This window comes from Streptomyces sp. NPDC027663 (genome assembly GCF_055566415.1).
This window is the reverse complement of sequence record NZ_JBVHSK010000021.1, coordinates 1-113,829: the sequence shown is the minus strand read 5'-3', so window position 1 is coordinate 113,829 and position 113,829 is coordinate 1. Positions and strand designations below refer to the sequence as shown.

Below are 113,829 nucleotides of genomic sequence, written 5' to 3'. Positions count from 1 at the left end.
GCTGCTTGAGGGCCCGGATCTGGCCGACGATGTCGTCGCCCGTGATCAGACGGCTGCCCTGCCACTGACCGACCTCGGTGAGAGTGGAGGAGACGACGTACTTCGGCGCGGCGTTCAGCCAGTCGGCAGTGGGCACCTGCTCGCTGGTGACGTGCGGGAAGAACGAACCCCACATCTCATAGGTACTGCGGCCCAGCAGAGCGGTGTCGGCATCGTCGAACAGCCGCGTCACCGCCTCGGCCGCCTCACCGGTGTTGTAGGGCATGCCCCACTTCTCCGGGCCTTCCACGACGCCGTCCAGCGAGACGAACAGTCCGGCCACGATCTTGCGTCCTGCTGCCATGTGATCACTCCTCGTGAGAGTCCTTCGCCGAACCGGCGACATCCGAACGAGAAGTAAGCTTGTCTTTTGCAAGTGAACTTTGTCAACAGCACCTTGCATTACAATGTGCATCATGGCGACTCGCGAGTACGGACAGTTCTGCGGCCTGGCCCGCGCGATGGAGATGGTTGGCGAACGGTGGGCCATGCTGATCGTCCGCAACCTGCTCAGCGGACCCCAGCGCTATACGGACCTGCGCAACGGCCTGCCCGCCATTCCCACCAACGTCCTGTCGACCCGCCTCAAGCAGCTCGAAGAGGCCGGGCTGGCGACCCGCCGGGCGTTGTCTCACCCCGCGCGCGCAGTCGTTTACGAACTCACTGACTACGGACGTGATCTCGAACCCGCGCTGATCGCGCTAGGGCGCTGGGGCGCCCGGACGATGACGGCGCCCCGCCCCGGCGAGGCCATCACCGCGGAGTCGGTGGCCATGTCCTTCCGCACCACCTACCGGTCCGAAGCGGCGCAGGGCGGCGCCATCGGCTTTGAAGTCCGCATGGGCGACTTCACCATCCGCCTGCAGGTCACCGATGGCGAACTGGCTGTTGGCATCGGCACGCACCCGGCCCCGGACCTCGTCATCGAAAGGCTTGCCGACAAGGCGATCATGGAACTGATGAGCGGCAGCAAGACCCCTGCCGAAGCAGTCTCCGAGGGCAGCGTGCGCCTGGAAGGAGATCCCGCTTTGCTCAGCCGGTTCGCGGAGATGTTCCGCTTCTGATGAACGCCACCGCACCACCAGCCCCAAAGGGGGACCGGAGAACCTGGTCCGAACGCACCGTGGAACGCAAGGGTGTCCGTCTGTCCTGCCGCGACTGGGGCGGCTCGGGGCCGCCCGTCGTCCTGCTGCACGGCCTCGCCGGACACGCCGGCGAATGGGACGCCCTCGCCCAGGCCCTGAGTCCGGGCTACCGGGTCGTCGCCGTCGACCAGCGCGGCCACGGCGCCAGCGAACGCCGCCCGAGCGAGGTGAGCCGCGCCGCCTACGTAGCCGACGTCGTCGCCGTCCTAGAACAGCTCGACTTGCACCGGCCCGTCCTGGCGGGGCAGTCGCTGGGCGGCCACACCGCCCTGCTCACCGCCGCCGCCCACCCCCACCTCGTACGCGCACTCGTCCTCGTCGAAGCCGGTCCCGGCGGCCCGAACCCGAACGTGCAGGCCCAGGTAGCCCACATAAATGGCGAGCTGGTGGTTGGCCACGTCGGGGTGGGAGAGGAACTCCTTGAGCGCGTCGTGTCCCAGGACGACCGCTGCGGGCACCCCGCCGGGCAGGACGATGTCCGCAACGGGCCCCCGGGCACGCAGGTCGGCGTTCAGGGCGTGCGGGCAGCCGCCGGCGGGATCGACGACGTGGGCGGGCGAGGGAGCGGGGGTGGAGGACAAGCCGGGACGCCTGACCGTTTGAACGAATACCGGCCAACAGCGCGGTGTCGGAGGCCGGTTGTACAAGTCCGTCCCGCCGACGCCTCGACCGAGGACCCGCTCCGTCCAGCCCTCCCTTGACCAAGGGCCCTGTCCATCCAGTCCTCTTGACCAAGGGCCCGGTCCGTCCAGTCCCCTTGACCAAGGGCCCGGTCCGTCCAGCCCCCTTGGCCAAGGGCCCGGTCCGTCCAGTCCCCTTGGCCAAGGGCCCGGTCCGTCCAGTCCCCTGACTTCCGAAGCCGGGGGCCGGCGACTCCAGTCTCGCCTTCGGTGGCCGCCTACCGTGCCTGGTACTTCAGTCAGCGCCTTGCGCATCAGAGTCGGAGCGTGGGGCACTGCCCGCCGACCGGGCTGCCTGGCAGGTGGTGACAGCCGGGCAGCCGCGTCCTCTACTGGCCTTCCAGTGCCGTCACAAGCTGGGGCAGGGCGCCCCCGGCCACGATGAGCGCCAGGTGGTCGTGGAAGTCCCGGCTGCGGACGATCAGGCCGTCGCGGACGCGCAGCACCTGGATGTTGGCGGACTCGAAGGTCCGTCCGGTGACCCGGTGGTGCACCTGGTAGTCCCACTCGGCGACGACCACTTCGGGGTCGTCCGTCTCCCGGATCACCACGTTCGTCGCGGCCAGCTCCAGGGGGGAACGCGCGGCGACTGCCGTGAACCGCTCGTCGATCGCGCTCCGCCCCTCGATGCGGCGCGGTCCGACCGGCTCGAAGACGGTCTCCACCACGGCGTCCTCGGCATAGAGTTCGGCCAGCTCAGAGAACCGCCCCGCGGTGATGCCCCCCAGCAGCTTGAGGAAGACCTCGCGCGGCGACACCGTTTCGGACATGATCAACCCCCATCGGAATGTGCCACTAGAATCGGACTAGTGACTCCGGTTGAACGATACGGACTAGACACTCCGGTTGTCGAGGATGCGTCCGTCCTGGACGGGAGGGGATTGCGGTGAGCGGCGCTTCTGAGCGGCCGTTGCGGGCGGACGCGGCCCGCAACCGGGCCAAGCTGCTGGACATCGCCACGCAGGTGTTCACCACCCGCGGCATCGGCGTTTCGACGGAGGAGATCGCTCACGCCGCCGGTCTCGGGGTCGGCACTCTCTTCCGACACTTCCCGACCAAGGAGGCGCTGCTGGAGGCGGTAGTGGTGCGCAGGCTTGAGACGATCGCGGCCAAGACCGCGCAACTGGCCGCCGCGGCCGAGCCTGCCGAGGCCTTCTTCGCCTGCTTCCGCATGGTGGTGGAGCAGTCCGCGGGCAAGGAGGAGTTCGCCCGGGCACTCGCCGCGGCCGGGGTGGACATGCACACGTCCCTGCTGGAGTCGACCACGGTAATGCGGGCCCAGCTGGCCGAACTCCTGGCAGCGGCGCAGCGAGCCGGGGCGGTCCGTCGCGAGGTGGGCCTACCGGAACTGATCGCCCTGATCGTCGGCACCTGCACCGCGACAGAGCAGCTCGCAGCAGACGCGACGGCCCGGGAACGGATCTTCGAGGTGGTCTTCGACGGGCTTCGGCCACGCTGACCTTGGCCTCCTCCGACACCAGGAGATGCCGTGAAGGTTGCACTCCTTGCGCAGCAAGCTCCTCACACACCTTCCGCACGAGGACGGGCCGTCGCAACAAGCATGGTCGTGGTCGATACGCCAGAACGACACGCCCTCCATGCCAGCGTCGCCAGGATGCTCGCCGCACACGGCGCATTCGTCGTCCTGGACGCGGAGGATGGCATTCATCCTCCAGACCGTCAGCCCATGCCGACGAGCCTGCCGCACGGCCACGCTGCACACATGACGGTAACTCTGCCCATCGACACCCTTCTGCCGGCCGTCTTGACAGGGACAACCCGCGCTTGCGGACAAAGGACGAGGCAACGGAGGAAGGTCCGGGGCGGGGGAAGGAAGTCCTGACAGCCACTGAGGAGGCAGTCGGAACGTACCCTCGGCTGGGCCACAGAAGGTGCTGCGGAGGGGCCGAGCCGGGCACTCGGGCGGTCCCTGTCGTGTCCGACGGCCTCGGAACGTACTGCTGTAAGGCGAGCAGACCCGTCACCGACTCGCCGACGGGCCGCAGAGGGGTTGACACCCCATCATCGGAACGGTCGGCGGGTCCGCCCTCTCGACCGAGCCTGAGGAGATCGCGCCGGACGAGATCGTTCGAGGCGTGGCGTACCTTCCGTACTCCATCCGCTTCGAGTCGTGTCACAGTAGGCGACGTGCTGATGCCCGAGAGAGCCTCACGGTCAACCGGTCGTCGCACCGGCTCACTTGCCGTCCGTCTCGGTGTGTTGTGCCTCGGCACCGGTCTCGGCGTCGCGCTGCTGTTCCTGGCGCCGGGAATCTCCGCGCTCGGCTGGACGGCCGTGGTCGCGGGACTGACCGCAGCGATCACCGGGACCGTGCAGCGCCTGGTGACGGCGGGTGTCGGCAAGGGGCGGGAAGTGATACTGGGCGGCTCGTCCCCGATCGCCGTGCAGACGGTCTTCACCCACCAGGAACTCACTCTGACGAGTGAAGACGGCACTCGAAGGCGCGTGTACTGCGGCTACTTGGAGATGAGCGTCGAGGCGCTCGTGCAGCACGCGGTGGTGCTGCGGCGGCTCAACGTCGTTGTGGACGGGCGACAGCCTGCGGTGGCCCTGGCTCCGGGCCCTCAGCAGGCACCGCTGTCGCCTCGGAAATTCCTCGTGGACCTCGACGCCGACGAGCCTCGGCCCGTTCCACAGGGCTCACCGGACTTCCCGTACGTGGTGGCCCAGACGGAACCCGAGGTCTTCCAGATCATGTCCTATACCGGCAGCCAGTGCGTCGACTGGCATCTGGAACTGGAGGTGGTCAGCCGGGGTGAGACGCACACCGTGACCGTGGAGGACGACGGCAGGCCGTTCCGGGTCAGCTACGCCCCGCGGAACAGCTGAGCCAACGGCGCAGACTCCCACGGAGCCGGGCCGCTGACGAGGAGGGAAAGCCGTGAAGGTGCACGAGCGCTGGGCGGAGCCGCGGGTGCACGTGCTGCGGCCCCTGGAAACGGGGCCGGAGGATGGCCTTGTCGGACGTGCCGAGGAGACGACGGCACTGCTGGAACTGCTGGCACCGGACTCGTCTGCCCCCGGCTGCCTTCTGCACGGCCCTGGCGGTCTGGGCAAGACCGCAATGGCCCGTACTGTCGCCCGGCTCGCGCTGTCCCGACCCGGCTGGTTCGCCGGCGGTGTCCTGTTCCTGGAAGCACGCGGGAGTTGCGACGAGGGACAGATGACGACGGCACAGGCGGCGAGCGCTGTACTGCGGGCCTTACGGCTCGTGCCCAGCGGTACAAGACTGACCGAGCAGGAGAAGACATCCTTTCTGCGTCGGTGGCTGACCCGCCAGGACACGGTGGGCGAAAGCATCCTGTTCATCCTCGACGATGTCGCGGAAACGGCCCCGCTACTGGAGTTGGTGCCGCCCGGCACCGGACATCGAATCCTCGCGACCACGCGCATCCGGCTCGATTCCGTCGCCCCTTTCGCCGTCGCCGAACTGACTCCTCTCCCCGCCCCGCGTACAGCGGAGTTGATCACTGCTGTCGCGGCGCGTGCCGGGCGGCGCGGGGCCCCGCCGGAGGACGTCGCCGCCCTGGCCACCATGTGCGACGGAATACCGCTTGCGGCCGAGCTGGCTGCAGGAGCACTGGCGTTGGACAACGGGCGCTCGTTCGCGCATGTGGCAGCACCCTGCCGTACGTCCGCTCGTGGCGAGCCCGGCGGACGGGCCGAGGCCGCGGTGAACGCGTGTGTGGATCTCGTCCTCTCCTGCTTGCCCGAGCAGGATGCCCAGCTGGCCTCCCGCATGGCCCTCCACCCCGGCCCCGATCACGGATTCCTGCAACTCGCGGCGTGGGGCGGGACGCTGGCGGCGCTGCCCAGCGTGGTACAGGGATTCGTCCGCGCCGGTCTGGTCAAACCGACGCGGGGGCAAGGCGACACGGTCCGGTACGTCATGCATCCGCTGGTCCGCATGTGCCTGCTGCGGCGCTCCGGGCCGCGCCCCGCCTCGTGGCACTCCTTCGGGGTCTCCCGCCACCTGGACGCCTACGAGCGGGAGGCGGAACTTCTCGCCGTGTGCGAGTCGTTCGACCGACAGGAAGCGCAGGGCGGCATGGCCGGCGCCCGGGACGCGGACCACTTGCTGCACAAGGACCACGAGAACCTGATGGCCCTGCTCCTCGCGGCGGCCGACCCTGCCGACCCCCGCACCCTGTCCGCCGCCCGCTCCGTCCTCCCGCACGTGGCTTGCGCCGACCGCCCCTACGAGACACTCTCCCTGGCCCGTCACTGCATCACGGTCGCCGAAGCACTCGGCGACCGTCACGCACGGGCCTGGGCCCTGCGCGGCTGCGGCCACGTCCTCACACAGCTCGGACGCTTCGAGGACGCCGACACCGTGCTGGGGGACGCGGAAACGGCGTATGCGCAATTGAGCCGTCGGCCACCCGAAGAAGAGCGGGCGGATTCCCAGGGCACGTACCGGGTGCTGCTCGGCGACCCGGTGGCCTACCGGTTCGTCCTCGCCATGGCACACGACATGCGCGGTGCGGCTCTGCTCGGTGCCCACCGCCATGTGCAGGCCGCGGCCGCCTACCGAGCGGCGAGCACCATCTACGTGGACGACGGCCAGTGGTACGACCTCATGACCCGCGGTCCAGTGCGTCCCGAATACCAGGCGCCCTGGGCCGTATCGCTTCACTTCCGGGGCGTCGCGCTCGCTCGCGCCCACTGCTTCATGGAGGCCTGTTCGATGCTGAAGCAAGGGGCGGCGTTGCAGGCAGAGCTCGAAGCGCCGATCAAGGAGGCCACGTCCCTCACCGCGTTCTGGCAGACAGCGCGCCGTGCGCATCGCCTGTCCGTCTTCGGTGTGGAGCACGCGCGCGATGAACTGGCTGCCCTGGACACTTTGGTCACCGCGGTGGATGGACAGGACCGGCGCGCCGAAGTGGAGGCAAGGCTCCGCGACGTCGTGGGCGAACACAGAGCTCGCACGGAGGAAGCGCTGTCGGCAGCGGCCATCTGGGGCAACAGCCTGGTCAACTGCGGTCGTGCGCCGGAAGGCGTGACTGCGCTCCAGGAGGCGGCATCACGCCGTCGTGCCCGCGGGCAGCTGCTTCTCCTTGCCCAGACCCTGGACGACTTGGCGGACGCCTTGCTGGAGGCACGGCAGACCGCGGAAGCCGTGGACGCTCAGCGCGAGGCCGTCGCCGTGTGGCAGGAGCTAGCGGATCCCCGCGGCCACGCGCTGGCCCGGCTCGGTCTGGGCACCGCTCTGATCGCCGCGGGACGGGCGGACGAGGCACTGGCCGTTCTGACCCACGCCGAAGAAGTGCTTCGGCCCGGCGCGTCCGAGGTCGGGCCACGCGTCTTCGAGAGCATCACCCACCTGCGCGCAACGGCGCGGCACGGTCTTGATTCGGCCGGCCCTCGTTGGTTTCACCGCTTGCGCCGACGTAGGTGAGCGGTGAGCCGGCCGGAGACCGCATGGCCGTCGGCCCATCCGTCGCCGGCTCCCCGGCACAGTTCCACCAAGTGCCCGCAGTGGCAGCGCAGGCAGCGGACTTCAGCAGCGAGACGCTCGCCTCCCTCACCGACCTGGGACGGCGAAGCCAAGCACCGCCCTGCCCCATGTGCTCATCGGCGGAGACGGCATGATGGGGATCATGAAGTCTCTCGCCGCCGCGGGCCTGCGAATCGTGGACGGGTGGGCCGAGCCCGAAGGGCTCGTTCCACCCATCGTCACCGGCCAGGCACCGAGCTGCCCTCGCGAGGAAGGGCGCGTCGAGGCCGTCCTCGACGTCCTGGAGCCGCGGCTGCTCGAGAAGGCCAACGCCGACTGGTACCGGCTGTCGGTCGATGGAGGGCTCTTCTCCGAGAGCGACCGCAGATTCCTGCTCGCGCTCCGGCCCGCGGAGAACCGTCCCTCTCGGTGGTTCTGCGTCGAGCTGCAGAGTGAGTGGGACATCATGGGCAAGGGTGCTGCCGGCCTACTCGGCAGCGCACCCTGCCGCCCCGAGTTCCGCATGCTCTCGCTCGACGGGAACGTCCTGTGCTTCGCGACGACGTGGGAGCACGACATCAGCACCTCCGTGCTGACAGGACCGCATCGTTCGCAGGTCCTGCGGCGATGGGCGGAGGCAGTGGCGGAGGGAACGATGGACGAACCGGACGAGCCACCGCTGAGCCTCGCGGCACGCCGCTGGCTCGACAGTCACCACGAAACCTGTCCGACCGATCACATGCGGAGCCGGCCGGCAGGGGCTGCTGCCGTGACGGTGCCGAGGAAGACGTAGCCTCGCTTGTGCGTACCGAGTGGTAACCGCCCCGAGACTGTTTCAGGTGGTTGATCGCCCGAACGGCCACTCCACGGTGAGGGGGCCGTTCGCCGCCGCGAGTGTGCGGCCGTCGGAGAGTGGCGGACAGCGCGCCAGTTTTGCTCAGTCCAAATGGTTCCGGATTCAAACACCACTGCGCCGACCTCTTGGGCCGTTGTGCCGATCGGACGTGTGCCCGTTCGCGGTTGAGCAGGTGATCAGCGAAGGTGGGCTTGCCACCGAGCGTATCCGCGAACCAATGGTCCTGGGAGCTGCTGAGGGCCCATGCCGCATCCACTGCCTTCGCAACAGCGCTCTGGAGGCTACGAGCCAGACCAGCCGTGGCAATATCGGCCCTGGCCAGTTCCTTCCGCATGGCTCGGCCCTGGCCAGTTCCTTCCGCATGGCCAGGGCGCCTGCCGCGGCAACACACATCCCCTTCCCGTAGACCGGGTTGAAGGCCGCAACGGCGTCACCCAGCACCACAAAGCCATCCGGCCACGTACGGGACTTCTCGAAGTACCGGCGGATGTTCCGGGTACTGCGACTGAGCGCCACGTCGGACAGAGGCTGGGCGCCGGAGATGAGCTGTCCCACCAGTGGATGACGAAGGCTGCGTGCGAAACGGACGAAATCTTCGGGCACGCTGGTCGGCTCACCACCACGACGCTCGATACACCCAGCTCGAGCCACTGCATGACGCGTGAACCTCGTCCGCCGGCGTCAACGACCAAATCCGCGTGCCACTCCTCCTCGGCTCCACCCACCTGTGCAACGCGTACCCCTCTGACGCGGTCCGCCGTGCCGAGCAGGGCCGTGGCCTGGCCATGGCGCAGTTCGATGCGCGGATCACGCCGTATGGCACTGCGTAGGCTCCGGTCGAGAAACTCACGGCTGCACGTGAGCAGCGGGTGGCTGTCGTATCGCCACCGCGGGAACCGTCCTGCCGGGCCGAGCATCACCGCTCCGGACGTGAGGAACGCCTCCCGACCACCTGCGGCAACTACTTGGTCTCGAAGCCCCAGCCCGGGCAGGAGGTTCTCGATGGCCAGCAGCCCACTGGTCAGGAGGATGTGAGCATGCCGACCCTGCGGCACACCTCTTCGCGGTTCCGGGCCGTCGGGAAGCAGGTCTCGTTCAAGCACCGTCACCTCATCGGAAGCGTCGGACAAGGCTGCCGCGGACAGCAGGCCGACCATGCCAGCACCGACGACGATGGCTCTACGCGGCATACGCCCCCCAGATCACGATCGAGCACTGGCCCCGACCGCCTCCCCGTCATGCTGATTCCGGTAGAGACCATGTCACACAGCATGAAGCGCACTGCACGACGTCAAACGACCGAACCGGTCGGGGTTTCCACTCACTCCGGGCTGCAGAGGGCCTCGTTCGGCCGGCCTGCGCCCAGCGAACGTCCTGCGGCGGATGATCCTGAACCGCGCAAGGCCTGGAGCAGGCGCGGAGACGGGGCCGGCTTTGACGGCGGCCAGGAAGAACTGCTCGGTCTGTTCCGGGGCGGCTGAGCAGGGCTTGCCGCGGGAGCCGGTGTTGGCCGGTGGGTCCGAGTGGGCTGTCGGAAACGACAAGCGTCGCGGATACGGTGCGCGGACGGGAGATCGGCCTGCGATGGTGCACGGTCCGCCGGCCGAGCTCCCGAATCGTGCGGGCGCGTGTCAGCAGACGGCCGTACGCGCGTATGTGCCCTTGTAGAGGAACAGCGCTGCGGTGTCGCCCTTCCCCAGGCGAGAACACGGTCCGTTGGGACCGTTGTTCACAATGACCTGAATGGACATGGCTTTGGAGCAGGTGTTCTCGAGGAACACCCAGAAACCTTGGCTGGTGTAGTCCACGTCGCGCTTGATGCACGCGGGTGCGGTCCCGCCCGCGGCGGGTGCTGCCTGGGCTGGAACAGCCATGGAGCCGAGCGCGAGAGCGGTTCCGGTAAGGACGCCGACAAGGACGTGTCGAGTCCGCATATTTTCGCTCCTTCTTCTGTGCACACGCCTGACGGGTCCAGGGTGTGGTCGTTGGTCACGCCCGTCCTCCTGCGTCGGCCGTGGTGATCGCCCGTCCGGCGGGGTGCCGGCAGGCACCGAACACCTCCGCCGCACGAAGGTTGCGGCGCGGGCCGGACCGGGTCGAGCGTCGGGCCGGCAACACGGCGGCAGTGAACGGGCCGGAAGGTGCCTCGAACGTCGTGAGGACCGGTCACTACCGGGCTGTACGACTCACAGCCCGGTAGAAGGAGGTGTCACCAGACGCGGCTGCAGCCCGAGGGGGCCCTCTCCGGGTAGTAGTTGCACACGTTGATCTGTACGCCGTCCACGTTGGACAGCGGGGTGCTGTACGTTCCGTTGACCTTGACCCGCTGGTGTGAGGTCCAGGTCCACTGGCCGTTCTGGTACTTCCAGTAGCTCAGGTACAGGCCGCCTGCCCAGCCGTCGCCCGGGCACTTGTCCCTGACGGTGATGTCGAAGTAGGCGTTGTAGGTGTCACGCCCCTGTGCATTGCCGGTCCAGGAGTAGCTGTAGGTGCCGCCTGCATCCGCGCAGCCGTTGGTGGTCTCGCCGTACACACTGGCCGCCTGCGCCGTACCCGCAAAGGCGACGGTGGCCGCGGCGGCCAGGGTCACCCCGATGCCGGCCTTTCGGATCCGCGACGCCGAAGTCGACTTCTCCACTGATGCCTCCGTGTGTGAGCCGTGCGCTGTGGTGTGAGCGCTTGGACGGGGAACAGGCTTGTGGATTCCGGGGCAGCAGCCCAGTGCAATCGGGTGTCCCGGACAGGCGCGGGGCTGTCCGGGCTGGTCGGCGCCTTGTCCGAACCTTGTCCTGGACAGCCAGGTAGGTGCAGGGACCCGGCCGTGGCTGCCATGCGCCTGCCGCCGGCGTGATCCTGGACGGCGAGGCGGTGGTGTGCGCCGCCGGCGTCGGTGCGCCGATCGTCCCGGTGTGGTCGGCGACAGACCTGAACGAGGCTCTCGGCCGCGGAAGAACCGCAAGCGGAGACAGCACTGAGGGCAGCTGCCAGCGCGGTGAAGGCCAGGAAGTGGTCGGGCTTGCGCTCATAGCGACGGTGCAGGCGCCGGCAGCCGGTGAGCCAGGCGATGGTGCGTTCGACGACCCAGCGGTGTCGGCCCAGGTGTGTGGAGTTCTCGATGCCGCGGCGAGCAATACGAGGGATGATGCCGCGCGTGCGTAACCATCGCCGCAGGTAGAGGTAGTCGTAGCCCTTGTCCGAGTGCGGCTTGGCCGGGCGTCGGGGTCGGGGCCCGCGGGGTGAGCGGATCGGCGGGATGCCTTGCACGAGGGCCTGCAGGGCTTGGCTGTCGTGGGTGCTGACTGCGGCTGAACCCGACGCGTCGAGACGCGGCTGCGGGGCCCTGCCCTGATGCCTTCCCGTTGCCCCTCGCGGGTGAAGCTGTGCATCGGTTGGAAGTACGGCGTGCGGCGACATACCTGTGGCCGGGGAATGCAAGGGGCGTGCCGCCGCTGATCGCGGCTGCCGTCGCGAGAGGAAACCTCCATGCGCACGCGTACCGCTGCAACAGCTGTCATTCTGGCCGCCACAGCCGTAGTCAGCACTGCCACCACCGCCGCCGCCACCGTCCACGACGGCGGTACCGACGACACCGCCAAGCCGCAGCCCACACGGCTGGCCCCGCACGGCCAGTACGAGGGCGCCCCCCAAACCATCCAACCCGGAGAAGGAAACGTTGCACTGGTGACCTGCCCGGCCGGTCAGGTGCCCACCGGAGGCGGCGGCAGGACCACCAGCTACGACGTCTACATCACCGACTCCTTCCCCGGCGGCACCAGCTGGCTCGTCTACGGCAAGAACACCGGCACCGCGCCACAGTCACTGCGGGCCGTGGTCGTCTGCACCGTTCCCTGAACTCGACAGCGTCCTCGGTGTTCCTCTTTCTGCGCTGTGCCTGGTGAACCGGGTGTTGTCCAGGGCTGCGGGGATCGTGTCGGCCGGACCGGACAGGTCCCGGTTCGCGGCCGCCGGGCGGGCCGGGGCGGTCAGCCGGGGTCCGTGGTCCCGGGCGCGGCGCGGGGCCGGTTGCGGGCCCACTTCTTGAGGCCGCCGACGCGGTAGAGGAGTTCGGCGTCGCGCTTGTCGACCGGGCCGGGGAACGTACGGTCGTCGGCGCGGGCGTAGCGCAGCGCGGCGAGGGTGATGTCCGGCAGGTGGTGTTCGGCGGCCTCGCGCGGCTCCACCGCCTGGTCGTCCTCCATCGGTGTCGTCGGCGGCGTCGCCGGGGTGGTGTCGGCCGGGCCGGCGGCCGGGGGCTTGAAGATCCAGGCGTTGGCGATGAAGTCGCGGTCGGCGGCCGGATCCGGGGCCGACCGGGCACGGCCGTGGTCGCCGTGGTACTCCAGGCGTCGGCGAGGAAGTCCGCAGACGCGGCGGCGGGCTGCGCGACGGACGTGGGCGGCTTCTGCAGCTGCACCGGACCGGCCTGCGTCGGGAGGGCCGCGGGCTTCGGGCCGTCGGCGGCCTTCTTGCCGGTGGTGGCCCGCTCGCGGGCTTCGTCTCGGTGAAGAACAGCACCTGCGTCTCGCGGGCGGAACCGCCGGTGACGACCTAGGCTCGGCCGTGGTGCTTGGCGTTCCACGGCGACTGAGAGGGGAGGCGTCGGTGGTGGCAGCCGTCGTCCGGGTCCTGTCGTCGTAGCTGCTCTTCCCGTCGTGTACGGGCCTGTGGCGCTGGGGCCGCCGCTTCGCGAGCGCTTCCCTCTCGGGCCGCTCGGCATCGTGCCCCGCGTCGGAGTCGGAGGAGACGTGGTGTGCTGGTGGCAACGGTCACCGGGCGCTTTCCGTCCCGGATGTGGCGAGGACGCGCATCGTGGCGAACTCGACGACTTGCGCCGCTATTTCCTCCAGCTGTCCTTGGACGTGGGTGTCCTTGCAGGCTCCGGCGGGTGAGAAGCGTGCTGCCGAGGTGTTGATCGCGGCGCCCAGCGGTGTGGGCCAGCCGCGCAGCGCGTGGGTCACGTCGCGCAGGGCGGCCAGTGTGGAGACGGCGCCCTGCCAGCCGTGGGCGACCGCCACGCATCCGACGGCCCGTTCGCTGAAGTAGGGCCGTGTGTCCTCGCGGAGTTCCTCGACGTGGTCCAGGGCGTTCTTCACCAGGCCGGAGATCCCGCCGTGGTAGGCGGGGCTGGCAAGTACGAGGCCGTCGGCGCCGGCTATGGCGGACAGGAGCCGTCGGGCCTGCGGTGCGGTGGCGCCGTGCCGGGGGTCGTACAGCGGCATGGCCAGTGAGGGGCCGCTGATCAGTTGTACTGATGCGCCGCGTTGTTGCGCCGCGTCCAGTACCGTCCGCAGGGCCTGCTCGGCGGTTGATCCGGGCCGGCTCGAACCGCCGACACCGACCACGTTCACGATCCGGTGCACTGGGGTTGCGCCTCCTTCTCTTTCGGGTATCTGGGGGTGTTTGCGGTGCGGGCTTTGGGGTGGTGCGGTCTGTGTGCTTTCGGGAGGTCGGGGTGCGGGGTGGGGTTCGCCCGTGTCCGTCAGTTTGTGGAAGGGGGCGCCTGGTGTGCCTCGCGGGTGACCGGTCTCTTGGCTCGGACTCGGTGCCGGCCGAGCCGAACGGGCTGTCGGTGAGCACGGCGTGACAGCGGTGGTGAACAGGCGCTGCGGACAGCGGGGTTGTGCAAAAGTCTCAGTGATTACGTGTCCGTCGACCTTTCGCCGAGCATTCATGGGGGCGAGCGGCTCCGGATGAGAAAAAGATGATTCCACCCGTGCGCGGTGAACACGAAGTGGAATCATCTTTTACTTATTCATGTCAGACGGTCAGACGGGTGACGTGACGCCGTCCTGCCTCTCGGGCTCTTCGGCAGCCGGAGCCGCCGGGTTTCGCCTGAAGTTCAGCGCGGCCAGCACGATCAGCACGATGCCGGCCACGGTGGCCCACATGGCGGAGCGCACACCGTCGGCGGTGGCGACGCGCAGCGCCTCACCGGTCAGTCCTTCGTGACCGGAGTTGGCGACCGCCACCAGAACGGCGAGGCCGACCGCGGCACCGACCTGCTGGCCGGTCGAGGCGACACCCGAGGCGATGCCCTGCTCCTCTGCCGCGACCCCGGTGGTCGCCGCCGCGTACATCGCGGTGAACACGGTGCCCTGACCGAGGCTGAGGATGAGCACACCTGGCACCAGCTCCAGGTACGAACCGGTCGGCGAGACGGACAAGGCGAAGGCCACGGTACCGGCGACACCCATGAGGAGCGCGCCGACCAGCGTGGCACGCACCCCGAAGCGGGTGGCCAGTTTCCCGCCGGACAGGTTGCCGATGAGCACCCCTACACACGGCAGGAGGAAGGCGATACCGCTCTTCGTCGCGGAGTAGCCGTGCACGGTCTGGAAGTAGACGGTGTAGAAGTAGGGCAGCGCACCGAACGTCCCCATGAAGATGAAGGTGACGACGGTACCGGTGCTCAGGTTGCGGTTACGGAACAGGCGAAGCGGCAACAGCGGGTCGCGGCCGCGGCCCTCGATGACGATGAACGCGGCGAGCACGGCCACCGCGATGGCCGCAGTGATCAGGATCGTCGGCGAAGTCCAGCCCGACACCGGTCCCTGGACGAGGGTGAACACCAGCAGCGTCGAACCGACGGTCGCGGTCAGCGCACCGGGCAGGTCGAACTTGCGCCCGGAGGTCTTCTGGTCGGTGTCCTTCGGGATGATGGCGAACGCGAGCAGCATGGCGCCACCGGCGAGCGGGACGTTGGCGAAGAAGATCGATTCCCAGCCGAACGCGCCCGTCAGCACGCCGCCGAGCAGCGAGCCGAGGATCATGCCGCTACCACCGGCACCGCCCCAGATCGCCAGTGCGCGGTTGCGCTCAGGGCCTTCGGCGAAGGTCGTGGTGACCAGTGAAAGCGTGGAGGGGGCGAGGAAGGCGCCGCCGATACCCTGCACCGCACGCGCGATGATCAAGGTCGTCGGGTCGCCCGCCAGCCCTCCGGCAAGCGAGGAGACCGCGTACAGGAACAGGCCGAAGGTGAACATCCGGCGGCGTCCGAACAGGTCTGCCGCGCGGCCGCCGAGCAGCAGGAAGCCGCCGAAGGCGACGGCGTAGGCGCTGACGACCCACTGCAGGGTCTGGGCGGAGAAGCCGATGCCGGTACGGATCTCGGGCAGTGCTACGAAGACGATGCTGTAGTCAAGAGCGTAGATGCACTGGGCAAAAGCCAGCAGTGCCAGGATTAAGCCGAGGCGTCGGCGGGGTGGCGCCACGGCGCCGGCGACTGCAGGAGGCATTTCATGCCGTCCCTTCTGGGTTTTTCGGGTGCTGGTCAGTGACGCAGGGCGTAGGACGGGCCGGTGGCGATCGACAGCGCCCGGGCGGTCGTGCTCCTGCCGGTCGGGTAGGTGCCGGAGGTGGCTGGTTCGGTGCTTGTGCCGTGTCTCATGGGTTTGCCTTCGGTAGGGGTGACCGAGAAAGCGGATCGGTTGTTCGCGCCGGGTGCGGTGTCCGCGCTCGTGACGGATCCGAAAATCGAGAAGGCCGAGATACTGGTCCGTTCGGCGGCGCCGCGCTTGACTGTGCACAAAGGGGTTTCCGGGTCACCGGTCTCTTCGCTCCGCCGCTCCCGCGGGAACGAAGCCTCCGCTGAGGTTCGCGCACTCTGGCTATCGGTGTTGGGCAGCCGCTTTCGCGCCATTCGAGCACGGTTCGAGGTGATCGCGGAACCACTGCACGACAGCGGCGTCGAGTTCGTCCCGTTCATCTCGGTCGTCCGGAAGATGACCGCGGGAAAGGCGGATGAACCGCACGGTCTTGCCCAGTTCGGTCAGCGTCTCGTACAGCTGCTCTGTGCCGTTGATGACGACTGTGGTGTCGCCTTCCGCATGTGCCAGCAGCAGCGGCGCCCGGATGTCCGCCGCATGGGTCAGGGGACTCGCCGCCTTCAGCCTTGCCAGATCCTCCGGGTCGTCGACGTCCCCGATCCACTCCACGACCCGCCGGCTCCACGTCGGCGGCAGGGCCCGGACGTCCATTTCGAGGTCCGCCGGCCCGCAGATCGCGACACCGGCCCGCCAGTGGCGCGGCAGCCTCGTCAGGCAGCTGAGTGCCGCGAACCCGCCGTAGGACATCCCGTGGACACCGAGCCGATCGCCGTCCACCCAGTCCAGGCTTCGCAGAAAGCATGCGGCGGCTTCGAAGTCGGCCAGGTCGCCGCTTCCCCAGTCCCGATAGATCAGCCGCTGGTAGGCCAGCCCCCGTCCGGTCGATCCGCGCACGTTCGGCGCCAGCACGGCGATTCCAGCTCGCACCAACCGCTGGATCAAGGGGTCGTGGACCGGCAGCGCGGCCCACTCCGGACCGCCGTGGATGGTCAGCACCGCGGGGACGGGGCCGGCCGTCGAACGCGGGCGGTACAGCAGCCCGGATATCTCCGGCCCGTCCGCTCCGGTGAACCAGACCGTTTCCGGCACGACGAGGTCGTCCGGCAGCCCGCCGCTGAAGTCGGTGAGCCGGTGTGACTCGCCGGATGCCAGGTCCACCAGGAAGAACTCGGTCGCCCGGTCGCTGGCTCCGACCTGCGCGAGCAGACGGTCTCCGGCGAACCGCGGCACGAAGCCGTCGTATCCGAACGGTTGGGAGGCGAATCCGGGCAGTTCGACTGTGGTCTGCGGTGTGCACAGCATCGTGCGCTGGTCCTTGGGTAAGGCCCAGACGACCTGCGGACCCACGATCACGTTCTCCACATCGGCATCCGGCGTGGCGATCCACTCCAGCGGCCGGCCGGGAACGAGCAGAGCGACACCGAGGAAGTCACGGCCCTCGGTGGTACACAAGTAGATCCCGTCCTCGGTCCACCCGCCCGGCTGGTACTTCGCCGGGCCCTCGTGCGGGGTGAGGTGCCGAGTGCGGCCGGTCTCGAGATCACAGGCGAACAGATCCTGGTCGGTGTTCTGATGGAATTTCAGGATGAGCAGGTACCTGGAGTCCGGCGAGAAACATATCGGCACGTACCGGTCGTCGCCCTCCATGACCATGCTGGACGCACCGGTCGTCAGGTCCCGCACGTAGACGTCGAGGCAGGTGACGTCGCGCGCGCTGGTCGCGTATGCGAGCAGTCGGCCGTCCGGGCTGTACGGCTGGCTCCCGCTGGAATACGGCACGCCTATCTCGCGCCTGACACCGGGTTCGGCCGCTATCCACTCCACCTCGCCGGTGACCGGATCGAGTTCGGCCAGCCGGTAGTCCTGGCCGCCCGTCACGTCCGCCACGACAAGCAGGCGTGTCTCGTCGGGCCGCCACGCCAGCCGGGTGACCGCACCGTCGATCGGGAACATCCGGCGCTCTCCTGCCCAGGTCTGGAACCACGGCTGCGGCCGGCCGGACTCGTCGCTGACGTACGCGAAGCCCTCCTTCGCGGGCCAAGCGCCCCAGACGGTCATGAGTGCGCCGCCAATGCGAGCTGGATCGTCGCCGCGGCGACGATTCCATGGCGGAACCGGTCAAGGTCGAGATTCTCGTCGGCTGCGTGGTTGGCCTCGTCTGCGTTGGCCAGCGGCACGCCGTAACAGGGGCATGAGAGCCCATCGCTGAGCACGGCCATCGGCAGGCTTCCGCCGAGCGAGGGAATCAGCAGCGGCCGTTGCCCGAGCGCATCCACGTCCTCGACCGCCTGGAGAATCGTTGCCGTATAAGGGGTCTCGGGCAATGTGGTGGACGGTGCCATGGCCGCGCCAGGCACGAACTCGACTTCGGGGGCGTACCTCTCGACGTGCCGCCGGATGGCGTCGGCGACCTGGTCCGGTGTCTGGCCGCCGACCAACCGGGCCTCGCATCGGGCAACGGCGACGTCAGGGATCACCGCGCGGTGGTCGCCGGAATCCTCGCAGCTCAACGAGTTCACGGTCAGCGTGGGCATGGCCAGGCGATTGTGGAATCCCAGCCCGGCCGGCGGCTCCATGCCGGCCGCCCCGATCGCTTCGAGCGTTCCGGCCACGTCCACCGGAAGTTCCTCCAGCGCGGCACGCTGACCGTCGGTCAGCGGCGCGACATCGTCGGCGAAGCCGGGCACGGTCACGGTCCCGTCCGCCGACCGCATGGTGGCCAGCAGCTGCACCAACGTCCACGCCGGATTCGGCGCGACCCCGCCCCAGTTTCCTGAGTGCAACGGCCGGTTGGCGCCTCGCGCGCGCAGTTCGAACATCAGGATTCCGCGCACGCCGAGGACCACACACGCCCGGCCCGAGTCGTGCACGGGCCCGTCGCTCCAGATCACCAGATCAGGCTGATCGACCTGGCGTACGGCCGCGGCCAGGTTGGGGCTGCCGATCTCCTCCTCGCCGTCGAGCAACACCGTGACACGGCAGGGAAATCCGCCTGTCAGGTCCTGCAGGGCACGCAGCCCCAGCAGTTGCGCGAGATGCTGCCCCTTGTTGTCGCCCGTGCCACGCCCATACATCCGGCCGTCACGGATCGACGGCGCGAACGGCGGCGTCGTCCACAGTTCGAGCGGCCCGGCCGGCTGCACGTCGTAGTGACCGTAGATCAGCACGTGCGGCCCGGGCCCGTCCGCCGTCCCCATCAGCGCGGGCCAGCCACCGGTCTCGACTTCGCGCGCCTGCAGGCCCGAAGCCCTTAACAGCCGAAGCCCGTGGGCCGCGGCCTCGGCCATGCCCTCGCCGGTCCGGCTCACGCTCGGCTGGGAGATCCAGTCCGCCAGCTCACCATCCAGGTCCTGGGCACCAACCCAGTCCCGGAGCTGCTTGATCACAGACCCTCCAACCGATTGCACAGAATGAAATCGATGGCAGTCAAGCAAACCGACACCGGCTTTGGCAAGGTACAGTCCCGGATGTGGAAGCGACGATCGAAGACCTCAAAGCACTCGGGCACCCGGTCCGCTGGCGCATCCTGCGGCTGTGCCTGGACCGTGCGTTCACCAACAAGGAGCTGTCGGTCGAACTCGACCTTGCTCCCGCGACCACCCTGCGTCACGTCCGCGCCCTGGTGAAGACCAACTTCCTGGTCGCCGAACCGGTTTGCACCGGTGAGCACGGCGCACTGCAACGGCCCTATCGCGCGACAGCACGCACCCGAGGCCTGATCATCACGCCCGACGACTCCGGCCTGGCCCAGCAGGTCGACCTGGCCGTGCTCGGCGCCCACCGCACCGAACTGATAGCTGCGGGCAAGGACTCCGGTCGTGGCGCCAAGCGGGGCGTACTGCGGTTGCGGCCCGAGTCCGTGAAGTCGCTCCACCGCCGGATCGAGGAGCTGATCGCCGAGTACCCCGACGAACCCGATGGCGAGCCGCTGAGCTACCTGTGGTCACTCGCCGCCCGGCCCCAACTCGACCCCGGCGCCCGGGAAAGCGGCCAAGACCCGATTGACCAATAGGTGCGACCGATGCTTGACTCATTAGCCATTCAAGTGACGCCCCTGCCGGCTGCCATGGCGGCCGACAGGACGATGACATCAGTTGCTTGTCGGAAATTGCACGTCAATGAACGGGCCGGGCAAGTCGCCGGCACTGCTCATTCGGCACGGCGCAGGCCTGGCGGGACAGCTCCGCACGCCTGCAGCACCGAATCCGGGGAAACCCGAAGTATCGATTCCGGAAAAAGGGTATCGAATGAAGATTGTCATCGCCGGCGGCCACGGCAAGATCGCCCTGCGGTTAACCCGGCGCCTGTCCGAACGCGGCGACTCCGTCGTGGGCATCGTGCGCAACCCCCGCCACGTCGACGACATCAGGAAAGCGGGCGGGGAGGCCGTCGTGCTCGATCTCGAGCGCGCAACGGTGGACGAAGTGGCCGCGGCCCTGGTCGGCGCGGACGCTGTCGTCTTCTCGGCCGGCTCGGGCAACAGCGCCACCGCCGCACGCCGGGACGCGATGGACCGGGCCGCTGTCGTACTCGTCATGGACGCGGCGGAACAGGCCGGTGTTCGACGGTTCCTGCACGTCAGCTCCATCAACGTGGGCTGTGCCGACGAGCGCGGCATCGGTGAGGGGTACTCCGTCTACCTGCGGGCCAAGCACGCCGCCGAACAGCACATCTTCGCCCGGACCAAGCTCGACTGGACGGTGCTGCGGCCCGGCGTGCTCACCGACGGAGACGGCGACGGCACCGTCGAACTCACCGCCGGGAACAGGGTCGCGCCACAGCACGCCAGGTTCGACCAAGTCGCCAGGGAAGACGTCGCCGCCGTGCTCGTCGCGCTCATCGACCGGCCCGACACCGCCGGTCGCATCTACGTGGTGGTCGGCGGCAGGACCCCCGTCGAAAAGGCCATCGACGTCTAGGACGTGTCCCGTGGAGCACGGCCGTGCAACCCGGGACCGGTGGGGATTCCCGGCGGCGCCGCGGGGACTCCGCGAACAATAGCTGCAGTTCGGCGTCCCGAGTCGGATGCAGATCCTGAGAGAGCGATTCAGGACGCCGCCACGAATAGTGACGTCACGTCGTTCCGCCCGGACAACCGGGCGGGCGAGAGGTCATTCACGCACGCACGGTCCAATTCCGGACAGTGGGCTCAGCACGAAGGGTCTTTTTTTAACACACAGGGGGGTTACTTGTTGTGCAGTCAATTGCCAAATTAAGGCCGGCGGCTCGAGCCGGCGTCGTGATCGTCAGCAACAGCGTCGCCGGTACCTCTCCGGCGAATGAATCGGCCGAATACCGATTAGGTTCGGTCACGGTGGCCGATCCGCCGCCCCACCAGCCACCGAGCAACGCCCCGGCAGCGCGCTGCACCCATTGGGCAGTGACCGCGGCGGCCATCCCCTACGGGGCAGCGGGCAACGCCGCGGCCACGCACCGGAGGCCGGGCAACGTCGGCAGCCCGGTGGCCGAGGCACACTGGGCCGGCCTGCTGCTGCTGGACGGCTGTACTCGCGAGGCACCGGCCGCACGCGAGAAAGTGCTGCGCGACCGGCACGTGCCCGACGGGGCGATCCGGCCGGCAGTGACCACCGTGGTCGTCGCGGCCGGCCCGGCCGGCTGGTTCGACCAGGCATCGACGGCCGTTGACCGGCCCGACCCGAGCCGGCCCTGGTTCGCCGAGATCGGCTACGCGCACTGCTTCGCGTTGCTGATGGCCGGCCAGGTCCGGCACGCGTGCCGGACAGCCGAGAACGGGTACCGGGACGAGGTGGCCGCCGGGAGCATCGCGGTGGCCGACGGCTGGCTGGCGCCGCGCGGCCAGGTCGGCGACGTGACCACCGCCATCGCCGACGCGGAGACCATTTCACGCCTGTTCGACGGCGGCAACTCACGTCTCGTCCTGGCGCCGCGTCTGGCCGAGCTCGCCGTGTTCGGCGACCGGGCCGGCACGCAACAGACCCGGCAGCTCACCGACCGGGCACCCGAGAGCCCCCTGTTCGTCCCCTGGTCGACCCTGAGCCAGGCGTGGACCACGGCGGCCGACGGAAACACCACTCTCGCCGCCAGGCAGGCACTCTCCGCGGCCGACGCCGCTCTGGCCCTGGGCCAGTACGCCGTCGAAGCAACGGCAAGCTACGACGTGGCCCGTCTCGGCAATCCCAACGCCGTACGGCATCGCCTTGCCGCGCTCACCGACCTGGTGCCGGGGCCGGTCGTGCCGGCCATGGCCGGCGCCGCCGCCGCGTTGGCCCGCTCCGATCCCGGAGGCTTGGACGTCGCCACGGCGAACTTCAGCGAACTCGGGATGAACCTGCTCGCCGCGGAGACCGCCACCGCCGCGGCCGCACTACGGCACACCTCCACGCCCCCCAGCACGATCGCGTGTCCGACCGCGACAACCCCGCTGTTACAGCTCACCGCCCCGCTGGTCGATCTCACCAGCCGCGAGCGGGACGTCGCGCTGCTGGCCGCCACCGGATTCACCAGCCCTGCCATCGGACACCGGCTGGGACTGTCCGCCCGAACTGTCGACAACCACCTGGGCCGCGCCTACCTGAAGCTCGGGGTGACCAGCCGCCGCGATCTGGCCCCGCTTGTCGTCGGCGACCGTCCGCAACCGCCCATCCACGCCGAAGGGAAACAGCGATGACCTCCATGAGCGACCTCGACAAGATATCGGCCAACCGAGAAGGCTTCAACCTGCGAGCACGGGCGCATATGCAGTCCTCGTACTACGACGTCGAGAGGTTCAAGCAGGGGCACAACATGCTGCGCAAGCTGGAACAGGAGGAACTGGGCGACGTCCGCGGCCGGTCCCTGCTGGAACTGCAGTGCCACATCGGCGTCAACTCGCTCTCGCTCGCCCGCATGGGCGCGCAGGTCACCGGCACCGACATCTCGGACGAGGCGATCGACATCGCTCGCGAGCTCGCCGAGGAGCTCGACCTCGACGCGAGTTTCGTCCAGGCGAACGTCTACGACTTACCGAAGGTGCTCGACGGCGAGTTCGACATGGTGTTCACCGGATACGGCACCCTCTCGTTCCTGCCCGACATCACCGGCTGGGCCAAGGTGGCGGCGCAGTACGTCAAGCCGGGCGGCACCCTCACGGTCGTGGAGATCCACCCGATGCTCACGCTCTTCAACGACGTCGACGGCGAACTGCGGGTGGCACGCTCGCTGTTCCAGTCCCGGCAGGTGCACCACGAGATGTCCAAGAGCTACGCCGACCGGATCGCCGACGAGGTGGAGGTGGAGAAGCACAGCCTGTACGGCTGGCGGTGGAGCGTGGAGGAGGTGGTGAACGCGCTCATAGGCGCCGGCCTGACCATCGAGCGCATCCGCGAGGTTCCCTACGACGCACGGCAGCGGCTCCCGTTGATGGTGCCCGACGGAGACCACAACTGGCGGATCCCGGGCAACCCGATCCCGCTGTCGTTCTCCTGCACCGCCAGGCGGCGGTGAGCCCCGGCATGGCAGACCAGATCGTGGCAACACCGGAAATCCGCGAGTACGTCCGCGCCGTATCCTTGCGGGAGGACCCGATCCTGGCTGAACTGCGGGAGGAGACCGCGGGGTTGCCGGGCGGCTCGGCCATGCAGGTCATGGCCGAGGAGGGCCAGCTGCTGGCGCTTCTCGTCGGCCTGTCCGGTGCCAGATCGGTGCTGGAGATCGGCACCTTCACCGGCTACAGCACGCTGTGCATGGCGCGTGCGCTGCCACCGGACGGCAGGGTGGTCACCCTTGACCTCAATGGGCGGTGGCCGGCGATCGGCGCCGCGTACTGGCAGCGCGCCGGGGTCGCCGAACGCATAGACGTTCGCATCGGTGACGCGACGCGGACGCTCGCCGCCCTCGCGGACGAGCAGGGCGGCGACAGTTTCGACCTCGTGTTCATCGACGCGGACAAAGCCAACTACGGGACGTACTACGAGGCCGCGCTCCGCCTCGCGCGGCCGGAAGGGCTGATAGTCATAGACAACACGCTCTTCTTCGGCCGAGTGGTCGACCCGGACAGCCATGACCCGGACACCGCCGCGGTCCGGGCGCTCAACGCGTCGCTGCGAGACGATCCGCGCGTGGACGTCTCGATGCTCACGATGGCCGACGGGATCACACTCGCCCGGAAGAGGTGACGTACCGGGTCGTGGCCAGTGGCACGGCGGTGAGACGCATCGTGCCGGCCGCCGGCCCCCGCCGCCTCGTTGTGACCGACCAGTCCACCGGGCCAGGTCACCGGCAGTGGCTCGGCTGATCTCCATCACGGGATCCGACGAGCGCAGGAGTCCTCCGACGGGCCGTCGGAGGACTCCTGCGCGACGGAGACCACAACGGGCGGATTCCGCCGCCGAAGTCGCCGAACGTATGCAGTTCGCATCGGTGACGCGACGCGGACGCTCGCCGCCCTCGCGGACGAGCGGGGCGGCGAGCGTGTGGGCCTCGGGTGCACCGACGCGGGCGAAGCCGGCCACGGGACGTACGGCGAGGCCGATGTCTCGATGAGCACGACGGCCGACGCGATCACACGCGACCGGAGGAAACGACGTGTCAGGTCGTGGCCAGTGGGACGGTGGTGAGACGTATCGTGCAGGGCGCCGGTCTCGGTGTCGGTGTGATGTGCAGTCGTTGTGTCTGCCCGCCGTCCGGCGGCGGCAGTTCGGCAAGGCATGCGCAGAGCTCGTCGGTGAACCCGGCGAACCGGTAGGCGACTTCCATGACCCGGTTGCGTGCGGTCGGCCGGAAGTCCGCGACCAGATGGGCGCCGGCCGTCGCCGCCTCGTTGACCAGCCAGTTCAGCACGGTGGCGCCGGCGCCGAACGAGACGACCCGGCACGAGGTGGCCAGGAGCTTCAGGTGCCACACCGCCGGGCCGGTCTCCACGAGCGCGACACCGACCGCGCCGTGAGACCCGAAGCGGTCGCTCATCGTCACTGCGAGGACCTCGTGGCGTGCGTCGTCCAGGAGCGCGCGCAGGTCGGCGTCGGAGTAGTGCACTCCGGTCGCGTTCATCTGGCTGGTGCGCAGTGTCAGCTCTTCCATCCGGGACAGGTCGTCGGCGGTGGCTCGGCAGATCTCCATCGCGAGGTCCAGCGAGCGCAGGAACTCCTCCGACGGGCCGTCGAACGACTCCTGCTCGGCCTGACGCCGCGCGTTCGCCTGGTACATCTGGCGGCGGCGGCGCGAGTCGACAGTCACCGTTGCCGGGGTGAACTCGGGCAGCGTCAGCAGTTCGGGCGCCGACTCGGCCGGGTAACAGCGCACCTGCGGCAGGTGGAACGCCACCTCGGCGCGTTCGGCCGGCTGGTCGTCGACGAAGGCGATCGTGTGGTGGGCGAACTTCAGTTCGTCGGCGATCTCCCGTACCGACGACGACTTGGGGCCCCACCCGATCCTGGCGAGCACGAAGTACTCGGCGATGCCGAGGTCTTCGAGGCGCTGCCAGGCGGCGCCGTGGTCGTTCTTGCTCGCGACGGCCTGCAGGATGCCGCGGGAGTCGAGGCCCACGATGGTCTTGTGGACCTGGTCGTCGACGGCCACGTCGTCGCCCTCGAGGAGGGTGCCTTTCCACAGCGTGTTGTCCAGGTCCCAGACGACACATTTGACGGTGGTGATCGGTTCGTCCGGTGGCAATGGTCCGCTCACTGCGCCTCCTCCTGCCGCACTGCGCTGTTCCCGGTCGCCAGGGCGTGTCTGGCGAGTTCGAGCTGGCATATCTCGCTGCTGCCCTCGATGATCTCCATCAGCTTCGCGTCCCGGTAGGCGCGGGCGACCACGTGGCCGTCCGATGCGCCCGCCGAGGCCATGATCTGCATGGCCGACGCGCTCCCGTGCACGGCCTGGGTCGCACTGACGTGCTTGGCGAGGACGGTGGCGATCACGAGGTCCGGCGAACCCGACTCCCAGCGCTCGCCGGCGTGCCGGCACACCGCGGTGGCGACCTGCTCGGCGGCATAGAGCTCGGCGACCCTGCGGGAGACCAGTTGGTGGTCCGCGATCGGTTTGCCGAACTGCCGCCGCGATCTTGCGTGTTCGGTCACCGCGTCGAGGCAGCCGCGCAGGATGCCGACGCAGCCCCATGCCACCGACATCCGGCCGTAGGCCAGGGCGGTCGTCACCAGGAACGGCAGCGACAGTCCGGTGCCGCCGAGGACGTTGGCGGCCGGCAGGCGTACGCCGTCCAGCCGCACCTGCGCGTGGCCTGCCGCACGGCAGCCGATCGGGTGCGGGATCTTCTCGATCCTGACGCCCTCGGCATTCGTGGGCACGACGACCGCTGCCGCGTTGTCGCCCGCTTTTCCTATGACGACGATCAGGTCGGCATAGGCCGCGGCGGTGATCCACGTCTTGCTGCCGTCCACGATCACCGTGTCACCGGCTAAACGCAGCTCGGTGGTCATCGCGCCGAGGTCGCTGCCGGCGTCCGGCTCGCTGAAGGCGACGGCCGCGAGCCGTCCGCTGGTCAGTTGCGGCAGGAACACGGCCCGCTGGTCACGGGTGCCGAGGCGTTGCACGGTCCACGCCGCCATGCCCTGCGAGGTCATCACACTGCGCAGCGAGCTGCACAGGCTCCCGGCGTGGGCGGTGAGCGTCCCGCTCTCCTGACTGCCCAGACCGAGTCCGCCGTATTGTTTGTGCACTTCGGCGCAGAGCACGCCGGCGGCGCCGAGTTCGCTCAGGACGGTTCGTGGGATCTCGCCGGCGATGTCCCATGCGCCGGCGTTGTCCCCTACGAAACGCCAGATGTCCTCGTGCCCTGGGGTGAGTGCGTCAGACATCGCTGTCTGCGGCAGACTCTGCCTGGAGTCGGCCGACGAGCGCGGCCATGCTCTTGACCGTGCGGAAGTTGGACAGCTGCAAGTCCGGCCCGGCGACCGTCACGGAGTAGGCCTGCTCCAGGAACACGACCAGCTGCATGGCGAACATGGAGTTGGCGACCCCGGTGGTGAAGAGGTCCTGGTCCGCCTCGGGGCTGATCCGGGTCTGCTCGGCCACGAACCTGGTGATCTCGTCGACGACGGCGTCCACGTCGAAGGGCGCCTTTTCGGTCTGCTGTTCCGGGGTCATGACTGTTCCTCACTGTAGTTGTAGAAGCCTCGGCCGCTCTTTCGGCCGAGTTCACCTCGCCGGACCTTTTCGAGAAGAAGCTCGCTGGGACGGCACCGCTCGTCTCCGGTCCGGGCGTACAGCGCCTCCAGAGCGTCGACGAGGTTGTCGATGCCGATCAGGTCCGCGGTGCGCAGCGGGCCCGTCGGATGGCCGAGGCAGCCCTGCATCAGGGTGTCCACGTCCTCGACGGTGGCGGTGCCGGCGCTGACCACCCGCGCGGCGTCGTTGATCATCGGGTGCAGGAGCCGGCTGGTCACGAAACCGGGGGCGTCACGGACCACCACCGCACGCCGGCCGATCCGGGTCAGCAGCGAGAGCACCGACTCGACGGTCCTGTCCGCGGTCTGTGGGCCGCGGATCACCTCGACCATGGAGATCAGGTACGCGGGGTTCATGAAGTGCGTTCCGATGAGGTCGCCCGGGCTTTTCACCCACGCGGCCATTTCGTCGATGGGTATGCCGGAGGTGTTGGAGATCAGGGGGGTTCCGGGGCGGACCAGCACCGACACGTCGGCGAGGACTTCCGCTTTCCTGTCGGGCAGTTCGGTGACTGCCTCGATGACCACTGCGGCGTCCGCGACGTCGTTCAGCGAGAGTGTGGTGCGAAGTTTCGCCGGGGTGCGCCCGGCCGGCAGCGCGCCCGTCAGCTGTGCGTGCCGCAGGCCGTTGGCGGATGCGGCGGCGGCGCGGTCCAGCACGCCTTCGTCGATGTCCACCAGGACAACGGGCAGTCCGTGTCCGACGGCGAGCGTCGAGATTCCGGTGCCCATGACGCCCGCGCCTACGATGGCGATGAGTGGCTCGTCCATGACGCCTCCTCCAAACCCAGTGGTTCGTAACTGCCGGAGTCGGGGCCGATCCAGTAGCGGCTGCGCTGGAACGGGTAGCCCGGCAGGGACACTCGCCGCGGTCGGGATGTGCCGCGGAAGGCGTCCCAGTCGATGTCGACGGTGGACTGCCAGAGCTTGCCGACGGTGTCGAGCAGGGCGGCGAGGCCGGATCGGCTCCCGCGCGCGGGAGTCAGCGACGGCAGCGCCGTCAGCTGCTCCGCCGTCTCCTGCCGGGCGACGGTCTCGGTCAGTGCGCTGTCCGGCCCCACCTCCAGCAGGATCCGGCCGTCCTCGCCGCCCAGTTCGCGCAGGCCGTCGGTGAAGGGGACCGGTTCGCGGAGGTGGCGGGCCCAATGGGCCGGCTCCCCGGCGCCCTGGGGGGTGATCCAGGTTCCGGTCGCCGCGGAGACGTAGGGCACCTGCGGCGGTTTGAGCTCGTGGCGTGCCACCTCGGCGGCGAACTCGGAGGCGTGCGCGTCGGTCACCCCGCCCGTCCCGGCGCGGGAGCGGGCCTCGGCGCCGGCGGCCGTGATGCCGATGGCGCCCGCCAGGTCGATCACGCCGGCCAGGCAGGCTGCCACGTACTCGCCGTCACCTTCGCCGATCATCGCGGTGGGGTCTACGCCCCACGACTGCCATAGCCGTGCGAGGGCCCACTGCAGGCTGAAGGCCGCGGTCGGCACGCCGCGCGGGTCGTCGTGCCCTGTCTGCGGGCCGTCCCAGGTGGATGGGAAGAGCAGCGCGCGCAGGTCGTAGCCGAGCAGTGGCCGTGCAAGTTCGGCGCAGCGGTCCACTTCCTGGGCGAAGACCGGTTCGCTGCGGTAGATCGCCGTAGCGGCGTCCGGCCGGTGGGAGGCGCTGCCGGGGAACATGAAGACCACCTGGTGGGCTTTCACGTCGTCGGCGGTGTCCACGGTGCCGGGCTGTGCCAGTGCCCGGAGGGCGGCTGTCGCCTCGGCCCGGTCGCGGCACACCAGGTGCCGGCGGAACGGGAATGCGCGGCGGCCGACCTGCAGGGTGTGGGCGACGTCGGCGAGGTCGAGGTCGTCCTGGCGGTCCAGGCGGTCGGCGAGGTTGCTTGCGGCGGCCGCCAGGGCCTTTCCGCTGCGTGCGGACAGCACGAGTAGGTGCCAGTCGCGTGCGTTCGGCTCGGCGGCTCGCGGTGCCGGTGCTTCCTGGAGCACCAGGTGGGCGTTGGTACCGCCGACCGCGAAGGCGCTGACTCCGGCGCGTCGCGGTGTCGCGCCGCGTGGCCAGGGGCGGGCGGTGGTCGGGACGTAGAACGGTGTGCGGTCCAGCAGCAGGGCCGGGTTGGGCGTGTCGAAGTTGATGCTCGGCGGGATCTCGCCGTGTTCGAGGGCCAGTACCGCCCTGGCGAAGCCCGCCGCTCCTGCGGCCGCGTCCAGGTGGCCGATGTTGGCCTTCGTCGAGCCGATCGCGCAGAACCCGCGTTCGCTGGTGTTGAAGGCCTTGGTGAGGCCGGCCAGCTCGATCGGGTCGCCGAGCGGGGTGCCTGTGCCGTGCGCTTCGATGTAGCCGATGCTCTCCGGCTTCACGCCGGCGACGGCCTGTGCGGTGGCGATCACCTCGGCCTGTGCCTGCATGCTCGGCGCGTTGAACCCGAATTTCGCCGAGCCGTCGTTGTTGACCGCGCTGCCGAGGATGAGTGCGCGGATGTGGTCGTTGTCCGCGAGTGCGTCGCTGAGCCTGCGCAGTGCCACGACCGTGACGCCGTATCCGGGGACGGTTCCGCTGGAGGCGGCGTCGAAGGGCCGGCAGTGGCCGTCACGCGCGAAGATGCCGCCTGCGACGACCGGGTAGCCGCCGATCAGCGGGATGGGCAGTGCCACTCCTCCTGCCAGTGCCATGTCGCACTCGTGGCTCAGCAGTGCCTGGCAGGCGAGGTGGATGGCGACGAGCGACGTGGAGCATGCCGATTGCACGGTCATCGCGGGGCCGCGGAGGTCGCACAGGTATGCCGCCCTGGTCGCGAGGAAGTCCTTGTCGTTGTAGGGGCGTGCGGAGAAGGCCGACAGCGATCCGCGGAACCGAGCGTTCGCCAGGAGGTTCAGTGGCAGGTACTTGTTGGCGAAGCAGCCGGCGTAGACGCCCACGGCGCCGTCGAACCGCGACGGGTCGTGTCCGGTGTCCTCCAGCGCGTGCCAGACGCATTCGGCGAAGATCCGCTGCTGTGGATCGCTGATCTGCGCCTGTTCCTCGGTGTATCCGAAGAACTCGGCGTCGAAGTGGTCGGCGTCCTCGATGACGGCGGCGGCGGGCACGTAGTCGGGGTGGGTGACCATTTCCTTCGGCCACCCGGCGTCGGCCAGTTGCCGGGTGCTGAACCTGGAGACCGATTCGACGCCGTCACGCTGGTTGCGCCAGAACGCCTCGATGGTGGGGGCTCCCGGCAGCCGTCCGGCGAGCCCGACGACCGCGATCGGCTCCATTCCGTCTTCTGTCCCGGTACTCACCCAAGGCCCCCCTCGGCTCGGTGCCGTGTCGAAAAGTTCGCTGGCACGCTCACGCCCCCGTCCTGCCCGCTCGGCGTGCGGCGGCCTGTCCTGCGACGCGGCGGGCGGCTGCCCGTGCGGCACCCGCGCTGACCGCCTCGTCGGGTCCTTCGGCCGGCTTGCGGTCGATGGCCTCGGCGAGCGCGCGTGCGGACGGGTAGCGGAACATGTCCACCAACGAGAGCCCGCTGTCACGGTGTTCGAGCAGGCGGGCCCTGGCCACGACCACGAGCAGTGAGTTTCCGCCGAGGGCGAAGAAGCTGTCGTCCAGGCCGACCCGGTCCACGCCGAGTACCTCCCGCCACACGTCGGTGACCAGCCGTTCGGTCGCGTTCGTCGGCGGAGCGTACGCGGTCGTGCCGTCGGGTCGTGCGTCCGACAGGTCGGGCAGCGCCCTGCGGTCGACCTTCTTGTTCGGGGTCAACGGCATCGCGTCGATGGGGTGGAGGGCGCTGGGCAGCATGTAGCCGGGCAGCCGTGTGGCGAGGAAGGCGCGCAGTTCGGTGCCGGTCGTGGGCCGGTCGGTTGCCGGAACGTAGTAGCCGGTGATCCGTTGTTCCGCGCCGGTGCCCCGGATGACGGCGACTGCCGAGCGGACGCCCGGGTGTTCGGCGAGCGCCGTCTCGATCTCGCCGAGTTCGATCCGGTGGCCGTGCAGCTTGACCTGGTCGTCGAGTCGGCCGAGGAATTCGAGTGCGCCGCCGGGCGTCCAGCGGGCCAGGTCGCCCGTTCGGTAGGCGCGTGCGCCGGGCCGGCCGGCGAACGGGTCGGGCTGGAAGCGTTCGGCGGTCACCTCGGTGCGGTTGAGGTAGCCGCGGACCACGCCGTCCCCGCCGAGCAGCAGTTCTCCGGGTACGCCCGCCGGGCACAGCCGCGTGTCACGATCGACCACGTAGGCCCGTACGTTCGCCAGCGGCCGCCCGATGGTCACCGGGCCGCCGTCGGGCGGGATCTGGGACGTCGTCGCCCAGACCGCGGCCTCGGTCGGCCCGTACATGTTGTGGACCGTGCCTGCGACGGTGTCGGCGAGTTCGCGGGCCAGGTCGGCGGGGAGTGCTTCGCCGCCCACCAGCAGTCGTTCGAGCCGGGGCAGTTGGGTGCGCGCGTCCTGGTCGGCCAGCAGGGCGCGGGCCAGTGAGGGCGTGCACTGCAGGTGCGTCACCGTGTGCTCGCACAGTTGTTCGGCGACCGGTTCCTCGGCCTTTGCCAGCGCGGCGTTCTTGCGCTCGTCGCTGATCTCCCGGACGGTGGTCAGGTGGGTCAGGGCGTCGAGTGCCGCCTTCTCCTCGACGCCGAAGTCGATCAGGCAGGCGACCTCGTCGACGCCGGCGGCCTTCATCCGGTCCACCATGTCGGCGCAGACCTCCGGTGTGCCGAGCAGGCTGGCGGTGGCGAAGAACCGGTCGAATGCCCGGTCGACCAGTTCCCGCAGTTCCTCGGGGGGAAGCGCCTTGAAGTCCTCGGCGCTTCCGGTGGTGATGCCGAGCGAGGCGATCAGGTCGAAGGAGGTCTCCAGGTACCGGCTCATCGGTTCCCGGACCAGCTCGCGGACCTCGTCGATGTCCGGGCCGACGAACGTGTGGACCATGACCACCACGTGGCCGTCCCCGGGTCCGTGCCCGTGCTCGCGCCAGGTCTTGCGGTACAGCGCGATCTTCTCGGCCAGTTCCTCCAGGCTGTGCCCGAGGAGGTGGGTGAGCACCCCGGTGCCGGCCTCGCCTGCCATCCGGAAGGTTTCCGGGTGCTTGGCGCTGGTCAGCCACACCGGCAGCTCCGGCTGGACGGGCCGGGGGAAGACGCCGACCTCGACCTCGGCGCCGACGCCGTTGCGCCGCGGCACCTTCTCGCCGCGCCACAGCTTCCGGACCTCGGCGAGGCCGTCCATCATCAGCTGCTTGCGCTTGTCGTACCGGTCCGGTGCGAGCGTGAAGTCGTTGGCGTGCCAGCCGGATGCGAGGGAGATGCCGACCCGGCCGGCCGAGATGTTGTCCACGGCGGACCATTCCTCGGCCACCCGCAGCGGGTCGTGCAACGGCATGACCACGCTGCCCGCACGCACCTGGACGCGCTCGGTGACCGCGGCGACGGCCGCCGCCATCACCGAGGGGTTCGGGTACAGTCCGCCGAACTGGTGGAAGTGGCGTTCGGGGGTCCACACGGCCGTGAAGCCGTTGCGGTCGGCGAACTTCGCGCCCTCGAGCAGCAGGCGGTAGCGGTCGTCGGAGCTGGCTTCGGAGTCGCTGCCGAAGTAGAGCAGGCTGAAGTCGATGTGCCGGGCGCGGGCCTGGGCCACCGCGGCCGACTGCGCGGCGGCCGGGGCCGACGGCAGGGGTGGTTCACGGCGCAGCACGATCCGGTGGCCGTGTGTCAGCGCCCACAGCAGCTCGACCACGGAGATGTCGAAGGAGACGCTGGTCACCGCGAGCCAGGTGCTGGGCTCGTCGGCGCCGAAGACGTCGTCCATCCCGGCGAAGAGGTTGGCCACGTTGCGGTGGGTGACCATGACGCCCTTGGGCTGTCCGGTGGATCCGGACGTGTAGATCACGTACGCCAGGTTGTCGGCGGTGACTGCCGGGGGCGGGTCGTCGGGCGGGCTGTCCGGTGTTCCGGCCAGGTCGGGGACCACGACGTGGGAGGCACCGAGGCGGCCGGCGGCTGCGGCGGAGCCGGAGTCCGCGACGACCAGTCGCACGCCGGCGTCGCCGACCATGAACGCCAGTCGGTCGCGCGGGTAGTCGGGATCCAGCGGGAGGTACGCCGCGCCCGCTTTGAGGATCCCCAGCAGGGTGACCATCAGCAGGGATGTGCGGCCGAGGTGGACGCCTACCGGCTCGTCCGGTGCCACGCCGAGCCGGCGCAGCCGGCCGGCGAGCCGGTCGGCGAGCCGGTCCAGCTCGCGGTAGGTCAGGGTGGCGTCGGCCGCGACCACGGCGACCGCGTCGGGTGTCGCGGCCACTCGCTGCGCGAGCAGTTGGTGCACCAGGGCGTCGGGGGTCTCGGCCTGGGCGCCGGTCTGCCAGTCGGCGAGGGTGGCCAGCTCGGCTGCCGGCAGCACCGCCAGTTCGTCGACGGGGCGGTCCGGGGCGTGCGCGGCGGCGGTGATGACGTTGACGTACCGTTCGGCGATCCGCTGGGCGGTCGCGGCTTCGAACAGGTCCGTGCTGTACTCCAGCCGGCCGGTCACGCCGGCCGGGGTCCGTGTGAGGCTCAGGGTGAGGTCGAACCTCGCCGCGCCGGTGTCGCCCAGCACCGGGTGCACCTGGCAGCCGTCCAGGCGCAGCCCTGTTCCTTCTTCTTCGTACCGGTAGCTGAACAGCACCTGGAACAGCGGGTTCTGGGCGAGGTCGCGGTCGGGGTGCAGTTCTTCGACGAGTTTCTCGAACGGCAGGTCCTGGTGGGCGAGCGCTCCCTTGACTTCCGCCCACAGCCGCTGGATCAGCTCACGGAACGTCGGGCTGGAGGCGAGGTCGCAGCGGAGCACCAGGGTGTTGGTGAAGAATCCGATGAGGCGGGCCAGTTCGGGCCGTTCCCGTCCGGAGACCGGGGTGCCGACGACGACTTCGTCCTGGCCGACGTGTGCCCGCAGCAGTACCGCGAAAGCGGCGAGCAGGACGCTGTAGAGCGTGACGCCTTCGGTCCTGCCCAGCTCTTCGAGCCGCTGGACCGATGCCGGCGGCAGCTCGAAGGTGAGCGCGGCGCCGCGGTAGCTCTGTACCAGCGGGCGGGTGTGGTCGGTGGGCAGGAGCTGGGCGGGCATGCCGGCCAGCCGGTCCGTCCAGTACGCCAGCAGCCGGTCGAGCTCGGGTCCGGCCAGCGTGCTCTGCTGCCACTCGGCGAAGTCGGCGTACTGCATGGGCAGGTCGGGCTCGCGGTGTTCCTGGCCGGTCAGGGCGGCCCGGTAGTGGACTTCGAGTTCCCTGCCGAGTGTGCCGACCGATGCGGCGTCGCAGGCGAGGTGGTGCACGGTGAGCAGCAGCCGGTGCTGCTGCTCGCCCAGGCGCAGCAGGCGGGCGCGGATGACCCGGCCGGCCACCAGGTCGAACGGGGCGCTGGCTTCCTCGTCCGCGAGCCGCGGCGCCTCGTCCGGCGTCCGGCCGGGTGCGGTCAGGTCGACGACGGGTATGGGCACGGGGGCGGGCGGCAGGACCACCTGGTGGGGGGTCCCGCCGGTGGAGCGGAAGGCGGTTCGCAGGATCTCGTGGCGCCGCACGACTTCGGTCAGCGCTTGTTCGAGCGCGGTGCGGTGCACCGGGCCGGTGATGTCGTAGCCGAGCGGGACGTTGTAGACCGAGCTGCCCGGCTGCAGCTGGTCGAGGAACCACAGTCGCTGTTGTGCGTACGACAGCGGAGCCGAACTGTTCTCTCCCCCGGCTTCCGGTTCGATGGCTCCGCTCACTGCTGCACCTCGGATTCCTGCGCGTCGCGCAGGAGCGACTCGCCTTTCTCGTCACTGGGCCGGTCGAGCCCGGACGGCGGCTGCACGGCCGTGCGGCGGTTGCGCGGCGTGATCGGGGCGGGGCCTGTTTTCGGTCCTGTCGCGGCGGCGGTCACGGCGTCCGCGAGGCTCGCCACGGTGGGTCGCTGGAGGAACGTGAAGATCGGGACCTCGACGCCGAAGGCCTCGTTGACCTGGGCCACCAGCCGGGCCGCCAGCAGGGAGTGGCCGCCGGCGCGGAAGAAGTCGTCCGCGCGCCCCACCGGCTGGTCGTGGAGCAGCGCCGAGGCGAGCTGGGCGACGCGTTCTTCCGTCGGTGTCCGCGGTGCCTGCTGTGCCTGGGGTTCGGCCGGGGTGCTCGGTGTCAGGGCGGCCAGCGCGTCGTGGTCCACCTTGCCGTGTTCGGTGAGCGGCAGGGCGGGGAGCAGCACGATCTTGTCCGGGACCATGTACGCGGGCAGCCGGTCCTGCAGGAACGCCAGCAGCTTTTCCTCGGGGGTGGTTTCGCTGCGGCCGTCGGTGCAGGCGTATGCCGTGAGCGAGGCTTCGGCTCCGGCCGAGAACGCGCGGGCGACGACGACGGCGTCCCGTACGTCCGGGTGCTCCCTGAGCGTTGCCGCCACTTCTTCGGGCTCGATCCGGAAGCCCCGGATCTTCACCTGTTCGTCCGCGCGGCCGAGGAATTCCAGCTGGCCGTCGGGGCGCCAGCGGACCAGGTCGCCGGTGCGGTACAGGCGTTCGCCGGGTTGGGCGGCGACCGAGTCGGTGAGGAAGCTCTGTTGGGTCAGTTCGGGGTGGTTGACGTAGCCGCGGGCCACTGCCGTGCCGCCGAGGTACAGTTCGCCGCGGACACCGGTGGGCACGGGCTGTCCTTCGGTGTCCAGCACGTGCGCGTTGACCCCGCTGATCGGCCTGCCGATGGGCGGCCGCAGTCCTGCCGGGTCCGGTGGGACGAGGCCCGCTGTCGCCACCACGGTGTTCTCCGTCGGTCCGTAGTGGTTGAACAGCTGGAACGGCAGGCCGTCGGAGGGCGCTGCCGGCAGCACGTCGCCGCCGGTCAGCAGCGCGCGCAGCGCGGTGTCGGCCGGCCACGGTTCGGCCAGTACGGCTGCGGCGACGGGGGTGGGCAGGAATGCTGCGGTGATCTTCTCGTCGCCGAGCCAGCGCACCAGTTCCGCCGGTGCGGCCCGCAGTTGCGGCGGGACGACGTTCAGGGTGGCGCCTGCCGCGAGGGTGGGCCAGATCTCCCACGTGGATGCGTCGAATCCGGGGCTGGCGAACAGTGTGGTGCGGTCTGCCGGATCGAGCGCGTACTCGGCCATGTGCCAGGCGACCAGGTTCGCGAGGCCCCGGTGTTCCAGTGCGACGCCCTTGGGCCGGCCGGTGGATCCCGAGGTGTAGATGAGGTAGGCCAGCCGCTCGGGGGTGAGCTGGTCCGCGTGGACCGGCTCGTCGGTGGTGTCGGCGGCCAGGTCGAAGACGTGGAGGCTCTGCGTGGAGGCCGGCAGCTGCAGCCGTGTCTGGGACGTGGTGAGGATCTTGCGTGCGCCGGCGTCCTGCAGGATGAAGGCGATTCGCTCGGCCGGGTAGCTCGGGTCCACGGGCAGGTAGCATCCGCCGGCCATGAGCACCGCGAGTTCGCCGACCACCAGCTCGGGGGAGCGATCGGCGTACACCGCCACCGGTTCCTCGGCGGTGATGCCGGATTCGCGGAGCCGGTGGGCCAGTGCGCCGGCGCGCTGCCACAGCCGGCCGTAGCTGAGCTGCCCCTCGGGCCAGCGCACCGCGGTGGCGTCCGGTCGCGTCCGCACCTGTCGTGCGATCAGCTCGGTCACCGGCTGGGTGTCGGCCGCGGCGGGCCCGTGGGCCCAGCGGTCGAGCTGGTCCGCTTCCGCGTCCGGGAGCAGGCGCAGGGTGCCCACGCGCGTCTGCGGCCGGGCCACCGCGTCGGCGAGCAGGGTCAGGTAGTGCGTGACCATCCGCTCCATGGTGGCTTCGTCGAACAGGTCGGCCGAGTGCTCCCAGATCATGGCGAGGTCGTCGTCCTCGGGGCGGGGCGCCCGGCCGAGGCGCTGCTCGGCCCGCGGGATCACGATCACGTTGAGGTCGGCCTTGGCCGAGTTGTTCGAGCGTTCGGTGACCCTGCCGGTGAGCCCGCCGAAGTCGATGTCGGGCACTGCCGAGTCGTGGAAGCTGAACATGACCTGGAACAGCGGGGTGCGCGAGGGGTCGCGGGCCGGGTCGATCGCGTCGATCACCGCGTCGACGGGGGTGTCCGACCAGGCCAGTGTCTCGGAGACGCTCTGGCGCACCTGCGCCAGCAAGTCGCTGAACGGCTGGTCGGCCGACACCTTGGTGCGCATGACCAGCGTGTTGACGAGCATGCCGAGCAGCGGCTCCAGCTCGGGCGCGTTCCGGTTCGCCGCGCCGGTCCCGACGAGCATGTCCTGCTGTCCGGTGTAGCGGTACAGCAGTGCGGCGAAGCCGGCGTACATGGTGGAGAACAGCGACACCCGGTTCTCGCGGCTGAAGGCGCGCAGTTGCCGGGCCAGTTCGGCGGGGATGCGGATCCGCGGCGCCCGGCCGCGGAAGGTCATCACCGGCGGCCGCGGCCGGTCGGCGGGCAGTTCCAGCGTGTCCGGGGCGCCGGCCAGGCGGGCGGTCCAGTGGTCGACGTGGCGGCGCAGCACTTCGCCGCGCATCCAGTCCCGCTGCCAGATGGCGTAGTCCGCGTACTGGACGGCGAGTTCGGGCAGCGGTGAGGGCTGTCCGGCGACGAAGGCCGGGTAGAGGGCGCGGAACTCGGACAGGAACACCGAGAGCGACCAGCCGTCGTGGACGAAGTGGTGTTCCACGTGGAGGAAGGTGTTGTGCCCGTTCCCGTGGCGCAGCAGTACCCAGCGGGCCAGGGGCGGCTTGGTCAGGTCGAACGGCTCGCGCAGTTGCGCGGCGACGACCTCGTCGGCCTGTTCGGCCGGGACGTCGAGCACCTGCAGCGACGCCTTGGCCTGCGCGAGCGGGCGCTGGTAGCCCACTCCGCCGACGGAGACGAAGGCGGTGCGCAGGACCTCGTGGCGGCGGACGATCTCGTCGAGCGTCGCGCGCAGGGCGTCGACGTCCACGTCGCCCTGCAGGGACACCGTGGCCTGGAAGTTGTAGGCCAGGTTGCCGGGCGAGAGCTGCTCGAAGAACCAGACCCTCTCCTGCGGCAGGGACAGCGGTATCGGCCGGTTCCGGTCGGCTCGGCGCACCGGCGGTGCGGTCGGTGCGATCGCCTGGGCGGCGGGTTCGGGGCCGTTGCCTTCGGTCGCGGCGGCCCGCTGGTCGATGATCGCCGCAAGATCGGCGACGGTGGGCGCGCCGAACAGCTCGGGCACGCTCACCACGGCGTGCAGCTCCGCGGTGATACGGGCCGCGAGCCCCGCGACGAGCAGCGAGTTCCCGCCGAGGGCGAAGAAGTCGTCGTGGACGCCGACTTCCGTGCCGCCGAGCAGCCCGGCCACGATCCTTGCCAGTGCCGCCTCGGTCGGGGTGCGGGGCGGGACGGCGGTGTCGGCCAGGCCGGCCGCTGAGCGGTCGGGGGCGGGCAGCGCGGCGCGGTCGACTTTGCCGTTGGGGGTCAGCGGCAGCGCGGGCAGCACGACGACCGCCGCCGGCACCATGTAGCTGGGCAGCCGGGCTGCGACGAAGTCGACCAACTCGGCCGTGGGGACGCCGGTGACCACGTAGCCGACCAGGCGCGCCTCCGGGCGGCCGGAATTTTCGACCGCCACGAAGGCGTCCCGGACGCCGGGGTGCTGCTTGAGGACCGTGGCCACCTCGCCGGGTTCGATCCGGAACCCGCGGATCTTGGCCTGGTCGTCGTAGCGGCCGATGTACTCGAAGACCCCGTCGGGGCGGCGGCGGACCTTGTCGCCGGTGCGGTACATGCGCTGTCCGGGGGCGCCGATGTCGGGCACGAACGCCGCCGCGGTGCTCACCGGGTCGTGCAGGTATCCGCGTGCCACGCACGCGCCGGCCAGGCACAGTTCGCCGGCCTCGCCGTCGGGCACCGGGTCGAGCCCGTCGAGCACGTAGCAGCGCACGCCGTCGACGGGCACGCCTATCGGCGGCGGCACGGGTCCCTTGGGCAGCACCTCGCCGGCCGTCACCTTCACCGTGCCTTCGGTCGGCCCGTAGAGGTTGATCACGGTGAAAGGCAGCCCGTCGGGCACGCCGCGCTGCATCGCCGAGCCGCCGGTGTGCAGGTACCGGAGCGCCGTGTGCGCGGGCCAGGTCTCGTCGAGGACAGCCTCGGCCAGCGGGGTGGGCAGGAAGGTCACGGTGATCTGCTCGTCGGCCAGCCAGGCGGTGAGCGCGGACGGCGAGGTGCGCACCTCGGCGGGCGGCACCACCAGTGTGGCGCCGGCGGTCAGGGTGAACCAGACGTCCTGGACGGACACGTCGAATCCGGGACTGGCCAGCAGGGTCGAGCGGTCCTGGCGCCGCGTGCGGTAGGTCCTCTGGTGCCAGTGCATCAAGTTGGCCAGGCCCGCGTGGGTCACCGCGACGCCCTTGGGCCGGCCGGTCGAACCCGATGTGTAGATCACGTAGGCCAGTGCGGCGCCGTTCGGGTGGGGCGGTGCCAAGACGGTCGCCTCGGACGGTTCCTTGGTCAGATCGACCAGCAGGACGTCGTCGCCCAGCGGTGCTCCGCCGGACACCAGCGGCGCGGTGCTGAGGACCGCGGCGGCGCCGGAGGCTTCCAGCAGTTGGCGGATCCGCGCGGCCGGGTGGGCCGGGTCCAGCGGCAGGTAGGCCGCGCCCGCCAGCAGGACGGCCAGCTCGGCGACCACCAGTTCCGCTGACCGGTCGGCGTAGACGGCCACGACGCTGTCTTGGCCCACCCCCCGGCCGGTGAGCTCGATCGCCAGAGCGGACGCATGCGCGGCAAGGCTTTGGTAGGTCAGTGTCAGGTCACCGTCCTGCACCGCGACCGCATCCGGTGCCTCGGCCACCCGGGCGTGGAATTCATTGAGCACCATCTCGCACGTCATCCTTCACTGCCGGGAGTGAGTGGCTGAAACGGCTTCCTGCGCGGCCCGGCGCAGACTCAGCGGGCGCATGTCCGTCCAGGCCTCGTCGATGTGGGCCAGGCATTCCGCCTTGGAACCGCTGACGCCGCCGCTGCGCCAGCCGAGGGGCAGGTCGCGGTCGGCGGGCCAGATCGAGTACTGCTCCTCGTCGTTGAGTACGACCACATAGGACTGGGTGTCGCCGTCCATGGGTTCTCCTCCGGTTCGCGGGATACGGGGTGGTGTGCTGCTGGTCGTGCCCCTGCGGCCGTCATGCCGGGCGTCGCGGGCGTGGACGCGGGTACGACGGGCACGACGGGCGCTCGCGCCGCGGGAGGCCGTGAAGACGGAAATGCATGCGGAGCCTCACAGCCGAGTTCTGCTTCGCGTGAGGCCCGGAAACGGCCGGCCGCCTCGGCACCGTCAAAACAACCGGGCCGCTCCCGCACTCGGTGACCGGCGAGCACCGGATGCGTGCGGACCCCGAGACCACGGCCGTCGGCGAACTACTGCCCCCCGTGCGTTCCATTCCGACAGCATGGGTCGCATTGGTTCGCGCCGATAGAGTATGGCAATTACTCCGGTAGTCCGGTAAATCAAGGATTGGGTAAATAGGCGGTGTTCGCCGGCCGCCGAAGGAGGGGTCACCTTCCTTCCGTGTCCTCGGGGCGGCGTACCGGCCGTCAGACGGGGACCGGGAACTCGGCGGCGTGCCCGCCGTCAGACGGGGACCGGGAACTCGGCGGCGTGCCCGCCGTCAGACGGGGACCGGGAGCTTGGCGGCGTGCCGGCCGTCAAGCGGGGACCGGGAGCTTGGCGGGGTGCCGCCGCGCGGTGGTGGACGCGAAGGGCCGGGCCTGGGTCCAGGCGCGGGGTGCGCCGGCGGGACCGGCAGACCTTGGCGAGCGGCCTCCGACTCCCTACACACACGCCGGCAAATGGGCGGCCGGCATCCGGGCCGCGGAGCAACACCGTGCCCGTGACGGACACCTCCAGGTCCCCCGCAAGCACATCGAAGCGGCCGACGGTGTCCCCTACAAGGTGGGGCAGTTTCACCGGCCCGCCGCCGGGCCGACGAGCTCTGCCCGATGTCGAGTGGGTGAGCGCTTCCACCCCATGACGCTCCGGGAGTACGCAGACTCGGTCGGCGACGCGCGCCTCGTCGTCGACATGCTCGTCGGAGCGCAGCAGCGGCTCACGGTCTACCCCAGGCAAGGTTTCATGATCGAGCTTCCGATGCCTGACGACGTATGGCATGCGGGTGGCCGACTGCGGGCGGCGGGGTTCACGAGCCGGCTCGTGGCGGAGCAAGGCGCTCATGGCGGCGTATAGCTCGCCCGGTGCCGTAGTACGACTCTCCCGTGCCGCGTCAGCCAGTGATCCGGCATCCGGCATGCGAAAAGGTCGGTCGCATCATCCGGCCTGAACGGCCCTTGGTATTGGAATAAATGGAGAAGTCGAGATTCCTCTTGTTTAGTTTGCGGTCAAAAAGATCACGACATACTTAGCCGGAGCACTAAGACGGTGTCCTGTGTGGTGACCGGTCGTTGGGCTGTCTACGGGGCGGGGTACGTGGAGTTGGATTGTTCCGGACGGGCTGTGGGAGATCGCCGAGCCGCTGATCCCACCGTCGAAGGTGCGGCCACAGGGCGGCGGAACGCAGGACACGCCTGATGAGACGCTGTTCGCGGCGATCATCTACGTGCTGGTCAGCGGTTGCGCCTGGCGGGCTCTGCCGCCGTGTTTCGGGATATCGAAGTCGACCGCCCACCGCCGCTTCCTGATCTGGTCGCGGGGCGGGGTGTGGGGCCGACTGCATGAGGCGGTGCTGCACCGACTCGATGACGCCGGCCTCGTCGACGTCTCGCGCGTGGTCCTCGATTCCGCTCACGTGCGGGCTGAAAAGGGGCGAACTTACGGGCCCGAGCCCCGTGGACCGGGGTAAGCCGGGTTCCAAGATGCACGTCTTGTCTGGCCTTTCTCGGCCTCGCTGCGGCCCTGTGCTGCTACAAGCGACTCGTCCGCCTCACCACATAGGACACCGTCTAACGCCTTCGATCGAATCGGCGCCAGTCACCTCGGGCTCCTGGTGATGCGTCCGACCTCGCCGCGAGTCACCGTGAAGGCGTACCCGATGTCCAGGTGGTGGTGCTCCGACTCGCCCTTCTGAGGCCGGGCCGGTACCTTGCCGTACTCGACGTGGACGGGCGTCAGCGGAACCGCGGAGACCTGGCTGGGATCGAATGCCGGTCTCCTCCGTCAGCTCACGCACCGCCGCCTCGACCAGCGTGCCATCGGTCGGCTCAAGGTGGCCGCCGTCAGGGACAGTTCGCATGTCTCAGTCCCTCTCCTGTCTCACCGATACTCAGGTGAGGGCGTCGAGATGATCCGATGCGAAGCAGCGGCAAGTGTCTCGGAAACAGACGGGAAGCGTTGCCCGGTCGTGACCTCGCGTCCGTACGTGTGAAGGTCCGTTTCGGAGGCCGAACTGTGTTTGCCGTCATTCAATCAAGGCGTTTGACAGCGAACCCAGTCGTTCAGGCTTCCTTGTCAGCAAGCCTGGTCGCTCTGCGGCCCGATGTCTTTGATCCTGGTCGGAGTTCCGTCCGGGGCGAAAGAGTGGTGGAAGGTGAAGGCGTGCGGCGTGGAGCCGTGGTCGTGGAGGTGTTCCAGCCTGGAAACCCCGTCCTGCCAGGTGGGTATCACGCCGTCGGAGACCCACCAGAACACGTGACTCGGGTGTCCTGTCCTTTCGAACCAGTCGTGACGCCTGTTCAGTGCCTCGCGGTGCAGACCGGTGTAGATGGCGTCGAAGGCGGGGCGCAGGTCGGTCCAGAGTGAGAGGGTCGCGGCCAGGGCGATGGTTTCCATCGTATGGCCCTTGCCGTACCAGGCCGGTACGGCGAACTCGCCCCATGCACCCCAGTCCAGGTCGAAGTGCGTGCCCCGGCCACCATCTGCCGCTTCAGCATGAGCGAGGTATCCGGGGTGCTGGCTGATCCTTTGGTAGATGGCCTCACCGCTGTGGTGGAGTTCGCGCGTGAGAGGTGCGGGATCGGCAAGAGGTGACTTCAGGACGCCGAAGGTGTACAGCGCAAGATGGGGCATGCGTCTCTCCCTGGTTGGGGGTGCCTGGTGTGGACCCGGTTCGGTGGCTCGGTGGCTTACGCCTGGGGGCGAGGATTCGTGGGCGTGACCAACTCATCCCGTCGCGGGTGGCTCAGCCTGAAGGAACTCCTGTGCGACCGTGGGCGATCGCCGAAGACCAGGTGAAGGTAGCTGCCTCTGCGGGACATGTCGAAGTTGCGTTTTCCCTGTCCAAGTGGCCTCCTGCACCGGTCATTGCGGGGGCTGGGACGGTGGCGCTGCCTGCCGTCGTGGAAGTTCGCATCGGCCCCTGACTTTCGCCTCGCGCGCCAGGTTCTCCTTGGTCAGCTCGCCGTCGGTGTGCAGCGGCTCGCCGACCAACAGTCGGGCCATGGCCTCGCGGAGCTTGGTCTCCGTAGCGGCGGACACCGGCATCAAGCGCACCCTCGTCTTGTCGAACGGCGCTTTTGCCGAGCGGACTTCAGCGAGCCGGGTCAGGGCCTGCTCGCGCGGAGGCTTGGACAGCTTCATCTTCAGCAGCGACACGAGGTCGGCTTCCACCATCCGCCAGATCCGCTCGTGGGTGAGGGTCAGCGCCGAGTTGCGGCATCGGGCGGGCTGGCAGGCTCCCAGGAGCGGGGTCTGGCCGCGCTGATCGGGCGGGAGTTGGTTCTGTCACTCGGCCGTGGGGGCGGTCCACAGACAGTGGTTGACCGTGCCCAGGTGCAGACCGGCGAACTCGTCCCGTAGCAGGGTGATTCCGGACGCTCGTCGGCGAGCTGGGCACGAAGGACGGTGCTCTGCACGATGACGTCGTTGACCTTGTCGAGTCCGGCGTGGAAACGGGCGGCGCCGGGACCGACCGCGATGACCTCCCCGGCCCGGCGGGGCCTGGAGAAGGGAGGCCAACTTCTTGGCTGCGGCGACTCGCAGCTGGTTGTCGAACTCCTTGGCCCACCGTGCGTCGGGCTTGGCGCAGGCGAGCGTGGTGCGGTTTGCAGGTGATCTGCGCTGCCTGGGATTGAGTGGAACAGGTGGTGGGCGGCGTCCCGCTCAATCGCAGGCAGCGTGATGTTCACCTACGGAGCCAAGCCAGCAGGCGCCGGGGGGCCGGTCGCAATGTTCCGGCTGCCCTGGGCTGGGGAGCCAGCTTGGCACTCCTCGCTTGTCGGGCGAGTCGGTACTCGGCAGCTCGGCGGATGAACTCCTGAGAGCGGATCTGGTGCGAGTCGGAATGCATGCCGTTCGCTCCTACTGCTGGAGCTCCAGGACGTCGGCGACTACGCAGCTGACGTTGTCGGGGCCACCGGAGGCGTTGGCGAGGGCGATGAGTTCGCGGACGGCCTGCTCGGGCTCACTGGTCTCGGAGAGCACTCGGTGGATGTCTTGGGTCGGCACGACGGTCGACAGGCCGTCGGAGCAGAGCAGATATCGGTCTTCCCCCTGGGCGTCGTGAAGACGCATGTCGGGGTTGCTGTCGGCTCCTGGGCCCAGGGCCTTCACCAGCAGCGACCGTTGGGGGTGGGAGGCGGCTTCTTCCGGGCTGAGGCGTTTTTCGTCGACCATCGACTGGACCATGGTGTGGTCGTGGGTGATCTGGAACAGCTCTCCGCCGCGCAGGAGGTAGACACGGGAGTCGCCGATGTGGACGAGGGCCAGCTGTGATCCGGTCCAGAGCATCGCGGTGAGTGTCGTGCCGGTGTCTTCGGATGCAGGGCCCGTCCCGGCGACGTCGTGCACGGCCTGCTTGGCCTGTGCGACGACATCTTCGAGGACGTTGAGGAGATTGCCGGCTGGGATGCTGTCGGTTTCGAGGTGCTTGAGGGCGTCGATGGCCGCTGCGCCGGCAGGCGCTCCTTGGCTTCCGCAGCCGTCGGCGACAGCGAGCAGCCGCGGTCCGGCATAGGCGGTGTCCTGGTTGCTCTCGCGGACGAGACCCGTGTCGGAACGGGCGGCGTAGCGGATTTCCAGGGACTTGGCGGTCGGGGACATGGCGGGGTCCTTCCGTGACAGGTGGTCGATGAGGAAGGTGGCCAGGTCCCGCCGTGCGGCAGTCTCGGCCTCGACCTGCGCCCAGAACGCGCGGACCTCTTGTCCCGCCGGGCCCGCATCCAGCGTGCAGACGTGCTGGATGCGGGCGAGCGGCATTCCCATGCGCCGGAGCCAGGCGACCAGTCGGGCTTGCTCCAACTGGTCTGGTGCGTAGAGGCGGTAGCCGGTCACCGGGTCGACGCGTGCAGGGGTCAGCAGGCCGAGTTCGTCGTAGAGACGCAACGCCTTCGGCGACAGCCGGGACGCCTTCGCGAACGCCCCAATGGTCAGCAACCCCATGCCCGCTCCTCCTCATGCCGAGCGCATCACCCGGCCCCACCGATGCTGTGGCCTCCCCCAAGGTGAAGGTCAACCAAGGATCGTGTTGGGGCCCGCCCGATCGTCTCCCAAGGACTTGCTCAACGCGATCGGCCACGAACTGGCCCGACGGGGAGGTTCGGCCTGTTCTGCCGGAAGGCCTACGGGGAAGCCTCTGGCCTGGGCAGGGGGCCCCGGAAGCGCCTGTGCCGGAGGCGGCCTCACGGGCAGCCGCCTCCGGGATCCCGACACCGGTAGGTGCCCAGAGCGAGCTGTGCCGTCACAACAGGCTCCCCACCGTCGCGGCCTGCCCGGCAACGAGCTCCTGGACCAGCCCGACGACGTCGTCCAGTTCCAGGCCGACCGTGTCCGCGAGTGTGGCCAGGCCCACGGTCATCCGTCGACGGGCTGGTCGTTCTCCGCCCGGTAGGGTAGCCGGGAGACGCTTGACGCCGGCATCTCCGCCCAGGCCGCGTGCAGTTCGCCCGCGGGCTCTTCGGTCAGTTCCTCGTTCACGCACCGGAGTGTGCTCACGAACCGCTCCACATCGTGTGGTCCTCGGTGCCTGAGCCGATGCCGGCCATGGCCGTGGACAGCCCTGTGCTGACCGCCGGGTGGGCAGCGGAGCCGAAGTGGGACGGTTCTCCGGACAGGCGAGGTTGTCTCATCCGCGCGTGGCGCTGCGGCACCGCTCAGCGCGCCCCGCCCCTATCCCGCATGCGCACTGTGGCCGAGAGTTTGATGACCGATCCGTCAGGGGGCGGCCGATCATGCCCCGTTCAGGGGCCGAGGGGGCTCCAGTCGAACCATCCATGAGAGGTGTCGTAAACCGTCGCGGGCTCGTCGCAGCTCTGAGATGCCGAGATCTGCTCGGCGACGGCGTCCGCGCGCGCCGCGTACCCGTCCGCCAAAATCACCAGGGCCACAACCGCAGACAGGGCGAGGACCGGCAGGATCCGCCAGCGGCGCACCCGCGTGAGGACCAGTGCCGCAACGGACAGCACCAGCCCCGCCAGGAGAAGCCACCGGTTCGTTCCCGCCTCGCGGTCGAGCCTCTCGGAGAGCCCGACAACGTCATCGCACAGGACATACGTCTTCGGCCCGCCGGCCAACGACAGGAAGCGCTCCGCCAAGGCCGCCAGCACGACGAACATCCCCAGGACCGGGAGAAGACTCGGATCCTGGCGCGGCTTCGCTCTCAATTTGCACCCAAGCCCTCTCATACCGACTCAGCAGGCTTCCGCGCGACGCACCACTCGGGCACGTCGAGCTCGCACGAGTCATCACGCGGCCCGCGTCGGCGTGGTTCCAGCACGTTCCTCGCAGTGACAGCGCGGCGCTCATGTCTCACGAGACAGCACACATTCTGGAGAAGGATGGCTACAGCGCCCAGCTCGCCGTGCATGCGGGTGGGCGGGTGCTGCTGCGCTCCCCGGTAGGGGACATGACGGAGTCGCTCCCGAGATCCGGGCGGCGGCTCTCGCGCAGTAGCCGGGGCAACCGAGTTCAACGGTGCTCCAATCGCGTCTTTCTGCCATCAGTGCTGAACTGCTCCCACTAGCCTTGGCCCGCCGCGGTGATGTTCAAGGGGAGGGAGTCACCAGCCGTGCAGCCTTTGCAGGAACAGGACCCAGACCGGATCGCTGACTACCGGCTCATCGGCAGGCTGGGGGAAGGCGGTATGGGCGTGGTCTACCTGGCCCGGTCGCCGCGTGGCCGGATGGTGGCGGTGAAGACCATCCGCGCCGAGCTTGCGGCGGCTCCGGACTTCCGGCGCCGGTTCGCCAAGGAGACCGCCGTGGCCCAGCAGGTCGGCGGGGAGTGGACGGCCGCCGTGCTGGACGCCGACCCGGACGCGGCATTGCCGTGGGTGGCCACGGTGTACGTCGCCGGCCCGACCCTGTATCAGGTGGTGGCGGAGCAGCACGGGTCGTTACCGGAGCGCTCGGTGCGCGGTTTGGCCTCCGGGTTGTGCCGGGCTCTGGGCGACATCCACGATGCCGGGCTCATCCATCGCGATTTGAAGCCGTCGAACGTCATGGTGACCATCGACGGGCCGAAGGTGATCGACTTCGGGATTGCCCGCGCCCTGGATGCCTCCACTACGGGGGGTCTGACCTCCACCGGGGTGGTGGTCGGCTCGCCCGGCTTCATGTCGCCGGAGCAGATCCGGGGCGAGAGGCTGACCGAGGCGAGCGACATCTTCTCGCTGGGCGCGGTGCTGGCCTTCGCCGCCGCCGGGCGGCTGCCGTTCGAGGCGACCGAGGGCCAGTTGCACGCCCTGATGTACCGGGTGGTGCACGAACCGCCCGACCTCACCGGCGTACCGGAGCCGCTGCTCGGGCTGATCAAGGACTGCCTCGCCAAGGAACCAGCCGACCGGCCGACCCTGTCGGAGCTGCAGGACAGGCAGGAGACGCAGTACCGCTCACTGGGGCCGTGGCTGCCGCCGGAGGTGCTGGCCCGGCTGGGCCAGGAAGCGGTGCAGCTCCTCGCCCAGGAGGACCCGCGCACTCGGATGACTCCCGGCGCCGAGCCGGGTGTTGAGGCGATGGCCGAAGCCGTGACCGCACCGGGAAGGCCGCCCACTGCCCCGTTCACCGTCCATTCCGCCGACCCCGTGACCCGCGCCGGCGGCGAGGACGGTCGGGTGGGGGTGCCCAGGCCCCGGCTGGCCGACGAACGCCGCCGCGCCCGCGGCCACGAGGCCCCGGCCGACGGGTACCGGGCCGCTGTCTACTGGCTCCTCTCCCTCGTCGCCCTGACCTCCGCGTTCACGGTCGTCCAGCAGCTCCAGGTCGCCTCCGGAAGTCTTCTGTATGACGAGCCTCTTCCGGATGCAGACGACATCTGGGACCTGACGGACTGGAGTGTCCTCTCGTTCCCCCTCCTGTGGTACGCCAAGCTCTGCTTCGGCGCAGCGCTGCTGGTGGGCTGGCTCGCCTGGTTCGGTCGCGTACGCGCCACCGCCGAGAAGTTCGCGCCCGGCCGGCTGCGGTACCACCCTTCCGTGGCGGTGATCGGCTGGTTCATCCCCATCGCGAACCTCTTCTTGCCCAAGCAGATCGCCAACGACGTCTGGCACGCGTCCAGCCCCGGCCACGGCCCCGCACCGGCCCGCGTGCAGAACGCCTGGTGGGCGCTGTGGCTGCCCATCTTCCTGACCTGGCCCCTGTTCTGGACCCCGTGGACAGCGCTTCTCAGTGAGCATCCCGAGTACTCGGCCGACAGCACGAGCGATTACGCGTACGCGTTCGTGCCGGAAACCTGGATCAGCCTCGTCCTGCACGTCCTCGTTGTGCCGGCAGCAGTCGCCGCCGCCCTCTACGTCCGTCGGCTGACCGCCATGCAGGCGGCCAAACTCCACAGTTGACCGCATGCCGCTCACCCGCGGGTCCGTACGGTCATCCGACAGACCCTCCACAGGTGACAGACGGTCTCCCCGGGAACATAGGACCTGAGTCCTCTGGCGTCGGCGAAGCGGCTCCGGTCGTCGCCGAGCTGACCCGGGGCGAGGTCACGGGCGTGTACTGCGGGGGCGGAATGCCGATCTACGAGTGGCGCCAGGTCCACGTCCGCGTCCGCCCGACGGAGGAACGTGAACCTGCGGCTCCGTCAGCGGATTTGTGCGCGGTACTCAGTCAGCGGTAGGTGTAGAACTTCGTGTGGTCGAGCATGTCCTGCGGCGTCACGTCGTTCCACGGCTTCATCGTGTCGCGCAGGCCTATGACCCCGTCAGGCGCGGTGACCGGCACATAGCCGGAAGACGGGTGCTTGGCCTGCCAGTCTGCCCAGAGTTTGTCGATGAAGCAGTGGTGGAGCCAGAAGACGGGGTCATTCGGTGAGGCGCCGCTGAGCATCTGGCCGCCGACCCAGACGTGAACCCGGTTGTGGAGGTTGGGGCCCTGCCAACCCTCGAGATAGTTGCGGAAGCTCACAGACTCGCTGTTCCACGGAGGGGCGTCATAGGTCGTCATGGCCAGGACGGTGTCCACCTCCTGGCGGGTGGGCAGTGCGCGGACGTTGGCGCCGAGGCCGCGTCGTAAGAAGGTCCGGCCGTCGACACGCACGTTCACCGGCCAGCTGCCTTGCGTGAAGGCGAATGGCCCGGAAGTCACCTGGTCGTCGCCGTTGCGGCCGTTGCCGCCGAGGAAGTTGTCGGACCACAGTGAGCTGTTGGGTGACCGGTCCTTGGTCCAGTCCCAGTAGGGCAGGTTGACCGAGGGAGTGATGCTCTGCAACGCCTGCTCGAACTGCAGCAGGAAGCGGCGATGCCAGGGCAGGAAGGAGGGCGATCGGTGGCCGGTTCGTTCCCCGTCGTCCGTGTCACTCATGATGAAGGCGTTGTGTGTCGTCACGAACTCGTCGTACCGCCCCTGCCGCTTGAGCTCGAGGATGGAGTTGACGAAGTTGCGCCTCTCGGTGGCCGACAGGTCGGCCTGGTTCTTGCGTTCTCCCACTGTGGTGTTCCTTCAGCGTGTGATGGTGGGTTTGCGGGGCTTGTCAGACCATGAGGGTCACGAGAGAGGCGCCGTCCAGGTCCCGTACGGCCGCGCGGGCGACCTCTAGAGGACTGCGCTGTTTTTGGTAGTGATTCACGACACTGAGCCAGGTTCCGTCCATGCTCTGCATGACGTGAAGGTCCTTGTCGTCGATGCGCACTACGAACTCCATGAGAGGGGACTCACCGTCGCCCGGGTGATTGCTCCGGCTGCCGTGGTGGTTGCCGTGGTGTGAGGCGTGCTCGTCACGGGCGGGCCTGCCTTGGATGTGTCGACCCAGATAGATTTCGTCGAACGCTTCCGGCTCATCCCTGGTGCTGCCCTTGGCTGCACCGGCCCGCCCCGCATGAGGTGCCCTGCCGGCGCCGTGCTGTTCAGGGTTTGCCGTTGCTATGTCCGTCCGACTCGCAAGGGCCGCACCGACGACCGCCAACGTGCTTGTGAGCAGGGCTTTACGACGCGTGGGGTGTTTCACCGACGCTCCTGTCATCCGGCCGCTGTGGTGTGAGGACCACTGCGGGAACGTTTCTCTTGGCAACGGGAACAGCGGGGTGCCCGTTGCCGCCACATGGTGGCAGCGATGCGTGCGGGAGCGGAGGTGCGTCGAATGCCATCCCGTGTGAAAGAGACAACCTGACCGGGACGTACACCGTTCAACAGCGGAAGATCTTCTTCCTCTTCGTCGGTCGAGGCTCCAGGGCTGCAAGAACAAGCCCAGCCGGGGTGTTCGCCCAGGAAAAGTTTCGGCTGGCTCGGCCTGACAGTGGTGATACGCGTGCCGATGATTCGACTGGAATGCATGGACTGCATCCGTGGAGCGGGGTAGTCGCCCCAGTTTGACCTGCCTGAGCTGGACGGGTTGCCATCCCGTGCGGCGGCCGTCGCAGCATGCCTTCTCCGGACGGTACGGCTGACGCCTGACGTTCGCGACGAAAGCCGAGCGAGCACATCGGCAGGGCCGACGCGCGAAGTGTCACGCCGTCACGCGGAAGCCGGCCCAGGAGGGAGTCTGAGTGACCTGTGCACTGCGCACCGAAGCTTGATCGTTCGTCATCACGAGCTGACCTTGGGTGTTGTGGTCCTATGAGTACAAGTACTCATGAAGACCACCGAACTGCGGGGCAGGATCGGGGGATGACGACGCTCAGGACGACGACAACCCGGCTCGCGATGCTGCCGTTGGCGGTGATGGCTCTGCTGGCGGCAGGGTGCGGAACACAGCGGGCAGAGGACACCGCCGACGCATACCGGCGTTCGCATCCCACGCCGACCGGCATATCGACACCGAGTACACCAGCGGACTTCCCCTGCCCCGGCGAGAGCCCCAAGCCGACGGCACCCACGGCCGCCACTACCCCACCTCAACCGTGCCGCCGACCGACCACTATGCCGAGAACCACGGCTTCAAAGTTCCCATCCCCCTCCACGGCCAGAGCCGCTGCGACGGACTCGCCACCGTCACACACGTCAAGAGCACACTCGAACCGCTGCGCAGGCGCGGGGACTTCGCCCCGGACGACGTCCGCAACGCGCTCACCAGCCTCGGCTACTCAGCCGAGAAGGTGCAGACGTACCAAGACGGGTCCGCCGGGGTCGGCTTCCTCATCGACATCGGCGCCTCTCCCTGGTGTGTGGAGGGAACGATGAGCAGTGACTCCACCAAGGCGAACGCCTTCGGCGGCTACCCCGACGGCACCGACTGCGAGCCCCCGAGCGGCGGCCACTGACCACAGCCTCCGCCACCGGCAAACCATCAACGTGCACTGTCACCGGTCACTGAAGCCCTGAGTAGCCGCGCAGGCCCGCGAAGGCGGCTCCGGGGCCGTAGGCGAGACCCCGGATGAAGTGTCCGGCAGCAACGGGGCGCTGCCTGCCCAAGGGGTGCGTCGCGGGAGGGAGGGACGGTCTGCGGCCGCCACCGCCGCACCAGTGCCTTGTGCTTCCCAGCCTCCGCCCAGCCTCCGTGCCGCCGGCCGCGAACCGGACAACTGCCATCAGCTCCCCCATGGTTTCCGCGGTCCGCCGGGCGGAGTCGTCACCGTTCAGTCCTGCGGGTCGTTGGCTGTCGTTGTGCCCGTGCGACGAGCAGGGCGACGTCGTCGTGGCCGCCGGGGTGCCGGAGTTGTTGCAGCAGCCGGTCGCAGGTGTCTTCCGCGGAGTGGTCCGGCCGCGTCAGGAGACGAAGGAGGTCGTCCAGGCGTTCGTCGATGGGGTTGTTGCGGGTCTCAACCAATCCGTCGGTGTAGAACACCAGTTGATCACCGGGTTTCAGATCGAGGGTGGTGGTCTCGAAGGGGACACCCCCCACACCGAGCGGGGCGCCCGTGGGGAGATCGAGAAGCTCCGGTGCTCTGCCGGGTCCCGTCAGGACCGGGGGCAGATGGCCGGCGGAGGCCACCTGCAAGCGGGCGTGGTGGGGGTCGTAGATCGCGTACACGCAAGTGGCGATGTACGGGTCCAGGCCGAGGATGATCTCGTCGAGGTGCGTGAGGATCCGGGCAGGGTCGAGGTCGAGGCTGGCGAGGGTCGAGGTGGCGGTGCGCAGCCGGCCCATCGTGGTGGCGGCCTCGATGCCACTGCCCATGACGTCGCCGACCGTGAGGGCCGTGCGGTCTCCCCCGAGTGTGATGACGTCGTACCAGTCGCCGCCGACCTCGCTGAACGCTTGGGCCGGCAGGTAGCGGGCGGCAACCTCCAGCCCAGGGTGCCGGGGCGAGACCTGTGGGAGCAGGCTGCGCTGGAGGGTCTCGGCAGCGCTGCGGATGTGATGATGAAGGACTGCGTTGTCGATGCTCAGCGCCGCGGTCGCGGCGAGTTCGCAGGCGAGGGCGACGTCGTCCTCGTCAAAGGGCAGAGGATTGGCGGCGCGGGCCAGACCCATGACACCGATGACCTTCTCCCGCGCGATGAGGGGGACCGCCAGGTCGGTGTGCACACCGGCCTCGGCGAGCAGGCGGGCGCCCTCGGCGTCGGCGGCGATCCGACCGTGGTCGCCGCTCTCCAGGTGGCTGATCAGGTGGGGCTTGCGGGTGCGGACGACGTGAGCCGCCGGGTGGTCGGCATGGTAGGTGGCGAGCCGGCCGGGCGGCACGATCGCTCGGGCGGCGTCGGTGGGGTACGCCGTCTTCACCGCCAGGACGCGGAACAGCGCCGGGCCCTCGCCCATGTCCGTGCGGCCCGTCTGCAAGATCGAGTCCAGGAGGTCCACGGCGACCATGTCGGCCAGGTCGGGTACGACGACCTCGGCCAGCTCCTGCGCGGTCCGCTCCACCTCCAGGGTGGTGCCGATACGGGCCGAGCCCTTGGCCACCAGGCGCAGGCGCTGCTGGGCCCGGTCGGCCCTTCTGGCTGCCTCGTACCGGTCGGTGACGTCGACCACCACGTTGGCGATGCCCAGCACGCTCCCGTGCTGGTCCTCCAGCCGGTACAACGACACCGCCCAGGCATGCTCGCTTCCCTGGCAGGCGGCCGTACGGCCCACCACCTGCTGATCCACCACGGGGATTCCCGACACCAGCACCTGCCGCATCTCGGCCTCCGCGGCCCGGAAGGACACACCGGGCAGGATCTCGTCGAATCTGCGTCCGACGTGGTCGGCCACAGGGACGCCGTGCATCGCTGCCAGGGCCGGGTTGACCGCCAGGTACCGGAGATCGGTGTCCAGGATCGCCACCCCGATCGGCGCCTGGGTGACCAGCCGAGTGGACAGAGCCACGTTGCGCTCCACCTCCCGCAACGTGGACCGGTCGGTCGCCAGCCCCAGAGCGTAATGGTCACCGACGTTGTCCGTCAGTCGCATGTTGCGGAACTCAACCATCCGGGTACTGCCGTCCTTGTGCCGGATGGGGAAGGCGCCGGCCCAGCCCCGGCCGGTCTCCATCACCTGAGCAAACAGCATGATCGCCGCATCCTGGTGTTCCGGGTGCAGGAGGAGCGGGGCTGCGTAGTGCCCGAGCGCCTCGGTGCCGGTGTAGCCGAAGAGCTGCTCGGCCTGCGGGCTCCACATGTCGATCCGCCCGTCGGCCTCCAGCAGCACCGCAGCGACTCCCAGCAGATCCATCAAGCCGCTCGGGCCCGATGCGGCTTCCTCCGGATGGCCCGGTCGGTTTGGACGCTGTTCCGCCCAAGTCATCGCACTGACTCCTTCCACCTGCTGACCACGCCGGCGTGCCCACCTGACAGCGACGATCGGGTGAAGCGGCCTTCCTGCAGGTCAGCTGCCCTATTCACGATGGCGTGCGGAAGCCGGGAGGGCCAGCGGGACGCGCCGTCGGCTTCACCATCCGAGGCTTCCCGCGGGCATGTCGGTGACCAGTACGACCCCGGCCCCGCTCCGGTCATCACTCCACTCCTACCCCTCCTCGCCGCAGACGGCTCGCGACGGACGCCGACGCGGGCCTCTGACCAGCACGAAGGGGATGCCTGAGCCGGAGCCTGGAGCGGCGGGATCATGCCTGTGTTCGGCGTGGCGGGTTGCAGATGTGCCCTGGCCGGATGGTTGCGCAGAGAAGAGACGAGCGCCGGCCGGGTCAGGTCATGTCGTCTGTCACGGGGTACGGCACGAAGGTGCTGGTGTTCTGGTCGATCCGCAGTGGATGGCCGAGGGGCGGCGCGGCGCGCTGGGGGCAGTCGAGGCGTTCGCAGACGCGGCAGCCCATGCCGATGGGTGGCGGCCGAGGCATTGGCCAGGTCGGGGCCGTCGGAGTAGACGGGCCGGTGGGCATGGCGGATCTCGCAGCCGAGGCCGATGGCGAAGGTCTTGCCGAGTTCGCCTCAGCTGGCACACCCCGTTCCCCATCGCTATCGACGAGCGCGGCCCGGCGGCTCACAACACCACAGTCGCCGCGGTGGCCTCTGCCCCAGGTCGTCTGGATGTCTTCTGGGCGAGCAGCGACGGCCAGATCTGGAGCACCTGGTGGGAGGGTGCCCCCGGCAGCTGGCACGACCACGCTCCGTTCCCCATCGGGACTTTCTTCCCTGATCGGCCCGCACCTGGTACCGGCATCACAGCCGTCGCCCGCACCAACACCCACCTCGATGTCTTCTGGACGGGCACGGGCGGCAAAATCTGGAGCAACTGGTGGGACCAGGCCCCAGGCAGCGGCTGGAACGACCACCCAGTGTTCTCCCTCTGACCGCTTGAGCCCCTCATCGCGGAGCAGGCGCCTGCCATGTGGGGGTGAAACCAACGACAGCTTCTGGGTACTCGCCCAGCGCTGGCGTCCGCGCCCTCGCCGCCCAGCTCGCCGAGCTGGCTGACGTGCCTCCCGGCGCCGTGCGGCGCTCGACCTCGGCTCACGCAGCGAGGTGCCGCTCCAACGCAGCGAGGAATGCGTCCGGGTTCTCAAGGTGGCAGGCGTGGTCGCCGGGCAGTTCGAGAACCCGGGTATCGGGCAGCCGTTCGTCGAGGACGGCGACGACCCGCTTGAGCCAGTCGGTGGTCGCGGAGCCGTGGACCAGGAGGACAGGGCACCGGATGTCGGCGAGTTCGGCGACATCGCGGTCGGGCCGGTCGGCCTGCTCCGAACTCCAGGACAGGGCCATCCGGTGCGGGACCCAGCGCGGCCAGGCGGGGTTGTCGCGGGCCTCGTCCTTCGACGGCGCGAGTCCGGCGAGTTCGAGGAACTCGGCCAGGTCATCCTCGCTCACGTCCTGTCCGGCCAGTGCATGCAGGAACTGGTTCAATCGGGCGACCCCGGGGGTGGACTCGCCGAGGCCGTCGAGGATCCAGTACGCCGCGGGCTCCACGAGCGTCAGCGTCCTCACCCGTTCCGGATGAGCCAGGGCGAACTCGATGAGGGCACGACCGCCGCTCGACCACCCCGTGAAGTCGGCCGTCTCGACCCCGAGGGCGTTCACCGTCATGAGCAGCGATTCACACTCGACCGCTGCGGTGTATCCGGCGTCCCCGCGCTCGCCGGCCGAGCCGAGCTCATTGTGGATCGGCTGCACCCTGACGGTCCGCCGTCTCGCCGACAGGGCGTCCGCGAGTGGCGTCCACGACACCCATCCGGTGAGCCCGCCAGGCACCAGGACGACCGGCGGCCCCTCGCCCTTCACCTCGTGGGTCAGGACCCTCGGTCTCATCATCCACCTCTGACGGGTTCACAGCAGATTCCATCAAGGTAATCGCCATCCCGACTTCGCGCAGAGGAGGTCGACCACGAAAGGTCCGAAGCATCAGACACTTACGGACGTGACCGAGTCAGGTCGACGCGGCGTGGTCGTAGTCATCGGGGCGCGCGGTGACGAGCTGCTGGAAGGCGGCGCCGGTGAAGAGCGTGGCGGAAAGAGCTGCGGCCAGGCGGAGATGGGCCGTCGCGGAGGCCGGGGACTGTCTCTTTGATGCGTCGAGTCGGCAAGGCTGGATGGCCGACCCGCCTCGATGTCAGCACCACCTGAGAGGCTCCCCCGCATGAAGCAGGAGATCATGCCCGACCTCACCCAGATCGCCGGGGTGCACGAGGTCACCCCCGGACTGAGGCGACAGCTTGTCGACTGCTGGGTCGCAGTCACGAACTCGGGTGGTGCTGCAGGGTTCCCCTTCCCGCCCGTCCATGACGACGACGTCGCTCCAGTCGCGGACGAACTCCTCGGCAGCCTCCACCCGTCGCACAGCCGACTCATCATCGCGACACTTGACGACGCTCTTGCCGGATGGGGTGTCCTCGACCGTGATCCCTTTCGGCTCGTCGCGCACTGGGGTACGGTCCGTCACCTCCAAACCCATCCGAGCCTCCGCGGGCGTGGTATCGGCTCCGCTCTCATGCAAGAGCTACGGAAGGTCGCCCGTGACGAGCTGGGGCTTGAACAGCTCCGTCTTGCGGCCCGGGGCGAAGAGGGGCTGGAGGACTTCTACGGCCGCCTCGGATGGCGTGAGGTGGGCCGCTGGCCCGGAGCCCTCCGCTTCACGCCCGACGACACCCGGGATGAAGTCCTGATGCTCCTCGATCCTCTCTGACCGGTATCCCTCGACATGTCGTCGTTTCGATCATCCGCGGGCCCGGATGAGGATGGCGGCGAGGTGAAGTGCGGTCCGGTAGGCGGTGGCGAGCATGTCCGTTCGCAGGGCCATGCCGCGCCGCTGCTTGAGCCGGTTGATGCATCGCTCGACAGCGTTTACGGCGCCAGGGGGGCGCGGACCTCGTTGCGGATGGTCGCTGTCTTGGCCGCGAAGGCCTCGAGGTCGAATGCGGCAGGAGGTCTACCGAAGTCCACGGTCTGGGTTACGTCGACAACGGCCGATCCGTCCGCCCAGGAGCAGTCCGGTGCCCAGGTCGTTCCGAACTCATCGGTCTTCCGAACGATCCGGCAAGAGACCGGCTCCGAGGAGCCCGGAGGGGTGATCGTACGCGGGCCGATGATCACGGTGGAGCGAACGTCCGTGCCGATGGTCCGGCTGTCGACGATCTTCAGGAACTCGTCGCGGGCCGTGACCGGGCTGAGCACGGTTCCGTACACCCCGGTGACCGACAGCACGGGCCCCGAAGTCTCCGACTTGCGGTCGGCGGGCTGATAGGCGGCGAACGCAGAGGCGCCGTTCTCGATCTGGCCGGAGAGCATCGAGGCGATGTTCGCATCGGGCTCGGAGTGATCGGCCTCAGTGAAGGTCCCCTTCAGTACCGCCTTGGGCATTTCCAGCCGGTAAGGCCCTGAGGTAACGGCTGCCTTCCCCCGATCCTGCGATGCTGAAGTTGTACTCTCTCCGCTGCCGCCGCAGCCGCCCAGCATCACCGGGACCACAGCCGCACCCACTGCCCACCTGAGATGTCGCTTCACGTCTTTCCCCCACCACGACAGTTCAACATGATCACTGTGCCATGGATCGGACCGCCAGAACGATGCCGCCGCCTATCGACCGTGCACTGTTGGCCATTCGAGAAGTATCGCGCCCAACACCGGGCTCAGTCGGCTGCCACCAGGTCGCTGCGAGACCGAGCACAAGGGCAGCGACGTGGCGGGCTGCGCCGGCAATGAGGGATACCGACGCTATGAGCGCAGAGCCGAGCACTTTCTGGCTTTCACAGCCATAGCCCGCCCCTTCATGTGCCTGCGCCGACTTGTCAGTCGATGTGTCGACGCAACAGCTCCATGGCCAAGGTGTGGTCGTATTCCTCGGCCACGTCCATGGGCGTGGCACCCGTGGGATCTGCGAGCTGAGGGTCGGCACCGAAGGCCAGCAGGATGGCAGTGGTGTGCACGGTCAGCGGGCGTCCGCTCTGCAGCGTGCTGTCGCCCTCGACGTCAACGGCGTGCGTCAGGAGGGTGGAGTCGCCCTGCACCTCGTTGGGATCAGCCCCGGCTGCCAGCAGGCGGGCCAACGTCTCGGCATCCTCGTGCTCCACCGCAAAATGGGCAGGCGTCCAGTAGTCCTTCACGGGGGCATTCAACCGGCCCCGCCCCTGTCCACCAACGAGTTTCCGCGCTGCCCGCGCCACCAATGCAGATGACGTCTGAGCTCCAAGCAGTAGCGCCAGCCCTCGACGTCGCATCCGCCCGCGCGAGCTGCCTGCTGCCGCTCACTGTCCTGATCATCACCAGCGGCACCTGAACGGCGACGGCCGCCGCCCCCTGTCCCTCGTCGTGACCGCAGGGCAGCGGACGGACTGCACCCAGTTCCGTCCGCGCACAGTGGCGACTCCGCACAGCGCGTCGTGTAAATGCCCGGCCGGTCAGTCCCAGTCGGACGGCGGCTGGGCAACTCGGCCGGCCTTGTGCGGCGTGGGAATGTAGTCGCGCGCACCGCTGGGCAATGCGGCGACACACGCCGATGAGCAGGCGTTCACCAGTAGGGGCTATACGTCAGTGGGCACGCGCAGTGAGATCCACATCTGCCGGAGTCCGGCCTGCCCGATGGGGCGGTCGCAGACGCTGCACCTGTGGATGGCCGTGATACCCCAGCGCCGGGGATCCAGGTTTCCCGGGGTGAGGTCCGTGACGGAGTCCAGGGAAGGCTGCAGGCGCGGGAACGGGGGCCGCAACTTGTAGTTGCCGAACATTGCGCGCGTACTCACCGTGCTGCGGGTGAGCTTTACGCATCGCGTGAGCTCATATGGAAACCAGTGCAGCCGGTAAGAGGTGTAGGGCGTGTCCATGGCGCTGCAGGAGTGCACCGCCGCCGGCGAGGCGTAGTTGATCCAGGTCGTGCGGTACTTCCCCTCTTGGCCTCCAGCCCTCTGACCGTCCACGGGATCGGTACGATCGCCGCACCCGCGACGGCTCCGACGTCGGGGGCGTATCAGAGGCGGGGCTCCAGCACCTCCAGTGCACCGGTCTGGGTGTCGTAGCTGCGCAGGGTGGTCAGGCAGGCCGACAGCGGTGGCGTCGGCAGCAGTTCAGGGATCCGCCGGTCGGTGAAGGCTCCGGGCCGCCGGGTCCGGCCGAGGGTGATGTGCGGGCTCCAGCGCTCAGGTTCGTGGAAAGGGCTGAGGGTCTGGGGCGGGCTGTCCGAGGCCACCGCCTCCCACACGCGGCGGTGCAAGCCGGCCAGCGCGGGGTCGAGGTCCAGTGCCCAGGCCAGCACCGAGGTGGGACGCTCGAAGCGGACCACACCGGTGAACCGCACCGGCAGCGGCAGCGCGGCGGCCACCTCGGCGAGCTCCCAGCGGATCGGGGTGGTCAGCTCCGGGCAGGCGGCCAGGGTGAGGTGCGGGCTGTTGGCCGGTGAGCGGTGGCGCGCCTGACTGGGTAGCCCCGCGTCCGCGAGCCGCCGCCAGGCCTCCCGGACCGCCAGATCTGCCGCCTCATCCAACAGGAACTCGACCGTGCGCACCGCGGCAGCCTACCGGCGACCGCCTGCAGCTCCGAGCCCGGTCCCCGGCAGGCGGCCGGGAGTTGGCGCTTCCCACCGGACCGACCGGGAGCTGCTCGCCGCCCTGCCGCTCTCCGGTCCTGCGAACCAGCGCGGAGAGCTTGGTGCGCCTTCACAGCTCGCCAGCCGGCTGAGCGACACCGCCAACTTTGGCGTTCGCGGACTCACTTGGTAAGGCAGAGGTACCGCTGGGAGCGCACCGCGCCGGGGAGCCGGACCGGCAATACCCCGGCCCGCTCCCCGGCACTTGCGCTATCAGCCGGCTTTTCTGCTGGTCAACGGATCAGACCTCGCCGCGCCAGGCACCGGTTTCGTTGCCGCCGCGGGACTCGATGAACTCCTTGAACCGCTTCAGGTCCCCGGTGGCCTGCCTCTTGACGAAGCCGAGCTTGTCACCGACGGTCTCGGCCAGACCCTCGGGCTCGTACTCGAGCTGCAGCATGATCTTGGTGGTGGTGTCGTCGATGTAGTGGAAGGTGACGACACCGGCCTGCTTGGCCTCGCCGCTGACAGTGGTCCAGGCGACCCGCTCGTCGGGAATCTGCTCGGTGATCTCCGCGTCGAACTCGCGCTGGGTCCCGCCGATCTTCGTCACCCAGTGGGTGAGAGTGTCGCTGCGCTGCTCGATACGCTCGACACCGTCCATGAACTGGGGGAAGTCCTCGAACTGGGTCCACTGGTTGTAGGCGGCCCTTACGGGGACGTTGACCTCGATGGATTCTTCGACCTGCGACACAGATGGTCCCTCCTGCATGTGACATAACGAGCTGTGACTGGACGAGTTCCTGCTACGGCGGCGCTCATGCCCGCCCGATCACTTGTGCCCGCGTTTTCCGCCATCCGCCATCCACCATCCGCAAACGCCACAACGGCCTACCGCTCGAAGGGACGAGCACTTCAGTCCGTTGTGGCAGGGGAACCGGCGCTCGCCGATCGTCGTCAGGACGATTCCGCCGGCCGTCTGGCTTCCGATATGAGCCGGCCGGGCCCGTGCCGGGGCCCGGGCCCGGGCCCCGGCACGCCCGGGACCTGTCAGTCTTCGGCCGGGTCCGGACCCCGCAGGGCGCCGGTCAACGGGGCCAGTACGCGCCATCCCGTCATCTCGTACAGGGCACGGCCCTCTGGTGTCGCGCCCAGCACGCCTGCCGTGGCGCCCTGCTCTGCGGCAGCGTCGGTGAGCCTGCGCATCACCAGGCGTCCCAGGCCGCGGCGCTGGTGGGCCGGGTCTGTCTCCACCTGGTCGACGACGGCGGTGTGTCCGGTGACAGCGATCTGGCCGCGCGCGGCGAAAGCGCCGTCGGCAGCGCGCACCAGAGCGCGGGTGACGCCAGCACGTGTCCAGGTGTTCAGCCGATAACCGTCGGGGACTGTGCCCCGGACCCGGGTGGGGACGACGGACAGGGAGGCGGACATCAGGTAGCCGGGTCCGCCGGCGAGATGCCAGCCAGGTGCGAGCCAGGGTTCGAGTCTTTCCGGTGGGACGAAGGCCTTCAACCAGACACCGGGTGTGGCGGCCTGCTTGGTGATTTTGTGGACGGTCGCTTCGTCCGCAGAGTGCAGAACGTGGCGCATGACGTGTCCGGGTAGGCCCACGTCGACGGTGAAACCACAGGCACAAGGCACAGGTTCGGCTGCACCGCGCGAAACGGACCAACCGTGAACCCATGCCCGTACGGCCTCGGCCGTGTGCGCGAACGGCAAGACTTCCCCCTCGTAGGTAATAGGCGAACATCTATAGTGATTATTACATCAAGGGAGTGGTGGAACTCGAAGACGCCCCACCCCGGGCAGACCCCGGCAAGGCTTCGTCACGTCCCTGGGAATCTGATCGGGGCGGCCGTCTGGGTGTCGGCTCGGGGCATACTGCTCGAGTGCGACGCGTATTCGCCCACGAGGCGATCATCCTCATGGAGCCGGACGCAGACCTGCGAGTGCTCGGGGCGGCCATCACTGCGGCACTGTGCGGGCACTGGGAGCACCCCCCGCCGTGCCCACTGGCGTCTCACCATACGCACGCCGAGCGGGCCGGGGAACAGGTGCTTCTACGAACGCTGTTCCATGCCGAAGCAGCAGCGGAGCATGTCGTGCGCGACCGCATCGACAGCGCCCTGTCCGCCGGTCAGATGCCGGGGCCGGACGAAGTGATCACTCGTTGGCGGCTGGAGGAGTCCCGGCCCAGCGAAGTGACCGTTGAGGAGATGGACGTAGCCGAGCGTCTGGCAGATTCCTGACTGCCTTGCAGGGTCCGGCCACCGCGGCGCCGAGCGTACAGCGGGCTTCCCACGGTCCGGTTCGAACTCGTGCGTCCGCGCCGATCCCCTGTGGGCGGCCGACGCGACAGGGTGGTGACCCACGCCTGGCTGGGGCGGGCACTCGTGCAACTGGAGGCGCACGGACGTATCTCGGCGGCGTATCGCGAGGCTCCGTAGCGGCGGAGCGCCGCGACGTGATCTGTGGGGCGGGTGTACTGTCAGAGCACCGGAAGTAAAAACGTGTGATCACTGCTGGGCATCGACGCCGGTTGATGGAGCAGGGGTCACACGCGCATACGCGGTACCGGACGGGCCGCCACTTCTTCACGTCGAAGGAGTGCGCAGTGGATATCCGTCGTAATGGAGTTGTCGAGAATGCCGGCGCTCCCGCCGAAGCCTCTCGTTCGCCGCGCTCCCTCCGTGAAGCGGGGGTAGCCCTCGCAGGGCTGTCAGCGGTGTTTCTGTTCGAGATGCTCGACAACTCGAACCTCAACGTCGCATTGCCGACCATCGGCCGGGAGTTGCCGGCGTCGACGACTGCGCTGCAGTGGGTCACGGGCGTGTATGCCGTCGTGTTCGGCGGGCTGATGCCGGCCCTGGGCGCGCTGGCGGACCGGGTCGGCCGGCGCAAGGTCATGCTGGTCGGGCTGGTACTGCTGGGTGGGGCAAGTCTGGCAACCGTGTTCGTCACCACGGCGGAGCAGCTCATCGCCGTCCGCGCGGCGATGGGCGTCGCGGCAGCGATGACGACGCCAGGCTCCCTCGCCTTGGCGTTCCGCCTGTACGACGAAGACGGACTTCGCGTCCGTGCGACGACGCTGATCTCGACCGTAGGCCTGGTCGGACTCGCGATCGGACCCACGGCGGGTGGCTTCGTGCTCTCGTTCGCTCCGTGGCAGGTGCTGCTGCTGGTGAACGTGCCGATCGCCGCACTCGCGTTCATCGGCATTCGACGCGGCATTCCCGCGGACAGGGCGGACGAGCTGCACCACGACCCGATCGATGGCGCGGGTGCCCTGCTCGGCACGGCCACGATCGTGCTGGCGCTGGTCGCACCGACGCTGTTCGTAGATGCGGGCGCTGCATCGCTGCTCCCGTGGCTGACCACGGCAGCAGCCATCGTGATGGCAACGCTGTTCGTCGTCCGCGAGCGTTCTGCCCGCTATCCGCTGCTCGACCTCGAACTCGTCGCTCGCCCACTCGTGTCGAGCGGTCTGGCGTTCAAGGCCGCCGCAGGACTTGCCACCGCCGGCCTCGGCTACCTCGTGACCCTGCAGTTCCAGCTCGATTGGGGCTGGACACCCGCTCAAGCGGCTATGGGAATGTTGCCGCAGGTCGTCGTACTCATCGCCGGCGGTGCTGTCATCGGTCCGCTGGTCACGCGCGTCCGTCTCGACAAGGCCGCATGGTTCAGCGCCGGAGCTGTCGTGTGTGGGCTCGCCGTCTACGGGCTGCTGGGCCGCTTCGGGTACGTGTGGGTCGCCCTCGCGCTCGTGCTCGTCGCCGCCGGTATGCGCGTCGTGGGCGTCGTCGCCGGGACCAATGTGATGCGTGGCCTCCCGGCCGATCGCACCGCCATCGGAGCGGCGCTGGTGGACACCGCCAGCGAGGTCACCACCGGAATCGGCATCACTGTCAGCGGGACCATCGTCGCGGCGCTCTTCACCGGCGACACCGCCACGTCGAGCTGGAGCACTCACCGGACCACGGAATTCCGCGAGGCGGTCACCTGGGCCGGCCTCGCTCACGGTGTTGGCCGCGGCGCTGGTGGGATGGGGCATCATCCGTGCCCGCCGTGCCGCGGACAGCGCGACGCCATCGCCGGCGGCCGATGCGGCCGGCGAGTAGGCCGCCTTGATCATCAGCCGAGGTAGTTCGCGTGCCCCTCGTCATCGAGCTCGAAGGGACCCTCAGGGATGATGCAGAACTCGTTGCCTTCAGGGTCCGCCATCACCAGGAACCCACCGTCGGCGTACTGCGCCAGCCTGCGCCCGCCGAGCATCTCGACACGTTGCTGCTCGGCGGCTGGATCGGGAGAGGTGATGTCGAAGTGCATGCGGTTCTTGCCCGACTTGGGTTCGGTGGTGTGCTGGAAGCCCAGCCCCAGGCCGTGATCCCGCCGCAGCCAGACGTACGGGCCCATACGGCCCACGACCGGCCGCCCGAGCAGCTCGGACCAGAACGCAGCGAGCCGCTCGGGGTCCGTGGCATCGACGATGAGGGCATTGATCTGCAGAGGTGATTCCGCCATCCCCCGATCCTCTCAAGCGCGCCGGAGCAACTCAGTAGGTGGCGGTTGCGTCCGACGAAGTGCACCCCCCGGGACCAGAGGACCGGTCGGCGCTCCCGCGGACGCCCCGGCCGACGGAACGGCCTCTCTCACGCGGGGACCAGGGATTGCAAACTCGCCAACCTGAATCGGATTCGCCCGCAGCCGGAGCGCACCCTCGGCTGCTGTGGCACTGTGGGCTGAGGCCTGGTTCGGCGCTTTCCCCCGTAGCGTCGGACCAGGCCTTCATCGGGAGCAGCCTCCGAAGAGGCCGGCCCCCTGCAGAGATGTGCCAACTCGGACCGTTCGGGCTGTGGCCCGAGATGATCAAGGAACGGGAACGCGTTTGCCGCAGTGACGCCTACCGCGGAGACGCGGTGGGGTGACAGGGGTGCCCCTCGGGCGAAATCGCTCGTATTCCGGCAGTTCTTGTCATCACGGCCGGATCTGCTGATTTTCCTGTCATCATCGGCGCACCCAGCGGTTCCGCCGCCGGGTTTGTCGTGTGGTGAGGGGGGACCGCATGTCGCGTGCGGAGAGGATCGCGGAGATCCGTCGGCGGCGTGCTCGGCAGGCACAGGCACTGGAGCGCGCTCATACCTGGGTGACGGAGTCCCTGGACCGGCTTCGTGAACTGGAGGCGTTGCGGGCGGAGTTGACGTGCCGGGTGCCAGATGACGCCCGGAGCCGGCTGGCCGCGCTCGGCGCCGAGGTGAGCGGGCTGCTGGAGGAGCTGCCGGTCGAGGCCGCCGCACTCGACGCGGCCGCGGCCCGGTTCCGGCGGGCGACGCTCAACGTGGGCGTGATCGGCAGGGCCCGGCAGGGCAAGAGCCGGCTCATCCAGAGCCTGACCGGGCTGACCGACCAGGAGGTGCCCACCAGCGACGGCGGCTTCTGCACCGGGGTCACCAGCGTGCTGCGCCACGAGGACGGCGTCCCCACCCAGGCGGAGGTCTACTTCCACACCGATCGTTCCTTCCTGAGCGAGGTGATCGCCCCCTACTACGCGGAGCTGGAGCTGGGCCCCGCCCCCACGACTCTCGAACGCTTCGCCGGGCCGCTGCCCCCGGAGCCCGCCGGGGAGAAGTCCGTCGAGAGCAGCAGGTACTCCCACCTGGCGCAGTTCCACAGCACGCTGCCCGAGTACCGCCGCTTCCTGGGCACGGCCTCGCCGCACCGCGTCGGCCCGCAGGAGATCCGCCGGTTCGTCGCCCAGTCCGACGAGCACGACCAGCCCTGCCATGCCTTCCGCGCAGTGAAATACGTGCGGATCACCACGCACTTCGCCCACCAGGACTGGACGGGGCTGTCGCTGATCGACCTGCCTGGCCTCGACGACACCAATTTGCAGGACGCGCAGCGTATCGTGGCCGCGCTGCGGGACGAGATCGACATCGTGGTCTTCGTCCGCCGCCCCGATCCGCTGGGTGACGGCGTCGGTAAGCCCGACCACCAGCTCTACGACCACGTGCAGGAAGGGCTGCCCGCCACCGGGCTGGACCGCTGCTCCTTCCTGCTGATCAACAAGTGCACCGTCCCGACGAGCGACAACAGCGCGAACGCCCGGAGGATGGCCGAACAGTGGCTGCCGGCCTCGCGGTTCACCGTGGCCGAGGCCCACATCGCGGACTGCTCCCGGCCGGACGTCGTGGCCGGAGCCATGGACCGGGTGCTGGACTACCTGCTCGCCAACCTCGACGACCTCGACGACCGCCTCCTCGCGGTGCGCACCGAGAAGGCCGCCGAACTGCACGAACGGCTGGCCCACCTGGCCGCGCGGGCCGAGCGGCTGGCCGACCTGGCACAGCCGACCGAGATCTGGTTCCTGCCGTTCACCACGCTGTTCAAGCAGACGCACGCCCGGCTCGCCCACGGACTGTCCGGTCTGGTACGGGAGTTGCGCGACGAACGTGACCTGACCGACGACCTGCTCGCCGACGCCGTGGAGTCGGTCCTGGAGGCGGCGGAACGCGACCCGGCCCATCCGGCGGTGGACGAACTGGTCGCCCGCGCCGCCGCCGAGGACGGGCTCAGCATGGCGTACGGCAAGTACCTCAACGAGTCCCGGGCCAGGCTGTCCAGGCGATTCCTGGAGTGCGACATGGCCCTGCACGCCCGTACCGCCGACATGCAGCGGCGCGTCGCCGTCGTGCTGCGCGGACCAGGCGGGCTCGGCGGACTCAGCGGTGCGCCGGCCGGACGGGAGTTCCTGCTGGAGGTGGCCGCGCGCGTGCCCCGGGTGCGGGAGGACGGCGGCAGCGAGATCCGGTACGCGCTGCAACTCCTGGCCGGCTTCCAGCTCTCCTACCGGGGCATGCTCCAGCACCGGGTACGGGCCTGTCTGGACGGTCTGCACGCCGACACCCCGGCCATGCCCTTCCCGCACGAGCCCGGCCCGACGGCCCAGCAGGTGCAGGAGATGCTGGAAGTGGCGTACGCCGAGGCGCTGTACCAATGCCGGAGCGAGCTGCACAAGGCGCTCGCGGACCCGAGCGCGGCCATCTTCGCGATCGTCGAGGAGTTCTACGACCGGGTCATCGCGTCGGCGGGCGCCGAGGAGGAGTGGCTGGTGTTCTACCAGGACATCAGGGCCGAGATCTGGCCGGGGAAGTTCGCCGCCCTCGCCGAGGACGCCGCGCACCTGCGGCGCTGGTCCGAGGGCGTTGCCGCACTGGCGGCACTGGCCGCGCCGGGCAGGCCCGGACCGCTGCCCCGGACGCCCGAGGAGGCCGCGGCATGAGCGTGTCCGCCCGCTACGTCCTCGAAGTCACCATGCTCGGCCCGTCGGGAGCCGGCAAGACCTCGCTGCTGGCCTCGATGTACGTCCAGTACTCCTCCGTGATCGGCGGCACGGACCTGGACCTCACACCGGTGGGCGAGACGGCGACGAAACTCAGCGACGTCGTCGCGGTCCTGAAGTCTCTCTCCCGCTCGGTCCAGGTCCGTGACGCGGTCACCAACACGGCCAGGTACGAGCTGCACCGCTACGAGATCGCGGTCGGCCGCAAGAACAAGAACCCGCGCTTCGTCCTGAGGTTCACCGACTACGCCGGCGGACTGCTGCGCGAGCCGGACGGCACCCCGGTCGCCCAGGGCGTCAGGGACGCGCTCGCCGGGAGCCCGGTCGTCGTCCTGGCGGTCGACACGCCCGCGCTGGTGGAGCGTGACGGCCTGTACCACGAGCGCGTCAACGAGCCGTACCTGATGTACGAACAGGTCAAGCACATCCTGCGGACGGACGACAAGCCGCGGCTGCTGCTCGTCGTTCCCCTCAAGTGCGAGAAGTACGTCGCCACGGAGCACGGCTCCGCCGAGTTGCTGAGCCGGGTGCGCGCCGGATACCAGCCCCTGTTCGACCACCTCGCGCACCCCACCGTGCGGCCCAGGGTCGGGTGCGTCGTCATCCCCGTGCAGACCACCGGCTCGATCGTCTTCTCGTCGATCACCGAGTCGCCGGACGGCGACCTCCGCTTCCTCTACCGCAGCCGCCGTGCCGGGGCCGAGTTCCGGCCCGTCCACACCGACCAGCCCCTGCGCCACGCCCTGCGCTTCGTGCTCAACGTCTATCTGCGCGAGCGGCGCGGATTCTGGCGTGAGGCCTTCGACGACATGTTCGGGCACGACCAGGCCCTGGAGCGGGCCATCGCCCAGTTCGCGGAGGGCACGGTGACCGGGACGGGCATCGAGGTCGTTCAGCATCACCCACATCTGAGGCCGTCGGCGGCGGGGAGGGCGCGAGGATGACGACCTGGTTCGTGCAGTCCCGCGGGCGCCTTCCCACCCAGGACTACTCGTAGATGCCGGTTCGCCGGCAGAACGCGAGCGCGCTGTCGCCGGACGACCTGCTGGCCCAGGGCTGTGCGGGCCGCTCCATCGGCGAACTCATCGACGACTCCAAGCCTTCCCTGCTGCTGTACGCGCTGCGCGAGTCCTCCCACCGGCAACAGGTGTGGATCCTGCTGATGACCGGCCTGTCCGGGGAGACAACCGCCGAGCGCGACCACATGAACCGCGACATCCGTGTGCTGGTGCTGGGCATCGGCATCGGCCGCTACCCGCCACGCGGGCTGACCGCCGTCGCCTCGCTGTTCCTCACCGGCGGGCTGCGGGCCGGGGTGCCCATCTCGTACGGCCTTGAGGGCGCTGAGGGGTACGCCGTGAACGCCGAGGCGTGGGATGCCGTGGTGGCACGGGCCACCCGGCTCGACGTGCCGCCTGCGGACCGGGTGTCCGGTAAGCACATGGTGGCGCTCGACCAGGACTCCCCGGCCAACCGGCAGCGTGCCGCCGGCATGCTCAGCCATGCGCAACGCTGCTTCACGCAGGGGACGTTCTCAGCGGGCGAGGCCGGTCTGGTGGGGCGCAAGGCCCGGCCGCTCATCGTCGTCACAACACTCCTGGGCGAGGAGTCGCTCAAGAGCCTCAGGCCTTGGTACGGCCTCAGTCAGCACGTCGTGGGACAGCAAGTGGTCGGTACGAGGCGCGCCTTGGGCGACTCCGTCGTGGACCGTATCAAAGGGGTGGGCTCGGTGTTCGTGATGTGCGCCCTGCTGACCGTGCTGGCGGCGGCCTGCGCGATGTCCCTACTGCTGTGGTGAGTCGGGAGCCGAACAGCCCCCCGAACGCCGTTGTTCCTGCCCTTGAGGCTTGTCGTGATCACAAAATGAGCAGCGACAGAACGAACGCGCTGGTCAGAGCTGGATCCTCGGATGGGCACGGTGGTCAGCGCGCAGAGTGGGACTGGACTGCGCTGTCAGTGGGCACTGCCAGGATGGCAGCATGATTACCAAGGAAGTGACGCGTCACCCAGTCGCAGAGCAGCGGATCCAGCAAGCCCTTGAGGGCATGTCCGGCCGGGCCTTCGGCCGGTGGCACGACATGCGCTACGGCGGCGTGCCGCTGCGGCGTGGGCTCAGGGAACTCGGCGAAGAGCTGGCCGACCACGTCGCCGCGCGCACCGTGCCCGACCCGGCCCTGGGTACGCCCGACTCGCGCGGAGCCCTGATCACAGCTGCCGAGTGCGCCCTGGGTGTGCTGAGCCTCGCGTGTTTCCCGGACGGTGACTTCTCGGTTCCCCTCCCCCTCGTACGAGAGACGCTCAGCAGCGAGGAGCTGCACTACGAGGAGAGGTGGGAGCCGGCCCACCCGGGAACCACGGCGCGGACGTGGACCGACGCGTTCGCGTGGTCCGTCATCAGCGGACTGATTTGGGAGCGAAACCGGGTGATCGGCCCTCTGCTGCGCGAGGACTATGCGCCCGCCATCCGTGCCGGCGTTCCGTACTCGAAGCGTGAGTCGGTGTCCGGTCCGGCCGACCTCGCCGAGATGGACGCGCTGTGCGGCTACCTGACCGTCGTCCAAGGACGCTGTCCCGGCGCTCTCCCCGGCCCCGTGCCGCTGGGCAAGCCGGACGCGGCCGAGCGGTCGCGTGCGGCCGAACAGCTCGATTCGGCCGGGACGTTGACGCCGGATCAGCGGCTGTTGCGTGTCCTGCTCGACGACGACCAGGCCGCGTTCGAGCAGGCCCTGGAGGAACGACTCGTGGCGCATCGCGAGAGCGCCGGTGCCGACCCCGCTGCCCGGAGCCTGCTCCCGGTGGGAGCCGTCGCGCTGGCCGCCCTCGCCTCTGTCGCGCACGGCTGGCAGTTGGGCATCCGATCCGCCTATCTGCCCGAAGCGCTGGTGCGTGCCCCGCAGCAGTAAGCGGCCGGCGGCGCACGCTGAGCATCGGTCTGACGCGGATGCCGCTCGGTCAGCCCGCGGGAGGGGGCCACTCGCTTGGCCCGGAGCCGGGGAAGCGGCCCGTCGAACGCAGGGCCCAGCGGCGTTCGGCGTAGGACAGGTCGTCGCGCCACAGGCGTCCCGCGGCGTAGCGGATCGCCGGGCGCAGCAGGGGGGCCGCCCGGCGCGCGAGGGTGAATCCGGGCCGTCCGGAGGTTGCCAGGACCGCCTCCACCACTGCCGTGCGCGGCCTGCCCAGGGCGTCGGCTCCCAGCGGTGTCGCGTGGGTCTCCACGATGGAGTCCTCGCCCTCGCCGTCGGTGATTCGCATGACGACCGTGCGCGGTCCGGGGGCTGTGAACAGGGCGCGGACGGGGACGACGAGTCTGCCGGCGATCTTGAAGGAGACATCGACCGCGAACGCGTTGCCGTCCTCGCGTCGCCCGGGAACGTCCACGACGGTGAGGTCGACGAAGGAGTAGGGGTGGAACCAGGTCCCGTGCCAGGGATCGAGGCGGTTGGCGACCACGTCTTCCGGCTCACAGATGCCGGTCCTTGTGTACACGGCTGCCAGTGCGCCGGACGCGGCGGGACGGGGCGGCACCAGTGGCCGGGCGGTGGGCTCCTCGCCTCCGGCGCCGTCGAGCCGTACCCAGAGCAGCACCCCGTCGTCGTGGGCGGGCCACGGTTCCCAGCCGGCGAAGGGCCTGCCGTCGAGGGCCAGTCCGTGCCAGTGGCAGAGCAGGGTGCCGCAGTGCACCCGGCTGTCGGCCAGGGGTGCGCCCAGGTGGGGACAGAGACCGGGCCCGGCGACGATGCCGCCTTGCGCGTCGCGCCAGAGCACCACCTCTTCGCCGGCGACGGTCCGGCCCAGCGGCCGGTCCGGTCGCAGGTCCCGGGACGAGCCGACGACGTACCAGTTGCCGGTCGGCCGGCCCTGCGCCCGCCCCAGCGCGTCGGCGATCAGCGCGGGCCGGGCCATGAACCAGGTCGGGTGCTGTCGGTGCCAGGCGACGGGATGCCGGCGCAGGCGCAGGGGCAGCCGGGTGCGCCGGGGCGCGGGAGGGAACGTCACGCGGCCTCCTTCCGGGCGGGTGACGGGCAGGGGAACGCGGCGGGGGCACCGGTGAGCCTGCGCCGGGCTGCGAGGCGCGCGGCGATCACCCGCAGCAGACCGTCGCCGGCGACGAGCGCGCGGCGCCTGCGGGGCACCGCCGCGCGGCGGTGCAATACCGCCCAGCCGTCGGCGGCCACGGCGTCCAGGATGCCGCCGTACAGTACGAACGCCGTGCGGATGCACGGCCGGGTGACGGGGTCGAGCATCGACACGCCCGGGGCAGCACGCCGGTAGGCGTCATGGGCGAGGGCTGCGAACGCCCGCAGTGCTGCGGTGATCCGGTGGTCGGCGGTGTTCGTGTCCCGGCAGCGGCGCAGCAGCTCCCGGTCGACGCCGTGCGCGGCGAGCAGGTCCTGCGGAAGGTAGATCCGGCCGCGGTCGAGGTCCTCGCCGACATCCCGTAGGAAGTTGGTCAGCTGAAAGGCGACGCCGAGTTCGGCCGCGTAGGGCGCGGCCTCCTCCTGGGGCACAACGGTGCCGAGGACGGGGAGCATCTGGAGGCCGATCACCGCTGCCGAGCCGTGCATGTAGGCCCGCAGCTCGCCGTAGTCGGCGTACTCGGTGACGGTCAGGTCGCTGCGCATGGAGGCGAGGAAGTCGGTGAAGTGGCGGTGATCGATGGCGTAGCGGCTGCTGCTGTCGGCCAGCGCGGCGACCACCGGCACGGTGTCACGGGCGCCCGCGAGACCGCAGGCCAGGTCGTTTCTCAGCCTGTCCAGGGCTGCGGCACGCCCAGGTGTGTCATCGGCGTCGCGTGTGCCGGCGCCGCCCTGAGCGTCGACGATGTCGTCGGCCCAGCGGGCGAAGCCGTACAGGGCGTGCACGGCGGGGCGCCTTTCCGGGGGCAACAGGCGGGTGGCGAGGAAGTAGGTGCGGCCGTGCCGGGCGTTCAGCTCCCGGCACTGTGTGTAGGCAGCGCGCAGGCGCGGGTCGCGGATGCCGGCAGCGTCCAGTTCCCGGGCGGTCACGGGCGTGCTTCTTCCACGTTGCGGCGGCTGCTCGGCGCGGAGACGGCGCGGGACCGGGCCCGGCCGGCGATGCGCGCGGCGGCCAGCTTGCCGGACAGCAGCACGGGTGGCACGCCGACGCCTGGCGTGGTGCCGCAGCCGGCGAGTACGGCGTTGGTGGTGCCACGCACCAGGTTGCGCGGGCGGAAAGGCCCGGTCTGGGCGAAGGTGTGCGCGGCGGAGAACGGTGTGCCCGCCGCATGTCCTTGCGCACTCCAGTCGGCGGGGGTCACGAGGCACTCCTCCTGGATGGCCGACGCGATGCCCGCCAGGCCGCGGCGGTCGAGTTCGTGCAGCAGGCTGTCGCGGTAGCGCGCGGTGAGAGAGGACCAGTCGGATACGCCCGGGCCGATGTCGGTGTTCGGACAGGGGGCGAGGACGTAGTGCAGGTGGCGGCCCGGCGGGGCCAGTCCGGGATCGGTCGCGGTGGGCCGGGTGATCAGCAGGGAGGGGTCGCTCATCAGCTCGCCGGTGCGGGTCAGTTCCTGGAAGGTGCGCTGCCACGCATGCCCGAAGGACAGGGTGTGGTGGGCCAGTTCCGGCCAGGTGCGGTCGCAGCCGGCGTGCAGGAGCACCGCGGACGGGGCGTGCCGCAGCCGTACCGCGCGGCGCGGGGCGCGGCCCAGCAGGCGGTAGGTCACCGGCAGGTCGGGGGTGAGGACGACGGCGTCGCAGGCGATGCGCTGATCGTCGGTCACCACGGCGGTGACGCGTTCGCCGACGCGTTCCAGACGGGTCACCCGCTGCCGGTAATGGAACTCGGCCCCGGCCCCGGCTGCGACGTCGGCCATCGCCCGGGGCAGGGCGTGCATGCCACCGCGCGGGAAGTACACCCCGGCAACGGTGTCCATGTAGGCGATCACCGCGTAGGCGGCAAGGGCCCGCTCGGGCGGGACGCCGGCGTACAGGGCCTGAAACGAGAAGACGCGGCGCAGCCGTTCGTCGCGCAGATGGCGGGCGATGCGCGCCTCCCAGCTGCCGAAGCCGCCGAGTGCGGCGAGCCGCAGCAGGCCGGGGGTGAGGAGCTCCACCGGCGAGTCGAAGTCGGCATCGAGGAATCGGCCCTGCTCGGCCTGGTACAGCCGGCCCAGCCAGTGCCGCAGCCGGCGGTATCCGGCGGCGTCGGCGCTTCCGGCGAACCGTTCGATCTCCGCCTCCATCGCCCCGGCGTCGGTGTGCACGTCGAGGACGCTGCCGTCGGCGAAGCGCGCCCTGTAGGCGGGATGCAGCTCGATGAGTTCGATGTGGTCGCGCAGCGAGGTTCCGACCGCGGCGAACGCCTCGTCGGCGATGTCCGGCATGGTGAGCACGGTCGGCCCTGTGTCGATCAGGTAGCCGCCGAGTTCCAGTCGTCCGGCGCGTCCGCCGGGCCCCGGCTCGCGTTCGACCACGGTGACGCGGCGGCCGGCGCCGAGCAGGTGCAGGGCGGCGGACAGGCCGGACAGTCCGGCGCCGACCACCACCACGTGGTCGGTGCGTCCCGGGATCTGTCGGGTCACCGGCCCGCCTCCGTCTCCGCGGCGGCCAGGACGGCGGCCGGTGGTCCGCTCGGCTCGGGCACCTGGCCGGAGGTTTCGGTGATCCCGGTCAGCAGGGCACACAGCCGGGCAGCCGCGCCCGGCTCCAGCGTCGCGGTGCCGAGCTGACGCAGGCACTGACGGGTCAGTCGGGCGATCTTCGCCTCCACCAGATCGCGCGTGCCCGTGGCGGTGAGGACCTGCCGCACCTCGACCAGTTCGCTCTCGCCCAGATCGGTGCGGCCGACCGTCCGTTCCAGTACGCCGAGGGCGTACCGGTCGCCGGCGGCCGTGGCGAGCGCCCGGGCGACGGCCAGCGGATAGGTGGGCTTGCCCTGGCGCACGTCCCCGCCGGACGGCTTGCCGGTGACCTCGGAGTCCGCGAAGAGGTCGTCCAGGTCGTCCCGCAACTGGAAGGCGAGGCCCGCGCTGCGCCCGGCGCGGCGCAATGTCGCCGTGGTGGCAGCGTCGGCTCCGGCGAGAACCGCGCCCAGCTCCAGCGGCCGTTCCACCGTGTACCGGGCGCTCTTGAGGCAGGCGGCGCGAATCGAGCGGGTCACGGTGCGGACGGACGTGGCCTGGCCCTGCACGTCCAGATACTGGCCCGCCGCCATCTCGGTGCGCAGGGCGCGCCACACCGCGTTCAGCCGGCGCGCGCTGTCGTGCGAGAGCCCGGCGTCCAGCAGCAGGCTCGCCAGTGCGTCGTCCGCCCAGACCAGTGCGAGGTCCCCGGCGAGCACCGCGGCGGACGTGCCGAGTCCGTGGGCAGCGGCCTGGGATGTCGCTGCGGCGTACTGGTCGGCCACGTCGGCGTGCAGGGACGGTGTGCCGCGGCGGCTGAGTGCCCGGTCCATGAGGTCGTCCTGGATGAGGGCGCAGGTCTGGATCAGTTCGAGGGCTGCCGCCGTCCGCAGTGCCGCGCGCACCTGGGCGGTATCCCCTCCCCCGCAGGCGCGCAGGGACCACCACATGAGTCGGGGGCGGATTCGGCGTCCGCCGTGCCGGGTGAAGCGCGCCACCCGCTCGGCGATGTCGTGGGCGAAGACCGCATCCAGCCCGCGGCAGCCGGCGAGGCGGTCGGCGAGCAGCGCCCGCAGCTCCCGGTCGAGGACGCCCGCGACATCGGCGTCCACAGCGGACGGGTCCACAGCGGCTGCGTCGACCGGTCCGGTCGGCTCCCTGGTTCCCTGGTGGTCGGCCACAGCGGGTGGCGTGCGCGGTGAGTCCGTCGTGAGACCACGGACCGCCCGGATGGAACGCATCACGGATCCTCTCGCCCTCTGCGGGGGCTACGCCCCGAAACCTGCTCCTGTCGCACCGGTTTGCTGCGTTGTCACACATTCCGCGCCGGTCGCCCCCTCGGATGCGCCGTTCGGTGGAGATCCCGGCGCCGTGGGCAGCCGGCCGTCCGACACGCCCATGGCTGCATCCGCCGCGAACGGCGGGCGGGAAGACTGACGGCAGGACGGACCGGCCTCGGGAAGGGAGCCTCCGTGGACATCACCGCGGATGTCGCCGTCGTGGGCGCAGGGGCCGCCGGACTCTCGCTGGCCCTGCGGCTGGCCCGGCCGCCCGCGGGCGCGCGCCGGGTGACCGCGGTGTTGCTGGCGGCACCACCGGGCCCATTCCGCGCACCGGAGCGCACCTGGTGCTATTGGGAGACGGGAACGGGGCCGTACGACGGGGTGCTCACCGCCTCCTGGCAGCGGCTGCGGGTGCGGTGCGGTGACGGGCGGACGGTGGACGCCGGTATCGCGCCCTTGCACTACAAGATGCTGCGCTCCGCCGCGTTCGAGGAACTGGTCGGCCGAGTGCTCGCCGACAGCCCGCACGTGACAGCCGTCCAGGCCCTGGCCGAACGGGTCGAGTCCGCGCCGGGCGGCGCGCTGGTGCACGCCCGGCGGGCCGGCGGTGGCCGGGTGACCGTCCGCGCCCGCTGGGTGTTCGACTCCCGGCCGCCGGCGCACCTGCCGCCGGCCCGCACGACGCTGCTGCAGCACTTCCGCGGCTGGTTCGTCCGCACCCGTCGGCCGGTGTTCGATCCGGCGACGGTGGAGTTCATGGATTTCCGCACCCCGCAGCCCGCTCGCGGCCTGTCGTTCGGCTACGTCCTGCCCACCGCCCCGCAAGAGGCGTTGGTCGAGTACACGGAGTTCTCCCGCCACGCACTCGGCCGGGACGCGTACGACCGGGCGTTGCGGCACTACGTCACCCGGATCCTGAAGGCCGGGGACCACGAGGTCACCGCGTGCGAACAGGGTGTCATTCCGATGACGGACGCGGTGTTTCCCCGGCAGACCGCCGCCTGCGTATTCCGGATCGGGGCCGCGGCAGGCGCCACCCGGCCCGCGACCGGCTACACCTTCAGCGCCGTGCAACGCCAGACCGGCGCCGTGGCCGCCGCGCTCCACGCAGGCCGCCGCCCACTGCCCCCACGCGCCCACTCGGCCCGCTCCCGGCTCATGGACGCAGTGTTGCTCCACGCCCTCGACCACGGCCGACTGGACGGGCCTGCCTTTTTCACCCGGTTGTTCAGTCACGTGCCCGCGCGCCGGCTGCTGCGTTTCCTGGACGGGCGCACCAGCCTCCCGGAGGATCTGTCCATCGGTCTGCACGCTCCCGTCGCCGCGATGCTCGGCTCGGCTCTCGCCCTGCCGTTCACCCCACGCCGGAACCTCCCCGCCGCTTGACGCCTGCGGCCCATGACCCGTTACGGAGATGGCATGCCCGTGCTACGCGACGCCGACCTGGCAGCCGCGTTCGACCACGCCGCCCGCAGCTACGACACCCTCGTGGCGGCCAACCCCGGTTACCACGCCCACCTGCGCCGCTCCGCCCGGCGCCTCCGCCTGCCCGGCGAGGGCCGGGGTCTGAGACTGCTGGACCTCGGCTGCGGCACGGGCGCCTCGACGGCGGCGCTGGCCGCCGTGCTGCCTGGCGCGGACATCACGGCCGTCGACGCGTCGCCCGGCATGCTGCGGCGTGCGGCCCGCCGGCCGTGGCCACGGCCGGTGCGTTTCGTGCACGCCCCGGTGGAGCACCTGGCCGGCGCCGGGGTGACGGGTCCGTTCGACGCCGTCTTCGCCGCGTACCTGCTGCGCAACACCGCCGATCCGGACGCCGTGCTCGCCTGCGCACTCCGGCTGCTCGCGCCGCACGGCCGACTGGCGGTGCACGAGTACGCGTTGAGCGGACGGGCGCCACACCGGGCGGTGTGGAACGCGGTGTGCGGCGGACTCGTGCTGCCGGTCGCCGCGCTGCTCGGTGACCGAGCGCTCTACCAGCATCTGTGGCGCAGTGTCCTCGCCTTCGACACGGCCGGGCAGCTCGGGGAGCGCGTACGGCGGGCCGGGTTCGAGCTGGTGCGGGTACTGCCCCTGCCGGGCTGGCAAACCGGCATCACCCACACCGTCGTCGCACGCCGCCCGTCCGCCGGCACCGGCGAGGCGTGGCGATGACCGGGCCACGTCCTCGCTCCACCGCCGGAACCCGCCCGCCCCTTCCCGGCCGGGACCGGCTGGCCAGACTGGTGCCCGCACCGCCGGGCGCCGAACGTGCCGAGGGGGCCGGCACGCCGCACGTGGCGGTCGTCGGCGGCGGTATCGCGGGACTGACCGCGGCCACCGCTCTGGCCGAGCGCGGCGTACGCGTCACCCTGTACGAGCGTGATGCCCAGCTCGGCGGGCGGCTGGCCGGATGGCCCACGCGACTGGCCGACGGTACGACGGTGACCATGAGCCGTGGTTTCCACGCCTTCTTCCGGCAGTACTACAACCTGCGTGCCCTGCTGCGCCGCACCGACCCGGGCCTGTGCCGCCTGACTAGCCTGCCCGACTACCCCCTGCGGCACGGCAGTGGCCGGCGGGACGGCTTCCGGCACGTGCCGCGCACTCCACCGTTGAGCGTGCTCGGGTTCGTGGCACTGAGCCCGTCGTTCTCCCTGGGTGATCTGGCCCGGATCCGTGCGCGCTCGGCGCTGCCGCTCCTCGACGTACGGGTGCCCGCGGTCTACGACCGTCTCGACCAGGTCAGCGCGTACGACCTGCTGGAGGCCATCGGCTTCCCCGCGGCGGCACGGCACCTGGCCTTCGAGGTGTTCTCCCGCAGCTTCTTCGCCGATCCCCGGCAGCTGTCGGCCGCGGAGATGGCGCTGATGTTCCACATCTATTTCCTCGGCTCGGCCGAGGGCCTGCTCTTCGACGTGCCCACGGAGCCGTTCCCGCAGGCACTGTGGGACCCGCTCGCCGGCCGCCTGCACCGACTCGGCGTGCGCGTGCGCACCGGCACCGCGGTGGAGGGCGTCTCCGTCCGGCCCACGGGTGGCTTCGCCGTGGCCGCCGCGAGCGGCGAGGAACCGTACGACGCCGCGGTGCTCGCCCTCGACCCCTCGGCGCTGCGCTCACTGGTGGCCCGCTCCGGCGGTCTCGGCGACAGCGAGTGGCGTGAGCGCGTGGCGCGGCTGCGCACCGCCCCGCCCTTCCTGGTGTCCCGCCTGTGGCTGGACGCGCCCCTGCGCGCGGACCGGCCCGGGTTCCTCGGAACCAGCGGATACGGCGCCTTGGACAACGTCAGTGTGCTGAGCGGCTGGGAAGGAGAGGCTGCCCGCTGGGCCGCCCGCACCGGCGGATCGGTCGTGGAGCTGCACGCCTACGCCCTTCCCGGCAACGCCGACAGGGCTGTCACGCAGAGGAAGCTCCTCGATGAACTGCGTCGCCTCTACCCGGAGACCCGTCGGGCCAGGGTGGTCGACGCCCGCCACGAATGGCGTGCCGACTGCCCCCTGTTCCCGGTCGGCGGACACGCCGACCGTCCCACGGTGCGCGCTTCCACGCCCGGCCTGGTTCTCGCAGGTGACTTCGTCCGCACCGACCTGCCGGTGGCACTGATGGAACGGGCGTCCACCAGCGGCTTCATCGCCGCCAACACCCTGCTGCGCCGCTGGGGACTGCGGGGACATGCCCTGTGGACGGTGCCCAGCCGGGGCCGCTGCGCCGTTCTGCGGTGGGCGGCGGCACGCCTCGGGTGATGACCGCCGAGCGCACGCGTACGGGACGGGTGCCCTAGGGCGGCAACAAGGCCACCCAACCGGCAGCAGCGGGGCGAGTGCGCCCTCCTCCGCTGCCGGGCCGGCGGCCGCCCTCCGCGTCCGTCTGCGGCCGCCGAAGGACGCGGCCGTGGAGATGCGCATCCGAAGTGACGGGGTGAGCATGAACTCGTGACGTGCCGAGTGCCTCGGCAGCGCGGACGGCTCCGCCGGGACGACCCGCCCGGAAGGCGTGCCGTGCAGGGCCGTGCAAGCGACGGCCGGAAGCATTCAGGCGCCGCTGCCGCCGCCCTGCTCATAGGCGGCTGTCTGTTCTTCTTGGCGTCGTTCGCCATCATCGTCGCCCGCGTCTGCCACGTCTGGCTTGCCACTCATCCCTGGCAGTGGCCGGGCACCGGCGGCTGATGCGCGCCCCGGACATGACCGCTGCTCGACCTGCGGTTCACCGTCGGATTCCGGCTCATGTCCCTTTCCAGTGGACTCGTTCCATTGACGGTGATGGGCTGACGGCTTGGGCGCGTGATCGAACCCTTAGCGACGGTCGACCCGCCCATCAGAACGCATGCTGCTCGCAGAGCTACGGAGGCAAGCCGCCAGGCGCTTACCCACATCGGTCTTTCCCTCCGAAGAACACGGTCGATCCGACAGAACACGGTCGATCCGGCGCCCGGTTTGGTAACTCATCCCCCATGGAAGCAGTGCAAACAATTGACGCTGAGCGCAATGACGGCCGCGAGCTGCCCAGCAGTCGCGAGGGCGTCGCACGTCGCGTGCACCGGCTCCGTCGTCTGGAGAAGTAGCCTTCTTGAAGAATTACAAGCCAGGTACTCGAATTTTTGACACCGTAGGGGGGCAGACGCCTACCTACCCTCATAATGCTTCTTCAACCTTGTGCCTGCATCTTGAGCCGTTCTTGCACCGACGGTCATCCGTGACGTGCCCCTGGAACCGCTTGCCCACATGACGCCATGACACCTCCGCGCACGCGCAAGGGTTTCGTGCCTCCCGGCTGTCAGCTCAGCACACCCGTGGACCTGTCGGTCCATCCGTTGATCCACAGGGACAGCACCTCAGTGTCGTACTCCGGTCGTGCCTCGGCCACCATCCGCACTGCACGACGGTGCAGCTCAAGCGGGTGCTGGGAGAGCAGGGTGGGGCGAGCCGCTGCGATTTCCCTCCCGAACCACTCTTCCCCGATAGACATTTGGAAACGGAGAACCGGCCTACGTAGTAAGGGGCCGTCTTAACTGGCTTTGTGAGACACCGTCACTCCTCGCCGCCGGAGACGGGCTGGAAGGTCGGGCTGACTACGTAACGCGCCGCCCCGAACGGCTGGAGATCGGCATCGGTAAGAACGCCGTAGAGGAACGCCGGGGTGGACATGTCGTAGCGGTGCCATTATCCCCCCACCGCCCCCGGGCCCGCGACGAACCCAGGACGCGGAGCGGGCCGGGATGCAGGACGGGCCGGGACGGCCGGCGGCAGAACACCGAGCAGCGAACTGCCAGGCGAGCGGGGCGGGTCGGACGCCGGACCGAGCCGTCGGTACGTTGGCCCCGAAGAACTGGTGATTCCCGACCAGCGCATCACCGGGCAACTTGTAGACAGGAGAAGGAATTTGGCCAAGCGGACTGTAAGTGTGCTCGCAGCTTCGATCGCCCTGGTGGGCGTGTTAAGCGGTTCGGCGGTAGCCACCGAGACGGGGCAGGGCACCGGTGAGGCGCAGGCTGCCAAGACCTGTGGAAGCGTGAAACTGTCCGGCTCGCTGCCCGCGCCGCCCGCGGGGGTGGCGGTTCAGCAGCAGGTCACCATCGGTGACGACTGCATGCCGGAGCTGGGTCCGGTCCGATACGTGCCCGCCGGTTCGACCACGGAGGCGGTCACGGGCGCGCGGATGGGTGCCGCCGCTGTCGGTGCCCATCAACTGCACACGTGGAGCGAGATGTTCGACTGCTGCAACATCCGCATGACCGGCCTCTACACCACGTCGACCTGGAACACGGCCTCGGGCCGCGTCGTCGACGCCGCCACCCAGGCTCGCCAGGAGTGGAACCGGGAGCCCTGGAACGCGGGATGGTCGCTGCTGACGTCGTCCGAGAAGGACGACTGCGCGACCAACTGCGCCGTCGTGAACTCCGAGGCACACGCCTCATTCACCTATGCCGGCATCTTCGACCCCACCGGCACGGTGTACGCCAACACACACCACTCCTATGTGCAGATCGACGCGGACTCCGGCGTGTCCTGTCACTTCGACGTAGAACTGAAGCACACCTTCATCGGGTGGAACTGGCGTCGCGGCTGCGAGTGATCCGGACCGGCGGGCCTGGCCAGTCAGCGGGACCGATGGCCGAGGAGTTCGATCAGCCCCACCGGCAGGAAGACGGGCCGGTGGGGTCGGCCGACCTGGTACGACACGAAGCCCAGCGAGGAGGCCACCATGACCTCCTCGGCCGTCTCCGCTTGGTAGACGACTCGGCAGTGGCCGGAGTCAGCCTTCGCGCGCTGCCAGAGGATCGGAGCCGGCTTGCGCTCGGTCTCGGCGCGCGGAGTGAGGATTCGGTCTCCGAAATCCTCCCAGGCGAAGGGGACCGGGCCCCGCCACGTCGCGTCGACCACCTCTTTCAGCTTGGCCGCGCGCTCGGCGTCGGTCGTGCCCCAGGAAGGCGGAACATTGGTGATCAGGCCGACTTTGATGTGGCGTTCACGCAGGACGCGCAGGTAAGAGGCCGCGCCACGCTGATAGTCGGTGCTGCCGTCGTCCGCGGTGTGCAGGAGGGTCTCGCCCAGGTCGAAGTACACGACAGGACAGCCGCGTTCGCTGCTCGCACGTGCAGCGACGACCGTTCCCGCGTCTCCCCGCGGGTCCTCGGGAGCAGCCCCACTCGCCGTGGCACAAAGCAGGGCCGACACCAGGACGGCACCGAGTACGAGGCTCGCACGGACCAAGCTCTTTGAGGCAGACCTGACCATGGCGTCGTCGCCCTTTCTCCATCCGTCCGCGTCGGACAAGACGTACACCTTGGCACCCGGCTTGCCCCGGGTCCACAGGACTCGAACCTGCAAGTTGCCCCCTTTTTTGCTCGGACGTGAGCCGAGTCGAGAACCGCGCGGGACAGGTGAACCCGGTCCTTTCACCGGGAGTGGCAGCATCTGCCGATGCAGTCGGCTCCAGACTCCGGCACGCGACCGGATGACGACCGGCGATGCGCCGTCGATGTCGGCACCGCCCACTCCCCATGCTCAGTCCCACCGACCGACCAACCACGTTGGACACGGGCTCAGGACGGATGACACGGGGGGTCGTACCGCTTGTCAGGGAGGTAGTGCTTCCACTGCTTGCGGGTGATCGGGTCGCCGACCCCGTCGCAAAGGTCACCGATCACACGTTCCGGTTCGATGTCCCAGATGTCGACGCCCGCAGAGGCCCTGACGGTGGCGAGGGAATCGCCTTCCGGGGTGAACGCGAGTGCGTAGATCCCGGACGGCTCCTCGGGCAGGTAGGAATGCAGCTTGGGGGATTTCGGATCGGTCACGTCCCAGATTTCCGGGCGCCCGTCGTCACCCACCTGTTTCTGCGCGACCAGGGCAAGACGGGCTCCGTCGGGGCTGAAAGCGATCGGGCTGCCGTAGATGCCCATGTTGACGTGCGACACCTCTTCGGCGAGCCGGTGCTTCTCGACGCGCCACAGTCTCAGGGTGCCGTCGCTTTCGAAGGCGGCGAGCAGCTTGCCATCAGGCCGGAAGGCAAGGTTCACCGAATCGATCGCGTCTGGTACATGCCGCCCCCACCGCTTTTCCGGGTGCGTCGGGTCCGTGAGGTCCCAGGCCTGCAACTGGTCCAGGGCATGGGGTTGGGGATCGTTGCGGTCGACGAAGGGGGAATCGGCGAGGAGGAGACTCTCGCCGTCCGGGGAGAAGTCGAGGTGCGTCGTCGTCGCCTTGATCCGGGCGATCTGCCGTGGACGCCTGGGGTCCGCGATGTCGTAGATCCTTACGACCGGTGGTTTGTGGTTGCTGTCCTTCCAGCCATTCATGTCGGATACCGCCATGACGGGCTGAGTGGGGCTGAAGGCGATCGCCTGCACACCGTTGTCCAACTCGTCGATGGTGGACAGCAAAGGTGCGTGATCGCGGGTCGCGCGCAGCCGCAGGCCGACGTATTGCTCTTTCTTGCCCTTCTGGTCGGCCTTCTTGCCCTCGTACACCTCCACATCGGCGAGGAGGCGCCCGTCGGGACTGAGGGCGATGTCGGCGCCCGTGAACATGCTGGGGGAGCGCGTCACGGCCAGCACCCGGAATGAATCAGGTGTATCCGTCACGTCGAGCAGGTAGTTCACGCCCACCCCTTCGAGGGCGAGCAGTCGCCTCTTGCCCACCAAGCGGTAGTCGAACTGGGCTCCCGTTCCGGGCGTCGCCGGAATGAACGTCTCGGCCCCCAGCTGGGCGGAGTTGCTGAGGTACCAGACGCGAACGCCGCGGTCGGTGGCCTGTAACAGCCTTCGGGAATTGCCGGGGTCGAAGAGGACCATGCCTGGCTCGTTCGTAGTTCCTCCCCCGCCCCCGCCCGACGCCCCGGACAGGATCGCGTTGGGAATCACGGATTTCATATAGATCCGGATGTGCCATTGGCCGCCGCAGGTCCCGACGACGTACTCGCGGTCCGGGCTGAACGTCACGGAGTCCATGCCCTCGTAACACTGCATGGAGGTATCGCCGGCGTCCGTCGAACTCTTCTTCGCCGGCCCCATCCGCTCGGGCTTGTCGGGCGCGTCCAGCTTCCAGAGCCCGAGCCCGTCGTTGTTCTTCCCCGCCACCGGGGCCGCAAGCTTCTCCCCATGAGGATCGAAGGCCACCCGGTGCAGCGGCCTCGTGTTCGCCGTTGTGGTGCGGTCGTACTTCGCCCCTTGGAGCACCGCGACCCGCTCGGGCCGTCCGGAGGCCGCCGCCTTCCACAGCTGGATCCGGCCGTCGACGCTCATACTGGCGAGCAGGTCGCGCTGGGGTGACACGGCCAGGGAGTCGACCCGTGCGGAATGCGCCGTGAGGGACGGCAGCGGCCTCGGCGCGGCCCGGTCGCCGATGTCCCAGACACGTATCCCACCGGTCCACAGGCCGCCGTACAGTATCTTGCCGTCTCTGCTGAGGACGAGCGAGTGGACGGCGTGGTCCAGTCGAGGCGCGGAGGTCTGCCGCGGGTGTGTGGGATCCGATATGTCCCACAACCGCACCCACGTCGTCTTCGGTCGACGCTCGTCGTACGTCACGGCGGCGAGTGTCCGGCCGTCCCGACTCACCGTGACCGGGCCGATCACGTCCACTCCCTTCCGCTCGATGCGCTGGGAACCGCCCTTGAAGCGCAGTTCGACGGCATCGCCGACCGATATCGCGAGGATCCGGCCGTCACCGCTGTAGGCAAGGTCGTGGGCCGGTTTCTCCGCGTTGATCACGCCCGCCGTGCGCCTGCTGTTGAGCAGCGCGCCGCGTCCCGCGTCCTTGTTCATCCGGTACGAGATGAGGCTCAGCTGTTTGGCCAGGCCGGGCTGTTGGTCACGGATGCCCTCAGCCTCTGCGGCGAGGTACCGGGCCAGGTCGCGGTCGCCCGCCCGTTCGGCCCGGCGCTGGAAGATGACGGAGCCGATCAGCCCGGACGTGGCAAGCACGGTCAGGGCCACGAGGCACGCCACCGCGATCCGGGCCCTGCGCACGCTCCGGCGCTCCTGCTGCCAAGAGGCGTCCACGAACTCCGCGAGCACGGACTCGGGTTCGACCGCGCTCGCCGGTGACGACTCAGCACGTTCCCGGACAGCGGCCAGCCTGCTCCCCCGGTACAGCAACGACGGCTCCCGCTCGGCCCGCTCCCACGCCCGCGCATCCGCGGCCAGTTGCTGCCGGGCACGCAGCCAGTCCCGGTCCGCATCGACCCACTCCGCCAGTCGCGGCCAGGCGCGCAACAGCGCCTCATGACTGATACGGGCGGAATCGTGGTCCAGCGTGAGCAGGCGGGCCCGAGTGAACCGGTCGATGGCCCGCTGCCCGGCCGAAGTGTCGGGCAGGCCGTGCAGCAGCGCGGAGCGGTCCACGGGCTGGGCCGTGTCGGCGGAGTCCTCCCCCACCCGCACCAGCCGGGGCAGCATGAGCCGTACGGCTTCCCGGCCCTGCCGGTCGAGTCCGTCGTACGTGTCGTCGGCGGTGGTCTTGATCGCCTCCGCGATGCCGCCGGCGGCACGGTACTGGGCGACGGTGAGCCGCGATCCGGTGCGTCGCAGCCAGGTCGCCCACAGGACATGGGACAACAGCGGCAGCGCGCCCGCGGTCGGCTGCTGGTCGGCCGTCGCGCCGAACTCGTGCAGGATCACGTCGGCGAGCCCCTCGTCGAGGACCAGCCCTGCGGCGGCCGCCGGTCCCTCGATGGCGGCGTCGAGTTCTTCAGGGGTCATCGGCTCGACCAACAGCTGGGTGTCGCGCAGAGCGGCGAGCAGTTCGGGGTGCGCGGCCGCCTGACCGTAGAAGTCGGCCCGAAGCGCGAGCACCACCAGCGCCTCGGGCAGGTCCCCGACGGGCCGGGCCAGGGCAGTGACCGCCCGCAGGAACGCGGTGCGTTCCTGCGGGTCCGGGCACAGGGTGAACAGTTCCTCCAACTGGTCGATGAGGACGATCAGCCGCTGCTCCGGTCGGCCGGCCAGCAGTCGTGCGGCCAGTCCGGCCGCGCGATCGGGGGCCTCCCGCATCAGATCGACGGCCTCGGGGCTGGTGTCGAACAGCGCTGCCAGCCGTCGGAGCGGGCTTCTTCCGGGGGTGAGGCGCAGGGGGAGCCAGGAGGTGGTGCCGAGCAGGCCTCGCTCGCGCAGTCCGGCCGTGAGGCCGGCATTGAGCAGGGAGGTCTTTCCCGAACCGGACGAACCCACCAGGATGAGCAGGCCCGGCTCATCCGCCCCGGCCACCTCCGTCAGCGCGGCGAACACCCGCTCCGTCATGCCGTCGCGCCCGAAGAACACGTCGGCGTCTTCCACGCCGAAGGCATCCAGGCCCAGATACGGGCAGCGACCGGGCGCGGGCTCCGCATCCTCCGAAGGTCCCGCCTGCGCGGGCACCGCCGGGTTCGGTGCGATGACGAGGTGTCCCGAGCGGTCCCCGGCCTGGCGCCGCGGCAGCGGCCCCTGCCGGTCGCTCATCTTCCGGAAGACCGCGTCGAACACCGCGTCCAGGGTCAGTGGTTGGAGCCCGCGCGGGTCGCCGTGCGTCAGCAGCTCGATGAGCGCGCCGGTGAACGCGGTGTGTGCGGCGTCAGGAGGCGCGAGGGCCAGCTGTTCCGCGGATCCCATGAGGTACATGCCGTGCGCCGGCGTCATGGTGAGCGCAGGCAGGGACGATCTGCCGCTCAACGAAGCCCGTCCGGAGAAGCAGCAGTCGAGTACGACGACGACGGACGACGCACGGCTCGCCTCCAGCGCCTGCCGCAGCGAGGAGAACGACAGGGCCTGATGCTCGGCCATCCCGGGGGTGAGGCGGTCGGTGCCGGTGGCCGCGAGGTACAGCTCTCCGTCCGGGCCGAGCAGACCGTGCCCGATGAAGTAGACCAGCAGCACGGTGTCCGCACACTGCGCCTCCTCGGTGACGGCCCGTGCCATGGTTTGCGCGTCGACCGGGTCGAGCAGCGTGCGCAGGCGGTCGGGCCGCACCCCACAGCGTTCGAGCAAGACCGCGCGCAGATCCCGGCAGGAGGTGGCGACGGCCGGCACCGACGGCAGCAGGGGTCCCTGGTGCGTGGCGGTGGCGATCAGCATGACCCGTACGCCTTCGCCCGACAGGTCCGTCATGGCAGCTGACCACGCTCGGGCTCGTCCGCGTTCTCTCGTTGCTGGCTCAACAGATTGGTCACCTCGGTCACTTGCTGCTGCAGAGCGGCAGCGTCGAGACCGGAAACCCGCTTGGCGGTCAGCTCCAGCGAACTCCGGTTCGGGAGCGTCACCTTGATGTGCACATCACCACGGCGGGTGCGTAGCCACGCAATGAGACCGGTTGCGAACGCGGTCGCCGCACCGGCCGGACCGACTGCGACGGACAACGCGTCCAGCACCGGACCCAGCGTGCCGGTGTCCGGCGGCCGCTCCACACCGTCGACCCGCCCGCGTAACTCCTGAGAATCGGCCAACCAGTCGCGAAGGGAACGGAGTTGGTCCGCCCCGTCAGGGTCTTCCGAGATCACTGCAACGTCCATGGCTCCCCCGTCCGCATTGCATGAGAACCGCATGAGATACGCGGCTGTCATTGCAGCACATGAGGCTAGCGATGTTCGCCGCTGCGAAAAAGACGTCCGCGCGGAGTTGGTGGCAGCCGGACCGAGCGGGTGGCCGATCCGACCGCCGGGTACCGCGTCAACCCCTCATCGCCGGTGTTCCTCAGCCTCCGTGCGTGGTGAACCAGCAGGAACAGGCTCCTCTCCCACGTGCCGTCCGCCGGCCACCTTGCCCGGGCGCGGGTCGCCGTCACGGAGGAGCACGGGGTAGGTGGCATGGCGGCCATGGGCGTCCGGTTGAGCCTGTGTGGTGTCGAGGAGGACTCCCGTCTTGCCTTGTCGCTGCGGGGCTCTACGCCGGCAGATGTCCGCCACGGTCCGTCAGGACTTGTGCGGCGCGGTTCCGGTACGTACGGAAACGGCGCAGGTACGACCGTGCCATGGGTCCTGGTGGAACCCCCCTGGCAAAGGACCGCATGTTGCGCTCGCCCGTGTTGTAGCCCAGGGCGAGGAGTTCGTCACGGGTGTAGCGGCGCACGTGCCGCTGCGGCAGGCTCCCGTCGAGATCTTTCAGGTGCAAGGCCGCCGCGCGGATGGCGAAAGCGGGATCGTCACGCAGGTCCTGCCATCTCTCCGACAGGCCGTGCGTCCGCCGGACCTGCTCGAACGTCGCACGGTGCATGTTGGCGACCCCGAAGGACGCCCCGGGTTTCCACCACTGCCACAGCCGCTCCAGCAGCGGATGGTGCGGCTTGTACGCCTCGACGTGGAGCACCGTCATGACCAACAGGGGTGACACATCGGCCTCCCCCGCGCTGCGCATCACGCACCCGGTGTATGCGGCAGGGTCATAGCCGCCGGGCCGCAGCGGTGGCCAGCGAACATCACCGGTGTCCGTGGGAATCCGCAGCCCCGACACCGCCGTTGACCTGTCGGTCATCCTCGCTCACCTCTCCCCTGCCGCCCGGCCGCCGCGCGAGCGACGAAGCATCCGCCGTCCTGCAGTGCGCGTGCCCGCGGCGCCCGGCCTCAACCAGTGCGCCGGGTGTGCCTTTGGAGGGTGATGTGCGCGCCCCCGATGGAGCGTAAGTTGATCAGGTGCCCCCGGTGCACGTGGGTGGATCTCCTGGCTTGCACGTGGGTGAAGCTCCTGTGGGTGTTCAGACCAGCGCCGGTGTGGGAGCGGGCAGGTAGGGGGTGATGTTGCGCCAGGCGCGCTCGATGTATTCCTCCTTCTCGCCGACCGGGGCGACATAGTGCAGTGCGCCTTCGGCGGCGTCGTTGCCCTTGAGGCGGGCGATGATCCAGGCGGCGAGGTAGTGCGAGGCGAGGCAGCCGCCGGCGGTGGCGATGTTGTCCTTGGCGTAGAAGGGCTGGTTGAGCACCTCGACGCCGGCGGCGATGACCCAGGGCTTGGTGATGAGGTCGGTGCAGGCGGGGATGTCGTTGAGCAGGCCGAGCCTGGCCAGCACGAGCGCGCCGGAGCACTGCGCGGCGATGAGCTGGCGAGAGGGGTCCAGGCCGCGCAGGACACTCATGATCGCCGGGTCTTCGACCACCTCGCGGGTGGCGATGCCACTGCCGACGATGACGGCGTCGGCGGCACACGCCTCCTCAAGAGTGGACATCTGTTCGATGGTCACCCCGTTCATCGACGTCACCTTGGGGCTGGGGGTGGCGATGGTGACACGCCAGTCGTCGGTCTTGATGCGGTTGAGCACACCGAGCGCGATCAGGGAGTCGAGTTCGTTGTAGCCCTCGAAGGTGAGGATGGCGATGTGCACGGCGACTGTCCTTCCGGATGCGTGAGGTCTCAACGGTAAGGACCCGCGATCAAGACAGTCAAAGAATTGTCATGGATACAATTCCGGGCATGGCAGCCCCGCGGTACAAGATCCTGGTCGACTCGTTCGCTTCCGACATCCGGACGGGCCGGCTCGCGGCGGGTGAGCGGCTGCCCACACACCGCGGGCTCGCCGCCCGCGAGGGCATCGCCGTGGTGACCGCGACCCGGGTGTACGCCGAGCTCGAAGCGATGGGCCTGGTGAGCCGGGAACAGGGCCGCGGCACGTTCGTGCGTGACATCGCGGTTACCGCAGGTCACGGCATCGATCAGCAGATCGTCGCCACGGATGCGGTCGACCTCAACTTCAACTACCCCTCCCTGCCCGGCCAAGCCGATCTCCTACGGCAGGCCCTGCGAGAGGTGGCCACCTATGGTGAACTCGACTCCCTGCTGCGCTACCAACCGCATCGAGGGCGTCCCCAGGACAGAGCCTCGATCGCACGGCACCTGAGGCGTCGAGGGATCACTCCTGACGCGGATCACATCCTCATCGTCAGCGGTGCGCAGCACGGCCTGGCCATCACCGTCATGGCGGCGCTCAACGCCGGCGACGTCGTCGCGGTCGACGCACTCACCTACCCGGGTTTCAAGGTGCTCGCGCATGCCTTTCATCTCGACCTGGAGCCCATACCCGCAACCACCGACGGGCCGGATCTCGATGCCCTCGAGAAGCTGTGCGCGACCCGCCCTGTGCGCGCCGTCTACACCATGCCCACCCTGCACAACCCTCTGGGCTGGGTCATGCCGGCAACTGACCGCACCCGTCTGATTCGGATCGCTCGACAGCACGGGCTGCTCATCATCGAAGACGCCTCATACGCCTACCTGGTCGAGGGCCCTCCACCGCCTCTGGCCGCAAGTGCACCGGACATCACCTTCTACGTCTCGGGACTGTCCAAGAGCGTCGCCACCGGCCTCCGGGTCGGCTTCGTCGTCGCCCCGCCGTCCAGGGTGTCCTCGCTCGAACGTGCGATCCGGGCGACCACATGGAACACCCCGGCCCTTACCACCGCGATCGCCTGCCGCTGGCTCGAGGACGGCACGGTGGATCACTTGGAAGCGCAGAAACGAGCCGACGCCAAGGCCCGCCAAGCGATCGCCAGAGAAGAGCTGGCAGGCCTGCCACTCATATCCCACCCCTCGTCCTACTTCACCTGGATGCCGCTGCCCGACGCCGCACGCGCCGATCGCCTGACAGCCACCCTCGCGCGTCAGCACATCTCGGTGTCCACGGCGGAGCCCTTCACCACCTCGATGCACACACCGCAGGCGATCCGCCTCGCTCTCGGCTCGACCGATATGGACAGTCTCCGGTCGACGCTGCGCACAGTGCGACGAGTCGCCGTTGAGGACGCCTGCGCTTGACCTCCCTCCGATCAGCCCATTCCCGCCCCACCGGCCTCTGCGGACGAAAAGCCGTCGGCGCTGGAGCGTGGGCGCCGGTCGGCCTGGGACCCGAGCCTTTCCGGGCGGCCTCGTACGCGCGATGGAGCGGGGTGCGGCTCGTCCGAAGTGCTGGCGGATCTTCCTCTTCGATCTCACCGCGCATTTTCACCCGATCGGCATCGCCCGGGTGGTTCACGCTGAGCGCAGCCGCAAGGCTGTGCCTAAAAACCACTGGGGAGTCTGCCTCGTTGACTACTGACGTGGACGGTGGGCATGCCGAGACCGGATGATCCCGCGGGCCGGGTGATCGCCGGGCGCTACAGGCTGGTGCGCAGTGTGGGCGCCGGCGGTATGGGGCGTGTTTGGCTCGCCCACGATGAGGAGTTGGCGTGCGATGTTGCGCTCAAGGAAATCGCCGTACCGCCGGAGGTTTCGGAGCATGAGCTGATTGCGCGCATCGCCAGAGCCCGAGGTGAAGCGCGGCACTCCGCTCGGCTGCGGAGCAACCCCCATGTGGTGACGGTCTACGACATTGTCGTCGATGCCGGCCTGCCGTGGATCGTCATGGAGTACGTGCCCGGAGCGAAGGACCTCGAGGCCATGGTCCGCGAAAGCGGGCCTCTGTCAACAGAGGAAACCGCCGGGCTCGGCCGGGCCCTGCTCGATGCCTTGAACGCGAGCCATCAGCTGGGCATCTTGCACCGGGACGTCAAACCCTCCAACGTCCTGCTGACCAAATCAGAACCTCGCGGCCCGCACCGTGCCCGGCTCGGAAGGGTCCTGCTCACCGACTACGGAATCTCGCTCCAACAGGACGTCGCCGAACCACGGCTCACCACCTCTGCCGGATTCGTCGGAACCCCGGGCTATCTGGCACCGGAACGAGCGCGTGGTTCCGAGCCGACACCAGCATCAGATCTGTTCTCACTTGGCGCCACGCTCTACTTTGCAATCGAAGGCCACGGCCCCTTCGACCGGAGTTCCGCAGTAGAGACCCTCGCCGCGCTGCTCACCGAAGAGCCCACCCCACCGCACCGAGCGGGCAGCCTGACCCCCATCCTGCTCAAACTCCTCGCCAAAGACCCCGCGCACAGACTCAGCGCCGACGACGCAGCCGTCCTCCTCCAGTTCACCGGCGAGCCCACCCGAACCCCGCCACGGACCATCGCCGACGTGCCGCGGCCCGTCGAGCAAACTCCGACCTCACAACCCCCACCGCGCCCTCCAGGACCAGAACCACCAGTACGTCCGCCGCCGCGCAAGGGCCTGGCACACAACTGGCCGTTCTGGAAGCGTCCAAGAACCCCACACCGGACACCACATCGGCAACGGTCCCTCAAAACCCGGCGCATCATTGCCCTGACCGCAGCCGGGATGCTCATCGCCGGCATCGGAACGTGGGTAGCGGTGACAGGCTCCAACGGACCACACAAGCCCTCCCCTCGGACGCCTCCTCCGGGCCCATACATGCCGTACGGAGAGGCCGTCGGACTGACCAAGGAACTACAGCCGGGCGACTGCGTGAACGCTGCATGGACCACGCGGAAATTCAAAGGACTGCCACACCTGGAAATCACGAACTGCAGCGGCGATCAAGCCCACGACGGCCAGGTGCTCGACGCGGACCCCGCGAGTTCTCTTGAGGATGCGCAGAAGAACGGCGACAACCGATGCAATATGCTACTGGAAGACACCATGCATGTGATGGCTGACGCCCGCTCATACGCACTCCCACCCAGCGAACAAGGCTGGGACAGCGGAGTCCGAAACACCGCCTGTCTGATCTTCAATCAAACGGTGCAGCTCGCGGGAAGCGCTGGCCAATTCCGCAAGATCGGCGACTACGACGATATGAGCGTCGCGGCCGTCGGGGATTGCTGGAGCAATCAGGAGTCAGGCGCGGTTCTGGTCCGATGCGGCACTCCGCACGACGGGCAGACCGCTGGGTTCATCAAGACACCCGAGACAATGACTTACGAAGAAGCCTCCGCAGATGCTGACACTCTCTGTCAGGATAAATACGGTTCCACGTATATGCAGGAGGGTGTCGCCATCGGGGCGTATCTCCCTGACGAGGACAGCTGGAAGAATGGATTCCGCTACATTCAATGTGATGTGGTCAGCGCGGACGACAAGAAGCTCACTTCAAGCGTCGTCACTTCGCAGCTGTCGCCTCAACCCACGTCGATGTAGGTTTCGGGGCGGCAGGCAAAAACCCGCATTCCAGCGCTTGTCACGCCTCAGATGACATGTTCAGGGGGTGCCGGCTACTTCTTGCCCTTCTCGTTGTTTTCCTTGAAGCAGACGACGAACCAATTTCCGGCACCTGACTGAGTGAGCGAGCCGGTCGAGTCCGGGACGTCGGAGCACGCGAGGGAATCTACGACTGCATTCTTGTCCATCTTCAGGACCTTGTAGTCGGCGTGCGGGTCCGTGCAGTCGAGCTTCTTGGTCTTGGCTTCCTCGTCCGTCCCGATGTTCTGGAAGCAGTCACCGGCCTTGAGCGTCGCGGACTGGTCCTTCGTGTCGTACGGGCCCAAGGCCCAGAACGCCACCATGCCCGCGAGGACAAGGACGAGACCGAAGAAGACCAGGCGGTTACGTCGTATCTGCGCAGGAGTGTACGAAGTGTTCGGGCCGCCCAGGGACGGTATGTGGGACACGGGCAGTTCCTCGGACAGTGGGGACATACGAAGGCGACCACGAATCTAGCCCACCTGCCTGACTCGTCGTTCGCAGCCTCCTGCTGGGCCCGCCCATCGTCACCGGGTTGACTCGGACCGCGTTTGGGATCTGCCGTGCCGCGAGGCTGGGGAGGTCGTTGAGCGTGGTGTGAGTGGTCATTCCGAGCCGAGCACGGGGCTGATCCGCGGTCCACTCCGAACCCATGACCGCTGGGCAATGATCGGCATCATGGTCCGCCGGCGCACCCGAGGCCGCTCTGCAACCCGACCAGGCCCTCAACCGCTCTCACGTGCCGCCGGCTGACACAGCGCACGTCCCCTCACGTGTCGTCCAAGCCGTCCCACGGCGCGCTGAACCCGAGCCGGTTCGGGTAGAACTCGGCCCAGTCGTCCTGCTCCTCTCCCTCGGGATATTCTCCGTGGCACTCGCTGACCAGGCCGAACAGGGTTCCGTCGACCTCCACGGCGAACGGGGCGATCGCGATGTCCGTGAAGTGCTGTCCGGGCAGCGCGTCCAGCCACTCGTGCAGGAGCCGCTGCGCGGCTTCCGCCATCGGCGCCTTTACCGGCCCGTCGGCGACCGTTCCGGCTGCGCTGATCCGGGAGTCCAGGTGCCGACCGGCAGCGTCGAACTCGTGCACCATGGACCACCACCGCCGCAGTAACCGGCCATCGCCGTCCCAGCCTGCGAAAACACCACAGACGTGGGCAAAGAACTGGCCTCCGTCCCACTGTCCAACAGTGGACGTTCGGTTGTACGGCTCACACCCGGTTGAACGGCTCACACCGAATGGGAACCAGGTCAGGCACAGTCATGTCCGCACCCTACGTGCCGGCCACGACGGCACGGATGCTTGGCTGACCTGGTTCGCCGCAGACCTCAAACGCGGCCGTGTTCCGACTCCCGGCTGACGCCCCTGACCTCAATCCGACCGAGGGCATCTGGGCACTCGCCAAGCGACCTGGGCAACCCGGCCGCCGCGGACCTCGGTGAAATCACCGGAGCCGTGAGTCGGTTCGAGAAGACCCGGTACCGCGCTGACCTCGTCGACGGCTGCATCGCTGCCACCGGGCTGAGCCTGGTCCACGTGACCACTGGCCACGTCGACGCCGATGCGTCCGAACAGACCACTCGTTGCGATGGCGACCAGCCCCCGCTCACCGATCCCCCCGAAGTAGACCGGCTCGTTCAGCGGCCGGTACTCGTATCCGATCAACCCGCCCGGGATGCCGGTCTTCCCGAGATCGACAGCGATCCGGGTGGGCACCTCGGGGTGGGCCTTGACGGGGATCAAGACGAACTCGGGCTTCGGCAACTGCGGCAGGGGCCGGCTCACGGGAAGATCCTCTCCCGACGGACTGTCGGGCAACACCTGTGGGCCCACGAGGCGGGCGACGCGGTCGGTCAGGTGGGCGATGCAACGAGGGTGGTGGCGACGGACCGCTTGCGAAGTCCGTCCGCCAGGTACGCCATTTCCATGCACGTGCCGGACAGCCCGACTCCACTCAGCTCGGCGGCCATCAGCCGGGCCTCGCCCAGTGACAGGTGGCTCAGCTCCCGCAGTGCTCGCAGGACGGGGACGAGACTGGGCTCCCTGTTCGCCAGGCGAAGCCGAGCGGCGCCGTGCTCGGCCAGTAGTGCCTGCCTGATCTCTTCGGGAGTCGGGCCTGCACCCGTCTCGCACCACGCATCGGGGCAGGCTCGGCACTGGCCTTCGACGCTCCAGCGCAGCTGTCCCCTGTCGATGAACTGACCGACGTCGCGGACGAGTACCCCACCACAGGTCACGCACGGCGCGATATGTCGGAAACCGAGTTGTTGGTGCGCAGAGGGCGGATGGCCTGATAGGCGGGCGAGTTGTACCACTGCCACCGGCCCGGTGGGCCGCCCGTGCGCAGCCCGAACGCAACGTGGAGTGCTTCTCGCTGCGGATCCGGCAGGCCTCCAGCCGCCCCAGCATCGGCGCGCACAACTGGTGGAGCCCGGCGAAGGCCAGCTCCATCTCGGACTTCGCTCGTCCCACCGTCGGTTCGCCTGCGCGGGCTTGCCGGGCGCCGGAAAGCCCCGCAGCTTGATGATCAACAAAGGATAGGCTGTGTGCATGTCACGTGCACGCGTCACCCTCGTAGCTGCCCTTGTAGGAATTGCCGCGCTCACCGCCTGCTCGTCCAGCAGCGACAAGCCGGCTCCCGGGTCCGGCACGCAGCAGGGCGACGAGCCGGTCTCCGCTCCCGCTCCGAAGCCGATCACGAAGGACCTCCCCCAGGCCCAGATCACCCAGGCCCTGCTCGGCGACGGCGAGACCCTTCCCGGCTGGTCCCTTCACGGCGACAAGTCGGTGACGGACGGACAGTACTGCAACGGCGCAAAGGAGGCCGACTCCGCGCCGGCGGGCTGGGTCCGCGGCGGCGATTCCTCGTACGAGTACAACGGCTCCACGAACAACATGGCGTTCATACACATCTGCCTCTTCACATCGGCCGATGCCGCGCACCGCCAGTACACGACGTGGAAGGGCACCGAGACAAGCAAGCAGCAGAAGCCCAAAAAGCCGGTGGGCGACGAAAACACACTGGTCATCAACCCCGGTCTCAGCGACGACTCCGTTTACGGTTACGTCCGTTCCGGCAAGGTCAACATCCGGGTACGGATCGAAGGCGGCACCGCAGGCGACCCCTCGGGCACGCAGGCCATGCTCGCCGCGACGCTCAAGCGCCTTCAGCAACTGCAGGACGGCAAAGCCGCCACCGTGACCGCTCCTGACGAACAGGCCGCGGCCCGGCAGTAGCGGAACAGCGATCTGCGATCACGACAGACGGACGGGGGGCCGTCGGGTGCGTGCACACGCCGGCTCAGCCGCCACACCCCAGCGGTCAGATCCCACGTCACCGCTCATCCAACCGCTCGCACGCCCAACCCGGCGAACCTACGTGGTCGGAGCACTAGGGAAGGCGCCTGAGCACCCGCCTCGCCGACCGCCGGCCCGTGACCGTCGGCCACATCCTGCACAGGAAGTCAAGGGCTAAGGTCGGTGACCGGGAGGGTCGCCGACAGGCTCGTCGGCTGCGTCACCGCAGGCGCACGACATCGGTGATGTGCCTGACCACCGATGACCACGAGGCGGATGCGGAGAAGTTCGCCGACCAGGTACCGCCCCTGCAGCGCGAGGAGGACCAATGACCACCTACGTACTCGTCCACGGCGCCTGGCACGGCCCCTGGGCCTGGGACCGGGTCGTCCCGCTCCTGCACGCCGCGGGGGCCCGCGTCCTCGCCCCGAACCTCGGTGCTCCCGGCGGCCACGGGCTGCACGACGACGCCGACACGGTCGCCGCCGTCCTCGACGCCGTCCGGGACGACGAAGTCATCCTGGTCGGCCACAGCTACGCCGGCCTGGTCGTCCGGGAGGCGGCCGACTCCCGCCCCCGTACCGTCGACCACACGGTCCTCGTGGACGGGTGGGCAGGGCCGGACGGAGCGAGCATCCTGGGCCTGGCCCCCGAAGCCTTCGCGACCGCCGTTCACGCGGCCGCCGCAACGTCCCCCGACGGACGCTGGATCCCGGCCCCGCCGCCGGCCGCCTTCGGCATCGCCGACGCCGCCGACGCGGCCTGGCTCGAGGCCCGTCTGGTCCCCCAGCCGCTGCGCACGTTCACCCAGACCACGCGACTGAGCGGACACGTCGAGCGGATCCCCGGCACGGCCGTGCACTGCCGACCGCTCACCTACCCCTTCGACCGCTTCGGCGCGGCCCTCGGCTACCGGTCCCACGCGCTCGACGGCCCGCACGACGTGATGCTGACCGATCCCGAGCCGCTGACCCGGCTCCTCCTGGAGACCCGCCGGTCCGAGAACAGGAAGCGCGAGGTCTAAAGTGAAGACGTGGAGCAGCGAACGTACAACCAGTACTGCGCGACCGCGCGCACCCTCGACCTCGTCGGTGAGCGCTGGACCCTGCTTCTGATCCGCGAGCTGCTCACCGGGCCCAAGCGCTACGGCGACCTCCAGACCAGCTTGCGCGGCCTCGGCACGGGACTGCTCGCCACGCGCCTGAAGCACCTCGAGCGCGAGGGCCTGGTCCACAAGATCACGCTTCCCCCGCCCGCCCGCACGCCCGCCTACGCCCTCACCGAGGCCGGTGAGGAACTCGGGCCCGCGGTCCTGGCGCTGGCCCGCTGGGGACTGAAGTGGGCGATGGGCGAACGACGTCAGGAGGAGACATTCCATCCCGGCTGGGCGGTGCTGGGTCTTCGCGCCTGCTTCGACCCGGAGGCCGCCGCGGGGCTGCGCGCGGTGTACGAGTTCCGCGTGGGCGAGGAGGTCTTCCATGCCCGGATCGACGACGGCACGATCGAGGCGCTGCACGGTCCCGCCCAGCACCCGGATGCCACGATCGCCCTGAGCGAGGAGGTGTTCGTCGGCGTGACGAGCCAGGAAAGGACCCTCGCCGAGGCGATCGCCACCGGATCCGCTGCGACGAGCGGAGACACCGAGGCCCTGCGCCGGCTGAAGAAACTCTTCCGCCTTCCGTCCCCGCGTTCCCGAACGGCGAAGTGACCGCCCCACGCCATCGGTCGGCCGGCGTGTGCACACACCCGACGGCCCCGCCAGGAAAGCGTCGGACGGCGTGGACAGCGTCTGGAGTCGCAGGGTCGCGGGGCCACAGCCAGTCCCGCCGGCTCCCGGTCAGGGCCCGCTGTGAACACTGTCGACGATGCGATCATGCATTTCGCGCAGTTCCTGCTCGCTGTCGGAGTTGTACGTCACGATCTGGATGATGTGATCACCGTCGGCGATCGTATGAGCGACACCTGCCTGGTGTCTGCCGCCCTCATCGCTGTACATGCGGGATTCCAGAGCGGGATGATCGTGCACGGTGGTCCGGCTGCGCGACTCCGCCGTGCGGGATGCGGTGATGGACGTATCTCTGCTCGTATCGAATTTCTCTTCGACGGTTTTGACGTGCAGTTGCTGGAGGTTCTCGTCGGTGCCGGACGCGTCGTAGATCGTTACGTAGTACGACCCGTGGCCGACGTGCGCACTGTATTCACGTGACGCGAAGCCGTCAGCGGTGTGGGGAGGTGTCTCGGCCTCCGTCAGCTGAGGGAACTCGAAGCTGATGCCGCTGCGAGGATCGGTGATGTTGTTCCAGTCCGGGTAAGGGATCGCGCAGGCGACGGGACTGCCGCAGGCCATGGTGGCCACCGAGCGCACATCGTCGGCGTTCGGCACTTGGGGGGCGGCGAAGGCGGTGGCGGGCAGCAGGGCGCCTGACACGGCCACGACGGCGGAGCGGGCAAGCAGCCCCCGGCGGTCCGCCGGCGAGCAGAAGAACATAGTGATCACGTCCTTGGGATGGTGAGGAGAGGGCCTGTTCCCGCACCCCCCGGGGGGCGTTGCGATCAGTTGACGACCGGACCGGGGTCGTCCGGAGGCGTGTAGACGCCGTAGTCGTCGTCACCGCAGGGTGGATTGCCGCAACCGCGGTCGTTGCTGGTGTCCCCGCCGGCCGCGTCGGAAGGATCACCGCCACCTTGGTCAGGGCCCGGGTCATAGCTGGTATCCCCGGCGGCCGCGTCGGAAGGATCCCCACCGCCCTGGTCAGGGCCCGGGTCATAGCTGGTGTCCCCGCCGGCCGCGTCGGAAGGATCGCCACCGCCCTGGTCAGGGCCCGGGTCATAGCTGGTGTCCCCGCCGGCCGCGTCGGAAGGATCGCCAGTGGGCGCCTGTTCGGTGCCGGCCTCGGAGCTGGTGGGCTCGTCGGGAGTTTCTGCAGGGTCCTCACCAGGGCCTGGGGCGTTGGGCCCTTGTCTGCAGCCGCTGTCGCCCTCGTCGGTCAGGACTACGTCGCATTTGTCCGGGACCTTGGGGTCCCGGCCCTCGGGGGCGGCGAATGCGGTCGTGGACAGGGAGGTGCCTCCTGCGGCCAGGGCGGTTGCAGCCATGATGAGCACGAAGCGTCGGGTCTTGGTGCTGGACATGAGAGTGGGTTCCTTGCTCGCTCAGGAGGCATGGGACGGAAGGGGTCGGAGAGTGGCCTTTCGGCCTGGGTGTGTCGTGGTCTGTGATTCCAGTGAGCCCCGGGGCCGCAGCCCAGGTCACGGCACGAAAAGTCGGGGCTTGACAATCCGGCGGGCCGGGGGTCGGGGGCGGTATCGGGATGCACGCCGGGTGCCGGGTGGAAACGCTTCCTGGTCTGCGGCTGGTGGGAAGGGCGCAGAACGACGTGCCGCTGACGGTTGTGGGCGATGGCGCGGTAGATACCCCGGGCGGCCCAGAGCGTTGACGCCGGCTGCAGTACAGCCCTCGAAACGGCCCGGCCGCCGCGTGCGCTCGACAACTGTCCGGCGACGGCTTGCGCGCCGCGGTACACCGTTCCGTCGTGGGTGGCCCACAGCGCCTCGTACTCGGCCCGCTGCCGGGTGACACCCAAGACATCCAGCTGTGTGGGGCGACGTGCTCGTCCACCGCTGCCACTGGGAGATGAGCGGGAGGGACCCACTGTTAGGGTGCGCCTGTGTCATCCATCAAGCAGTTCCAAGTCACCTTTGACTGCGCAGAACCTGAGCGCCTCGCTCGTTTCTGGTGCGAGGTGCTGGGGTACGTCGTATCGCCGCCACCGGCAGGCTTCGCCACGTGGGACGATTTCGACCGCTCCCGGACTCCTGAGGATCGGGGTTCATGGTTCGCGTGCAGTGATCCCTCAGGTGTCGGCCCGCGACTGTTCTTTCAGCGCGTTCCCGAAGGCAAGGTCGTCAAGAATCGGGTGCATCTTTGCGTGCGGGTCGGCACCGGGCTCGTGGGTGAAGAGCGCCTGGCCACGCTCGAAGCCGAGTGTGCACGGCTGGTCCCGCTCGGCGCGGTACGCGTGCGACTGCTGTATGACGGCAACGATTCGTGCATCGTGATGCAGGACATCGAGGGCAACGAGTTCTGTCTCGACTGAGCATCCGCCGAGCCGGCGAGGTGGGGAGCCGTCTCCCCTGGGCTTCTCCTCAAGGTGGGCCCGTACGGGGAGTTATCCGGTGACGGCAGGGCGACGAAGCTTCGGCCAGTGCCGGCCGACCGAACTCCGCGCAAACGTGGATCGGAAGCAGCGGAGCTGACAGCTTGGCTAGGGGTGGCGGCCGGTGCCGGCAGGCGGCGAACCTGGACGGCCGGCCAACTCAGGGCGAAGGCCCCCGACCGAGAAAGATCACTCACGGACGGGCTCGGAATGAGCGAACGGAGGTGGCGATGCTGAGGTGGCGCACAGCACGCGCACAGACGGAGTCGAGGATGAAGAGGCTGAGCGCCACCCTGATCGCTCGACTCGCAGAAGCCGGCCCCGCCGATGACGAGGAAATCCATACGGCCTTGGGCACGGTCCTCGGTCGACTGCGAGAGCGGCCGGTCGTGCTGAGACGGGCTGCCTTCCCGCCCAACACCGCTAGCGGCCTATGGCTTGAGCTGCCGGACATGGACATCATCGCTGTCCGAGACGACACCGCCAACAGCGAGCACGAACACGTGATCCTCGGGCACGAGATCTGGCACATGTTCGAGGGACACGGTGCAGCCTATGCGGCGGCCGGCGGTGTAGCCGCACGCACCGGATCCGACCGCGCAGTTGCCGTAAGAGCTGTGGTCGGCCACATAGTTGCGGCACGCGACGCCCGACTCGCCCAGATCAGTGCACAAGACCTGTGGTACGCGGCCAGAACCGAGTGCGACGATGTGCATGAGGCGGAGGCGGAGAGGTTCGGCCTGCATTTCGGCACCGACATGCGAGCCTTTCGCAAGCTCCGCCAACGCCCCGACCTGCATCGGATCGCTGGGCGCATCGAAGACTCCCTGAGCCGCGGCCCCTGGGCGTGACATGCGCACTGCCATCTACTGTCTGGCCGCTGTCATCCGTCGGCCGCTGCTGCGGCCCGGATCAGGCACATCGGCCCGGAGCCGGAGGACCAGCGGGCCAGCCGCCAACGCCCGCGGGAGCGGCGGCGGTCGGCCCACCGGGTTCGGCAAGGCGATCCGGAAGCGCCGGAACGAAGTCGAGCGGACGAACTGGGCTTACAGGAGGTCGACTTCGTCGCGCAGGAGCCTGACCTCGGCAACACAAAGCACCGGAACTGACGCGCAATCAAAAAGTCTTTGGACCCAGGCCCCTAGCGGTGCTTCGTCCGGTCAGGGCTGCTCCGGCGCTCCATGGCCGTCACCCCTTGGAGGCGGTTTCCCGGATCAGCGGCTCGAACTCCCGCCGCACGTAGGCGTCGAACGGCTCCGTCAGCGCGCCGTCGATCACCCGCTGCACCCGGTGCTTCGCCGCGAACTCCTTGATCGCTGCGCGGGAGTCCGGCTCCACACCCCCGCCGACGATCAGCACCCCGAACTCCTCGGTCTCCAACAGCTTTCGGGCCTCCTCGTCGGTGCTCACTCCCTCCGCGTCAAACCCGTCCGCGCGCAGCGTGGCCAGCACCTCCGTCACCCTGGCGGGCGTCCTTCCCAGCACCAGCGTCCTCATGGCCGTTCCTCTCCGGTACGTCGATATCGGCGTCCCCGAACCTAGAAGCTCAACCGGACTTGAGGTCAACCCCAACTCCCGTCCCACCCAGGCAGCCACGTGACTGGAGTTCTTGGCATCAAGAGGGGGTGATACTACGGTTCCTGCTGCCTGTCGGCCGGTACCGTCCCCACGGCCGAGATCGAGATCCGTGAACCCTCTCCACACGGACTGTCACGCCAACCGGAGGCCTCACCCAGCCCATGAACGGTGACTTCGCCTTCTACATATCCGGTGGCTGCATGCTGCTGGCCTGCGTGCTGAAACTGCCGGCCCTCATACGCGTACGAGGCCAGGACGGGCTGCTGGCCGCTATCTGCGCGCTGCTCTTCATCGGGGCCAACGTACTGTTCACCACTGCCCCGGCCACCATCACCTTCCTCAACCGAAGCACCGGTGTACCGAACATCGCGGCACCCGTCGACTACATACTGCTCGTCGGCTTCTCCGCAGCATCGATCGTGCTCGTTCTCAACTGGCGAGACCAACCGGACGCAACCCAGTCACGACGCTTGTCCCGGATAACCATTGCCGCGTACGGCAGTGCCATGATCCTGATCGCCATCCTCTTCGCGCTCGGTGACACCCCCGCCGAAGAACGCACCCACTTCGACCTCTCCTACGCCAATACTCCCTACATAAGGGAGATGATTCTTGTCTACCTCACCGCGCATGGCGTGGCAGCCCTCACCGTCGGCCGACTCTGCTGGCGGTGGTCACACGAGGTACAAGGAACCCTGCGTATGGGACTGCGGGTGCTGGCGACTGTTTACCTGATGCATTTCTTGGGCTACGACATGCTCACCGTCACCGCAGTCGCAGCCTGCTGGACAGGACGCTCCTGGGACACGCTCATCACGATCGCCCGCGCCATGATCACACCGAGCGCCATTCTGGGGGCCGCCGGCTTCGTCCTCCCCGTGATCGGGCGCAGCAACGCGGTTCGATACTGGCAACTCGCCCCTCTCGCACGTGCGGTGAGCACGGTACGGCACGTCCCGGGACCCGCGCCTCTGGAACTGCCTTGGTGGAAACCCGTCCTCCACTTGCGTCTGACGCAGCGCCAGACCTACATATCCGACCGCATCATGGGCTGCCGGGCGTACTTCGACCCCGGCATTCGTGATCGCGTACATGAGCTTGCCGTCGCCCGTGGCGCAACCAGGGAAGAGGCTGCTGCCACAGCCGATGCGGCAATGCTTGCCGCGGCAGTCGAGCGCCAGCACAGCGATGACGGAAGTCTACTGCCCTCTGAAATTCCGGCTGATGCCGGCAACCGCACCGGTTTCAGCGACGACCTGGTTCACGTGGCTCGCGCCCTGCGCTCGCCCATCGTGCGAGACGCTCAAGCGGCTACGCGGAATCAACGTGAGCACTCAAGCAGCGCGCCGCCGAGCCAGGACCGGTCGAAGAGCTGATCGTCCGGGTCTTCTGGGCCGTCATCTGCCGACTGGTCTCCAGCTTTGATCACTCCAAATGGTTCTGGAATTCTGCAGCGCCGCACAGGCCGTCATGCCCCTGGGACGTTTGCCCGTGCACGCTCAGGCTGAGTCGAGCCTGCGCAGGATGGAGTGTTCTTCCATGGTCAAGGGCGGTCCGGAAAGGGGAGGAAGGACAGGACCGCCCAGGGTGGCCAGTAGCAGCGATGGACGTAGCAGGCGGGTTCCCTGTTCCTGGAGGGTAGTGACGTCGCACATGGCGGCGGACACCCGGTAGGAGGTCGTGGCCACCCGGGTCATACGACGGACGTAGCGGTTGAGCAGGCGGTCAGTGAAGGTGGGCTTGCTGCCGACCGTCTCCGGGAAGAAACGGTCCTGGGAGCTGCTGAGGGCCCACGCCGCATTCACTGACTTCGCAACAGCGCCCTGGATCCTGCGGGCCAGGCCGGTCGTGGCGATCTCGGCCCTGGCGCATTCCTTCCGCAGGGCCAGGGCGCCCAGCGCGGCAACGGACATCCCCTGCCCGTAGACCGGGTTGAAGGCCGCAACGGCGTCACCCAGCACCACGAAGCCATCCGGCCACGTACGGGACTTCTCGAAGTACCGGCGGATGTTCCGGGTACTGCGACTGAGCGCCACATCAGACAGAGGCCGGGCGCCGGAGATGAGCTGTCCCACCAATGGATGACGAAGGCTACGCGCGAAACGCTCGAAGTCCTCGGGCACGCTGGTCGGCTCACAACCACGGGTTCCGCTCAGACTGACAAGCCATCGCCGGCCTTCGATGGGGACGAGAGCCGCGGCGCGGCCCAGGGCCGAACCGTGCGGGTCGGGCTGCACCAGTACCAGCGGGAATCCTTCTGCTCCGTGCGGAACCTCGTAGAAGCGACTGGCATAGACCACCCCGGAATCGACCACCGACTCGGCGATGCTCGTCATCCCTAGCTCATTGAGCCACTGCATGACCCGTGAGCCACGTCCGCCGGCGTCGACGACCAGATCCGCGTGCCGTTCCTCCTCGGCTCCCCCCGCCTGGGCAACCCGAACCCCACGGACGCGATCCGCCGTGCCCAGCAGGGCGGTGACCTGGCCATGGCGCAGTTCGATGCGCGGATCACGCCGTACCGCATCGCGTATGCCGAGGTCGAGAAGCTCACGGCTGCAGGTGAGCATCGGGTGGCTGTCGTATCGCCACCGCCGGAACCATCCTTCCGGGCCGAGCATCACCGCCCCGGACGTGAGGGACACCTCCCGACCACCTGCGGCAAGTACTCGGTCGCGTAGCCCCAGCCCTGGCAAGAGGTCCTCGATGGCCCTCAGCCCACTGGTGAGGAGAATGTGGGCATGCCGACTCTGCGGCACACCTCTTCGCGGTTCCGGGCCGTCGGGAAGCAGGTCTCGTTCAAGCACCGTCACCTCATCGACGGCATCGGATAACGCCGCCGCGGCCAGCAGGCCGGCCATTCCGGCACCAACGACCACAGCCCTGCGCGGCATACGCCCCCCGATCGCGATCGAACAGTCGCCCCGACCGTATCTTCGTCATGCTGGCTCCGGTAGAAGATCGTGTCAAAAACCATGAAGCGCGCTGTACGAACTCGACCGACCGAATTGGTCGGGTCATCCACTCAACTCCGGTCCAGCCCGCCGCCGGGCATCGCCCAGTGGACACCGGCAATGCGTTCTGCGAACGGTCCCCACACCGCATGGTCTGCGCCCGCTGCGACTTCTACGCGCCGAAAGTCTCCGGCAGAGGTCGGTTTCCGGAAGCGCGGGACAACCTCAGCGCGTGCCGGCCGGAATCCCTCTTTCCGGCGAAGACCAGACGGTCGTACGGCTGGCCGAAGCCGGCATCGTCAGGGCCCGCTGTCCGGCGGCAGGCTGGGCACATCGGCATGGAAGAGGCTGATGAGCAACCCGTACGGCGTGCCGTGTGCGCCGTCGGCGGCCGGACGCGGCTCCGCAGCCATCGCACGCAGCCGGGCTTCCCGCGCGTGCGCCTCGGTGTCGGTGAGCCAGAGGTGGCGCAGCACGGTGTGCGAGGGCCGGCCGGGCTCGGCCGGCAGCATCTCGCCGAGCGCGGCGTTGATCAGGAACTCCGGCCCGACCCCTGCGTCCTCGTGCACCTTGAAGCCGTGGCTGACCAGCGTGAAGTACTGCTCGGTGCCGCCGCGCACCTGGCGGGTCTCGGTCAGCCGGACCAGGCCCGCCTCGCGCAGCACGGGTACGTGACAACCGATGGTGCCCTTGCTCATCCCCAGCACGTCGGCGAGCTGCCGCAGCGTTGCCGGACGCTGGCGCACCACGTTGACCATACGGTGTCGCACCGGGTGCCCGAGGGCCTTGAACTGCTCGGGCGAGCGCAGCACAAGGTGACCCTGCTCGTCGCGACGATGCTCCTCCTGGTCTGCGTCGCTCTCGTGCGCTGAGGACTGCTCTTCCACCGTGACGAAAATGTCCATGAACACTGCTGACAACTCATGGTGACGGCCCCGGGATCCCGGTCGAACGGCCCCGTCGTCCGCGAGCACCTGCTCAGTACACGCGCGCGTGCCGCATCGCGTGCCGGACCGCCGGGGCATGGCGGAATACGCCGTTGTCCCCTAGGTAGGGCCACAGCAAGATGACGCTCATGACGAACCGGGGGGAGCTGCCACCACACGAAGACCTGTCTCCGTACGCAGCCCAGGACGCCGCCGGCTTCATCGCGCTGATGCAACGCCTCAAGCACCGTTCAGGACTGACATACCGCGAGCTGGAGGAACGAGCCGCCCGCAGTGGCGATGTCCTGGCGCGCAGCACACTCGCCGACGTACTGCGCCGGACGATCCTGCCGCGTCCCGAGGTCCTGGCCGCTTTCGTCCGCGCCTGTGGGGAGGGCGAGCGGGTCGACGCCTGGCTGGACGCGAGGGAGCGGCTCGCCGCTGCACCCACGGTTGCCGCGCCCGTCCCGGCGCGCGAGTGCGAAACAGGTGATCGACCACGGGACGAAGCGGCCACGACCAGGCGGCCCCGCCGGCTCAGGGCCCCGGCAGTCGCCGGTGCCATCGCGCTCACGGTTCCGCTGCTGGCCCTGGTCGCCTGGGCACTGCTCCCTGGCGAATCCGACGAACCAGGTCCATCGGCGGCGTCTCACGCCACCCCTTCCCGCACCCCCGCCGACGGCTGGGTCACCATCCGCCCCGCCCGCACGCCCGATCTCTGCCTGACCGACGGACGCGACCGCAAGGGCGCCTACGACAGCGCCGTAGCCGTACAACTCCCCTGCGCCCAGGCGGCCGTGCCGCGCACGTACCTCGAACCGACAGGTGAGGGGCTCTACCGCATTCAGTGGCACCATCCCGAGTTGGGTAAGGGATGCCTGGCGGTCATGGGCGAACACCAGATCAAGGGCATGCTCGAACCTCGCAAGGACTGCGCGCAGGGCACGCTGTTCCGCCTGGAACCCACTGCCGGGGCCTTCCGACTGCGGCCGGCCACCAGCACCAAGTGCATCGGCATCGTCGACGACGACACCACCATCGGTGCCGAGGCGATCGAGGAACGCTGCACGGGCGCGGCGGATCAGCGGTTCCTCGTCCGGGCGGGCTGACGACCCGGGCACCTGCCTGACGAGGTGCTCACCGCGCCGCTCGCCCGTTCCGGACCTCCTTGATCGACGTGTGATGCCCGAACTCGGTGTCAGCCGTTCTCGTCCTGCACCGGCGAAGCAACCCTGCGCACGCCAGGAATGGGAACAACGGCCGGTCAGACCGCCGGCGGCCCGGCCTCGATGCGGCGCAGGACTGGAGGCAGGCGGTCGAGGTCGGGGCCGGTCTGGATCTGTCGTTCGTCCCACCATGTGGCGCCGGCGTCGCGCAGTGGACCGATCACGTCCTTGGCCTTGGCCGCGTCCGGGGGCGTGGCACCGCCGAGCACGAACTCGAAGGAGTCCTCGGCGCCGGCCGCACGGTGCTTGCGAACATATTCGACGAGGTCTCGTACCTCGGCCACATCCGGTGCACAGCCGTGCCGGGCCGTCTCGAAGAGCGGCACCGCGCCGTCCCATCGTGCGGCCCGCCGCATGGGCGGACGACGCGGCCAGAATCCCCCGATCCACACCGGCGGACCGGGCCGCTGCACGGTGGCGGGCAGCAGCGTCACGTCCCGGACCTCGTAGTGCCGACCGTGGTGGTTGACCGGCTCGCCGGACCAGAAGCGCCGCAACACCTCCAGTCCCTCGTCCAGCCGCTCGGCGAGGAGGCGCGGCTCGGCGGCGTCGCCGAAACTGCGGTACTCGTCCTCGATCGGACCACCCAGGCCGGCGGCGAAGATGACCCGGCCGCCGCTGAGGTGATCCAAGGTGGCCACTTGGCGCGCGAGTTGCTGCGGACGGTAACGAGGGACCGGTGTCAGCAGGGTGCCCAGCCGGATCCGGGAGGTCGCCAGCGCGGCTGCGGTCAACAGCATCCAGGGATCTCCGAAGGGACGCCCCTGATGTTGTCGGTGCAGCACATGGTCCCAGACGAAGATCCCGTCCCAGCCGGCCTGTTCAGCGGCAAGCGCCACGGTCGCGACGTTACGGGGGTCTGCGAAGTCGCCGAAGTTGGGAACGTTGACAGAGAAACGCATCCCAGCAGGATGCGCAGCCGGTCGCGAAGGGGCAATCGAATACCTGGCTCACACGGCTTCCCGGCAGGCCACCGTGTGGGGAATGACGTGCCCGCAGTTCCGGGGGGATCGCGTGGCCGGCGGCACGTGGGCCCCCGGCAGCGGGCCGAGCACGAAGCCTTGCGCTTCCACCTCCGACGGCACGGCGACGTCTACGGCGGTGCCCAGGCCCCAGGTGGAGCATGGCGTAGCCGCGTTCCTCGGGGCGGCGGGCCGGACGCGCCATCACCCACGCGGTCCGGGCGTCCATCCCCTCGCCGAAGTCGGCGGCCAGGCGTCGCGCCTGCCACGTCGTACCGCGAGTCTGTCGCCGGGCACGTCACCGTGGCGGCTGCCGGACCAGAGATCGGACTTCCCAGATGGCCCGGTTCCCCCGGGCGGCGACCAGTGGGTCGGACGCACATGCACCGTCCATGCGAACGGGGACCGCACCGCGTACTGCCGCTGTCCAGGAATAGTCGAGCATGAAGGCATTGAGCACGGCTTATTGTGATCTGTCCGCCTGCTACGTCAGGTTGGAAGATGTTTCCGCCCTGTTTGGTATGGAGGTGAAAGGCGACCCGTGCGTCACTTCTCGGATCCGGAGAGCGGCTGCGAGCTGGCCTGGAGAGGGCCCGACCGGCGATTACGCCCAGGAGTCATGCAGTACCGGGGATACCGACTCTCCCTGGCGGAACGGCGAAGACGACTTGAAATACCCGACGGAGCGGTGACGTTGGTGCTGGGCTTCGAGAACGAGCTGTGCACCACCGACCTGACGACCGGCACGAGCGAGCACCGCATGTCGCTCCTCGCGGGGCTACGCACCGGACCGACGCTCGGCGAACACAGCGGTCGCCTGCACGGCATGGAGGTGATTCTCGAGCCTTGGGCGGCGTACACCCTCGTCGGTGTCGCCATGCACGAGTGGCCCGAGCGCATCCTTTGTCCGGCCGAAGTCGTCGGGCGTCGCGTCGAGCTGCTGACCGAGGCGTTGGCCTGTCTGCCCGACTGGGAGCAGCGGTTCCGGCTGCTGGACACGATGCTGGGACGGTGGTGGGAAGAAGGCCGGCCCTGTTCGCCGCGTGTGGTGTGGGCATGGCGTGAGCTGCGGCGGACGGCGGGATCGGTGCCCATCGGGAGGCTGGCGAAGCGAACCGGATGGGGATGGCGGCAGTTCGACATCCGTTTCCGTCTGCAGATCGGCCTTGCTCCCAAGACCGTCGCCCGCATCATGCGCCTGCAACGGTCCCTGCGCCTGCTCAGTGACGGCAACACGGCGGCCCAGACCGCCCTGTCCTGCGGCTTCTCGGACCAGGCGCACATGAGCCGGGAGATCCGGCGGATGACCGGATTTGCGCCGTCCCGTCTGCTGCGGGCCCGGATGCCGGTACGGGCCGACGTGCTCTCCCAGGACCGCGTCCCCGGTCGGGTCACCAGCTTCTGGTGGCCGGAGTGAATGGCCGGGATGAGTCTCGTCCAGTGCGAATTTCTTCAAGACGGTCCCGGCGCCCCCGGGAAGGATGAGTCATCGCCGGTGGGGGGTGTGACCTGCTCGCCACCAGGCGGGGCTGTGCTCGACCGGCACGGGCCATGACACAGCGACCACGACCCAAGGGGGAAGACAAGTGCGACAGAAGAAGGTGCTCGCCACCACGTTGGCCGCGACCGCCGTCCTGGCGGTGGGACTTACGGCGGCAAGCCCGGCCTCGGCTGCGGCCTCGGTCGGCAAGGGTGTGACCGCCTCGTTCGAGGGCAGGCGGGTGGACCTGTCGAAGGGATGGGGAGCGGCGACGGCCTGCGGTGTGTGGCGGGAGGGCGTGGAGTGCTTCCGCACCGTCGGTGAGCTCGACCGCAACGCGGCAGCCGTGAACCGGAGTCGCGCCACGGCGGGTGTCCTCGCCGCCTGTTCCACGCCGCTCCAGCTCGGCGAGAACAACGACTTGCGCGGCCGGGTCCTGAAGTTCTACGACCGCGGGCACTGGCAGAACCTCGGCGGGTACGACTTCAACGACAAGACGTCCTCCTACCGGACGGGTGCCTGCACCGCTCACCTGGCCGAGCACAACGACGGCCGCGGCTACTGGTATCCGGGCAACACCGGACCCAACCACTACGAGCCCTCCATGCGCAGCGGCTGGAACGACCGGGTCAGCTCCATCAAGATCGACTGATCCGGTCGTTCGTGCCTGACGGCCCGGGTCCCTCGAGGGACCCGGGCCGTGCGCCGTTCGCGCCGCATGAAGGCTTCGCCTTCAACGAGCGGCCCTCGTGATTGTTGTGGTCATGCTTCACGGATAGCGTTCAGTGACTTGATCGCCGGCCGGGTGATCCCATGAAGGGTGTCGCGTGTCCCACCTCTCGAAGAGGCTCGTTGGTACGGGAGTTGCTGCCGCGTGCCTCGCCGCCCTGGCCTCCGCTCGTGCGTTGGCCGACGACCGAGAAATCGGCAGCGGGAGCGCGACCCTGCCAAGGCCCGAGACCGACTGGAAGTTCTGGGAGACGTCGTCATGAGACCCGCGATCGACCGGCGCACCGTACTGGCCTGCACCGCCGCAGCCGTATCGGTCGTGCTCCTCAGCTCCTGCAGCGGGAATTCCGACGACCACACCCCTGCGCGGCCCTCACCCTCCCGGTCGGTCACCACCTCATCCTCCGGCTCGAGTCCGACGCCAGAGGACCAGTTGGTCGAGGAGGCTACCTCCCTTGTGGCGGGCGTGCCCGGCGGGGCCTTGGTGGAAGGCGGGTCCGAGCGTGTGGGGGACGGCATTCATACGCACCCGGTGCTCCGGAAGGGAAAGACGTACCGGCTTGTCCTCACGTGCGTGGGTCGGGGCAGTGCACTCCTGACCTTCGCCTCCGGGAAACCGGGCGCCGACGTGGCGGTTCCCTGCGACCGGAGCGTGGTCCAGCAACGGATCAACGGCAACGGGCCCGTCCGGATCGACGTCGTCGGTACAAAGGGCACGACGGGTGCCCTCGCCTATCGAATCAACGCCCTCTGAGTCAGGAGGAGGCCACCGATCCCCTGGCCGCCTGCCGCCCGCCCCTTCCCGCTCTCTCTTCTCTTCTCCGGGCCCGGCACAGGTCGGTGGGTGTACAGGGATGGCAGAGTTCTGACCAAGTCTCATGGGCCTGTGGGCCTTTGCCGCTTCGGAGGATTCGGGAAGGACGCTGGATCAACCGGTCACGTGGCCCTGATTCCTTGCGTGCGGCATAGTGATCAACATGATCGGACGCCTGTTCTCTCTCGTCATCGACTGCCCTGACCCGTCGGAGCTCGCGAGCTTCTACGAGAGCCTGCTGTCGCTGTCGCGAGTGGAGGAAACGACGGACTACGTGGTGCTCCAGAGTGCGGCAGGCACGGATACCGTGACCTTTCAGCGCGTCGACGGTTTCCGGTCGCCGCGGTGGCGTGACCCCGATCGTCCGGCCCAGATGCATGTCGATGTGATGGTGGACGACCTTGACCTGGCCGAGCCGAAGGTACTCGCCATGGGCGCCGCGTTGCTCGAAGGGTCGGACAAGCCGATCGGCTATCGCGTGTACGCGGACCCGGTCGGACATCCCTTCTGCCTCGTCACACGCGAAGGTGTGATGCTCGGCGAATAGCGGCCTCGCCTCTTCGGGACAGGCCGGGCGGACGACACACCGGCTGCGCTGACCGGCGCCTGACCTCAAGGGGGCCCCGCGCCGGCGCCGGTGTCCTGGTCCTCACGCCCGGCAGGGGGCGGTGGTCGAGGTCAGTCGCGCGAGTACCACCTGGCGTTCGTGGCGATGGACTGCAGTTGCTGCATCGTCAGGACGGGGGCCGCGCGGGTCGCGGCGGTGTTCTGGGCTCCGGAGTTGAAGGCGCTGATCACCACGCGATAGCCGTCGGGACGGATGGTGTCGACCGTCCACCAGACGACGCCCTTGCCGCCCTTCTCCCCGGGCCGCTGATGAGTGATGACCTTCATGCCGTTCGGGAGAGTCTTCGTCCCGGCGCCGAAGAGCTGGTCCTCGACGGCGGACTGGTCGCCCTGGACGTTGACCTGTACGAGGCTCGCGCCCTTGCCGTCGTCGAGGACGGCGTAGCCGAACCCGGCGTCCGCGCTGCCCTTGGAGGCGACCTTGATCCCCTTGGGCAGGAGCGAGACGAGGGTCGACGACACGGAGCCGCCGGGGACGCCCCGTGCGGGGGTCGGTTCGGCCGTCACGGGCGGTGCGGGGACGGCGTCCAGGGCAGTACGCCACTGCCGGGCGGCGGCGAGCTGCGACAACTGCGTCGCGGTCAGTGGGGGCAGTTCCCGGCTGACGGGGGCGTCCTTCTCGGCGGGCGCGTTCCACTCCTGCACGCTGACGTGCTGCCCGGTGCGTGAGACGAGTTCGGCGGTCCACAGCTTGGTGCCGGAGCGGTCGTTCGGGTACTCGTATCCCTTGAGGATCATGAGCTTGGAGCCGTCGTGCAGCGTGGTCGTGCGGCAGGCGTCGAAGGCGATGAACACCTTGTCGGGGCATTCGGTGGTCTGGCTCGCCTGCCGGCTGCCGGGCTGGAGGCGGGACAGGGAGACGGCGAGGGCCGCTTTGCCGTTGCCGTCGTCGTACACGGTCTTGGCGAAAGGCGGCAGCGGGTCGTCCGTCCCGCGGGCCTCCTCGTCACTGAATTGCCCGTCGGGCAGCAGCGTGTGAAGGGTGCGCAGGAGTGCGTCGCCGCTCACGGGGGTCGCGGAAGCCGACGGGGCGGGTGGGAGGGGCGAGGCGGGCGGGAGAGATGGGGACGACGCGCCCGTGGTCGAGGAGTGCGTGCCGCCCGCCTGGCCGCCGGGGAGCACCAGCGCCCCGCCCAGCCCGATGAGCGCGACCCCGGTCACGCCGCCGAGTACGGCAAACTGGCGGTGCACCGCGCGCCGCCTGCCGTGTGCCTCGCCTCGCGCGGCCAGGTCCTGGCGAGGGGGTTCGAAGTCGCTCCCGAGCTGGTGCAGGGCCTGGGTGAACCGGGCCTCGAACGCGTCGTCGGAGCTGTTGTCGTCGACCGGCATGGCTGAACCGCCCTTTCTGGGGTGGTGTGGCTGGTGAGGGATCCGAGAGGCGGATCAGGGCCTGGCGTCCTGGAGGAGGGTGTCGCCGAGCAGGGCGCGCAGCTGGGCCAGGGCGCGGACGCATCGGGTGCGCACGGCGGCGGAGCTCGTGTTCATCGCCTCTGCCGTCTGTTCTACGCTGCGGTCCTCCCAGTACCGCAGGACGACCACGGTCCGGTCCTTGGCGGGCAGCCGTCCGAGAGCCTCTATGAGGGTGAGTCGCAAGGGGGCGTCGCCGGCCGTGCCCGGCCCGGCGATGTCGGGGAGCGAGTCGGTGGAGTGCTCCTTGCGGCTGCTGTGGCGCCGCTGGTGGGCGAGGTAGGTGCGGGTGAGGACGGTCTGGACGTATGCGGAGGGGTTGTCCGCGCGGCAGATGCGTCCCCAGTGGACGTACGCCTTTCCCAGGGTTTCCTGGACCAGGTCCTCGGCAAGGTGTGTGTCGCCGCCGGTGAGCAGGCAGGCGGACCGGTACAGATGTCCGGCGCGCGCGGCGGCGAACTCCTGGTATTCGTCACTGCGCCCTGGTCTCATCGTTCCCCCGGTGTCCGTCCCGTCGTGTACCGCCCGCACCTCATCGATGCGCCGGAACCGGGAAAATGTTTCAGCTTTCTCCGGGAGTGTGGTGGCCGACCGCGGTACGAGGCCGGCGGGCGTGGCGGGCGGTGCCATGGCCGGCCGGACGGTATCGGCGGCCCGGGTGCGGTCTGCGGTGGCCGGCTCCTCCTGGGGCGGTCCGCTCGGCTGTTGGCCTGCAGGGGCGAACCCGTAAGGCGTGGCCCGGCAGAATGACGGTCATGAACGAGAACTGGAACACCAGTGCGACAGCGGCCGAGTCCAGACCGCCGCTGACGGCCGGTCTCACCGGCGCCGAGCTGCGGCGCTGGTACTGGACGCTGGACGAACTGACCGGTCTGGCCCGCTCGATGGGCGTCGCGCGGCACGGCGGCAAGGCAGCGCTCACCGCCCGGCTCGCCGCGGCGCTGGACGGCCTGCCGCCGCCGGCCGCCCCGGCCCGCCGCCGCCCGGCGACGGCGCAGCTGGCCGAGCCCGTCGACGGCGACACCGTGATCCCGCCCGGGCAGCGGTGCAGCCAGGTCCTGCGGAGGTACTTCGTCGAGGCGATCGGCCCCGGCTTCCGCTTCGACGCTTTCATGCGCGACTTCATCGCCCAGAATCCCGGCCGGCCCCTGGCGGAGGCGGTTGCCCACTGGCACGCCACCCGACCGGACGCGGCCCGGCCCCGCGAGATCGCCGAGCAGTTCGAGTTCAACCGCTTCACCAGCGCATGGCACCGCCAGAACCCCGCCGGCACCCGCGACCAAGCCCTTCAGGCCTGGCACGCCCACCGTGCGCTCCCCAAGCCTCCCGAAGGAGGCTGCGGCGACTGAGGGCACGCCCACGCCGGACGGGCCGGGCCGGAACCGCCACAGCCGGAGCGGACGGGCCTGCGTCGCCACCGGGTCACACCGGGCTATTCATCCAGGTTGCAGCGCTATGCGGCACTTCTTTGTCTATGGCGCGTTTTGTTCCTTTTTAGAGTTGGTCCACCGGGCGGTGTCACATCAGGGAAGGCCGTCGGTGCCGGCCCGTCGCCGCTTGTGGCCGTTGCGCTGGGAGTTTCGCCACGCCGTGGGCGCGGGCGGTGCTTGTAGGACTCTACGAAGATCGCGTTGTGTGCAGTGGCCGCTTTCATGTCTTCCACGCCTGGCTGACTCTGCTCCATCGGCTGTGTACTCCTCGTACACGTTGCAACGGGCCAAGGCGAGTTGCAGCGAAGCAGGGGACGGGAGCCGGGGGGGGTTTCCCTCCCCGTTTTCCGGGGAGGGCACCGGACCCCCCCCCCCCCCCCCCCCCCCCCCCCCCCCCCCCCCCCCCCCCCCCCCCCCC

The 113,829-nt window shown here is 69.3% G+C and carries 95 protein-coding genes and 7 pseudogenes (1 of these 102 only partly in view); 44 read left to right on the top strand and 58 right to left on the bottom strand.

Annotation, left to right across the window (positions count from 1 at the left end; genetic code table 11):
- A protein-coding gene (locus ACZ4SF_RS35065) for a dihydrofolate reductase family protein (protein ID WP_468392587.1) crosses the window boundary here: on the bottom strand, positions 1-343 show its 5' portion. It extends 302 nt beyond the left edge of the window; 343 of the gene's 645 nt are visible here — the first part of the coding sequence; the start codon lies at positions 341-343; its stop codon lies beyond the left edge, outside the window.
- Between the two features lie 112 nt (positions 344-455).
- On the opposite strand from ACZ4SF_RS35065, the gene ACZ4SF_RS35060 reads away from it, so the two are divergent.
- Together ACZ4SF_RS35060 and ACZ4SF_RS35055 are read left to right on the top strand one after the other, a co-directional pair.
- The gene (locus ACZ4SF_RS35060; RefSeq protein WP_468392585.1) at positions 456-1,103 is read left to right on the top strand and encodes a winged helix-turn-helix transcriptional regulator; all 648 of its coding nucleotides are present in this window, start codon (positions 456-458) and stop codon (positions 1,101-1,103) included.
- On the top strand, positions 1,103-1,885 hold the full coding sequence (locus ACZ4SF_RS35055) for an alpha/beta fold hydrolase (protein WP_468392583.1): 783 nt from the start codon (positions 1,103-1,105) through the stop codon (positions 1,883-1,885). Before ACZ4SF_RS35060 ends, ACZ4SF_RS35055 begins: the two co-directional genes overlap by 1 nt.
- A 308-nt stretch (positions 1,886-2,193) precedes the next feature.
- Here the strand turns inward: ACZ4SF_RS35055 and ACZ4SF_RS35050 are convergent, their stop codons facing one another.
- Positions 2,194-2,634, bottom strand: coding sequence for a nuclear transport factor 2 family protein (locus tag ACZ4SF_RS35050; protein WP_468392582.1), 441 nt, complete (start codon positions 2,632-2,634; stop codon positions 2,194-2,196).
- A gap of 116 nt (positions 2,635-2,750) precedes the next feature.
- On the opposite strand from ACZ4SF_RS35050, the gene ACZ4SF_RS35045 reads away from it, so the two are divergent.
- Entirely contained in the window at positions 2,751-3,323 is a 573-nt protein-coding gene (locus tag ACZ4SF_RS35045) for a TetR/AcrR family transcriptional regulator (RefSeq protein ID WP_468392580.1), read from the top strand.
- Here ACZ4SF_RS35045 and ACZ4SF_RS35040 read toward each other — a convergent pair.
- Entirely contained in the window at positions 3,204-3,572 is a 369-nt protein-coding gene (locus ACZ4SF_RS35040) for an endonuclease domain-containing protein (RefSeq protein ID WP_468392613.1), read from the bottom strand. The two genes, ACZ4SF_RS35045 and ACZ4SF_RS35040, sit on opposite strands and share 120 nt — an antisense overlap.
- Positions 3,573-4,012: 440 nt before the next feature.
- Between ACZ4SF_RS35040 and ACZ4SF_RS35035 the strand changes: the two genes are divergently transcribed.
- The 3 genes from ACZ4SF_RS35035 to ACZ4SF_RS35025 all read left to right on the top strand — a co-directional run bounded on the left by ACZ4SF_RS35035 (position 4,013) and on the right by ACZ4SF_RS35025 (position 8,115).
- A complete protein-coding gene (locus ACZ4SF_RS35035; RefSeq protein WP_468392578.1) occupies positions 4,013-4,714 on the top strand; it encodes a hypothetical protein in 702 nt (233 codons plus the stop codon).
- 52 nt (positions 4,715-4,766) lie between these two features.
- Positions 4,767-7,283, top strand: coding sequence for an AAA family ATPase (locus ACZ4SF_RS35030; protein ID WP_468392576.1), 2,517 nt, complete (start codon positions 4,767-4,769; stop codon positions 7,281-7,283).
- A gap of 202 nt (positions 7,284-7,485) precedes the next feature.
- Positions 7,486-8,115, top strand: a complete 630-nt coding sequence (locus ACZ4SF_RS35025) for a hypothetical protein (protein WP_468392574.1) — start codon at positions 7,486-7,488, stop codon at positions 8,113-8,115.
- Positions 8,116-8,459: 344 nt separating this feature from the next.
- Here ACZ4SF_RS35025 and ACZ4SF_RS35020 read toward each other — a convergent pair whose 3' ends face one another.
- From ACZ4SF_RS35020 to ACZ4SF_RS35005, 4 genes and pseudogenes are all read right to left on the bottom strand, one after another.
- The gene (locus ACZ4SF_RS35020) at positions 8,460-9,335 is read right to left on the bottom strand and encodes an FAD-dependent oxidoreductase (RefSeq protein WP_468392572.1); all 876 of its coding nucleotides are present in this window, start codon (positions 9,333-9,335) and stop codon (positions 8,460-8,462) included.
- A gap of 474 nt (positions 9,336-9,809) precedes the next feature.
- Positions 9,810-10,112, bottom strand: coding sequence for a hypothetical protein (locus tag ACZ4SF_RS35015; protein ID WP_468392570.1), 303 nt, complete (start codon positions 10,110-10,112; stop codon positions 9,810-9,812).
- A 275-nt stretch (positions 10,113-10,387) separates the two neighbouring features.
- The gene (locus ACZ4SF_RS35010) at positions 10,388-10,816 is read right to left on the bottom strand and encodes a hypothetical protein (protein WP_468392568.1); all 429 of its coding nucleotides are present in this window, start codon (positions 10,814-10,816) and stop codon (positions 10,388-10,390) included.
- A gap of 335 nt (positions 10,817-11,151) precedes the next feature.
- Positions 11,152-11,475, bottom strand: a pseudogene (locus ACZ4SF_RS35005) (transposase); the annotation flags it as partial.
- 186 nt (positions 11,476-11,661) lie between these two features.
- Here ACZ4SF_RS35005 and ACZ4SF_RS35000 point away from each other — a divergent pair.
- Positions 11,662-12,030: a hypothetical protein gene (locus ACZ4SF_RS35000; RefSeq protein WP_468392566.1), complete on the top strand. Its 369-nt coding sequence runs from the start codon at positions 11,662-11,664 to the stop codon at positions 12,028-12,030.
- Positions 12,031-12,161: 131 nt separating this feature from the next.
- On the opposite strand, the gene ACZ4SF_RS34995 is transcribed toward ACZ4SF_RS35000, so the two are convergent.
- The 5 genes from ACZ4SF_RS34995 to ACZ4SF_RS34975 all read right to left on the bottom strand — a co-directional run bounded on the left by ACZ4SF_RS34995 (position 12,162) and on the right by ACZ4SF_RS34975 (position 18,889).
- On the bottom strand, positions 12,162-12,377 hold the full coding sequence (locus ACZ4SF_RS34995; protein WP_468392564.1) for a hypothetical protein: 216 nt from the start codon (positions 12,375-12,377) through the stop codon (positions 12,162-12,164).
- Positions 12,378-12,944: 567 nt separating this feature from the next.
- Complete coding sequence (locus tag ACZ4SF_RS34990) at positions 12,945-13,538, bottom strand: NADPH-dependent FMN reductase (protein WP_468392562.1); 594 nt, start codon at positions 13,536-13,538, stop codon at positions 12,945-12,947.
- A gap of 405 nt (positions 13,539-13,943) precedes the next feature.
- Positions 13,944-15,413: an MFS transporter gene (locus ACZ4SF_RS34985; protein ID WP_468392561.1), complete on the bottom strand. Its 1,470-nt coding sequence runs from the start codon at positions 15,411-15,413 to the stop codon at positions 13,944-13,946.
- Between the two features lie 372 nt (positions 15,414-15,785).
- Complete coding sequence (locus ACZ4SF_RS34980; RefSeq protein ID WP_468392559.1) at positions 15,786-17,561, bottom strand: S9 family peptidase; 1,776 nt, start codon at positions 17,559-17,561, stop codon at positions 15,786-15,788.
- Positions 17,558-18,889, bottom strand: coding sequence for a M20/M25/M40 family metallo-hydrolase (locus tag ACZ4SF_RS34975; RefSeq protein WP_468392557.1), 1,332 nt, complete (start codon positions 18,887-18,889; stop codon positions 17,558-17,560). The genes ACZ4SF_RS34980 and ACZ4SF_RS34975 overlap by 4 nt, the downstream gene beginning before the upstream one ends.
- Positions 18,890-18,972: 83 nt before the next feature.
- On the opposite strand from ACZ4SF_RS34975, the gene ACZ4SF_RS34970 reads away from it, so the two are divergent.
- From ACZ4SF_RS34970 to ACZ4SF_RS34950, 5 genes are all read left to right on the top strand, one after another.
- On the top strand, positions 18,973-19,515 hold the full coding sequence (locus ACZ4SF_RS34970; protein WP_468392555.1) for an ArsR family transcriptional regulator: 543 nt from the start codon (positions 18,973-18,975) through the stop codon (positions 19,513-19,515).
- A 235-nt stretch (positions 19,516-19,750) separates the two neighbouring features.
- On the top strand, positions 19,751-20,422 hold the full coding sequence (locus ACZ4SF_RS34965; RefSeq protein ID WP_468392553.1) for an SDR family oxidoreductase: 672 nt from the start codon (positions 19,751-19,753) through the stop codon (positions 20,420-20,422).
- Between the two features lie 461 nt (positions 20,423-20,883).
- Entirely contained in the window at positions 20,884-22,152 is a 1,269-nt protein-coding gene (locus ACZ4SF_RS34960) for a helix-turn-helix domain-containing protein (RefSeq protein WP_468392551.1), read from the top strand.
- A complete protein-coding gene (locus ACZ4SF_RS34955; RefSeq protein WP_468392549.1) occupies positions 22,149-22,967 on the top strand; it encodes a class I SAM-dependent methyltransferase in 819 nt (272 codons plus the stop codon). The genes ACZ4SF_RS34960 and ACZ4SF_RS34955 overlap by 4 nt, the downstream gene beginning before the upstream one ends.
- 8 nt (positions 22,968-22,975) lie before the next feature.
- Positions 22,976-23,638: an O-methyltransferase gene (locus ACZ4SF_RS34950; protein ID WP_468392547.1), complete on the top strand. Its 663-nt coding sequence runs from the start codon at positions 22,976-22,978 to the stop codon at positions 23,636-23,638.
- Between the two features lie 412 nt (positions 23,639-24,050).
- Here ACZ4SF_RS34950 and ACZ4SF_RS34945 read toward each other — a convergent pair whose 3' ends face one another.
- From ACZ4SF_RS34945 to ACZ4SF_RS34910, 8 genes are all read right to left on the bottom strand, one after another.
- Positions 24,051-25,145 (bottom strand): HAD-IIIC family phosphatase, encoded by a 1,095-nt coding sequence (locus tag ACZ4SF_RS34945; RefSeq protein WP_468392545.1) that lies wholly within the window; start codon positions 25,143-25,145, stop codon positions 24,051-24,053.
- On the bottom strand, positions 25,142-26,278 hold the full coding sequence (locus tag ACZ4SF_RS34940) for an acyl-CoA dehydrogenase family protein (protein ID WP_468392543.1): 1,137 nt from the start codon (positions 26,276-26,278) through the stop codon (positions 25,142-25,144). Before ACZ4SF_RS34940 ends, ACZ4SF_RS34945 begins: the two co-directional genes overlap by 4 nt.
- Positions 26,271-26,567, bottom strand: coding sequence for an acyl carrier protein (locus ACZ4SF_RS34935; RefSeq protein ID WP_468392541.1), 297 nt, complete (start codon positions 26,565-26,567; stop codon positions 26,271-26,273). The genes ACZ4SF_RS34940 and ACZ4SF_RS34935 overlap by 8 nt, the downstream gene beginning before the upstream one ends.
- Positions 26,564-27,418: a 3-hydroxyacyl-CoA dehydrogenase family protein gene (locus ACZ4SF_RS34930; protein WP_468392539.1), complete on the bottom strand. Its 855-nt coding sequence runs from the start codon at positions 27,416-27,418 to the stop codon at positions 26,564-26,566. The genes ACZ4SF_RS34935 and ACZ4SF_RS34930 overlap by 4 nt, the downstream gene beginning before the upstream one ends.
- Entirely contained in the window at positions 27,391-29,889 is a 2,499-nt protein-coding gene (locus ACZ4SF_RS34925) for a type I polyketide synthase (RefSeq protein ID WP_468392537.1), read from the bottom strand. Before ACZ4SF_RS34925 ends, ACZ4SF_RS34930 begins: the two co-directional genes overlap by 28 nt.
- Positions 29,890-29,962: 73 nt before the next feature.
- Positions 29,963-34,348, bottom strand: a complete 4,386-nt coding sequence (locus tag ACZ4SF_RS34920) for a MupA/Atu3671 family FMN-dependent luciferase-like monooxygenase (RefSeq protein WP_468392535.1) — start codon at positions 34,346-34,348, stop codon at positions 29,963-29,965.
- The gene (locus tag ACZ4SF_RS34915; RefSeq protein ID WP_468392533.1) at positions 34,345-39,411 is read right to left on the bottom strand and encodes an amino acid adenylation domain-containing protein; all 5,067 of its coding nucleotides are present in this window, start codon (positions 39,409-39,411) and stop codon (positions 34,345-34,347) included. Before ACZ4SF_RS34915 ends, ACZ4SF_RS34920 begins: the two co-directional genes overlap by 4 nt.
- Before the next feature lie 15 nt (positions 39,412-39,426).
- Positions 39,427-39,651 (bottom strand): MbtH family protein, encoded by a 225-nt coding sequence (locus ACZ4SF_RS34910; RefSeq protein WP_468392532.1) that lies wholly within the window; start codon positions 39,649-39,651, stop codon positions 39,427-39,429.
- Between the two features lie 862 nt (positions 39,652-40,513).
- Here ACZ4SF_RS34910 and ACZ4SF_RS34905 point away from each other — a divergent pair.
- Together ACZ4SF_RS34905 and ACZ4SF_RS34900 are read left to right on the top strand one after the other, a co-directional pair.
- Positions 40,514-40,773, top strand: a pseudogene (locus tag ACZ4SF_RS34905) (YdcF family protein); the annotation flags it as partial.
- A gap of 220 nt (positions 40,774-40,993) precedes the next feature.
- A pseudogene (locus ACZ4SF_RS34900) lies at positions 40,994-41,414 on the top strand (transposase); the annotation flags it as partial.
- A gap of 53 nt (positions 41,415-41,467) precedes the next feature.
- Here ACZ4SF_RS34900 and ACZ4SF_RS34895 read toward each other — a convergent pair.
- From ACZ4SF_RS34895 to ACZ4SF_RS34870, 6 genes are all read right to left on the bottom strand, one after another.
- A complete protein-coding gene (locus ACZ4SF_RS34895) occupies positions 41,468-41,776 on the bottom strand; it encodes an NUDIX domain-containing protein (protein WP_468392530.1) in 309 nt (102 codons plus the stop codon).
- A 215-nt stretch (positions 41,777-41,991) separates the two neighbouring features.
- Entirely contained in the window at positions 41,992-42,549 is a 558-nt protein-coding gene (locus tag ACZ4SF_RS34890; RefSeq protein ID WP_468392528.1) for a DUF3291 domain-containing protein, read from the bottom strand.
- A 231-nt stretch (positions 42,550-42,780) separates the two neighbouring features.
- Positions 42,781-43,092: a hypothetical protein gene (locus ACZ4SF_RS34885; RefSeq protein ID WP_468392526.1), complete on the bottom strand. Its 312-nt coding sequence runs from the start codon at positions 43,090-43,092 to the stop codon at positions 42,781-42,783.
- Between the two features lie 687 nt (positions 43,093-43,779).
- The gene (locus ACZ4SF_RS34880) at positions 43,780-44,859 is read right to left on the bottom strand and encodes a MerR family transcriptional regulator (RefSeq protein WP_468392524.1); all 1,080 of its coding nucleotides are present in this window, start codon (positions 44,857-44,859) and stop codon (positions 43,780-43,782) included.
- A 411-nt stretch (positions 44,860-45,270) separates the two neighbouring features.
- Positions 45,271-45,411 (bottom strand): hypothetical protein, encoded by a 141-nt coding sequence (locus tag ACZ4SF_RS34875; protein ID WP_468392522.1) that lies wholly within the window; start codon positions 45,409-45,411, stop codon positions 45,271-45,273.
- A 245-nt stretch (positions 45,412-45,656) separates the two neighbouring features.
- Positions 45,657-46,031 (bottom strand): hypothetical protein, encoded by a 375-nt coding sequence (locus ACZ4SF_RS34870; RefSeq protein ID WP_468392520.1) that lies wholly within the window; start codon positions 46,029-46,031, stop codon positions 45,657-45,659.
- A gap of 452 nt (positions 46,032-46,483) precedes the next feature.
- Here ACZ4SF_RS34870 and ACZ4SF_RS34865 point away from each other — a divergent pair, with 452 nt between their 5' ends.
- Complete coding sequence (locus tag ACZ4SF_RS34865) at positions 46,484-48,250, top strand: protein kinase domain-containing protein (RefSeq protein ID WP_468392518.1); 1,767 nt, start codon at positions 46,484-46,486, stop codon at positions 48,248-48,250.
- A gap of 268 nt (positions 48,251-48,518) precedes the next feature.
- Here the strand turns inward: ACZ4SF_RS34865 and melC2 are convergent, their stop codons facing one another.
- Positions 48,519-49,337 (bottom strand): tyrosinase MelC2, encoded by an 819-nt coding sequence (gene melC2 / locus ACZ4SF_RS34860; RefSeq protein WP_468392517.1) that lies wholly within the window; start codon positions 49,335-49,337, stop codon positions 48,519-48,521.
- A gap of 43 nt (positions 49,338-49,380) precedes the next feature.
- On the bottom strand, positions 49,381-49,869 hold the full coding sequence (locus ACZ4SF_RS34855; RefSeq protein WP_468392515.1) for a tyrosinase family oxidase copper chaperone: 489 nt from the start codon (positions 49,867-49,869) through the stop codon (positions 49,381-49,383).
- An 877-nt stretch (positions 49,870-50,746) separates the two neighbouring features.
- On the opposite strand from ACZ4SF_RS34855, the gene ACZ4SF_RS34850 reads away from it, so the two are divergent.
- Positions 50,747-51,106: a hypothetical protein gene (locus tag ACZ4SF_RS34850; RefSeq protein WP_468392513.1), complete on the top strand. Its 360-nt coding sequence runs from the start codon at positions 50,747-50,749 to the stop codon at positions 51,104-51,106.
- A 308-nt stretch (positions 51,107-51,414) separates the two neighbouring features.
- Here ACZ4SF_RS34850 and ACZ4SF_RS34845 read toward each other — a convergent pair whose 3' ends face one another.
- Positions 51,415-53,439 (bottom strand): SpoIIE family protein phosphatase, encoded by a 2,025-nt coding sequence (locus ACZ4SF_RS34845; protein ID WP_468392511.1) that lies wholly within the window; start codon positions 53,437-53,439, stop codon positions 51,415-51,417.
- Positions 53,440-53,908: 469 nt separating this feature from the next.
- Positions 53,909-54,152 (bottom strand): annotated as a pseudogene (locus ACZ4SF_RS34840) (short-chain fatty acyl-CoA regulator family protein); the annotation flags it as partial.
- A gap of 74 nt (positions 54,153-54,226) precedes the next feature.
- On the opposite strand from ACZ4SF_RS34840, the gene ACZ4SF_RS34835 reads away from it, so the two are divergent.
- Positions 54,227-54,514 (top strand): hypothetical protein, encoded by a 288-nt coding sequence (locus ACZ4SF_RS34835; RefSeq protein WP_468392509.1) that lies wholly within the window; start codon positions 54,227-54,229, stop codon positions 54,512-54,514.
- 160 nt (positions 54,515-54,674) lie between these two features.
- Here the strand turns inward: ACZ4SF_RS34835 and ACZ4SF_RS34830 are convergent, their stop codons facing one another.
- On the bottom strand, positions 54,675-55,466 hold the full coding sequence (locus ACZ4SF_RS34830) for an alpha/beta fold hydrolase (RefSeq protein WP_468392507.1): 792 nt from the start codon (positions 55,464-55,466) through the stop codon (positions 54,675-54,677).
- A 328-nt stretch (positions 55,467-55,794) separates the two neighbouring features.
- Here ACZ4SF_RS34830 and ACZ4SF_RS34825 point away from each other — a divergent pair, with 328 nt between their 5' ends.
- Positions 55,795-56,340 carry a GNAT family N-acetyltransferase gene (locus ACZ4SF_RS34825; RefSeq protein WP_468392505.1) on the top strand — a complete coding sequence of 182 codons (546 nt, stop codon included), beginning with the start codon at positions 55,795-55,797 and terminating at the stop codon, positions 56,338-56,340.
- 30 nt (positions 56,341-56,370) lie between these two features.
- Here the strand turns inward: ACZ4SF_RS34825 and ACZ4SF_RS34820 are convergent.
- The 6 genes and pseudogenes from ACZ4SF_RS34820 to ACZ4SF_RS34795 all read right to left on the bottom strand — a co-directional run.
- Positions 56,371-56,523: pseudogene (locus ACZ4SF_RS34820) on the bottom strand (IS5/IS1182 family transposase); the annotation flags it as partial.
- On the bottom strand, positions 56,499-57,134 hold the full coding sequence (locus ACZ4SF_RS34815; protein WP_468392503.1) for a hypothetical protein: 636 nt from the start codon (positions 57,132-57,134) through the stop codon (positions 56,499-56,501). The pseudogene ACZ4SF_RS34820 and the gene ACZ4SF_RS34815, both read right to left, overlap by 25 nt.
- A gap of 308 nt (positions 57,135-57,442) precedes the next feature.
- Positions 57,443-57,757, bottom strand: a complete 315-nt coding sequence (locus ACZ4SF_RS34810) for an ankyrin repeat domain-containing protein (RefSeq protein WP_468392501.1) — start codon at positions 57,755-57,757, stop codon at positions 57,443-57,445.
- An 860-nt stretch (positions 57,758-58,617) separates the two neighbouring features.
- The gene (locus ACZ4SF_RS34805) at positions 58,618-59,151 is read right to left on the bottom strand and encodes a 2'-5' RNA ligase family protein (protein ID WP_468392499.1); all 534 of its coding nucleotides are present in this window, start codon (positions 59,149-59,151) and stop codon (positions 58,618-58,620) included.
- A gap of 322 nt (positions 59,152-59,473) precedes the next feature.
- A complete protein-coding gene (locus ACZ4SF_RS34800; RefSeq protein WP_468392497.1) occupies positions 59,474-59,926 on the bottom strand; it encodes an SRPBCC family protein in 453 nt (150 codons plus the stop codon).
- A gap of 296 nt (positions 59,927-60,222) precedes the next feature.
- Positions 60,223-60,762: a GNAT family N-acetyltransferase gene (locus tag ACZ4SF_RS34795; protein WP_468392495.1), complete on the bottom strand. Its 540-nt coding sequence runs from the start codon at positions 60,760-60,762 to the stop codon at positions 60,223-60,225.
- A 299-nt stretch (positions 60,763-61,061) separates the two neighbouring features.
- Here ACZ4SF_RS34795 and ACZ4SF_RS34790 point away from each other — a divergent pair, with 299 nt between their 5' ends.
- Positions 61,062-61,421, top strand: coding sequence for a hypothetical protein (locus ACZ4SF_RS34790; protein WP_468392494.1), 360 nt, complete (start codon positions 61,062-61,064; stop codon positions 61,419-61,421).
- 365 nt (positions 61,422-61,786) lie between these two features.
- Positions 61,787-63,316 carry an MFS transporter gene (locus ACZ4SF_RS34785; protein WP_468392493.1) on the top strand — a complete coding sequence of 510 codons (1,530 nt, stop codon included), beginning with the start codon at positions 61,787-61,789 and terminating at the stop codon, positions 63,314-63,316.
- Here the strand turns inward: ACZ4SF_RS34785 and ACZ4SF_RS34780 are convergent.
- Positions 63,304-63,693, bottom strand: a complete 390-nt coding sequence (locus ACZ4SF_RS34780; RefSeq protein WP_468392491.1) for a VOC family protein — start codon at positions 63,691-63,693, stop codon at positions 63,304-63,306. The two genes, ACZ4SF_RS34785 and ACZ4SF_RS34780, sit on opposite strands and share 13 nt — an antisense overlap.
- Before the next feature lie 541 nt (positions 63,694-64,234).
- Here ACZ4SF_RS34780 and ACZ4SF_RS34775 point away from each other — a divergent pair.
- The 4 genes from ACZ4SF_RS34775 (at position 64,235) to ACZ4SF_RS34760 (ending at position 69,414) form a co-directional block, all read left to right on the top strand.
- Positions 64,235-66,451, top strand: coding sequence for a hypothetical protein (locus ACZ4SF_RS34775; RefSeq protein WP_468392489.1), 2,217 nt, complete (start codon positions 64,235-64,237; stop codon positions 66,449-66,451).
- A complete protein-coding gene (locus ACZ4SF_RS34770; protein WP_468392487.1) occupies positions 66,448-67,455 on the top strand; it encodes a hypothetical protein in 1,008 nt (335 codons plus the stop codon). The genes ACZ4SF_RS34775 and ACZ4SF_RS34770 overlap by 4 nt, the downstream gene beginning before the upstream one ends.
- Positions 67,456-67,508: 53 nt before the next feature.
- A complete protein-coding gene (locus ACZ4SF_RS34765) occupies positions 67,509-68,309 on the top strand; it encodes a hypothetical protein (protein WP_468392485.1) in 801 nt (266 codons plus the stop codon).
- A gap of 181 nt (positions 68,310-68,490) precedes the next feature.
- Entirely contained in the window at positions 68,491-69,414 is a 924-nt protein-coding gene (locus ACZ4SF_RS34760; protein ID WP_468392483.1) for an immunity 49 family protein, read from the top strand.
- A gap of 49 nt (positions 69,415-69,463) precedes the next feature.
- Here the strand turns inward: ACZ4SF_RS34760 and ACZ4SF_RS34755 are convergent, their stop codons facing one another.
- From ACZ4SF_RS34755 to ACZ4SF_RS34740, 4 genes are read right to left on the bottom strand one after another with little or no spacing between them, the layout of a single operon-like run.
- Entirely contained in the window at positions 69,464-70,507 is a 1,044-nt protein-coding gene (locus ACZ4SF_RS34755; protein ID WP_468392481.1) for a DUF5914 domain-containing protein, read from the bottom strand.
- Entirely contained in the window at positions 70,504-71,517 is a 1,014-nt protein-coding gene (locus ACZ4SF_RS34750) for a phytoene/squalene synthase family protein (protein WP_468392479.1), read from the bottom strand. Before ACZ4SF_RS34750 ends, ACZ4SF_RS34755 begins: the two co-directional genes overlap by 4 nt.
- Positions 71,514-73,055, bottom strand: coding sequence for a phytoene desaturase family protein (gene crtI, locus ACZ4SF_RS34745; RefSeq protein ID WP_468392477.1), 1,542 nt, complete (start codon positions 73,053-73,055; stop codon positions 71,514-71,516). Before crtI ends, ACZ4SF_RS34750 begins: the two co-directional genes overlap by 4 nt.
- The gene (locus ACZ4SF_RS34740; RefSeq protein WP_468392475.1) at positions 73,052-74,335 is read right to left on the bottom strand and encodes a polyprenyl synthetase family protein; all 1,284 of its coding nucleotides are present in this window, start codon (positions 74,333-74,335) and stop codon (positions 73,052-73,054) included. The genes crtI and ACZ4SF_RS34740 overlap by 4 nt, the downstream gene beginning before the upstream one ends.
- A 231-nt stretch (positions 74,336-74,566) precedes the next feature.
- Here ACZ4SF_RS34740 and ACZ4SF_RS34735 point away from each other — a divergent pair, with 231 nt between their 5' ends.
- From ACZ4SF_RS34735 to ACZ4SF_RS34720, 4 genes are all read left to right on the top strand, one after another.
- The gene (locus ACZ4SF_RS34735) at positions 74,567-75,763 is read left to right on the top strand and encodes a lycopene cyclase family protein (RefSeq protein WP_468392474.1); all 1,197 of its coding nucleotides are present in this window, start codon (positions 74,567-74,569) and stop codon (positions 75,761-75,763) included.
- A gap of 33 nt (positions 75,764-75,796) precedes the next feature.
- Positions 75,797-76,531 (top strand): methyltransferase domain-containing protein, encoded by a 735-nt coding sequence (locus ACZ4SF_RS34730; RefSeq protein ID WP_468392472.1) that lies wholly within the window; start codon positions 75,797-75,799, stop codon positions 76,529-76,531.
- Positions 76,528-78,099, top strand: a complete 1,572-nt coding sequence (locus tag ACZ4SF_RS34725) for an FAD-dependent oxidoreductase (RefSeq protein WP_468392470.1) — start codon at positions 76,528-76,530, stop codon at positions 78,097-78,099. The genes ACZ4SF_RS34730 and ACZ4SF_RS34725 overlap by 4 nt, the downstream gene beginning before the upstream one ends.
- 1,657 nt (positions 78,100-79,756) lie before the next feature.
- Positions 79,757-80,428 carry a hypothetical protein gene (locus tag ACZ4SF_RS34720; RefSeq protein ID WP_468392468.1) on the top strand — a complete coding sequence of 224 codons (672 nt, stop codon included), beginning with the start codon at positions 79,757-79,759 and terminating at the stop codon, positions 80,426-80,428.
- 23 nt (positions 80,429-80,451) lie between these two features.
- Here the strand turns inward: ACZ4SF_RS34720 and ACZ4SF_RS34715 are convergent, their stop codons facing one another.
- The 5 genes from ACZ4SF_RS34715 to ACZ4SF_RS34695 form a co-directional block, all read right to left on the bottom strand.
- Positions 80,452-80,919 (bottom strand): hypothetical protein, encoded by a 468-nt coding sequence (locus ACZ4SF_RS34715; protein WP_468392466.1) that lies wholly within the window; start codon positions 80,917-80,919, stop codon positions 80,452-80,454.
- A gap of 479 nt (positions 80,920-81,398) precedes the next feature.
- A complete protein-coding gene (locus ACZ4SF_RS34710; RefSeq protein ID WP_468392464.1) occupies positions 81,399-85,937 on the bottom strand; it encodes a caspase, EACC1-associated type in 4,539 nt (1,512 codons plus the stop codon).
- Entirely contained in the window at positions 85,934-86,338 is a 405-nt protein-coding gene (locus ACZ4SF_RS34705; RefSeq protein WP_468392462.1) for an effector-associated constant component EACC1, read from the bottom strand. Before ACZ4SF_RS34705 ends, ACZ4SF_RS34710 begins: the two co-directional genes overlap by 4 nt.
- Positions 86,339-86,708: 370 nt before the next feature.
- Complete coding sequence (locus ACZ4SF_RS34700; protein ID WP_468392460.1) at positions 86,709-87,296, bottom strand: lytic transglycosylase domain-containing protein; 588 nt, start codon at positions 87,294-87,296, stop codon at positions 86,709-86,711.
- 220 nt (positions 87,297-87,516) lie between these two features.
- Positions 87,517-88,140, bottom strand: a complete 624-nt coding sequence (locus tag ACZ4SF_RS34695) for a DJ-1/PfpI family protein (protein WP_468392458.1) — start codon at positions 88,138-88,140, stop codon at positions 87,517-87,519.
- 89 nt (positions 88,141-88,229) lie between these two features.
- Between ACZ4SF_RS34695 and ACZ4SF_RS34690 the strand changes: the two genes are divergently transcribed.
- Together ACZ4SF_RS34690 and ACZ4SF_RS34685 are read left to right on the top strand one after the other, a co-directional pair.
- Positions 88,230-89,567 carry an aminotransferase-like domain-containing protein gene (locus tag ACZ4SF_RS34690; protein ID WP_468392456.1) on the top strand — a complete coding sequence of 446 codons (1,338 nt, stop codon included), beginning with the start codon at positions 88,230-88,232 and terminating at the stop codon, positions 89,565-89,567.
- A 294-nt stretch (positions 89,568-89,861) separates the two neighbouring features.
- On the top strand, positions 89,862-91,781 hold the full coding sequence (locus tag ACZ4SF_RS34685) for a serine/threonine-protein kinase (protein WP_468392454.1): 1,920 nt from the start codon (positions 89,862-89,864) through the stop codon (positions 91,779-91,781).
- 74 nt (positions 91,782-91,855) lie between these two features.
- On the opposite strand, the gene ACZ4SF_RS34680 is transcribed toward ACZ4SF_RS34685, so the two are convergent.
- Positions 91,856-92,251 (bottom strand): LppU/SCO3897 family protein, encoded by a 396-nt coding sequence (locus ACZ4SF_RS34680; RefSeq protein ID WP_468392452.1) that lies wholly within the window; start codon positions 92,249-92,251, stop codon positions 91,856-91,858.
- A 341-nt stretch (positions 92,252-92,592) separates the two neighbouring features.
- Entirely contained in the window at positions 92,593-92,916 is a 324-nt protein-coding gene (locus tag ACZ4SF_RS34675; RefSeq protein ID WP_468392450.1) for a hypothetical protein, read from the bottom strand.
- Between the two features lie 248 nt (positions 92,917-93,164).
- On the opposite strand from ACZ4SF_RS34675, the pseudogene ACZ4SF_RS34670 reads away from it, so the two are divergent.
- Positions 93,165-93,354: pseudogene (locus tag ACZ4SF_RS34670) on the top strand (IS630 family transposase); the annotation flags it as partial.
- Between the two features lie 323 nt (positions 93,355-93,677).
- Here the strand turns inward: ACZ4SF_RS34670 and ACZ4SF_RS34665 are convergent.
- The gene (locus tag ACZ4SF_RS34665) at positions 93,678-94,061 is read right to left on the bottom strand and encodes a hypothetical protein (protein WP_468392449.1); all 384 of its coding nucleotides are present in this window, start codon (positions 94,059-94,061) and stop codon (positions 93,678-93,680) included.
- Positions 94,062-94,374: 313 nt separating this feature from the next.
- On the opposite strand from ACZ4SF_RS34665, the gene ACZ4SF_RS34660 reads away from it, so the two are divergent.
- From ACZ4SF_RS34660 to ACZ4SF_RS34650, 3 genes are all read left to right on the top strand, one after another.
- Entirely contained in the window at positions 94,375-95,061 is a 687-nt protein-coding gene (locus tag ACZ4SF_RS34660; protein WP_468392447.1) for a hypothetical protein, read from the top strand.
- A 388-nt stretch (positions 95,062-95,449) separates the two neighbouring features.
- The gene (locus ACZ4SF_RS34655; protein ID WP_468392446.1) at positions 95,450-96,145 is read left to right on the top strand and encodes an alpha/beta fold hydrolase; all 696 of its coding nucleotides are present in this window, start codon (positions 95,450-95,452) and stop codon (positions 96,143-96,145) included.
- A gap of 9 nt (positions 96,146-96,154) precedes the next feature.
- On the top strand, positions 96,155-96,829 hold the full coding sequence (locus ACZ4SF_RS34650; RefSeq protein WP_468392444.1) for a winged helix-turn-helix transcriptional regulator: 675 nt from the start codon (positions 96,155-96,157) through the stop codon (positions 96,827-96,829).
- 129 nt (positions 96,830-96,958) lie between these two features.
- Here ACZ4SF_RS34650 and ACZ4SF_RS34645 read toward each other — a convergent pair whose 3' ends face one another.
- On the bottom strand, positions 96,959-97,618 hold the full coding sequence (locus ACZ4SF_RS34645) for a hypothetical protein (RefSeq protein ID WP_468392443.1): 660 nt from the start codon (positions 97,616-97,618) through the stop codon (positions 96,959-96,961).
- Positions 97,619-97,674: 56 nt separating this feature from the next.
- Complete coding sequence (locus ACZ4SF_RS34640; protein ID WP_468392441.1) at positions 97,675-98,253, bottom strand: hypothetical protein; 579 nt, start codon at positions 98,251-98,253, stop codon at positions 97,675-97,677.
- A 536-nt stretch (positions 98,254-98,789) separates the two neighbouring features.
- Here ACZ4SF_RS34640 and ACZ4SF_RS34635 point away from each other — a divergent pair.
- The 3 genes and pseudogenes from ACZ4SF_RS34635 to ACZ4SF_RS34625 all read left to right on the top strand — a co-directional run.
- Complete coding sequence (locus ACZ4SF_RS34635; protein WP_468392439.1) at positions 98,790-99,218, top strand: VOC family protein; 429 nt, start codon at positions 98,790-98,792, stop codon at positions 99,216-99,218.
- A 332-nt stretch (positions 99,219-99,550) separates the two neighbouring features.
- A complete protein-coding gene (locus ACZ4SF_RS34630) occupies positions 99,551-100,129 on the top strand; it encodes a toxin-antitoxin system, toxin component (RefSeq protein WP_468392437.1) in 579 nt (192 codons plus the stop codon).
- Positions 100,130-100,186: 57 nt separating this feature from the next.
- Positions 100,187-100,316, top strand: a pseudogene (locus tag ACZ4SF_RS34625) (IS5/IS1182 family transposase); the annotation flags it as partial.
- Between the two features lie 150 nt (positions 100,317-100,466).
- Here ACZ4SF_RS34625 and ACZ4SF_RS34620 read toward each other — a convergent pair.
- Complete coding sequence (locus ACZ4SF_RS34620) at positions 100,467-100,775, bottom strand: hypothetical protein (RefSeq protein ID WP_468392435.1); 309 nt, start codon at positions 100,773-100,775, stop codon at positions 100,467-100,469.
- A 242-nt stretch (positions 100,776-101,017) separates the two neighbouring features.
- On the opposite strand from ACZ4SF_RS34620, the gene ACZ4SF_RS34615 reads away from it, so the two are divergent.
- Complete coding sequence (locus tag ACZ4SF_RS34615) at positions 101,018-102,232, top strand: DUF6545 domain-containing protein (protein WP_468392433.1); 1,215 nt, start codon at positions 101,018-101,020, stop codon at positions 102,230-102,232.
- 123 nt (positions 102,233-102,355) lie between these two features.
- Here the strand turns inward: ACZ4SF_RS34615 and ACZ4SF_RS34610 are convergent, their stop codons facing one another.
- Entirely contained in the window at positions 102,356-103,750 is a 1,395-nt protein-coding gene (locus tag ACZ4SF_RS34610; protein WP_468392431.1) for an NAD(P)/FAD-dependent oxidoreductase, read from the bottom strand.
- Positions 103,751-104,109: 359 nt separating this feature from the next.
- Positions 104,110-104,784, bottom strand: coding sequence for an ArsR/SmtB family transcription factor (locus ACZ4SF_RS34605; RefSeq protein ID WP_468392430.1), 675 nt, complete (start codon positions 104,782-104,784; stop codon positions 104,110-104,112).
- 101 nt (positions 104,785-104,885) lie between these two features.
- Between ACZ4SF_RS34605 and ACZ4SF_RS34600 the strand changes: the two genes are divergently transcribed.
- Positions 104,886-105,845 (top strand): XRE family transcriptional regulator, encoded by a 960-nt coding sequence (locus ACZ4SF_RS34600; RefSeq protein ID WP_468392428.1) that lies wholly within the window; start codon positions 104,886-104,888, stop codon positions 105,843-105,845.
- Between the two features lie 155 nt (positions 105,846-106,000).
- Here ACZ4SF_RS34600 and ACZ4SF_RS34595 read toward each other — a convergent pair whose 3' ends face one another.
- Positions 106,001-106,864 (bottom strand): LLM class flavin-dependent oxidoreductase, encoded by an 864-nt coding sequence (locus ACZ4SF_RS34595; RefSeq protein ID WP_468392426.1) that lies wholly within the window; start codon positions 106,862-106,864, stop codon positions 106,001-106,003.
- A 748-nt stretch (positions 106,865-107,612) separates the two neighbouring features.
- On the opposite strand from ACZ4SF_RS34595, the gene ACZ4SF_RS34590 reads away from it, so the two are divergent.
- The 4 genes from ACZ4SF_RS34590 to ACZ4SF_RS34575 all read left to right on the top strand — a co-directional run bounded on the left by ACZ4SF_RS34590 (position 107,613) and on the right by ACZ4SF_RS34575 (position 110,494).
- A complete protein-coding gene (locus tag ACZ4SF_RS34590) occupies positions 107,613-108,341 on the top strand; it encodes a helix-turn-helix domain-containing protein (RefSeq protein ID WP_468392424.1) in 729 nt (242 codons plus the stop codon).
- A 169-nt stretch (positions 108,342-108,510) separates the two neighbouring features.
- A complete protein-coding gene (locus ACZ4SF_RS34585) occupies positions 108,511-109,056 on the top strand; it encodes a hypothetical protein (protein ID WP_468392423.1) in 546 nt (181 codons plus the stop codon).
- Positions 109,057-109,392: 336 nt separating this feature from the next.
- Entirely contained in the window at positions 109,393-109,887 is a 495-nt protein-coding gene (locus ACZ4SF_RS34580) for a hypothetical protein (RefSeq protein ID WP_468392422.1), read from the top strand.
- 223 nt (positions 109,888-110,110) lie between these two features.
- Positions 110,111-110,494: a VOC family protein gene (locus ACZ4SF_RS34575; RefSeq protein ID WP_468392420.1), complete on the top strand. Its 384-nt coding sequence runs from the start codon at positions 110,111-110,113 to the stop codon at positions 110,492-110,494.
- Between the two features lie 131 nt (positions 110,495-110,625).
- Here the strand turns inward: ACZ4SF_RS34575 and ACZ4SF_RS34570 are convergent, their stop codons facing one another.
- A complete protein-coding gene (locus tag ACZ4SF_RS34570) occupies positions 110,626-111,903 on the bottom strand; it encodes a hypothetical protein (RefSeq protein WP_468392418.1) in 1,278 nt (425 codons plus the stop codon).
- Between the two features lie 54 nt (positions 111,904-111,957).
- Entirely contained in the window at positions 111,958-112,473 is a 516-nt protein-coding gene (locus ACZ4SF_RS34565) for a SigE family RNA polymerase sigma factor (protein ID WP_468392416.1), read from the bottom strand.
- Positions 112,474-112,736: 263 nt separating this feature from the next.
- On the opposite strand from ACZ4SF_RS34565, the gene ACZ4SF_RS34560 reads away from it, so the two are divergent.
- On the top strand, positions 112,737-113,330 hold the full coding sequence (locus ACZ4SF_RS34560; RefSeq protein ID WP_468392414.1) for a DUF6434 domain-containing protein: 594 nt from the start codon (positions 112,737-112,739) through the stop codon (positions 113,328-113,330).
- The last annotated feature ends 499 nt before the right edge of the window (positions 113,331-113,829 follow it).

Excerpts from the sequence above, each read along its gene's own strand:
- ACZ4SF_RS35060 (WP_468392585.1), top strand. The coding sequence starts at position 456 with ATGGCGACTCGCGAGTACGGACAGTTCTGCGGCCTGGCCCGCGCGATG.
- ACZ4SF_RS35055 (WP_468392583.1), top strand. The coding sequence starts at position 1,103 with ATGAACGCCACCGCACCACCAGCCCCAAAGGGGGACCGGAGAACCTGG.
- ACZ4SF_RS35050 (WP_468392582.1), bottom strand. The coding sequence starts at position 2,634 with ATGTCCGAAACGGTGTCGCCGCGCGAGGTCTTCCTCAAGCTGCTGGGG.
- ACZ4SF_RS35025 (WP_468392574.1), top strand. The coding sequence starts at position 7,486 with ATGAAGTCTCTCGCCGCCGCGGGCCTGCGAATCGTGGACGGGTGGGCC.
- ACZ4SF_RS35020 (WP_468392572.1), bottom strand. The coding sequence starts at position 9,335 with ATGGTCGGCCTGCTGTCCGCGGCAGCCTTGTCCGACGCTTCCGATGAG.
- ACZ4SF_RS35015 (WP_468392570.1), bottom strand. The coding sequence starts at position 10,112 with ATGCGGACTCGACACGTCCTTGTCGGCGTCCTTACCGGAACCGCTCTC.
- ACZ4SF_RS35000 (WP_468392566.1), top strand. The coding sequence starts at position 11,662 with ATGCGCACGCGTACCGCTGCAACAGCTGTCATTCTGGCCGCCACAGCC.
- ACZ4SF_RS34995 (WP_468392564.1), bottom strand. The coding sequence starts at position 12,377 with ATGGAGGACGACCAGGCGGTGGAGCCGCGCGAGGCCGCCGAACACCAC.
- ACZ4SF_RS34985 (WP_468392561.1), bottom strand. The coding sequence starts at position 15,413 with ATGCCTCCTGCAGTCGCCGGCGCCGTGGCGCCACCCCGCCGACGCCTC.
- ACZ4SF_RS34980 (WP_468392559.1), bottom strand. The coding sequence starts at position 17,561 with ATGACCGTCTGGGGCGCTTGGCCCGCGAAGGAGGGCTTCGCGTACGTC.
- ACZ4SF_RS34965 (WP_468392553.1), top strand. The coding sequence starts at position 19,751 with ATGAAGATTGTCATCGCCGGCGGCCACGGCAAGATCGCCCTGCGGTTA.
- ACZ4SF_RS34955 (WP_468392549.1), top strand. The coding sequence starts at position 22,149 with ATGACCTCCATGAGCGACCTCGACAAGATATCGGCCAACCGAGAAGGC.
- ACZ4SF_RS34950 (WP_468392547.1), top strand. The coding sequence starts at position 22,976 with ATGGCAGACCAGATCGTGGCAACACCGGAAATCCGCGAGTACGTCCGC.
- ACZ4SF_RS34940 (WP_468392543.1), bottom strand. The coding sequence starts at position 26,278 with ATGTCTGACGCACTCACCCCAGGGCACGAGGACATCTGGCGTTTCGTA.
- ACZ4SF_RS34935 (WP_468392541.1), bottom strand. The coding sequence starts at position 26,567 with ATGACCCCGGAACAGCAGACCGAAAAGGCGCCCTTCGACGTGGACGCC.
- ACZ4SF_RS34930 (WP_468392539.1), bottom strand. The coding sequence starts at position 27,418 with ATGGACGAGCCACTCATCGCCATCGTAGGCGCGGGCGTCATGGGCACC.
- ACZ4SF_RS34925 (WP_468392537.1), bottom strand. The coding sequence starts at position 29,889 with ATGGAGCCGATCGCGGTCGTCGGGCTCGCCGGACGGCTGCCGGGAGCC.
- ACZ4SF_RS34915 (WP_468392533.1), bottom strand. The coding sequence starts at position 39,411 with ATGGTGCTCAATGAATTCCACGCCCGGGTGGCCGAGGCACCGGATGCG.
- ACZ4SF_RS34910 (WP_468392532.1), bottom strand. The coding sequence starts at position 39,651 with ATGGACGGCGACACCCAGTCCTATGTGGTCGTACTCAACGACGAGGAG.
- ACZ4SF_RS34895 (WP_468392530.1), bottom strand. The coding sequence starts at position 41,776 with ATGCGAACTGTCCCTGACGGCGGCCACCTTGAGCCGACCGATGGCACG.
- ACZ4SF_RS34890 (WP_468392528.1), bottom strand. The coding sequence starts at position 42,549 with ATGCCCCATCTTGCGCTGTACACCTTCGGCGTCCTGAAGTCACCTCTT.
- ACZ4SF_RS34885 (WP_468392526.1), bottom strand. The coding sequence starts at position 43,092 with ATGGTGGAAGCCGACCTCGTGTCGCTGCTGAAGATGAAGCTGTCCAAG.
- ACZ4SF_RS34880 (WP_468392524.1), bottom strand. The coding sequence starts at position 44,859 with ATGGGGTTGCTGACCATTGGGGCGTTCGCGAAGGCGTCCCGGCTGTCG.
- ACZ4SF_RS34870 (WP_468392520.1), bottom strand. The coding sequence starts at position 46,031 with ATGTTCGTCGTGCTGGCGGCCTTGGCGGAGCGCTTCCTGTCGTTGGCC.
- ACZ4SF_RS34855 (WP_468392515.1), bottom strand. The coding sequence starts at position 49,869 with ATGACAGGAGCGTCGGTGAAACACCCCACGCGTCGTAAAGCCCTGCTC.
- ACZ4SF_RS34845 (WP_468392511.1), bottom strand. The coding sequence starts at position 53,439 with ATGGATCTGCTGGGAGTCGCTGCGGTGCTGCTGGAGGCCGACGGGCGG.
- ACZ4SF_RS34830 (WP_468392507.1), bottom strand. The coding sequence starts at position 55,466 with ATGAGACCGAGGGTCCTGACCCACGAGGTGAAGGGCGAGGGGCCGCCG.
- ACZ4SF_RS34825 (WP_468392505.1), top strand. The coding sequence starts at position 55,795 with ATGAAGCAGGAGATCATGCCCGACCTCACCCAGATCGCCGGGGTGCAC.
- ACZ4SF_RS34795 (WP_468392495.1), bottom strand. The coding sequence starts at position 60,762 with ATGCGCCACGTTCTGCACTCTGCGGACGAAGCGACCGTCCACAAAATC.
- ACZ4SF_RS34780 (WP_468392491.1), bottom strand. The coding sequence starts at position 63,693 with ATGGCGGAATCACCTCTGCAGATCAATGCCCTCATCGTCGATGCCACG.
- ACZ4SF_RS34775 (WP_468392489.1), top strand. The coding sequence starts at position 64,235 with ATGTCGCGTGCGGAGAGGATCGCGGAGATCCGTCGGCGGCGTGCTCGG.
- ACZ4SF_RS34770 (WP_468392487.1), top strand. The coding sequence starts at position 66,448 with ATGAGCGTGTCCGCCCGCTACGTCCTCGAAGTCACCATGCTCGGCCCG.
- ACZ4SF_RS34765 (WP_468392485.1), top strand. The coding sequence starts at position 67,509 with ATGCCGGTTCGCCGGCAGAACGCGAGCGCGCTGTCGCCGGACGACCTG.
- ACZ4SF_RS34760 (WP_468392483.1), top strand. The coding sequence starts at position 68,491 with ATGATTACCAAGGAAGTGACGCGTCACCCAGTCGCAGAGCAGCGGATC.
- ACZ4SF_RS34740 (WP_468392475.1), bottom strand. The coding sequence starts at position 74,335 with ATGCGTTCCATCCGGGCGGTCCGTGGTCTCACGACGGACTCACCGCGC.
- ACZ4SF_RS34730 (WP_468392472.1), top strand. The coding sequence starts at position 75,797 with ATGCCCGTGCTACGCGACGCCGACCTGGCAGCCGCGTTCGACCACGCC.
- ACZ4SF_RS34725 (WP_468392470.1), top strand. The coding sequence starts at position 76,528 with ATGACCGGGCCACGTCCTCGCTCCACCGCCGGAACCCGCCCGCCCCTT.
- ACZ4SF_RS34710 (WP_468392464.1), bottom strand. The coding sequence starts at position 85,937 with ATGACGGACCTGTCGGGCGAAGGCGTACGGGTCATGCTGATCGCCACC.
- ACZ4SF_RS34705 (WP_468392462.1), bottom strand. The coding sequence starts at position 86,338 with ATGGACGTTGCAGTGATCTCGGAAGACCCTGACGGGGCGGACCAACTC.
- ACZ4SF_RS34700 (WP_468392460.1), bottom strand. The coding sequence starts at position 87,296 with ATGACCGACAGGTCAACGGCGGTGTCGGGGCTGCGGATTCCCACGGAC.
- ACZ4SF_RS34690 (WP_468392456.1), top strand. The coding sequence starts at position 88,230 with ATGGCAGCCCCGCGGTACAAGATCCTGGTCGACTCGTTCGCTTCCGAC.
- ACZ4SF_RS34685 (WP_468392454.1), top strand. The coding sequence starts at position 89,862 with ATGCCGAGACCGGATGATCCCGCGGGCCGGGTGATCGCCGGGCGCTAC.
- ACZ4SF_RS34675 (WP_468392450.1), bottom strand. The coding sequence starts at position 92,916 with ATGGTGCACGAGTTCGACGCTGCCGGTCGGCACCTGGACTCCCGGATC.
- ACZ4SF_RS34660 (WP_468392447.1), top strand. The coding sequence starts at position 94,375 with ATGTCACGTGCACGCGTCACCCTCGTAGCTGCCCTTGTAGGAATTGCC.
- ACZ4SF_RS34655 (WP_468392446.1), top strand. The coding sequence starts at position 95,450 with ATGACCACCTACGTACTCGTCCACGGCGCCTGGCACGGCCCCTGGGCC.
- ACZ4SF_RS34640 (WP_468392441.1), bottom strand. The coding sequence starts at position 98,253 with ATGTCCAGCACCAAGACCCGACGCTTCGTGCTCATCATGGCTGCAACC.
- ACZ4SF_RS34630 (WP_468392437.1), top strand. The coding sequence starts at position 99,551 with ATGAAGAGGCTGAGCGCCACCCTGATCGCTCGACTCGCAGAAGCCGGC.
- ACZ4SF_RS34620 (WP_468392435.1), bottom strand. The coding sequence starts at position 100,775 with ATGAGGACGCTGGTGCTGGGAAGGACGCCCGCCAGGGTGACGGAGGTG.
- ACZ4SF_RS34615 (WP_468392433.1), top strand. The coding sequence starts at position 101,018 with ATGAACGGTGACTTCGCCTTCTACATATCCGGTGGCTGCATGCTGCTG.
- ACZ4SF_RS34610 (WP_468392431.1), bottom strand. The coding sequence starts at position 103,750 with ATGCCGCGCAGGGCTGTGGTCGTTGGTGCCGGAATGGCCGGCCTGCTG.
- ACZ4SF_RS34600 (WP_468392428.1), top strand. The coding sequence starts at position 104,886 with ATGACGAACCGGGGGGAGCTGCCACCACACGAAGACCTGTCTCCGTAC.
- ACZ4SF_RS34595 (WP_468392426.1), bottom strand. The coding sequence starts at position 106,864 with ATGCGTTTCTCTGTCAACGTTCCCAACTTCGGCGACTTCGCAGACCCC.
- ACZ4SF_RS34580 (WP_468392422.1), top strand. The coding sequence starts at position 109,393 with ATGAGACCCGCGATCGACCGGCGCACCGTACTGGCCTGCACCGCCGCA.
- ACZ4SF_RS34575 (WP_468392420.1), top strand. The coding sequence starts at position 110,111 with ATGATCGGACGCCTGTTCTCTCTCGTCATCGACTGCCCTGACCCGTCG.
- ACZ4SF_RS34570 (WP_468392418.1), bottom strand. The coding sequence starts at position 111,903 with ATGCCGGTCGACGACAACAGCTCCGACGACGCGTTCGAGGCCCGGTTC.
- ACZ4SF_RS34565 (WP_468392416.1), bottom strand. The coding sequence starts at position 112,473 with ATGAGACCAGGGCGCAGTGACGAATACCAGGAGTTCGCCGCCGCGCGC.
- ACZ4SF_RS34560 (WP_468392414.1), top strand. The coding sequence starts at position 112,737 with ATGAACGAGAACTGGAACACCAGTGCGACAGCGGCCGAGTCCAGACCG.